This window comes from Lacrimispora xylanisolvens, assembly GCF_002934545.1.
Lineage (GTDB): Bacteria > Bacillota > Clostridia > Lachnospirales > Lachnospiraceae > Lacrimispora > Lacrimispora xylanisolvens.
Genome location: NZ_PTJA01000001.1, coordinates 519,044 through 634,386, shown reverse-complemented (window position 1 = coordinate 634,386; position 115,343 = coordinate 519,044). Strand labels below are relative to the sequence as shown.

91 protein-coding genes (2 of these 91 running past the window's edge) are annotated in these 115,343 nt (G+C 41.7%); 13 read left to right on the top strand and 78 right to left on the bottom strand.

What is annotated here, in order from left to right; genetic code table 11:
• From BXY41_RS02965 to BXY41_RS02930, 8 genes are all read right to left on the bottom strand, one after another.
• Positions 1-450: the beginning of a class I SAM-dependent methyltransferase gene (locus BXY41_RS02965; RefSeq protein WP_104434435.1), read on the bottom strand. It extends 624 nt beyond the left edge of the window; the window shows 450 of its 1,074 coding nt (coding positions 1-450); the start codon lies at positions 448-450; the stop codon falls past the left edge of the window.
• A 23-nt stretch (positions 451-473) separates the two neighbouring features.
• Entirely contained in the window at positions 474-2,654 is a 2,181-nt protein-coding gene (locus tag BXY41_RS02960) for a glycosyltransferase (protein ID WP_104434433.1), read from the bottom strand.
• 27 nt (positions 2,655-2,681) lie between these two features.
• Positions 2,682-3,413 carry an ABC transporter ATP-binding protein gene (locus BXY41_RS02955; RefSeq protein ID WP_104434431.1) on the bottom strand — a complete coding sequence of 244 codons (732 nt, stop codon included), beginning with the start codon at positions 3,411-3,413 and terminating at the stop codon, positions 2,682-2,684.
• A gap of 15 nt (positions 3,414-3,428) precedes the next feature.
• A complete protein-coding gene (locus BXY41_RS02950) occupies positions 3,429-4,220 on the bottom strand; it encodes an ABC transporter permease (RefSeq protein ID WP_242980022.1) in 792 nt (263 codons plus the stop codon).
• A complete protein-coding gene (locus BXY41_RS02945) occupies positions 4,217-5,062 on the bottom strand; it encodes a glycosyltransferase family 2 protein (RefSeq protein ID WP_104434429.1) in 846 nt (281 codons plus the stop codon). Before BXY41_RS02945 ends, BXY41_RS02950 begins: the two co-directional genes overlap by 4 nt.
• 63 nt (positions 5,063-5,125) lie before the next feature.
• Positions 5,126-6,508: an exopolysaccharide biosynthesis polyprenyl glycosylphosphotransferase gene (locus tag BXY41_RS02940; RefSeq protein WP_104434427.1), complete on the bottom strand. Its 1,383-nt coding sequence runs from the start codon at positions 6,506-6,508 to the stop codon at positions 5,126-5,128.
• A 1,034-nt stretch (positions 6,509-7,542) separates the two neighbouring features.
• Positions 7,543-9,099, bottom strand: a complete 1,557-nt coding sequence (locus BXY41_RS02935; protein WP_104434425.1) for an O-antigen ligase family protein — start codon at positions 9,097-9,099, stop codon at positions 7,543-7,545.
• A gap of 118 nt (positions 9,100-9,217) precedes the next feature.
• Positions 9,218-10,909, bottom strand: coding sequence for a PspC-like choline-binding domain-containing protein (locus BXY41_RS02930; protein ID WP_104434423.1), 1,692 nt, complete (start codon positions 10,907-10,909; stop codon positions 9,218-9,220).
• Positions 10,910-11,377: 468 nt separating this feature from the next.
• On the opposite strand from BXY41_RS02930, the gene BXY41_RS02925 reads away from it, so the two are divergent.
• From BXY41_RS02925 to BXY41_RS02915, 3 genes are all read left to right on the top strand, one after another.
• The gene (locus BXY41_RS02925) at positions 11,378-13,204 is read left to right on the top strand and encodes a phosphotransferase (RefSeq protein WP_104434421.1); all 1,827 of its coding nucleotides are present in this window, start codon (positions 11,378-11,380) and stop codon (positions 13,202-13,204) included.
• A gap of 118 nt (positions 13,205-13,322) precedes the next feature.
• Positions 13,323-14,414, top strand: a complete 1,092-nt coding sequence (locus tag BXY41_RS02920) for a PspC-like choline-binding domain-containing protein (protein WP_104434419.1) — start codon at positions 13,323-13,325, stop codon at positions 14,412-14,414.
• A 129-nt stretch (positions 14,415-14,543) separates the two neighbouring features.
• Complete coding sequence (locus BXY41_RS02915) at positions 14,544-16,370, top strand: GH25 family lysozyme (RefSeq protein ID WP_104434417.1); 1,827 nt, start codon at positions 14,544-14,546, stop codon at positions 16,368-16,370.
• 67 nt (positions 16,371-16,437) lie between these two features.
• Here the strand turns inward: BXY41_RS02915 and BXY41_RS02910 are convergent, their stop codons facing one another.
• The 21 genes from BXY41_RS02910 to BXY41_RS02810 form a co-directional block, all read right to left on the bottom strand.
• Positions 16,438-17,322, bottom strand: a complete 885-nt coding sequence (locus BXY41_RS02910) for an Rpn family recombination-promoting nuclease/putative transposase (protein WP_104434415.1) — start codon at positions 17,320-17,322, stop codon at positions 16,438-16,440.
• A gap of 69 nt (positions 17,323-17,391) precedes the next feature.
• Positions 17,392-18,324, bottom strand: coding sequence for a glycosyltransferase family 2 protein (locus BXY41_RS02905; protein ID WP_104434413.1), 933 nt, complete (start codon positions 18,322-18,324; stop codon positions 17,392-17,394).
• 15 nt (positions 18,325-18,339) lie between these two features.
• Positions 18,340-19,716 (bottom strand): hypothetical protein, encoded by a 1,377-nt coding sequence (locus BXY41_RS02900; RefSeq protein ID WP_104434411.1) that lies wholly within the window; start codon positions 19,714-19,716, stop codon positions 18,340-18,342.
• Positions 19,717-19,733: 17 nt separating this feature from the next.
• Positions 19,734-21,566: a hypothetical protein gene (locus BXY41_RS02895; protein WP_104434409.1), complete on the bottom strand. Its 1,833-nt coding sequence runs from the start codon at positions 21,564-21,566 to the stop codon at positions 19,734-19,736.
• Positions 21,567-21,590: 24 nt separating this feature from the next.
• A complete protein-coding gene (locus tag BXY41_RS02890) occupies positions 21,591-22,226 on the bottom strand; it encodes a D-sedoheptulose-7-phosphate isomerase (RefSeq protein WP_104434407.1) in 636 nt (211 codons plus the stop codon).
• A gap of 5 nt (positions 22,227-22,231) precedes the next feature.
• Positions 22,232-22,810 (bottom strand): D-glycero-beta-D-manno-heptose 1,7-bisphosphate 7-phosphatase, encoded by a 579-nt coding sequence (gene gmhB, locus BXY41_RS02885; RefSeq protein WP_104434367.1) that lies wholly within the window; start codon positions 22,808-22,810, stop codon positions 22,232-22,234.
• Positions 22,811-22,847: 37 nt separating this feature from the next.
• A complete protein-coding gene (locus tag BXY41_RS02880) occupies positions 22,848-23,921 on the bottom strand; it encodes a GHMP family kinase ATP-binding protein (protein ID WP_104434365.1) in 1,074 nt (357 codons plus the stop codon).
• Positions 23,918-24,625, bottom strand: coding sequence for a nucleotidyltransferase family protein (locus BXY41_RS02875; RefSeq protein ID WP_104434363.1), 708 nt, complete (start codon positions 24,623-24,625; stop codon positions 23,918-23,920). Before BXY41_RS02875 ends, BXY41_RS02880 begins: the two co-directional genes overlap by 4 nt.
• A gap of 24 nt (positions 24,626-24,649) precedes the next feature.
• Positions 24,650-27,763, bottom strand: coding sequence for a glycosyltransferase (locus tag BXY41_RS02870; protein WP_104434361.1), 3,114 nt, complete (start codon positions 27,761-27,763; stop codon positions 24,650-24,652).
• On the bottom strand, positions 27,750-28,532 hold the full coding sequence (locus BXY41_RS02865; RefSeq protein WP_104434359.1) for a class I SAM-dependent methyltransferase: 783 nt from the start codon (positions 28,530-28,532) through the stop codon (positions 27,750-27,752). The genes BXY41_RS02870 and BXY41_RS02865 overlap by 14 nt, the downstream gene beginning before the upstream one ends.
• 13 nt (positions 28,533-28,545) lie before the next feature.
• Positions 28,546-29,886, bottom strand: coding sequence for an ABC transporter ATP-binding protein (locus tag BXY41_RS02860; RefSeq protein WP_104434357.1), 1,341 nt, complete (start codon positions 29,884-29,886; stop codon positions 28,546-28,548).
• 21 nt (positions 29,887-29,907) lie between these two features.
• Positions 29,908-30,720, bottom strand: a complete 813-nt coding sequence (locus BXY41_RS02855; RefSeq protein ID WP_104434355.1) for an ABC transporter permease — start codon at positions 30,718-30,720, stop codon at positions 29,908-29,910.
• 15 nt (positions 30,721-30,735) lie between these two features.
• Positions 30,736-31,290, bottom strand: coding sequence for a dTDP-4-dehydrorhamnose 3,5-epimerase (gene rfbC, locus BXY41_RS02850; RefSeq protein ID WP_104434353.1), 555 nt, complete (start codon positions 31,288-31,290; stop codon positions 30,736-30,738).
• A gap of 284 nt (positions 31,291-31,574) precedes the next feature.
• The gene (locus BXY41_RS02845; protein ID WP_432765493.1) at positions 31,575-32,537 is read right to left on the bottom strand and encodes a hypothetical protein; all 963 of its coding nucleotides are present in this window, start codon (positions 32,535-32,537) and stop codon (positions 31,575-31,577) included.
• 221 nt (positions 32,538-32,758) lie between these two features.
• Positions 32,759-33,934, bottom strand: a complete 1,176-nt coding sequence (mmsB, locus tag BXY41_RS02840) for a multiple monosaccharide ABC transporter permease (RefSeq protein ID WP_104434351.1) — start codon at positions 33,932-33,934, stop codon at positions 32,759-32,761.
• Positions 33,924-35,528: a multiple monosaccharide ABC transporter ATP-binding protein gene (gene mmsA / locus BXY41_RS02835; RefSeq protein ID WP_104434349.1), complete on the bottom strand. Its 1,605-nt coding sequence runs from the start codon at positions 35,526-35,528 to the stop codon at positions 33,924-33,926. The genes mmsB and mmsA overlap by 11 nt, the downstream gene beginning before the upstream one ends.
• A gap of 78 nt (positions 35,529-35,606) precedes the next feature.
• On the bottom strand, positions 35,607-36,770 hold the full coding sequence (gene chvE / locus BXY41_RS02830) for a multiple monosaccharide ABC transporter substrate-binding protein (RefSeq protein ID WP_104434347.1): 1,164 nt from the start codon (positions 36,768-36,770) through the stop codon (positions 35,607-35,609).
• Between the two features lie 144 nt (positions 36,771-36,914).
• On the bottom strand, positions 36,915-37,967 hold the full coding sequence (locus BXY41_RS02825; protein ID WP_104434345.1) for a substrate-binding domain-containing protein: 1,053 nt from the start codon (positions 37,965-37,967) through the stop codon (positions 36,915-36,917).
• A 4-nt stretch (positions 37,968-37,971) separates the two neighbouring features.
• Positions 37,972-39,558: a response regulator transcription factor gene (locus tag BXY41_RS02820; protein ID WP_104434343.1), complete on the bottom strand. Its 1,587-nt coding sequence runs from the start codon at positions 39,556-39,558 to the stop codon at positions 37,972-37,974.
• Positions 39,533-41,047, bottom strand: coding sequence for a sensor histidine kinase (locus tag BXY41_RS02815; RefSeq protein WP_104434341.1), 1,515 nt, complete (start codon positions 41,045-41,047; stop codon positions 39,533-39,535). The genes BXY41_RS02820 and BXY41_RS02815 overlap by 26 nt, the downstream gene beginning before the upstream one ends.
• Positions 41,037-42,077, bottom strand: a complete 1,041-nt coding sequence (locus BXY41_RS02810) for a substrate-binding domain-containing protein (protein WP_104434339.1) — start codon at positions 42,075-42,077, stop codon at positions 41,037-41,039. Before BXY41_RS02810 ends, BXY41_RS02815 begins: the two co-directional genes overlap by 11 nt.
• A gap of 137 nt (positions 42,078-42,214) precedes the next feature.
• On the opposite strand from BXY41_RS02810, the gene BXY41_RS02805 reads away from it, so the two are divergent.
• A complete protein-coding gene (locus tag BXY41_RS02805) occupies positions 42,215-43,264 on the top strand; it encodes an AraC family transcriptional regulator (protein ID WP_104434337.1) in 1,050 nt (349 codons plus the stop codon).
• Positions 43,265-43,334: 70 nt separating this feature from the next.
• On the opposite strand, the gene BXY41_RS02800 is transcribed toward BXY41_RS02805, so the two are convergent.
• From BXY41_RS02800 to allE, 14 genes are all read right to left on the bottom strand, one after another.
• Positions 43,335-44,924: an ABC transporter substrate-binding protein gene (locus BXY41_RS02800; protein WP_104434335.1), complete on the bottom strand. Its 1,590-nt coding sequence runs from the start codon at positions 44,922-44,924 to the stop codon at positions 43,335-43,337.
• A gap of 63 nt (positions 44,925-44,987) precedes the next feature.
• On the bottom strand, positions 44,988-45,887 hold the full coding sequence (locus tag BXY41_RS02795; protein ID WP_104434333.1) for a carbohydrate ABC transporter permease: 900 nt from the start codon (positions 45,885-45,887) through the stop codon (positions 44,988-44,990).
• A gap of 10 nt (positions 45,888-45,897) precedes the next feature.
• Positions 45,898-46,860 (bottom strand): ABC transporter permease, encoded by a 963-nt coding sequence (locus BXY41_RS02790; protein ID WP_242980021.1) that lies wholly within the window; start codon positions 46,858-46,860, stop codon positions 45,898-45,900.
• Positions 46,861-46,926: 66 nt separating this feature from the next.
• Positions 46,927-47,970 (bottom strand): LacI family DNA-binding transcriptional regulator, encoded by a 1,044-nt coding sequence (locus BXY41_RS02785; RefSeq protein ID WP_104434329.1) that lies wholly within the window; start codon positions 47,968-47,970, stop codon positions 46,927-46,929.
• A gap of 291 nt (positions 47,971-48,261) precedes the next feature.
• Positions 48,262-49,650, bottom strand: a complete 1,389-nt coding sequence (gene gltA / locus BXY41_RS02780; protein ID WP_104434327.1) for an NADPH-dependent glutamate synthase — start codon at positions 49,648-49,650, stop codon at positions 48,262-48,264.
• Complete coding sequence (locus BXY41_RS02775) at positions 49,643-50,539, bottom strand: sulfide/dihydroorotate dehydrogenase-like FAD/NAD-binding protein (protein WP_104434325.1); 897 nt, start codon at positions 50,537-50,539, stop codon at positions 49,643-49,645. The genes gltA and BXY41_RS02775 overlap by 8 nt, the downstream gene beginning before the upstream one ends.
• Before the next feature lie 167 nt (positions 50,540-50,706).
• Entirely contained in the window at positions 50,707-52,509 is a 1,803-nt protein-coding gene (locus BXY41_RS02770) for a PucR family transcriptional regulator (protein ID WP_341457786.1), read from the bottom strand.
• 15 nt (positions 52,510-52,524) lie between these two features.
• Entirely contained in the window at positions 52,525-53,763 is a 1,239-nt protein-coding gene (locus tag BXY41_RS02765; protein ID WP_104434323.1) for a M20 family metallo-hydrolase, read from the bottom strand.
• Positions 53,764-53,777: 14 nt separating this feature from the next.
• A complete protein-coding gene (locus tag BXY41_RS02760) occupies positions 53,778-53,990 on the bottom strand; it encodes a hypothetical protein (protein WP_104434321.1) in 213 nt (70 codons plus the stop codon).
• A gap of 31 nt (positions 53,991-54,021) precedes the next feature.
• A complete protein-coding gene (locus BXY41_RS02755) occupies positions 54,022-55,632 on the bottom strand; it encodes an L-lactate permease (RefSeq protein WP_104434319.1) in 1,611 nt (536 codons plus the stop codon).
• 20 nt (positions 55,633-55,652) lie between these two features.
• Positions 55,653-56,588: a carbamate kinase gene (arcC, locus tag BXY41_RS02750; RefSeq protein ID WP_104434317.1), complete on the bottom strand. Its 936-nt coding sequence runs from the start codon at positions 56,586-56,588 to the stop codon at positions 55,653-55,655.
• Between the two features lie 16 nt (positions 56,589-56,604).
• Positions 56,605-59,610 carry a bifunctional FdrA/YlbE family protein gene (locus BXY41_RS02745; RefSeq protein WP_104434315.1) on the bottom strand — a complete coding sequence of 1,002 codons (3,006 nt, stop codon included), beginning with the start codon at positions 59,608-59,610 and terminating at the stop codon, positions 56,605-56,607.
• A gap of 14 nt (positions 59,611-59,624) precedes the next feature.
• The gene (gene allD, locus BXY41_RS02740; RefSeq protein ID WP_104434313.1) at positions 59,625-60,677 is read right to left on the bottom strand and encodes an ureidoglycolate dehydrogenase; all 1,053 of its coding nucleotides are present in this window, start codon (positions 60,675-60,677) and stop codon (positions 59,625-59,627) included.
• A 263-nt stretch (positions 60,678-60,940) separates the two neighbouring features.
• Entirely contained in the window at positions 60,941-61,729 is a 789-nt protein-coding gene (gene allE / locus BXY41_RS02735; protein ID WP_104434311.1) for a (S)-ureidoglycine aminohydrolase, read from the bottom strand.
• 214 nt (positions 61,730-61,943) lie between these two features.
• On the opposite strand from allE, the gene BXY41_RS02730 reads away from it, so the two are divergent.
• Complete coding sequence (locus BXY41_RS02730; protein ID WP_104434309.1) at positions 61,944-62,804, top strand: alpha/beta hydrolase; 861 nt, start codon at positions 61,944-61,946, stop codon at positions 62,802-62,804.
• A 37-nt stretch (positions 62,805-62,841) separates the two neighbouring features.
• Here BXY41_RS02730 and allB (BXY41_RS02725) read toward each other — a convergent pair whose 3' ends face one another.
• Positions 62,842-64,212: an allantoinase AllB gene (gene allB / locus BXY41_RS02725; RefSeq protein ID WP_104434308.1), complete on the bottom strand. Its 1,371-nt coding sequence runs from the start codon at positions 64,210-64,212 to the stop codon at positions 62,842-62,844.
• 211 nt (positions 64,213-64,423) lie between these two features.
• Between allB (BXY41_RS02725) and BXY41_RS02720 the strand changes: the two genes are divergently transcribed.
• Positions 64,424-65,287: an oxamate carbamoyltransferase subunit AllH family protein gene (locus BXY41_RS02720; protein WP_104434305.1), complete on the top strand. Its 864-nt coding sequence runs from the start codon at positions 64,424-64,426 to the stop codon at positions 65,285-65,287.
• A 62-nt stretch (positions 65,288-65,349) separates the two neighbouring features.
• Here BXY41_RS02720 and BXY41_RS02715 read toward each other — a convergent pair whose 3' ends face one another.
• The 8 genes from BXY41_RS02715 to BXY41_RS02680 form a co-directional block, all read right to left on the bottom strand.
• Complete coding sequence (locus tag BXY41_RS02715; RefSeq protein ID WP_104434303.1) at positions 65,350-66,690, bottom strand: NCS1 family transporter; 1,341 nt, start codon at positions 66,688-66,690, stop codon at positions 65,350-65,352.
• A gap of 27 nt (positions 66,691-66,717) precedes the next feature.
• Positions 66,718-68,076 (bottom strand): allantoinase AllB, encoded by a 1,359-nt coding sequence (gene allB, locus BXY41_RS02710; protein WP_104434301.1) that lies wholly within the window; start codon positions 68,074-68,076, stop codon positions 66,718-66,720.
• 170 nt (positions 68,077-68,246) lie between these two features.
• Positions 68,247-69,212, bottom strand: a complete 966-nt coding sequence (locus BXY41_RS02705; RefSeq protein WP_104434299.1) for a glycosyltransferase family 2 protein — start codon at positions 69,210-69,212, stop codon at positions 68,247-68,249.
• Between the two features lie 20 nt (positions 69,213-69,232).
• Positions 69,233-70,837 (bottom strand): DUF2142 domain-containing protein, encoded by a 1,605-nt coding sequence (locus tag BXY41_RS02700; RefSeq protein WP_104434297.1) that lies wholly within the window; start codon positions 70,835-70,837, stop codon positions 69,233-69,235.
• Positions 70,834-71,190, bottom strand: coding sequence for a DUF2304 domain-containing protein (locus tag BXY41_RS02695; RefSeq protein ID WP_104434295.1), 357 nt, complete (start codon positions 71,188-71,190; stop codon positions 70,834-70,836). Before BXY41_RS02695 ends, BXY41_RS02700 begins: the two co-directional genes overlap by 4 nt.
• Before the next feature lie 18 nt (positions 71,191-71,208).
• Positions 71,209-71,907 carry a glycosyltransferase family 2 protein gene (locus BXY41_RS02690; protein ID WP_104434293.1) on the bottom strand — a complete coding sequence of 233 codons (699 nt, stop codon included), beginning with the start codon at positions 71,905-71,907 and terminating at the stop codon, positions 71,209-71,211.
• Positions 71,904-73,160 carry a lipopolysaccharide biosynthesis protein gene (locus tag BXY41_RS02685; protein WP_104434291.1) on the bottom strand — a complete coding sequence of 419 codons (1,257 nt, stop codon included), beginning with the start codon at positions 73,158-73,160 and terminating at the stop codon, positions 71,904-71,906. The genes BXY41_RS02690 and BXY41_RS02685 overlap by 4 nt, the downstream gene beginning before the upstream one ends.
• 84 nt (positions 73,161-73,244) lie before the next feature.
• Positions 73,245-74,687: a lipopolysaccharide biosynthesis protein gene (locus BXY41_RS02680; protein WP_104434289.1), complete on the bottom strand. Its 1,443-nt coding sequence runs from the start codon at positions 74,685-74,687 to the stop codon at positions 73,245-73,247.
• A 156-nt stretch (positions 74,688-74,843) separates the two neighbouring features.
• Between BXY41_RS02680 and BXY41_RS02675 the strand changes: the two genes are divergently transcribed.
• Entirely contained in the window at positions 74,844-76,289 is a 1,446-nt protein-coding gene (locus BXY41_RS02675; protein ID WP_104434287.1) for a L,D-transpeptidase, read from the top strand.
• 14 nt (positions 76,290-76,303) lie between these two features.
• Here the strand turns inward: BXY41_RS02675 and BXY41_RS02670 are convergent, their stop codons facing one another.
• The 7 genes from BXY41_RS02670 to glf form a co-directional block, all read right to left on the bottom strand.
• A complete protein-coding gene (locus tag BXY41_RS02670; RefSeq protein ID WP_104434285.1) occupies positions 76,304-77,290 on the bottom strand; it encodes a glycosyltransferase family 2 protein in 987 nt (328 codons plus the stop codon).
• The gene (locus BXY41_RS02665) at positions 77,287-78,273 is read right to left on the bottom strand and encodes an ATP-grasp domain-containing protein (protein ID WP_104434283.1); all 987 of its coding nucleotides are present in this window, start codon (positions 78,271-78,273) and stop codon (positions 77,287-77,289) included. Before BXY41_RS02665 ends, BXY41_RS02670 begins: the two co-directional genes overlap by 4 nt.
• 5 nt (positions 78,274-78,278) lie before the next feature.
• On the bottom strand, positions 78,279-79,400 hold the full coding sequence (locus tag BXY41_RS02660; protein WP_104434281.1) for a DegT/DnrJ/EryC1/StrS family aminotransferase: 1,122 nt from the start codon (positions 79,398-79,400) through the stop codon (positions 78,279-78,281).
• 35 nt (positions 79,401-79,435) lie between these two features.
• Positions 79,436-80,356, bottom strand: coding sequence for a glycosyltransferase family 2 protein (locus tag BXY41_RS02655; RefSeq protein ID WP_170072166.1), 921 nt, complete (start codon positions 80,354-80,356; stop codon positions 79,436-79,438).
• Positions 80,357-80,379: 23 nt separating this feature from the next.
• The gene (locus tag BXY41_RS02650) at positions 80,380-81,276 is read right to left on the bottom strand and encodes a glycosyltransferase family 2 protein (RefSeq protein WP_104434277.1); all 897 of its coding nucleotides are present in this window, start codon (positions 81,274-81,276) and stop codon (positions 80,380-80,382) included.
• A gap of 11 nt (positions 81,277-81,287) precedes the next feature.
• Positions 81,288-82,265 (bottom strand): glycosyltransferase family 8 protein, encoded by a 978-nt coding sequence (locus tag BXY41_RS02645; protein WP_104434275.1) that lies wholly within the window; start codon positions 82,263-82,265, stop codon positions 81,288-81,290.
• A 72-nt stretch (positions 82,266-82,337) separates the two neighbouring features.
• Positions 82,338-83,447 (bottom strand): UDP-galactopyranose mutase, encoded by a 1,110-nt coding sequence (gene glf / locus BXY41_RS02640; RefSeq protein ID WP_104434273.1) that lies wholly within the window; start codon positions 83,445-83,447, stop codon positions 82,338-82,340.
• Positions 83,448-83,607: 160 nt separating this feature from the next.
• Between glf and BXY41_RS02635 the strand changes: the two genes are divergently transcribed.
• Complete coding sequence (locus tag BXY41_RS02635) at positions 83,608-84,084, top strand: GNAT family N-acetyltransferase (RefSeq protein WP_242980020.1); 477 nt, start codon at positions 83,608-83,610, stop codon at positions 84,082-84,084.
• A gap of 50 nt (positions 84,085-84,134) precedes the next feature.
• Here BXY41_RS02635 and leuA read toward each other — a convergent pair whose 3' ends face one another.
• The 5 genes from leuA to srtB all read right to left on the bottom strand — a co-directional run bounded on the left by leuA (position 84,135) and on the right by srtB (position 90,805).
• Entirely contained in the window at positions 84,135-85,799 is a 1,665-nt protein-coding gene (gene leuA / locus BXY41_RS02630; protein ID WP_104434271.1) for a 2-isopropylmalate synthase, read from the bottom strand.
• A gap of 257 nt (positions 85,800-86,056) precedes the next feature.
• The gene (locus BXY41_RS02625; RefSeq protein WP_104434269.1) at positions 86,057-87,211 is read right to left on the bottom strand and encodes a toxic anion resistance protein; all 1,155 of its coding nucleotides are present in this window, start codon (positions 87,209-87,211) and stop codon (positions 86,057-86,059) included.
• The gene (locus BXY41_RS02620) at positions 87,208-88,470 is read right to left on the bottom strand and encodes a 5-bromo-4-chloroindolyl phosphate hydrolysis family protein (protein ID WP_104434640.1); all 1,263 of its coding nucleotides are present in this window, start codon (positions 88,468-88,470) and stop codon (positions 87,208-87,210) included. The genes BXY41_RS02625 and BXY41_RS02620 overlap by 4 nt, the downstream gene beginning before the upstream one ends.
• 146 nt (positions 88,471-88,616) lie before the next feature.
• Positions 88,617-89,972 (bottom strand): phosphoglucosamine mutase, encoded by a 1,356-nt coding sequence (gene glmM / locus BXY41_RS02615; protein ID WP_104434267.1) that lies wholly within the window; start codon positions 89,970-89,972, stop codon positions 88,617-88,619.
• A 77-nt stretch (positions 89,973-90,049) separates the two neighbouring features.
• On the bottom strand, positions 90,050-90,805 hold the full coding sequence (gene srtB / locus BXY41_RS02610; protein WP_104434265.1) for a class B sortase: 756 nt from the start codon (positions 90,803-90,805) through the stop codon (positions 90,050-90,052).
• A gap of 144 nt (positions 90,806-90,949) precedes the next feature.
• Between srtB and BXY41_RS02605 the strand changes: the two genes are divergently transcribed.
• Together BXY41_RS02605 and BXY41_RS02600 are read left to right on the top strand one after the other, a co-directional pair.
• Positions 90,950-92,149 (top strand): AfsR/SARP family transcriptional regulator, encoded by a 1,200-nt coding sequence (locus BXY41_RS02605; RefSeq protein ID WP_104434263.1) that lies wholly within the window; start codon positions 90,950-90,952, stop codon positions 92,147-92,149.
• Positions 92,150-92,195: 46 nt separating this feature from the next.
• The gene (locus BXY41_RS02600) at positions 92,196-92,669 is read left to right on the top strand and encodes a methylglyoxal synthase (protein ID WP_104434261.1); all 474 of its coding nucleotides are present in this window, start codon (positions 92,196-92,198) and stop codon (positions 92,667-92,669) included.
• 49 nt (positions 92,670-92,718) lie between these two features.
• Here the strand turns inward: BXY41_RS02600 and wecB are convergent, their stop codons facing one another.
• The 10 genes from wecB to BXY41_RS02550 form a co-directional block, all read right to left on the bottom strand.
• Positions 92,719-93,834, bottom strand: a complete 1,116-nt coding sequence (wecB, locus tag BXY41_RS02595) for a non-hydrolyzing UDP-N-acetylglucosamine 2-epimerase (protein WP_146088547.1) — start codon at positions 93,832-93,834, stop codon at positions 92,719-92,721.
• 42 nt (positions 93,835-93,876) lie between these two features.
• Positions 93,877-95,493, bottom strand: a complete 1,617-nt coding sequence (locus BXY41_RS02590) for a TlpA family protein disulfide reductase (protein WP_104434259.1) — start codon at positions 95,491-95,493, stop codon at positions 93,877-93,879.
• A complete protein-coding gene (locus BXY41_RS02585; protein ID WP_104434257.1) occupies positions 95,490-97,454 on the bottom strand; it encodes an ArnT family glycosyltransferase in 1,965 nt (654 codons plus the stop codon). Before BXY41_RS02585 ends, BXY41_RS02590 begins: the two co-directional genes overlap by 4 nt.
• 32 nt (positions 97,455-97,486) lie before the next feature.
• Positions 97,487-99,763 (bottom strand): cellulose biosynthesis cyclic di-GMP-binding regulatory protein BcsB, encoded by a 2,277-nt coding sequence (locus BXY41_RS02580; protein WP_104434255.1) that lies wholly within the window; start codon positions 99,761-99,763, stop codon positions 97,487-97,489.
• Between the two features lie 16 nt (positions 99,764-99,779).
• Positions 99,780-101,072, bottom strand: a complete 1,293-nt coding sequence (locus BXY41_RS02575) for a glycosyltransferase family 2 protein (protein ID WP_104434253.1) — start codon at positions 101,070-101,072, stop codon at positions 99,780-99,782.
• A gap of 10 nt (positions 101,073-101,082) precedes the next feature.
• Entirely contained in the window at positions 101,083-102,678 is a 1,596-nt protein-coding gene (locus BXY41_RS02570) for a DUF2334 domain-containing protein (RefSeq protein WP_104434251.1), read from the bottom strand.
• The gene (locus BXY41_RS02565) at positions 102,656-103,519 is read right to left on the bottom strand and encodes a diguanylate cyclase domain-containing protein (RefSeq protein ID WP_104434249.1); all 864 of its coding nucleotides are present in this window, start codon (positions 103,517-103,519) and stop codon (positions 102,656-102,658) included. The genes BXY41_RS02570 and BXY41_RS02565 overlap by 23 nt, the downstream gene beginning before the upstream one ends.
• Positions 103,520-103,553: 34 nt before the next feature.
• Positions 103,554-105,092 carry a glycan biosynthesis hexose transferase WsfD gene (wsfD, locus tag BXY41_RS02560; protein ID WP_104434247.1) on the bottom strand — a complete coding sequence of 513 codons (1,539 nt, stop codon included), beginning with the start codon at positions 105,090-105,092 and terminating at the stop codon, positions 103,554-103,556.
• Positions 105,079-106,044 (bottom strand): glycosyltransferase family 2 protein, encoded by a 966-nt coding sequence (locus BXY41_RS02555; RefSeq protein ID WP_104434245.1) that lies wholly within the window; start codon positions 106,042-106,044, stop codon positions 105,079-105,081. Before BXY41_RS02555 ends, wsfD begins: the two co-directional genes overlap by 14 nt.
• A 264-nt stretch (positions 106,045-106,308) precedes the next feature.
• Positions 106,309-106,851, bottom strand: coding sequence for an HD domain-containing protein (locus tag BXY41_RS02550; protein WP_104434243.1), 543 nt, complete (start codon positions 106,849-106,851; stop codon positions 106,309-106,311).
• A 198-nt stretch (positions 106,852-107,049) separates the two neighbouring features.
• Here BXY41_RS02550 and BXY41_RS02545 point away from each other — a divergent pair, with 198 nt between their 5' ends.
• A complete protein-coding gene (locus tag BXY41_RS02545; protein ID WP_104434241.1) occupies positions 107,050-107,700 on the top strand; it encodes a coiled-coil domain-containing protein in 651 nt (216 codons plus the stop codon).
• Positions 107,701-107,879: 179 nt separating this feature from the next.
• Positions 107,880-108,812, top strand: a complete 933-nt coding sequence (locus tag BXY41_RS02540) for a hypothetical protein (RefSeq protein WP_185140333.1) — start codon at positions 107,880-107,882, stop codon at positions 108,810-108,812.
• A 63-nt stretch (positions 108,813-108,875) separates the two neighbouring features.
• Here the strand turns inward: BXY41_RS02540 and malQ are convergent, their stop codons facing one another.
• Complete coding sequence (gene malQ, locus BXY41_RS02535; RefSeq protein ID WP_104434239.1) at positions 108,876-110,354, bottom strand: 4-alpha-glucanotransferase; 1,479 nt, start codon at positions 110,352-110,354, stop codon at positions 108,876-108,878.
• Between the two features lie 236 nt (positions 110,355-110,590).
• Here malQ and BXY41_RS02530 point away from each other — a divergent pair, with 236 nt between their 5' ends.
• Entirely contained in the window at positions 110,591-111,343 is a 753-nt protein-coding gene (locus tag BXY41_RS02530; RefSeq protein ID WP_104434237.1) for an SIMPL domain-containing protein, read from the top strand.
• Between the two features lie 51 nt (positions 111,344-111,394).
• Here the strand turns inward: BXY41_RS02530 and BXY41_RS02525 are convergent, their stop codons facing one another.
• From BXY41_RS02525 to BXY41_RS02515, 3 genes are all read right to left on the bottom strand, one after another.
• Entirely contained in the window at positions 111,395-112,327 is a 933-nt protein-coding gene (locus BXY41_RS02525) for a mechanosensitive ion channel family protein (protein ID WP_104434235.1), read from the bottom strand.
• Positions 112,324-114,627 (bottom strand): 1,4-alpha-glucan branching protein GlgB, encoded by a 2,304-nt coding sequence (glgB, locus tag BXY41_RS02520; RefSeq protein ID WP_104434233.1) that lies wholly within the window; start codon positions 114,625-114,627, stop codon positions 112,324-112,326. Before glgB ends, BXY41_RS02525 begins: the two co-directional genes overlap by 4 nt.
• Before the next feature lie 84 nt (positions 114,628-114,711).
• Positions 114,712-115,343 carry the 3' portion of a DUF3810 domain-containing protein gene (locus BXY41_RS02515; RefSeq protein WP_104434231.1) on the bottom strand. 418 nt of this gene lie beyond the right edge of the window, so the window shows 632 of its 1,050 coding nt (coding positions 419-1,050); its start codon lies beyond the right edge, outside the window — the gene reads right to left on this strand; its stop codon occupies positions 114,712-114,714.

Sequence of the window (115,343 nt, the reverse complement as noted above, 5' to 3'; positions counted from 1 at the left end):
ATAAGGATTCTCGGGAGCCCCTCCAACATTAATGAAATACGCATCATTTGGACAAGATAATATAAGGGTGCCGCTTGGCTTTAAAACCCTTTTAATTTCTTTTAAAAACTCTTCAGGTTTATCTAAATGCTCTATTGTCTCAAGTGAAACTACTAAATCAAATGTTGAGTCCGGATAATCTAATTTTTGAGCTTGATGACATACATAATTGATATTATCAGCTGGAAATCTCTTAGCAGCATTATCAATAGCTTCTTTGCTAATGTCGACTGCTTCAATATGTTTGGCTCCCCATAAACCCATAAAATAGCTTCCATAACCCTCCCCGCATGCAATATCCAAGACTTTTTTATCCTTACATAAATCCTTAGCTAACGCATATCTGGTTAGGTGAATTGCTCCCTCTATCGCACTGTATTCGTATTCATCTCCAAACGCTAAACGTTCCATTTAAAATCCAGCCTTTCTAACTTTTATTGAAATAATCGATTAATCTTTAGTTTAAATAAAAGCTTAACCATTCGACTTCCCCACTTAGAATTAGCAATTCTAAGTAATTCCGTTTTATATCCATATATATTTGTATTTGAATTAGCACTATTATTTACAACACCACCAGTATTATCAAAAGTAGGGTTATTCCATAAATAACTTGGTCCATTTTGCATTAATAAATTTAAAATTTCATCTCCATACTTTTTATATACTTCTTTATGACCAATTGCAACTTGCTCACTTAAATAAAATCTCATATCAGGGTTAAACTGTCTTGACATAGAATCTTGTCTAATACGGTATTTAACCAAAGCTTCAGGTATACTTACTCCAAAATAGCCATTTTCAACAAGACCTATCCAACCATCATAGTCTTCCATACCGTATTCCATTATAATTCTATTTTTTCCGTAATTTAAATAATCTATTCTTCTAACAACAGAAAAAGCAGACAACATATTAGCACATAATAAATAAGGCAATTCCGTATTAAATGTTGGCCAGATTCCACTTCCTTTCTCAAAATATTCAACCCAACTATAAACAAACGAAACGTTTGAATAGGTCTTTAAAACGTCAATCGCTTTTGTGTAAAAAGTAGGATCTACTAAATCATCAGCATCTAAAAATGTTACATATTCACTTTTCGATGCAGCAACACCAACATTTCTTGCGTTTGCCAATCCTCCATTTGGAATATCAATAACATTTATAAAATTATATTTAGATTTTATTTCTTCTAATATCTTAATGCTCTCTTCATCAGTTGAACCATCATTAACTATAATTATCTCTTTATCATTATAATTCGAACTTACTGCACTTTCAATAGTCTCCATAATATAACTACCTAAATTGTAGTATGGAATAATAATTGAGAGCATATTTTTAATTGAATCTTCTTGTGCTTTTAATTCTGTTTTTAATATATCATGATTAATAAAAGGAAAGTTCTTTTTAGGTGTATAATTTGATATAGAATTAATATAAAAAGTTTCTCTTAATTTTACATTTTTATCAATATTACAAAGAGAAAATATTCTTTCTCTTCCATTATTTCCCAATTCTTTAAGCTCTTCTGGTGTCATACTTAAAAGTTGTTCTAATTTATCTTTGAAATCATTATTATCCCAATCAAAGATTAAACCGCATTTTCCATCTTCTTCAACCATTTCTGCTTGTCCACCTTGACGTGATACAAGCATAGGTGTCCCCAGCCACATTGCAGTAACACATGAGTAGGGGAAGTTCTCATAAATGGAGGGGACAATAACTGCTTTAGCTTTAAGAATCTCTAAATCTAATTTCTCTGGTTCTATTGCATTATTTAGCTCTAAAAGCCCTAAATCTATCCACTTCTTATATTTCTTCTTAATTATCTCACCAAGAGTTGTAGCTTTGGGACTAAAATAAGGATCTCCACCGAATATTCTTAATTTAACAGTATTCCCTTCTAACCAAAGTTTTTCAAATATAGCTATTGTTTGATATATTCCCTTTCGATATTCTGTTCTACCACCATATAGGATTGTATTTGAATCATATGTTCTTTCTGGGTAATTCTTCATATCTACACAATATGGAAGATTAATGACTTCAATTGGGTTATTAGGTGCTATATTCTGTATTTGCCGCTTAAGGAACTCACTAGGGCAAACCAAAAAATCTGCAGCATTCATACAGAATTTTTCCATCTGTCCTACCCAATAATTAGGAAATTTATATTGAGGGGATTGGTTGATTCTAGATAATTCAAATACCGGTGTATGCAAATGAACAATTATAGGTATTTTTGTAAGATTTTTGTTACCCACCAATTTATTTTGCAGAATATAATATCCAATTGCTCCATACTCCTGAATCTCTATCACATCTGGTTTTTCACCACTTTCAAGCATACGGTTTACAATCTCATAATATTGGTACGATAATGCTGCCCAATATCCCAATGTTTTATAAATTGTACCCTGACAATGTAAAAACCTAATATAACGCAAATTACTTTCCGGTTGCTCAATTTTATCACTATTAGTATCCCTTACAAAAACTGTGACTTCATGACCATTTCTAGCCATTATTTTAGATACTTGATCAACATACATTCCTATACCTCCACCAAACTCAGGTGGAAATTCACTCGTTAAATACCAGATCTTCATCTTTTCCCCTCACATATCTCATTTAAATTACTGTTGATATTCCTGACACACATAGTCAGCATCGCCATACATTCGGACCTTTCCTGATTCCAGCCAAACTGCTTTTTTACAGATTCTCTTAACTTGATCAATCGAATGTGATACCATAACTATAGTAGTACCATCCTCAATCATCTTATTTATACGTTCTTCGCATTTTTGTTGAAATTTGTAGTCACCCACTGCTAATATCTCATCTACAATTAGTATATCTGGTCGACTAGCAGTTGCTATGCTAAATCCCAGCCTTGCTAACATACCAGATGAGAAATTTTTTATCGCCACATCAACGAACTCCCAAAGCTCTGCAAAATCCATAATTTCATTAAATTTCTCATTCATTTGTTTTTTAGAAAACCCAAGCATAGCACCATTTAAATAAATGTTTTCTCTTGCAGACAAGTCGGTATCAAATCCAGCCCCTAATTCAATTAATGGTGCTATTGTACCATTTACAAGTACTTTTCCTTTAGTCGGTTTCATTACACCTGCAATAACTTTTAACATGGTGCTTTTTCCTGAACCATTTAGCCCCACTAAACCAACTGACTCCCCTTTTTTTATACTAAAAGATACATCTTTTAAGGCCCAAAATTCATTAAACATCAATTCTCTTTTTAAAAATTTTATTACATATTCCTTTATATTATCAATTTTTTCATTACTTAGATTAAACATCATTGATATTCCAGATACATCAATAATAACATCATTCTCCATTGCTGCTCTCCATCCTTATATATATAAGATAAATCTATCTTGCTTTTTCCAAAATATAGCAACACCAATTATTAACATTGCTATACCCATTCCAAAGCAATACAAGTTTAATTCAAATGATGGAAATACACCATCCCGAACTAATAATCTAAAATACGTAATATAATGATATAAGGGATTAAAGTTAACTATCCACCTGAACCTTTCTGGGAGTATAGTGACTGGATAAAATACTGGTGTTAAATAATTCCAGGCCAGAATAAAAACTCCATAAAAGTGACCAATATCTCTAAAAAATACAGTTATAGACGATAGTAATAAGCTTAATCCTATTGTAAATAGTAACAACGCAAGGATAGGTAGTGGTATTAATAAAATAGTTATATAAAACTTCGCTTTTGTTACAATCATTACTATAAGCAATGCAATAAATGAAAAGAAGAAGTTTACAAGGCACGATACAACTCTGGAAACTGGAAATAGATATTTTGGTACATATATTTTCTTTATTAATAACGAATTACCAATAATTGATGACAATGCCTGCTGAGTAGCCTCAGAATTAAATGCGAAAATCAAGTTACCTGTCAAAAAGTATACGGGAAAATTTTCAATATTAGATTCAAATAAAGTGGAGAATACTATTGTCATTACCCCCATCATCATCAGAGGATTTAAAACTGTCCAGAGCATTCCCAGAAAAGATTTACGATATCTTACTTTAATATCTCGTTTAACTAGCTGGTTTAAAAGAGGCATATACTTTATAAAACCTCTAATTCTATCTATAACATAATTACTGTTCACTTTTTACTCCTTCTTTGATAGTATTTGTCTTTAATTACTTTCAAAAATGATGTTGGTATTAATCCTACCAGTAAAGGCTTTAACGCATATAAATACCCTATAGGTAGTAACTTCAGTTTTCTATAACCTGATAATCGTACTTTCGCCTCATCTATCCTATACTTATATTTTCTCCTCTTTTGTGCAGCTGAGTCCTCTCTCACATTATAAAGGTATCGTTGAATATTCGCCCCCCTCATTCCCTTACTGTACATTGTCATAAACAAATCATAATCTTCGCATCTAAAAGTTTCCTTATGAACTCTGTATCCCCCAACTTTTAAAATAGATTCTTTCTTTAATATAACAGTTGCATGAATAAATGGGACCGTGAACAAAAAATCTTTCTTTTGAGGATACTGCGGTAATACATATTTTCCCCATAATCCACTCTCATCAAAATATTTAATATTACTACCTACAATATCATAATTAGGATGGCTCTCCATATACTCTACCAGAACATTTAACCTTGATGTATCCGAATAATCATCAGCATCTTGTCTTACGATATATTTCCCTTTTGCAATAGAAATACATTTATTTAAACTGTATGCCAGACCTCGATTTTTATCATTTTTAATAACTACAATTCTTGAATCGTGCATATAACTCTGTAAGATATTATATGAAGAATCCGTTGAGGCATCATCACATATAATAAACTCGAAATTTTGCATAGTCTGATTTAAAATTGATTCTATGGCTTGCTGCAACATATTTGACTTTCCAGCATTATAAACTCCCATTATTATCGAAACAAATGGGTTCGTCATCTCAACATCTATATCTTTTATTTTCATATTCCTCCGGTCACTCAATTTTATAATTTCCCACTACAAAAATTATTTATAAAATAAATAGATTTAATCATTTATATCATATTCATGATTTTTTTTTACCATATTATCCTTAGATATTTTTACTCCTTCAGTGCTTTCTTTCATAAACAAAATTTTAGGAGTCATTAATATTAGCTTTAAATCTAAAAGAAATGAATAATTTCTAATATATGTTAAATCTAATTTAAGTTTATCATACGCCGTAGTATTGTATTTTCCATAAATCTGAGCATATCCTGTGAGTCCAGCCTTAACCTTAGTTCTATATGAAAACTCAGGAATATCATTAACAATTTCACGCATTAGTTCTGGCCTCTCTGGTCTTGGTCCTACAAAAGACATATCCCCCATGAGTATATTAACTAGCTGTGGTAATTCATCTAATCTCATTCTTCTTAATAGATGCCCAATTGGAATTATCCGATTATCACCATCTTCTGCTAAACGAGCCACTCCATCCTTTTCAGCTTCCTGAATCATAGTGCGGAATTTATAGATATAAAATATCTTATTATCCTTTGTTAACCTGGCTTGTTTAAAAAAAGCCGGACCTTTATCTGTAAATTTAATTAAAAGACAAATTAGTAAAAATAGTGGTGCAGTTATAATTAAGCCTACAATAGCGCCAGCAATATCTGTTAGCCTTTTAATAAATAGTTGTTCAATAGACAATCCTTCATTTCTTGATAATAAAAGCGGAGAATCAAATAAATTTAACTCAACAGTACTTTTTAACAAGATATCTGATATCTTAGGTACGCTATAAGTGCGAATAGAATTTTCATAACAATATTTTAAAATTAAATTTCTTTCATGTGATGAAATATCACCAATAATAGTACCATCGTAATTCATTATTTCTCGCTGGATTAAATCGATTCCATATTGTATGTTTATTGTCTGGCAAATTTCATATTTATCTTCCCTTGAATTTATTTTTTCGGCAAGATGGTAATCAGATCTTCCTCCAGATATTAATAACATTTTTCTTGGCGGAAACAATTTTCGATAAAACCATTGATATACTATAGTCCAAACAATAATAATTGAAAAATCTACAATCGACATTTTTATTAATTGTAAAGGGTTTAAAAAGTGCTTATCTAAAACTGCGATTTGTAAATATGTAAATAGATTAGTAAATATGACTGCTAAAACTTGGGAATAAATTAAATTGCCTTTTTTTAAATATCCAACTTTATAACCTCCATATATACTCATAAATAATATTAGAATAACACCATATAAAAATATCATCATCCAATTCCCTCTACGAAAAAAAGGAAACTCAATAATTTTATTATAATATCCTATCCATGTCCAGCTATATAATATAATAAGCATAGATGTGATACCAAAAGTAAAAAAAAGTCTAATAAGCCTTTTAAATTTCTGATTGATTTTCATTGATTACACCTTCATTTATCTAGATAATATATCAGTAGCAAAGTCCTTATTAGTATATCATAATATTTATAGTATGTACAATCTTATACCTTAGAAAAAAAGATGTTATTTTTTAAGTTTTTATGAATATTATACCTTATTTAACAATATCTCCTAATTAATCTTTTTGAGATAATATAGTTTTAAAAACTACACGCTGGATTGTCAACAGTTTTTATTGACAACTTTTTAAGGATGATCATTCTATACTTCACCGCTGCCAAATATCCTAGTGAAGAATCAATCTGTGGTTCTTAAACCAATATTTCTATATAGTTGTTTATTGAATCAACAACGTTTTCAATTTTTGACTCTTTGCAGGTATCTTTATGCATACGGAACCGGGCAGTCGTATAAACCTGGATACGGTGGCCGGAAGCGATTAGATTTCTATCCTTTAGATCTGAATTATATTCCGCGTTCCGTAATTATCACGGTTTTCCTTGATTGCATTTACTTTTGCCCTAACATCAGCGCTGCTTGTTTTAAAATATCGTTTTCCATCTTAAGCTACTGGTTTTCTTTGCGAAGCCTGATCAGCTCTGCATCTTCTGTAGAACGGCTATCTTTTTCCTTAAAGGGACTACTGTTATCCGCCTGCAGAGTGAATATGCAATATCATATTCTCTGATAATATCGCATTTACTTTTTCCACCTCGGTAGGGATCAACGATTTGTTGCTTTAATAAAGGTGTAAATGTACGGCGTGGACTTGGTTCTTTGTTTTTAGGCATAGGGGGCATCATCCTTTTCTTATTAAGATTATCATATATGCCTTTAAAATTTCTGTCTAGTTAATTGTAGCCAGTTCACAAGTATGTGCCGCCAGCAATACGGTATTACTGTTAAGGTACGAACGTTTTACCGTTTACTTTTAAAACATTTACTATAAAAGCTTAATCTAAAATATTTTACATATACCATAATTTTAAAAAGGGTAAGGTTCAAAGAACCTTACCTTCTCTTCTCTTATAAATAATATAAATTTAATACATTTACTCTGCATGATTTAGTTTTGCACTAGCCATACTAATCAAAAGCCAAAATATAGGTGTAGCAATAGGGAGATTAAGATTAACAAATGCTTGGGCACTGTAGCAAATAATACCAAATGCAATTGCCATTAAATAATTATTTTCTTTATGTTTAAAGCATTTTTTTATAATAGAAAAAACAAAAATTAAGTAAGATATCAATCCAAAAACTCCTACTGTAATAAGCATGTGTAAGTACTCATTATGAGCGCTATCAAATATTTCATTATATTTGTTATTTGCTGTAGCTTTCAATATTAATATTCCAAATGTTTCCGGGCCATAGCCTATCATTTTTTTCCAAAAAGTTAGTTTTGAGAAACATTCCAACCCATTTCTCCATATATAACCGCGGTGTGTTCCCCAATCATCATTAAGTACAAAATAATTACTAAGACCATTATATTTTGATGCATGTCCAGCAATGTTACAATCAAGCAAAATAAAAATGATAATTAATGATGTAATTGTAATTATACCAATCCATATATATACCATTACATTACCCAATTCAAATAACTTATTTTTACCTTTTAAATCCCAAATATGCCATAATAATAATAATGACCACAGTATTATGACCAAAATGTGTAAAAACTTAAATTCTAGCACAAGTTTAAAAGCACTGTCTATTCCTATAACCTGATTACTAAATTTATAATTTATCCAATCAATGCATTGCGCTACAGAAAAAAATGTTGTAATGATAATAAAATACCTTTTAATGCCTCTCATATTTAGAAATAAGAAAATAGGCAATAGACCAAATAACGCCATTAAAGTTAAATAAGCGTTATCACTTACCCCCATGATAATTGCAAAAAAACTTGTAACCATACAAATATAGTAGCACATCAAATGCGTGGATCTGTTTTCTTTAGCGTAAAGAACTGTTGATAGCGCCGTTATTATACCTACATATGCCGTATAGGTATTTATATTTCCAATCGTTGAAGTAAAGATGTCTTTCTGGTCAGGTATCATGTTAACTTTAAACCCAAAAATATCCAATCTAAAATAATCTGTTATTCCAAACAAGCATACTAAAAAACCTGCTATTAGAATTAAATCTAAATACCATTCTTTAAAATTCCAAAGTCTACTTACGCAGAAATAAGACAGAACATACCAGGAAATCAAAAAAAGTCCAGTAAATCTTCCTTCATTACCCCAAAACGACTCATAGAGATAATCTGAATTAAGCGTTGATAAAATAGCTATAAACCAGTAAATTATTACGAAATAGTCTACTAGTGATAACTTTTTTCTAATTCTGCTTGTATTATGCAAATAGCTCTGATCGGTCTTGACTTTTTCCATAATATAATAGGTCATTACCAATACCAACATTGCAATCGTACAAAAGCAATAATAGTAATACTTAAATTGAAGAATGTCAAAGTAATAATGTCTAAAAACCAGAGGAAGACCTACACCAATTGAGATCATATATATGTTAAGTAAGATTGATAAAAAATTTGGCTTTTCACTTAATTCATTATAAGTATTTATTGACATACCCTATTTTCCTTTCCTGTCAAATATTTGTTGTTTAAGTATACCACTTTATTTCTCAAAAAGAAAGGGTAAGGTTCTAAGAACCTTACCCTTTCTCAACTTTATAATTAATATAAAATTAGTCTTCTACAAAAACAGCTTCAATTGTGCCGCTACCATTGACTTTGTAGCAGTTATCGTTACCATCTTTTGCTTTGTTTTTGCTCTTCTGAACAGTACCAGCTGTATTTACTAAGTAGTACTTAGCGCCTGAAGCAATGGTAATCTCCTGATAATCGCTATATCCTGATTTTGTTACACGATTCTTTGTTACAGCTGACTCATTATTAAGGAAATCATCAGTTGTTAACAGAGTATAAACGGTATGATCAACGCCATCTACATTAATAGTGTATTCTTTAACAACAGAATATTTATCATCTTTACTAGCAGCTAACATTCTACCAGACTGATAATACTTCTTATTATCAACGCCTGTCTTACCAGCGCCTTTCCAGCCACCAGACTTATTGAATAAGAATGTATTAGATTCTCCATCAATAGAGATAGTCTGCTTATTAGTCTTCATAGATCCATCATCGCCATTTCCGAAGTAATAGCAATAGTATCCTTCTGCATCTAACTGAGGAGCATTATTTTTAAAGTTATCCTCTGTATCAAATGGAAGACGATCATTATCATCACCTAAAATTTCAGCGATCTGAGTTTTGCTGTTATCTTTAAACTTGATAAACTTTAATCCGTCTTTCATTCTACCGAACTCATCAAATGCATATTTCTTGCCATTGATTGTTTCGATTTTACCAGCAACTAAATTACCATTACGATCTGAATAATACCAAGAATCCTCGTCATCGTTATATTTAGATGTATTCAGATAATAATCAGGAACTACCTTGAACCAACCCTTGGTAATTCTTGCTCCATCTTCAGGTGAGCCAAAATATCTCCAGTTATCTGTATATTCAGCTGAACCATAAGTTGCAGTAATACCAGCACCAGCAGATGCTATAGTAGCAGTAGTAGGTGTTGCACCGAAAGCAACCCATTCTGCATTCATACGGCCATACTGATCGAAGCTGTATTTTTTACCGTTAATAGTCTTACCATCTTTGCTAACATACTTCTTACCATTAGTATTGAAGTAGAACCAACGAGTCTGATTCTCATCATCGAAAACTCTGCTACTGCTTACACCAGGAGCATCGTCATCAGTGTAGTTATTATCTACGATATCAAGGGAAGCCCAGCCAAGTGCCTGTGCTCCATCATTCTCATCGCCGCAATAGTAAACGCCATCACGCCACTTCTCATCGCCAGTTTCTCTCTGACCTTCAGCATTGATCCAACCATATAACATCTTGCCTTCATCATTAAAGATATATTTCTTACCATTAATGGTCTTGAATGTAGCAGTGTTGGTAGAGCTAGCTGTCTTATAAGCCTTACCGTTAGAACCGAAGTAATACCAGTTATTTACTGGATCATCAGAGTTGCTTCCATCATAATCTTCATTCTCAACGGAAACCCACTTATTGGTTACCATAGCACCGTTCTCGTCTACATAGTAGTACTGATCATTATATTCAACGATCTTATCGGTAGTCATCTCACCATCTTCGTTAAGGTAGAACCAGTTGTCGCCGGATTTCTCCCACTTCTCTGTTTCTTTGTCTCCGCTCTTGCTGTAATATACCCATGTACCATTTTCTTCCTGCCAGCCAGTTGCTGCGAAAGAGGTCATGGAAGCGCCTACTGCAAGCAGTGCTGCTGTAGATAAAACAGCAACTAATTTAGTCTGCTTTCTCATAATTAATGCACTCTCCTTTTTTCTTTTTGAAATACTTTCTGAAATTCCTAATAGCATTACGAGGTAATTATACTTCCTATAATGGAAATTATCAATACTTTTTTTACTTTTTTTGCATATTTTGCATATTCAAAAAAATATTAACAATTTCGGAAGAAGCTATCAATTCCTCCATCACATGGAACATTATAATACATTTTTTGTAAAAATGCTATAACATTTATCTGTTCAATTTCTTACAGAATTATTACAGAATGGCATTTTTTAGGATAAATTGTTTTTTTAAAATACACAAGCCTAATTTGAAGCTAAAATCCTTATTTTATCTGCATTTTCTACAATTTTTGCAACGTGAATCATCTATTGATTTTTACCAGTTCAATGGTATAATGTTCATATAAATTTACACAATTATAATTTTGAACATCAGATTATACCCAATTTAATATATGTGGAGGTTATTTTACTATGAATCGTAATGTTATTATCTGCCGTCTGATTCTGGAAAATCCGGCGGTCACACAAAGAGAGATATCACAGGAACTTATGGTTTCACTCGGTACCGCAAACAGTCTGGTTAAGGACTGTATTGAAATAGAATTAATCGCACCCGGTAAGATGAATGAATCCTACGAACTCCTTCCTGCCGGAAAAGCACTTCTGAATGAACATAAAGTTGATGGCGCCGTAATCATTGCTGCCGGCTTCGGATCTCGTTTTGTTCCACTGACTTTTGAAACGCCAAAAGGACTTTTAGAAGTATTTGGTGAGCGCATGATCGAACGCCAGATCCGACAGCTTCATGAATCCGGTATCTATGACATCACAATCGTAGTCGGATACCTGAAAGAGAAATTCGAGTACCTTATAGATAAATATAAGGTTAAGCTTCTTTATAATCCTGAATACTCTAAAAAGAATACTCTGGCTACCATTTACCACGCCAGGGAGTTATTCAAAAACAGAAATATGTACCTCCTCTCCTCTGATAACTGGATGCGCCATAATATGTATCACTCCTACGAAGGAGGCGCGTGGTACTCCTCCTCTTATATGGAAGGGGAAACTTCTGAATGGTGTTTTGATTATAATAAGAAAGGACGCATTTTAAATGTAACAGTTGGTGGGCAGGACAAATGGGTGATGTATGGTCCCGTCTTTTTCTCCAAGTCCTTCTCAGACCAGTTTCTGCCTGTACTGGAAGCTTATTATGAGATTCCCGGAACCGAACAGTTTTATTGGGAAAATGTCTTAATGGAGATGCTCTCAGGTGAAACTGCAAAACGTCTTCCTGAATTTTCTGAAGCTGGACGTGAAATTGAGCTGTATATCAACCGGAGACCAGCTGACGAAGTGTATGAATTTGAAAATCTGGAAGAACTGCGCCGGTTCGATATCAAGTATCAGCACCGCTCTGACAATGAAGCTCTGGAGCTGGTCTCCAAGGTTTTCTCTGTTCCTGAATCTGAAATCACGGAGATCAGATGTTTAAAAGCAGGTATGACCAACAAATCCTTCCTGTTTAAGATCAAAGACCGCCATTATATCTGCAGAATCCCCGGCCCCGGTACGGAACTGCTGATTAACAGACAACAGGAGAAGGCAGTTTATGATGCGTTATCTCAATATGATATTACAGAAAAGGTTATCTACTTTAATGGTGAGACAGGGTATAAAATTGCAGAATATTATGAAGGTGCTCACAATGCCAACCCCAATAGCCTTGAAGAGATCGAACGTTGTATGGCTCTTGTACGGGAATTTCATAAATCTGGAATTGAGGTATCTCACACCTTTGATTTCCAGGAACGGATTGATTTTTATGAAAATCTCTGCAGAAAATATGGAGCGATTCCCTTTGAGGATTATTCAGATGTCCGTAGCCAGATGTGCGAGCTGCTAAATAAATTAGAGAAACTGGGACATAAAAAAGTTCTGTCTCATCTGGATACGGTAGTGGACAACTTCTTAATGCTTCCCAATGGAACCGTTCGTCTCATCGACTGGGAATATGCGGGCATGTGTGATCCACTTGTCGATATATCCATGTGCGCAATCTATTCCTATTATAATGAAGAAGAAACTGATCGGCTGATTGAAATATATCTAAAGCGGACTCCAACCACGGAAGAACGCTATACGGTTTATGCTTACATGGCTCTGGGTGGCTTTTTATGGAGTCTCTGGGCTATTTATAAAGCATTTCTGGGAGAGGAATTTGGCGAATACACCATAATCATGTATCGATATGCAAAAACATACTATAAGAAATGTATGGAGCTTCCGAATATTTGACATTTTTGGAAATTTGTCTGCAAATCGTAATAAAATGTTTAGGTATTATGATTAGCACTATGTTATAATGTCTCTATGTGTAATATAGAAATAGCTGGAACAGGAGGAAGAGAACGGTATGCGATACGGAAAGAAAACAGCGGCTCTGCTGCTTGCAGGACTGATAGGAACCGCAGCTTTGATACCAGCTAATACAGCCTGGGCTGCGACAGGCTGGGTTAAGGAAGGTTCTCAGTGGAAATATTTTGATGCGGATGGATCCGTTCATAAAGGCTGGGTTAAGACATCTGACGGCACGTTTTACTATCTTGATTTAACTACCGGTATCATGGCGACAGGCTGGAAGCAGATTAATGGAAACTGGTATTATTTCCATTCTAATGGATCTATGGCTACCAAGTGGATCAAGGACAACGGAAAGTATTATTATCTCATGGACGATACCGGAGTTCTTGTAAAAGGATGGCTTAAAATAGGCAACAGTTACTACTATATGAAGGGTGACGGTGCCATGGCTACCGGCTGGAGAGATATGGATAATGGCTGGTTCTATTTTAAGGAAGACGGTACCTGCGTCATCGGATGGGGACAGGTTGGTAATGACTGGTTTTATTTCGGTTCTGACGGAAAGATGATAACCGGCTGGAAACAGATTGACAACGCCTACTATTATCTGAATGCCGATTCCAAATCAGTATTAGGTAAGATGATGACTGGCTGGCTCAGTGACGGTACCAATAAGTACTATATGGATACCAGCAATGGTAAGATGGCTCATGGCTGGAAGCAGATTGAAGGTGCCTACTATTATTTCGGCGACTCAGGACATATGACTACCGGTTGGATTCAGCTTTCGGGTGTATATTATTATCTCGATCCTTCAACTGGAAAGATGGCAGCGAATACTACACTCACAATAGATGGAAAGAGCTATAGCTTCGCTTCCAACGGAGCATATCAGAACGGCTCTTCCGGTACACCGACGGGTTCTTCTAACAGCAATACTCCCGGAGGCACCGACAGCAACAGCAGCGCCCCAGGAGGTTCTTCTACAACGAATTCCGGAGGACCAGGCGGATCATCGACTGGAGCGAATAATTTAACCAGCCCTCCCACCAGTCAGTCCAATGACACGCCGGGTGGAACATCTAATTCTTCCGGCAGCGGTACCTATCAGTTATCACCTGGATTAACCAGCGGACCAGGTTGATCATTAACCGGATTTTTTCTGTGTGGGTATCTGCACTTTTCCGCAGATGCCCACACTTATTTTTTTGGTCTTTTTATGTACATATATGATTGTATTATTGATACTTAAGAAACAAAGGAGGATATTACATTGAGACACACGAAAATCAGCATGCGTTTTGCCACAGCTGCACTCAGCGTTTTGATCGGCATGTCAGCCGGATTCTATCCAGCTATGAGCACTCAGGCAGCGCCTTATGAACGGGTTAATGGTTACTATCAGTTAAAAGACGGCACAGTGATTAAAGAAGCAATTGCCAGAGGAATTGATGTATCCCGCTGGCAGGGAAATGTGGACTGGACAGCGGTTGCTGCAAATGATGTCAGTTTCGTAATGCTTGGAACCCGTTCCAAAGGTGTGACTGATCCTAATTTTCACACAAATGTACAGGGGGCCTCAGCAGCTGGACTGAAGGTAGGCGCCTATATCTATTCTCTGGCTACCACTACCGATATGGCAAGAGCAGAGGCAGATTTTGTCCTGGATTTAGTTAAGGATTACCCCATTTCTTTTCCTATTGCCTTTGACGCAGAAGACAGTTCCACACTGGGTACTCTTCCGCCCTATCAGGTAAGCCAGATCATCAATGCGTTCTGTGACCGAATAAGAGAAGCCGGGTATCATCCCCTTGTCTATGCCAATGATTACTGGCTGTCAAATAAGATTGATTTATCTCAGATGAAATATGACATCTGGGTTGCCCGCTATGAAGCAAAGCATACGTTCCAGAATCCGGTTATGTGGCAGGTAACCAGCACCGGACAGATTCAGGGAATTAACGGAAATGTGGATATTGACTTTCTGTATCAGGATTTAACACCCAAGCTTCCAGGTAATCTTTGGAGAAAAATCGGAGATAAGACCTACTATTACCAGAATTACTCCATGCAAAAGAATACCTGGATCAATGATGGAACGGGCTGGTTTTATATGAATAATGAAGGACAGGCTTCTACCGGTTGGTTTGATAAGGATGGACAGCGCTACTATCTCGATGATACCAATGGACGGATGTTCACTGGTTGGAAACAGCTTTCTGACAAATGGTATTTCTTCAATGCAAGCGGCTCCATGAATACTGGCTGGCTTATGGACAATGGTGCTAAATATTATTTAAATTCTGACGGTTCCATGGCTACCGGATGGGTCGATCTAAACGGGCAGCATTACTACATGAGCGACACATCAGGCCAGATGAAGACCGGATGGATGGATCTCAACGGAAAACGGTATTTCTTACAGGATAGTGGTGTTATGTCAACTGGTTGGCTTGATTTAAATAACAAACGATATTATTTAAATAATGACGGTTCCATGGTGACTGGCTGGCATACAGATGGGATGACCAAATATTACATGGCGGAAGACGGCAGTGCCACTTCTGGATGGAAGCAGCTGGATAACAGCTGGTATTACTTTAATACCAATGGCAGCATGAGCAGCGGATGGGTCAATGCAGACGGAAGCTGGTATTACATGGAGAGCGATGGTAAGATGCATTCTGGGTGGCTTGATGACCGTGGCGCTAAGTATTATTTAAGCAACTCGTCTGGTAAGATGACCGTTGGCTGGAGACAGGTAGACGGAAGCTGGTATTATTTCGGAGATAGCGGGGCTATGGCTTCGGGTATGATAACTGTTAACGGCAAACAGTATTATTTAAATCCGTCTGACGGTAAGATGAAAGTATCAGAAACATTTGCGGTTGATGGTGTTTCCTATACTGCTGATGCAAGCGGTGTATGCACCTTAACTCCTGCTGAAACTACTCAGGAGACTACTGGTGAAACACAATCTGCTGCACCTGGTACAACTCCACAAAATAACTCTACCGGGTCAGGTAACACGAACTCAGGTAATGCAGGAACAGCAAGTGAAACTGCTCCAGGCAAAGAGATTGGGCCTGGAATACATTAAATGATAATATAGGAAAAGGCCTGGGAATTGGAAAATCCCAGGTCTCTCTTATTCTTTGATTTTATGTTCACTTGTATAACTTATATATTGAGTAGAGCTGCTCACGAAATTTCGTATCAGAAATGGACCTTTGCAAGTCCGCCATTTTACCTTCTAACAACAGAATTTCAGTAAGACGTGCAAATCGGGCTTCACCTTCCACCACCCCCTCCTGTCTTCCTTCCAGAATTCCTTGCCGCATTCCTTCTCTACGTCCTTCAGCTAACCCCTGTTCCTTCCCTTCTGCCAGAAGTTCATCAAACTTGGTCATCAGCGTCATATAAATCAACCTCCATTCATCATTTCTACGTCCTTCTTCCACACCAATGATTGCTTTCTTAACCAACTCACCGTTATCCCGTGCCTTAAATCTGCTAGGAGACATCAGAAATAATAGAAATTCTTTTAATTCATCTCCGACTGCACCGCGGGTCCCCTGGGCATTGACAAATACTTTGTAAGCTCCATCATTCAGCGGTATCGCTGGCAACTCTGTGCATTTGTTCTGGAAACTGTAAATATACTGTCCATATCCAAAGGGATCAAAGGTACAGAGAAATATAATGTAGCTATTACCCAATTCCCGATACATCTGACCTTTCTGAAGCATGGCAGTATCCATCTGACTTTGATAATATCTGCTTCTTTGTGGAAGATCTCTTTTGTTTGACGTCTGAAGTTCTACATCAAAACTTTTGTTACCGCTCTTAGCAAATACATCTAGTCTTACACCCTTAGAAAATGCATAAGTATCAATGGTTTCCTGTGAACTGATAAAATCAATTCTGTCTATGGGGAAATTCAATATGCTTTCCAACAGATGTCTGCACAATTCCCCATTGCTGCGCATCACATAGGAAAACATAAAATCGTCCGTAAGTTCAAGTTGCTCATACGGTTTATACTTTGTCATTGGTATCCTTTCCCTCTCCAGGGAACAATAATAATCCTAAGATCATTATATCATTCCGGGAAAAAGGAATCAATGAATGTTTTTCGTCTCTTCAACAATATAAATCGGCCTGTCCTTTAGTTCCGCAAACAGGATCGCAATATAATTTCCAATAATTCCAACGATCAAAAACAGGACTGCAAACATAAAGCACATAAGAACGATAATGGTGGCATACCCGCTGGGCGTTCCTACTCTTGCCCAACTCCATATGGTATAAATCATCATGATAATTCCCAGAATACCTGCACCGCAGCCAGCATAAATCCCGAGTTTCAAAGGGAGATTGGAAAAACACATAATGGTATTTACAGAAAATGCGATTAATTTCTTTATGCTATATTTGCTTTCGCCTGCAACTCTCGTTCTTGCTTCATATTCGATTGTGGTTCTGGGGTAACCGATATTCTGTACGTATCCTCTTAGAAAACGAACTTTTTCTCTGTAGTTGTCTTTCAATACCTTTGCCGCTTTTCCTGAAACCGCAAAAAAATCGGAAGCATTGGGCTCAAATTTAACATCAGAAAGCACATTGATCAGACGGTAGAATGCAGAGGAGGCAATATTTTTAAACCAGCCGGCAGATTCATTTCTGGTACGTACCATGTTAATCACATCAAAGCCCTCTTCCAGCTTTTTCACGATCTCAGGTAAATATTCCGGAGGGTGCTGCAAATCTGCATCCATACACACAATTCCGTCACCCTGACTGTAATCCAGACCTGCAATCATGGCTGCTTCATGTCCAAAATTTCTGGAAAAGCTTATTACCTTTACCCTTTCGTCTGACTGGGACAGCCGGGTAAGTACAGAAAGAGTCTGATCCTGGCTTCCGTCATTAACAAAGATAAGTTCATATTTCCAGCTTAGTTTCTTCAAAATGCTGGCTGTTTCCTCGTAGAACCGGTCAAGAGCCAGTTCTTCATTGTAACAGGATACAACCACCGATAATGTCTTTTTCATATATTTGCTCCTTAGCTACTGGTTTCCCTCTCGAAATACACTGTAACCATTTTCTTTTAATATAGTCAGTGCACTTCTAACTTTCTGCCCGCTGTCCTCTCTGCTGGGTCGGTATTCGAAATTAGCCCGGAGCTCATCGTCAGTCAGTTCTTCAAACTTCAAAGCCATTTCAGCCCGTTTTTCATAAGCATTAAGCCTATGGGGGGCTTTTTTTATCTCAATATAATTGGTATAACAATTTCCTGCTAAAAATACAAAACAGGCAATTCCAGCCACCAGTTTCGCAGCAAAACCAACCCGGTATCTCTTCTTTCTGAAAAGCAGTGCAAAGGTAAGTATAATACCAAGTATGCCAGTCTGAAACTGGAGGGCATACCTGGAGCTGAGTCCGTAATTCTCCAGAAGAAAGATCCATCTGGACAGTACGATCAGCACATGATTCAATCCCCCAGATATAATAAGCAGCACCGGTAAAATCGTTTCTTCATAAAGGCGGTAATACCAGTTATACCACAACGCAATCGCATAGAATGCTATCACCAGAATACCCAAAAACAGGAATGGACCATTGGTGCGAAAGATTTCTTCTGCCCTCTCTCCTTCAATTACCATGGAAGAAAATGATTTGACAAAAAATCGGACAAAAAATCCAGGAGTGTCCATAAGCTGTGTAAGAAGTGACACAGTCGCAGGTGCCGCATGGTCTTCCACTGCATAGCTGTTGCTCCACAGATACAAAAGAAACGGAGTCAGGGCACTAAGTCCATATATGGCTGGCCAGATCTCCCGTTTTTTCCGTTGATGAAAAAATAGCATGACACAGGATAAAAGTACGGTAACGGAATAGATCGCACAATATGGCCCTGCTACAAGAAGGGTTGTTGCAAACGGGATTACAATCAGGCAGATCCGGTCATATACCCGGTCACTCCCATTCCACACCCGATCAAAAACTTCGTAATGCCAGTAAAAAAGGGCAAATGACAGAAAGTGAGCAAATCCGCTTCCGTTATTTAACATCTCCCATTTATTCAGGCTAAACAGTACAAACATGAGCACCAGAAACCAGCCAAAAGATAGCTTTTTCCGGACGCAATAGGCAGTAATGGCGGCACCGGAAAGTCCCAGTGCCAGTACCCCCAGTACTCGATCAAACATGATATTGTAATCAAAAAAGGTAACATTTATAATTCTTGCCACATAATTGACTGGAATCCGAGTCAGGATATCCGGTACAAAAAAGCGTCCCGGATCAAACACATCAGGAAGATAGCTGTTTACCAGACGGACATAGTCTGAGTAAATCCCGTCGCAGCTTGCCGAAAAGATGTACCAGAGGCAGAATATGGTTCCCAGAAGAGGGACTATATAGTATCGGTATTTTTGCTTCATCGTCTCACCTCTGTCTCTTAATCGGCTGTAATTTCAGCTACTACAGCCAGATGCTTATCGCTCCGCTGCTCCGATGCTGCCTGGTAAAAAAAGTTACTTTCAAACCTTAATTCTGATACTTTATACGCAGGGACATCGATCTGCGCAGTCGCAGTGCTGGAATCAATGGAAACAACTGTCTTATCTTTTCCTTCTACAGTAACGGTGATGTGTTCCAGTCCGGTTATCACTCCGGGATAATAGAATTTCAGTTTGATCTTCCCCTCTTTGCCTGCCATGATTCTGATCTTTGCATCTTCATCAAGCCAGCCGTCTTCATAGCTGCCGTAAACACGCTGAAATTTCAGATCTTTCACAAATGCAGTCACATCCTGGAATGCATTGTGCTCCGGATCTTCACGCAGGATCAGCATGTTGGGAGTAACAAGACCAATATCTCTGATGGAATCGATAAATATAACTTCAGTTCCTTCCGCCAGACGTTTGCTGTCAAAGGTCTTAAAAAAGGTGCGGGCTGTGAAATCACTCATTTCATAAGTATTTCCGATAATATAGATCTTTTTACCGAATATATTGTTCCCATACTTTCCATAAGTCTCTTCTGCCAGAGAATTGTATCTAAGCTGAGAGGACCAGTAGTAAAGATTAGGGTATTCCCCACGGTAAAAACTTTCAACTGGGAGCATCAAAAGTCCATAAAGCACAAAAAGACCGCAATACAAAAGAGGTTTTGCAGTAAGTATCTGTCCCTCTTTCAGCGGTACTGTTTCTCCGCATAAATACGCGGCAAACAGCCATGCGGCAGTCATGGATACATAGATCCATCTGGTTTCCACACGGATGGTGACACTTGAAGATCCAATGCACAGGGCTATGAATACAACAAATAATGTAATAATCGGAAGCCGTAGTTTTAATTTTTCTCTTTCTTTAAATAACACGATTAGAAATCCTGCAATCATGATCACAAGAGATAAATTGGCAAGCATAACAAGTACCCGAACCCAGGAGGGCGACTGGCTCCAGCTTAAACCGCTTAAATAATCAGGACCTGCATTGACTCCAAATATATAAAGCACCTGGTCGAATGCATATCGGATGCTTTGAGATACGCTGAATGTATCGGCTACTGTAGTTCCTCCGGTTCCTGCAGGAGAAATACTTCCAATGGTGAGGAAACGGATAAACTGAACTGCCAGAAATGCTTCGGTTATGCTAAGCCAATAGGTAACTTTTTTTTCCTTTTTCATTAGGAATGCAATGAAAAACAAAGGAAGAAGAACCATATAACGTTCATGGACAAAGCAAACACTAAAATACAGCCCAACCGCTGTCCAGATATATCGATCGTTCTGCTTTTCTCCGGATAAATACTGGTACAAAGAGTAGAGGATTCCGATTGCCATCCAAAGAGCCATACTTTCCATAAGACCGTATACCTGGCTGATCTGATAGTAAGACATTCTGGAAAGAAGATATAAGATTCCGCAGCCCAATCCAACAAACCACCGATGGGAAAGACGTTTCCCAAAACGGTATATGGTATACGCAATACAGCTGTTTAGTAGAATATTAAAGGGCACGAACCATTCCGTATGACTTCCCAGAGCCATCATTTCCAGCCAGGCCGCCAGATAATAAACAAAGCGGAACCGGGTACTTCCAAGTGGAATTACAAACTGTCGAAAGGTTTGTTCCCCATAACAGGACCATAGATAGAGATCATCCATATAAAGTCCATTTATTTTAATGCCTCTGTTAATGAAAAAGGCAAAGGAAATCAAAAGCAGAGCTGCAATGACTTCGTTTTTCCATAACGCTTCCTTACCCATCCATTGTCTCTCTTCCATATTTTCCTCCTTTTCCCGTAAATATTAGAAAAACCGTTCTTCCAGCATCAGACATAATGCATGATATACTGGCAGATGAAGCTCCTGAATTTTAAAGGTTTCTTTCTCTGGCACCACGATGGATACGTCAGCCGTCTCTTTTAACTCACCGCCATCTCTTCCGGTCAGGCCAATGGTTTTCATACCGATTGCCCTGGCTGCCGTCATGGCATACATAATATTTTTTGAATTTCCTGATGTGGAAATGCCAAGAAGAACATCGCCCTCTTTTCCATAGCCGTATGTCTGCTGAGCATAGATTAGATTTCCGTCTACATCATTTAAATAAGCAGTGGAGAGTCCCGGGTGGCCTGTTAAGGCAATGGCTGGAAGTCCTCCCTGAAGTTTATCTGCAAGTTCCTTACCGCGAACCGGATCTGCCCCGGTAAGCTTTTCTGCAAATTCTGCTGATACTGCTCTGGGTTTTACGAAGCCCTTCATTAATTCTCCGACGATGTGCTCCGCGTCCGCGCAGCTTCCACCATTTCCGGCAATTAAAAGCTTTCCTCCGTTTTTATAACAGTTCTCAAGAATCTCATAAGCTTCCTTTATGTCATCCTTAACACTGGTTAATACCGGATAACGTGTAAGAAGCTCCTCCAAATAATTCATGGGTTCCATCAAGCTCACACTCCTTCTCTTTTTAAGATCCATTCTGCTGCCGATGTCATATCTTCTGCATAAGCATCGAATGCTGCCATTTTTTCTGCTTCCGCCAGGCCGTTATATAATTCTTTTCCATATCCCGTACCTACCAGAATAGATTTTACACCATATCTGCGCCCCGCCTCTGTGTCCAGAAGCTTGTCTCCGATCATGTAGGAATGGGACTTGTCCACCTTAAAGTACTTCTCTGCCATCTCAAACATTCCGATATCCGGTTTGCGGCAATGACAGGATCGTTTATATTCTCCGATTCCATGAACCGGATGATGAGGGCAGTAAAAATAGCGGTCTATCTCTGCTCCGTCTTTTGCAAGAAGACGGTTCATGTATTCATGCAGCTGTTCTACATCCGACTCGCTGTAATACCCTCTGGCAACTCCCGCCTGATTGGTCACAACTACCAGACGAAACCCCTGTTCCTTTAATCGTTTTAATGCAGCAGAGACACCGGGAAGAATCACTAAATCCGAAGGTTTGTGTAAATATTCCACTTCTTCATTAATTGTCCCATCCCGATCTAAAAAAACTATTTTATCCATTCTTATCCCTTCCTCTGCTGCCTGTTTTTTTCACGTTTTATTTTAAATTAAAATGATACTGTCCGCCCGGTATGGAAACCTTAACGTCCTGATAATCCCATCTCGCTTCATCCGTTATCCAGCTTTGGGCACCTCGTAACTCAAAGTTCCAGTCAGTCAGCTGTCCACCAGCCGCTTCCATCCTTGCAGCCACTTTATGACGCACATTATAGGGACAGTAAACCAGTAAAAATCCGCCGCCACCGGCTCCAAGAAGCTTTCCGCCCAGTGCACCAGCTTTTAAGGCCTCTTCATAAAGTTCATCAATCTGTGGAGTGGTAATCTTGCTGCTCATCCTCTTTTTGCTTTTCCAGCCATAATCCAATAGCTTGCCAAAGCTGTATAAGTTGCCCTTTAAGAGTTCATCTTTCATGGCATAAGCAAGCGCCTTCACTTCACACATCGCCTCAAATGGATCCTTTTTCTCATAGTTTGAGACCTGATCTTTGATAATGTTGGCAGATACATGAACATTTCCTGTATAGCAAAGCAGAAGATTATACTGCAATTCATGAATGATTTCCTTTTTAATTCTGAGGGGATTCACTACCACGTTATTGCGTCCGTGGAATTCTATAAAATTAAAACCGCCAAAGGTTGCGGCATACTGATCCTGATATCCGCCGTCAATCTTAAGGTCCTCTCTCTCCACCTGATAAGCAAGATCAGCCATGGCGTAGCTGTCCAGCTCCACACCTTTCCATCTTGCCATAGCAGTTAAAAGTGCTACCATCACAGTAGAAGAAGTTCCAAGACCAGATCCGGGAGGCGCGTCACACTGTAAGTAAACTTCGCAGCCCTGTTTGATGTCCATTGCTTTTAAGGCAGCCGTAACAAGATCCAGCCGTCCATCGTATACATAATTTTCTTTTGTATTATACTTGACTGTCATGTCAAAATCCAGGGAATGGACGATGATCTGGTCATCCTGTCTGGGAACAATGGAGCAGTATGCATATTTGTTAATGGTACTGCCGATTATGGCTCCTCCCTGCTCGATGCAGAAGGGAGCAACATCAGTTCCTCCACCTCCAAAGCTGACACGCAGGGGGGCACGTCCTCTGATTATCATATAATCACCCTTCCTTCCTTAACATCTTCCATGAAACGGTAATAATCTTCCGGAATTCCGATATCAATGAAATAGCCATCATTTACCAGGCCTCCAAGCTTTCTTCCCTCCGAAAGCCATAGTGGAATCATATCATGCTCAAGAGATACCTTTCCTTCCGGTATGGTCTCTAACAGAGCTCGTTTTATTAAATAAAAACCGCCGTTGATGGTTCCTTCTTTAGACTCTTCTACCTTTTCATCAAAGGCGGTCAGACGGCCGTTTTCTAAAACCGCCTGTCCATAGCGGGATACATCAGGAACTTTCCGGAGAACAAGAGCCATATCAAGGTCCTTTTCCTCCATCAGTTCCGTAAAGCTGCTGCAGTCGATCTGATAGAAGGTATCTGCATTTAAGGCGAAAAACATGTCTTCTGTCACCTGTTTTCCGGCATTCTTTATGGCTCCTGCCGTTCCTAACAGTTCCTCCTCGTAAGCATAAGAAACACGGATTCCCCAATTGGAACCATCTCCAAAATAATCTTCTACCATAGAACCTTTATATCCTACTGCAAAGATAATCTCAGTCACGCCATACCGGATAAGCTGTCTCACCACATATTCCATAAAAGGCTTCTCTTCTATCAGCGCCATAGGCTTTGGCCGGTCACTTACTACGGATCGCAGTCTGGTACCAAGCCCGCCTGCCAGCAAAACTGCCTGCATCTTAATGTCCTCCTTTGTTATATATTAAAAATCCTCTCCCACTACGCTCCATGCCGCATCAATGCTGTGATACGTCCGAATGTAGTTCTGGGTATTCTGACTCATCTGTCTTAGACTGTCCGGATCATTATAAAGAGCAATTACTTCCTCAGCAAATGTTCCAGGCTCATCTCTTACCACCATCACCTGATCTGCCTCAGGGATTCCTTCAGCTCCGATGGAAGTGGTTACTACAGGAGCACCATAATAAAGTGCTTCAATTACTTTTCCCTTTACACCTGCTCCGTATCGCAGAGGAACAACCACAATCCGGCAGCTGGCATAAAGACTTGCCAGTTCTTCTTCCGTAACAAAACCTTTTACAATAATTCCATTATCCGGCTGTTCCAGGGCTTTGATCTCATCGGTAACCTTGGAACCCACAATGTAGAAATTAACCGGTATCTGCTCTCTGATTAATGGGAATATCTCTCTTGCAAACCACAATACCGCATCTGCATTGGGCGGATGGGCAAAGCCGCCAACAAACAGCAGGCCTTCCCTCTTTTCAAAGTCATTTGGAATCTGATTTAAAAACCGGTCAAACACGTAAGCTACAATTGCTTTTACAGGAACGGAAGGCTCAATTTCATGAATGGCCTCCCGCTCAACATAAGACGGGTAATAGGAAACTGCCGCTTTTTTCATCAGGCGGAGCTCCATAGATCTCCAGTATTCGGAAGCTTCCCGTTTCTTAGGATCTCCGGTAAGCTCGTATTCCCTGCCTTCTCGCAGGAAATGAAGGTCATGTCCGTAATAAATCAGCTTCATGCTGGTATTTTCCCGGAGAAAATCAATATATTTCTGAGCGATATGGGGGCGGTTTAAATAAGCTGCCTTTATATCATCACCATGTGCCTTTAACCAGTCCCAGATGCCTGCCTGATATTCCCTGCCGTAAAGAATCTCAATTCCCATCTGCTGTAATGCGGTGGAATAAGGCTCTTCATGAAGGAAATTGTCTCCCAGGAACTTAACCACATATCCCTTATCAATAAACATTTTTAAATATTGGAATGTGGTTTTGGAACCAGCATCCCGGTCGTAGGTAGGTACATAATGATCCACCACCAGGATGATATCCTTTCCCTGGCTTCTTTCTCTGGCACGGAATGGGTCAGGATTACCGTTATTCTCGCTCTGACAGCTGAACTCAGCCGCCCATTTTTCTTTCAGCTTTTTACTGTTTTCCACCTGATAGCGTTTTAAACCGGAGCCATTGACATCTGTTCCGTTTGAAATGCCTTCAAAGTGAATTACTTTGGAAAGAGGCTGATAAACCACCCGATAACCAGCCTTACGCACCTCAAAGGCAAGATCGGAATCTTCACAATAAGCTGGTGCAAATCGTTCATCGAAGCCGCCAATCCGTTTCCACAAATCACTGGAAAGAAGGATTGCAGCACCGGAAATATAATCTACGTCTTTTACATAATTGTATTCAGGTTTCTCCGGGTCATCCAGGCGTCCGTAATTCCAGCCGGAGCCGTCGCTCCATAAGATTCCGCCGGCCTCTTGAAGCCGTCCGTCAGGATAAACCAGCTTGGATCCCACCATTCCGATGGAAGGGTCTGACTCGATTAAATTAACCAGACTGTCCAGCCAGCCGTCGGTTACCTGAGTATCATTGTTTAAAAACATGATGTACTTTCCTCTTGCCGACTTTGCCGCCTGATTGCAGTTTCTTAAAAATCCCTGGTTGGTTTCATTGCGGCAGATCACCACATTCTCCGTGAATTTGGACAGCTCTGCTGTTGCATCTGTTGATACATCATCTGCAATGATTATCTCATAATCCACATTTTTTGTGTGCTCCAGTATGGACAGGAGGCATGCATAAGTATAATGGATCTGGTTGTAAACAGGAATGACGATGGATACCATGGGATGTCCTTCTTTTACAAAACGAAGTTTTCCATGTGTCCGGTATACCTCTCCGATTTTCATGTCGCCTTCCATGAGATTTCTTCCCTCATCTGTTGTATAGAGGGAAATGGATTTTATAGGGTGAAGAATGGTTTCCTTTATATAAAACAGCACTTTCCGTTTCTTTGTGCCTTGTGGAAATTTCTCATTAAAGATTCTTTTCAGCCTGCGCAGTACCTTATAGGAGAAGGATTCATGCTTTCTTAACTGTTCAATAATCCCCTGCATGGTTTCACAATCTTTTCTAAGGGAAGCAATAATCATGTCCTGGTTGGCAACATGGTTATCCGTTAAGCGCTTTTCCTCCTGCTGTTTTGTAATGGTCAGATCCTTTTCCTTTAATTCAGCCTTCATCTGGGCAATCTGATCCTTGGTATCATCAATTATCTGAGATACCTCAAACATGCTGTCCGGCAGGGCAAATGTCTCATGCATATAGTTTAAGAGATAAATCTGCTGATTCTCACCGTGAACATATTCCTGAAAATGGCGTTCCATCTCTTCATAGATACCAATCAGTTCACCGTCCACTCCCTGCTCTTCCATAAACACTTCCCTGGATTCATAGCTCAGGATGCTTTTATACTGCTCATAAAAATAATACAGCACCCGGAATTTTATGAAATTAACGGGAACAGGAAAAGAGAATACCCATTCATAATCCAGACAGTAAGGACCGTCTTCAGTCATCATGATATTCTCAAACAGGCAGTCTATATTGGAATGTTTAAATGCCCAGTCTCTCCTGATCTGCTCTGCAGAATCCGGAAGCACACCGAATACTTCTTCAAACTCCGGCGTGATATGGAACGGCGTCATGTAATCATCATGTACCTTTAAAATCATGGAGATGCCGTCTTCCAGAGAGGCTTCCGAAACTTTCCCATTTACGATCTGCCGGCCAAGAATCTCAGCATACGTCTCTCCTTTTAAAAATGCAAACCGGGCGGTTGTTCCATCTGAGCTGACCGTTACGTCTGCCACATGTAACCCCTGATTTTGTTCCGTTAAGTTATTGTATTTTTCTTCAAAGGAACGGATATGAGAGATTCCCTCTGCCGTCAGGGCAGTCTTTTCCACATAAGGCAGTCCATTTTCTTCCACCAGACTGGTGCGTATCTGAAAAGCTTCTCTTCTTGTTTTATTATATTTTACAAAATTAATTTTCTTCATGACGGCTCCAAATGGTTAAAAATGAATTGGCAAATGTCTCAAACTGTTTTCCTTCACATACTTCATCAAACATCTTACCTAAATCGAAACGTAAGTACTTGGGATAATCATAGGCAAGAATGGCGTGGGTTAAATCTCCCTTACCAGGAAGATACCCATCGGAATATAAAGTTACGGGAAGGCGGTAATCGGGCATGGGATAGTAAAATTGCACAGTACCTTCGTTCCCTTCACTTCCGCATAAAAGTTCCTTTAACTCTGTTCTGGAAAGGCAAAACTGCTCCGCCTTTGCACCAGCCTGATACTTTAATCCCAGACGGTTTGAAATGGCAGTAATCAGCATTCCTTCGGGTTTTAAAAGTTCTTTGGCCTTTCGCATCATGTCCTGATACGGTTCACAAAGAGAACCTGCAAAAACGATATAGTCAAAACCCTCTTCACTGGTAAATGAGTTTAAATCATTGTTCACGTAATGAATGTTGTTTTGTTTTTGATTGCGAAGGCGGTTGAACGATAAATTGTTGTGGCAGGGGTCTAATACGGTTACTGCTTTCACTCGTCTGCTGTATAAGCCTGTTAACGCGCCGTAGTCAGATCCCACCTGCAAAAGTGTTGCATCTGGTTTAAATTCAAACCAGTCCAGCAGATTTTCTCTAATCTCCGATAAGGCATATAAATAATCCAGCCTGGGATTTTCCTGCAGCAGCTTTTTGATATCTCCATTATAATTCTGATACAGCTTTTTAAGTTCAGGGCTTAAATCATTCATGCATTATTCCTCCTTACCTTTCTGCACGCATAAGTGTTAAGCTTACATCCGATTCCATATCGTAAACACCAACCGTATTCTTGTTGGATATAACGGTAATGTTCACAATATCATACAGACGGTGGTAAACCACATGCTCCCCGTTTTCAAATCCGGTACAGCTCATGGACAGTAAGTATTCTCCACCCTGAAGAGTCATCTTCTGGGTAAATTCCACGACGTATTCATCGCCTTTTTTAACAGATTTTACATCGGAGGACTCAAACATGGTATTGGTACCGGTCAGATCTGCCCCACGCTTGTCCTTGATGGTATAAGTGAAAATCGGTGTTTCGATTTCTCCGTGGAAATGAATTCGTTCCTTTATGGTAAAACGCTCTCCTTTTAACAGAAGATTAGTGATATTTCCTCTCTCATCAAGAAGGCCAAAATCTATGATCTCTGCCCTCTTATCCCCATATTCCGTGCGGTTTGGATTGATGGTCAGCTTATCTTTCATCATTCCGCCTGCTGCCACCCTGCTTCTTTCCGCAATTGCCTGGTCGCCGGAAAAATCATTATATAGTCCGTTGTCCGCAGCTTCCAGTTCTTCATTCAGATCATCCATCTGGTTTGCCAGAATCTTCTTGTAAAGATCCACCATTTTTCCCGGCTCGCCTTCTGCGATGAAATTGCCTTTGTTCAGCACGACTACACGGTCACAATACTTGATGATAGCACCCATATCATGGGTAACCATGAGGATGGTGGTGCCATTTTTACGGATTTCCTCCATACGGCGGTAGCATTTCGCCTGAAAGAAAACATCTCCTACGGAAAGAGCCTCATCAACGATGAGAATCTCCGGCTCTACATTAATGGCAAGGGCAAATGCAAGGCGGACAAACATACCGCTGGAATAGGTCTTTACCGGCTGATAGACAAAATCTCCGATATCGGCAAAATCCAGGATGTCCTGCAGTTTCGCATCCATCTCTTTTCTGGAAAATCCCATCATGGTACCGTTCATGTAGATGTTTTCGATCCCGGTATAATCCATGTTGAATCCTGCTCCAAGTTCCAAAAGAGCAGAGATCACTCCATTTACCTGAACATCTCCGGTAGTTGGAGTCAGTACTCCGGTAATAATCTTTAAAATGGTGGATTTTCCAGAACCGTTGGTACCAATAATACCTACAGTCTGTCCCTTTTCCACATTAAAAGAAATCCCGTTCAAGGCGAAAAAATCACGGTGGTAATTTTTATGAGTCAGACTCATGGCCTCTTTTAACCGGTCAATGGGTTTTTCATATAATTTATATATTTTGGTTACATTATTAACCGTCAATGCTTTGTTATTTGATTCTACGGACATTGAATCCTCCATGGTAACTGCCTACAGCACATCGGAAAAATGCGGGCGCAGCTTTTTAAATACTTTCAGTCCTATTAAAAACAGGACAATAGTGACAAACCAGAAATAAAGACCAAGAGTTGGCCGTTCAGTAACCCAGTTCCCATATAACATGCTGTCACGATATCCGGCAACAATATAATAAACCGGATTTATTTTCAGCACGCTGGGAAGCCACTCAGGAGCATTCTTAAACATCTCCGGAGCCCACATAATCGGCACCATCCACATACCAAACTGCAGGCAGATACCCACAATCTGTGCCATATCCTTGAAAAACACATTGATGGCACTGGTAAAATAGGTAATAGCCAGAGACAACATGGAGGCAGCAAAGGTATAGTAAATGATCTGAAACCAGCTGGCCTTTGGCAAAAAGCCATAGCATAAAAATACTACAAACATAATAATAGCAAATATTCCATGTACCATCAGACAGGATAACATCTTAATAAATGGAAGAATCTCCACACGGAAAACTACCTTTTTTACCAGATAATTATATTCCTGCAGACAGTTAGTACCCATGTTTAAAACCTCACTGATAAAAAACCATGGTACAATGCCTGGTATTAACCACAGTACATAGGGAAATACCGCGATTGGTGGCACACTTTTAAATCCCAACTGGAAAACAAAAAAATAAACAAGAACCGTGGCAATCGGCTGCAGAAACATCCATGCAATTCCGAAATAAGAGCCTACAAAACGCTTCTTAAAATCTGCTTTTGCTAAATCCAGAATCAGTTTTCTTTTTATATAGATTTCTTTTAATAAGGAAACCAGATAATTCATGGTTTTCTCCTCTCGTTAAAATTTAAACGTATCCCGGATTCCGTCCCACTTCTTGTCTTTGTCGGATATAACCAGCTCCATACCTTCTGAAATAGGCCATTCAATACCGATTTCGGGATCACTCCAAAGAATTCCGCCTTCGTCGCCCGGATGATAAAAATCCGTACATTTATATGCAAATTCTGCTTCATCAGACAGAACTAAAAATCCATGTGCAAAGCCTTCTGAAATATAGAACTGCTTTTTGTTTTCTGCAGACAGTTCCACACCAAACCATTTACCATAAGTTTTGGAATTAGCTCTTAAATCAACTGCCACATCAAACACAGTTCCTCTCACTGCTCGTACCAGTTTTCCCTGGGGAAACTGCTTCTGAAAATGCAGCCCTCTAAGTACACCTTTTACGGACATGGACTGATTATCCTGTACGAAATTCATGGTCAGTCCTGCTTCGTGAAAATCATTCTGGTTATAGGTTTCCACAAAATATCCTCTGGAATCTGGAAATACAGTTGGTTCAATAACATAAAGCCCTTCTATCTCACATGTTGTTACTTTTATCTTTCCCATTTTTTATGCTCCTTTACATATCAAAACATTCTTTTACTTGTAGCATTCTACCACAACTCAGCCAAGATTTCTATATATAGGAAAATTTTTATTGGTTTAAGCCCGATTGACGTCTCATTTGTGATACATCTATGCATAAATGCCGCCCAACTGAAAAATTTCTGATGGACGGCGACTTTTATTACTCCTGAATGATTTTAGACAAAGATGCCGCCCGGCTGATGATTTATCAGCCAGACGGCAACGTTTATTATTTCTTAACTTTAACAATTATCCGATCAGATTCACGCACCGGTCCATGCACCATCGGTTCCTACATAATACCCATCCGGTGTTTCAGCGCTGGTATACATGGCACCGTTGTCTCCACAGTAATACCATTTTGCATTCCATAACACCCAGCCTGTTACCATATATCCATGTTCATTGAAATAGTACCAATATCCGTTAATATACTGCCAGTTACTAACTGTATAGCTTTTATCTGCATTACAGTACCACCAGCCCCTGTCATCCTTTAACCATGCACCGGTACTTGCTGAAGCTCCAGGACCGGAAGAATTGCTGGTGCTGACAGAACTGCTGGTACTGATCTCCTGGGCCACCGAAGAAGTCACGTACCAGGAATCCGACTCTTCCCAGCTTCCTTTATTGGAAGAATTATAGACGCCTCTTACTTTGAATGTATAATAGCCGCTGAAAGTAATATAACTGGAAAAATTATAGCTGGAACTGGTGGTGGTGAGCACAGAAGTCACTGTACTGCTCCCTCTGTAAAGCCTGATTTCATATTTTTTTGCATCTTCCGCCTCATCCCAGTTAGCCGTTCCAGTGGATTCATTCCACGTTAAATCACTGACATCAAGAGAATAACTGTCGCTGCTGTCATCGTCCAATGCGTCAAGAGTGATATAGACAATCAGTTCGGAACTGCTGCTCCTGCTTACAGAGGTAACTGTACCATCAGATCCGCTGATGCTTACACTGCTTTTGGAAAATCCACTGGCAAAATAGTAATCATCATCAGCCTCCAGATAAACCTTCAGTTTTGGCTTATCTCCATCTTCCCACTCATCATCAGGAGTATTGGAAACGGTTGTATCTTCCACACTGTATTTACTGGAACTGGTAGTAACTGTTACATCACTGGAACTGCTTCCTGTTTCTATGTCTGAATCAATGGACAGCGAGACACTGCTGATCGTGGTTTGAGTCGATGCCATAGAAGAAAGCGGATATAAGGTCATAAAAACTGCGGTACTCAATATAGCCATAGTCTTTTTATATTGAAACACGTCTGTTACCTCCTGCAATTTTAATCCGGGCCAAGATACCAGCCAGCGGTTTGTTCTGTTTTCTCCATAACAATTTATCACTCTATGCTTAAATCTGTCTTAAATATTACAGAGAATTCCAGAAACAGTAATTTTATGCAGAGACAACCGGTTTACTTCTAAAAACTATAAGCTTACTGCTTCACAATAAATGATTTTCTCTTACTTACCACATCAAATATAACTGCCGCCAAAAGAACGGTTCCCTTTACCACCTTTTGAAGGTTCTGATCCACACCCATAATACTCATACCCAGGTTTAAAACACCCATCAGCGTGGCGCCTACAATAACACCTGGTACGGTTCCTGTTCCACCATATGCAGAGGCTCCGCCGATGAAGCAGGCTCCGATGGCATCCATTTCGTAGTTATTTCCTGCGGTTGGGTTGGCAGAGTTTAAACGTGCCAGTGTTACCATGCCTGCTACGGCTGCCAGCAGACCCATATTTAAATAAGCAAGGAAATAAACCTTATTGGTGTCAATACCAGAAAGTCTGGTTGCCTTTTCATTTCCGCCCACTGCATAGAAATATCGTCCTGTGGTTGTTTTGGAAGATATGTAGCTGTAAATTCCGATGATTACTACAACCCAAATCAGAGCATTGGGGATTCCTTTGTAGAGAGACAGCTTATACATGAAGAAAAGTATTACTGCAGTCATCAATACCATTTTAATGATCATACTGTTTAGAGGATCTACCCGGTATCCCTTTTTCAGTTTTCTTTTTCTGGTGATCAGCTCTGATACTATAAAGATGCAACAGGCTATAATTCCTACAAGGAAGCAGGTGAGATTAAAGCCCTTCATGCCAAATACATCAGGAACATAGGTATTAAACAGATTTAAAAAGCTGTCCGGTACGGGAGAAAGGGTCATTCCCTGAAGGACTACGTTTGAAAGACCGCGGAAGATGAGCATTCCTGCCAGTGTTACGATAAATGGCGGGATTCGTACGTAAGCAATCCAGAAGCCCTGCCAGGCTCCAGCCAGTATGCCGATGATAATCATGGAAAAAAGGGAAAGATAAGGATTCATTCCCATCTTAATCATCATGCTTCCGCCTATGGCTCCTACGAAGCAGACCACAGAACCAACTGATAAATCAATGTTGCCGCCTGTCAGAATACAGAAGAGCATTCCGGTTGCCAGAATAAACACATATGCATTTTGCGCGATTAAGTTATTTACGTTCTGGGCAAGAAGCATTTTCCCTCCTGTATTTACCGTAAACAAGATTACGACTACTGCCAGAACGATTACCATCGTATATTTTTTTAGTGCTTCCGACATTTTTAATTTATTCTCCATCTTCTACTCTCCCTTCCTCTTCCATGCCCATGTTATCCGGGGTTAAAGGTATTCCCGAAGGATGCTTATCTGATTTTAAAATGCATGCCATGATTTTTTCCTGTGTGGCCTCCTGTGAGTTCATCTCTCCGACAATACGCCCCTCGTTCATGATATAAATCCGGTCAGACATACCGAGAATCTCCGGCAGCTCTGAGGATATCATGACAATGGATTTTCCGGCGGCAGCCAGTTTGTTTATGATACAGTAGATTTCATATTTGGCGCCTACGTCAATTCCTCTGGTTGGTTCGTCTAAAATCATAATATCCGGCTCTGCAAACATCCATTTGGATAAAAGAACCTTTTGCTGGTTTCCTCCGCTTAGGTTTCCTACAGTCTGTTCCACAGAAGGGCATTTGGTCTTTAGCTTATTAATATAATCTTCAGCAGCCAGAACTTCCCTGTCTTTGTCAATAATGGTTCGGAAGCTGACTGCACGCAGATTGGCAAGGGTGGTATTGATTCGTATGGGATTTCCTAGAATCAGGCCATTGCCTTTCCGGTCTTCCGTCACGTAAGCCAGCTTATGCCGGATTGCATCCCGCACGGAACGAAGATGGACTTCCTGACCGTGAATCTTTAACGTACCGGAAATATTTGCTCCATAGCTTTTTCCAAAAAGACTCATGGCAAGTTCTGTTCTTCCTGCTCCCATCAGACCGCAGATTCCCACAACTTCTCCTTTTTTTACATAGAAGGATACGTCGTTTACTAACTTACGCTCTGAATAAAGGGGATGGCTGGCATTCCAGTGTTCCACTTCCATGGATTTTTCACCGATTTGAATGCCCGTACGCTTGGGGAAACGGTCTACCAGTTCTCTTCCCACCATTCCTTTTATAATCCGGTCTTCTGTTACATTATCTGTCTTCCTGTTCAGTGTTTCTATGGTTGAGCCATCGCGGATAATGGTAATTTTATCTGCTACATAGGCAATTTCATTCAGTTTATGAGATATGATGATAGAAGTCATACCTTCTGCTTTGAACTTTTTCAAAAGGTCCAGAAGTGCTTTTGAATCATCTTCATTTAAGGATGCAGTCGGTTCATCGAGAATCAGCAGTTTTGCCTTTTTGGCAAGTGCCTTTGCTATTTCTACCAGCTGCTGCTTTCCTACTCCGATATCCTTAATAAGCGTATGGGAGGATTCGGAAAGTCCTACTGTTTTTAAATACTGATCAGCCTCCCCAAAAGTTTCATTCCAGTTGATTGCGAATTTCTTTCCTTTTTCATTTCCAAGATACATGTTTTCCGCAATTGTCATATAGGGAACCAGTGCCAGCTCCTGATGAATAATGACAATTCCTTTTTTTTCACTGTCACTGATATGACTGAATTTACAAATCTCTCCGTTATAAATGATATCTCCTTCGTAAGAACCGTAGGGATAGATACCGCTGAGTACATTCATCAGAGTGGATTTCCCCGCTCCATTTTCGCCCACCAGAGCATGGATCTCTCCTTCTTCTACCTGAAGGTTTACTAAATCCAGGGCTTTCACACCCGGAAACGTCTTGGTGATGTTTTTCATTTCCAAAAGTATATTTGCCAAGAATATCCCTCCCTCTTTATATATTCAGAGGACGGCTTTCATTGATAAAAGCCGTCCCCCATAAGGAAATCCGCCTGATTACTTTAACTGGTCCTCGGTATAATAACCGGAAGTGATCAGCATCTCTTTATAGTTGTCAACGGTAACAACCACTGGATCACAAAGATAGGTTGGAATGATTCCGGTTCCGTTGTCATAGGACTTGGTATCGTTGATTTCAGCTTTGCCGCCCTGCATAACGGAATCTACCATCTTAACTACCTGGGTAGCCAGAGTTCTGGTATCCTTAAATACGCTCATGGCCTGTTTTCCCTGGATCATGTTTTTTACGTTTGCGATATCGCAGTCCTGGCCTGTGATAATCGGATATTTTCCGGTGTAAGAAGAAGCAAGTGCATTTTCAACACCAAGAGCGGTGGAATCGTTGGAGCAGAGAACTGCGTCAAGTACGGTTCCGTCTGAATAGTTGCCTGCGATAATGGTATCCATACGGTTCTGAGCTTTCTCAGAATCCCATTTCTCGGTTGCTACCTGCTCAAATGCTGTCTGGCCTGATTTAACAACCAGTCTGCCGTTGTCTACATATTTCTTTAAAACATCCATAGCTCCTCCGAAGAAGAACTTGCAGTTATTATCAGCAGGATCGCCTGTGAAGAATTCGATGTTCTTCGGATCACCGGCTTTGTCAAGTCCAAGAGACTTTTCTAAATACTCGCCCTGTTTCTGGCCTACTTTGTAGTTATCAAAAGTAGCATAATATGTAACTGCATCTGAGTTCATGATCAGACGGTCATAAGCAATAACCGGAATTCCCATGGATTTTGCCTGAGAAAGCGGTTCTCCTAAAGAACTACCATCGATGGAAGCGATAACTAACATTTTGCAGCCATTGGAGATCATGTTTTCAATCTGGGAAACCTGGGTTTGAACGTCGTTGCTGGCATACTGTAAATCTACCTTATAGCCTGCAGCTTCCAGTTCTTTCTTCATGTTGGAGCCATCCTGATTCCATCTTTGTAAATCCTTGGTCGGCATGGCAACACCGATTAAAACTCCGTCTTTCTTTTCTGTTTTTGCTGCTGCGGTAGTGGTCTCTGCTGCTTTGGTTGTCTCAGCAGCAGCTGCCGTAGTGGTGGTCTCTGGAGCTTTGGTTTCCGGTGCCTTGCTTCCCCCGCTGCACCCAGCCAGCATTCCTGCCGTCATGGCAAGAGTCATTGCGACTGCTAAAAGTTTTCTTTTCATTGATAAATCCTCCTCCAATACTTGTTTTTGATATGCATATTTTAGCATGGAAGAATCAGGACTTGTTTGCCAACCGTTAGCACGGATTCATCCACATAAAAAAAGCCCTGGGTGAACAGGACTTTTTTAACTGGCAAAAAAATGCTACTGCTGTATGACATTTAAGTATACATCTTCCCTGGCATGAAAACCGCCCTGAATGATGACAGAATCCATGTTTTCCCGAGTCACTGCAACCGGATTCAGTTCCAGATACGGCACATCATAGGTTCCGTCGTTAATGGTCTGGTCGATTCCCGTTAAGGGCTCCCCCTTACCCAGCTTAACCGCATACTCCGCTGCCAGTCTGGCTTCCTCTTCCACCGACTTAAAAGCAGTCATATTCTGGGTGCCCTCCACAATCCGCTGACATGCCATTAAATCGCCGTCCTGACCAACAAGACACACCTTCCCTGCCAGCCGGTCTTCGGACAGCACTTTGAAAACCTGGGTGGCCAGATCGTCATTTCCACACATGATTCCCTTCACATCCGGATATTTTTCAAGTGCTTCTTTGGCATAATCGTAGGCGTGCTCTGCAAGCCAGCCCTCACAATTGTTCTGATACACTACATCTAAATTTTTACCTTCTAAAACGGAATTAAAGCCCTCACGGATCATTGCCACATTATGATCGGATTCCGGTCCCTGAATCATTATGACTTTTCCACCCTCAGGTATGTTCTGAACCAGATTTTCTGCCATCAGGCTCCCCACGCCCTTGTTGTCAAAGGAAATATACATATCACTATTTGCATTTAAAACCAGACGGTCATAGCTCATGGTCTTTATTCCTGCCGCCTTTGCTTTCTTCATCACATCTGACAGAGCCTCGCAGTCTCCTGCCACCACCACAATGACATCCATCTGCTTCTTAATAAAATACTGGATCTGCTCGATCTGTTCATTCACATCACCGTTGGCATTCTGTACATTGACTTCTGCACCCATTTCTTTTGCAGCAGAAACGAAGACATCCCGGTCTCTGATCCACCGCTCAATGACAAATGAATCAATGCTCAGACCGATCTGCAAAGGCCTCTCCCCCGCCTTTTCCTGTTCCTGCTCTGCAGTCTCAATTTTTGCCTGTCTGCACCCTGACATCAGAATACAACAGGCTAATCCCATCAGTAATAACCTCTCGCCCCACATTTTCATAACCTTACCTCTCCCTGTATTCGGTTGGTGTCATCCCTTCATATTTCTTAAAAATCCTGCTGAAATAATTGGGATCACTGTAGCCGGACATCACACAGATCTCTTTGATGCTGTATCTGGGATCCTCCAGCAGCCTTCTGGCGTTTTTGATTCTGGTCCTGGTCACATATTCTATGAAATTTTCCCCTACCTCCTGTTTGAACAGCTTGCTGAAATAATAGGGGCTGATGTCCACCATTCGCGATACGTCGTCAAGAGAAATGTCCCTGGCGTAGTTCTCGTCTATATACCCCTTGACCCTTGATACCACATTTTCAAATTCCCGCTCCCTGGAGGTACTGATCTTATCGCAGATATCCCTGGTTTTACTTAAGAACCAGCGCCGTACCCCTTCTCCGTCAGCTGCTTCCTTTAACTCTGCCATATAGTTTTCCCGGTAACGGAATCCGTAGCGGACATTCCCGGCTTCAAAAGCCCTCCGCTCCAGTCTCATCACCAGTTCCAGAACCTTGATTTCAATATTGGATCTCATGTCACCGTCATGTACCAGCATCCAGTCGAAAAATTCATTGGCACAGGATAACGCACCCTCCCGGTCTGCTTTCATGCCTCTTTGGAGGTACTGGTTCTCCAGATCAAGAGGATATTCCCCATCGTATTCCGCCACTGCGGGAATGTCGGTTATATGCACCACATGGCTGTCACTTTCTCTTAAGGATTTTAAGGCCTCCGTATAGGAATGGCGGATTTCGGCCAGAGGTTTCACAGATCCGATTCCGCCTCTGCACTTAATGTCCATGCTGTTTTCCAGCTTATGAATCATGTTCCTGGTCCTTGTGATCACCTCCACCCGCTTTTCGTACTGCATCTTTTCCTGATCAAAGGAAAGAAACAAAACCAGCCGGTTCCCCATGGCAGGACCGATGACACATTCAAAATAGTCCTTAAGAATCTCCCGCACCATGCTGTAATATTTATTGACCTTCACCCCTACTCCGATGGCATTGGTCATGGTTCCCCCTTCCATGCTGTCTCCAAATTCCAAAACCACGATGAAACCATAGGGCTTTCGGATATCAAGCATCTCCGGGTACCCGCTGTGAAAGGGGTCTGAATCTTCCTGAAGTATGGTGTAAATAAATCCGCTTTCGATCATGGGAACGACAATTTCCAGACGTTCTCTTATCTTTAGATCATCGCTGATCTTCTGCCTTGCTTCCTCAACCTGATGCATGGCCTTTACGCAGACATCGAGAATTTTCTTCTTATTAACCGGCTTCATAATGAATTCCATCACACCAAGGTTCACCGCTTCCTGGGCGTAAGAAAACTTATCAAAGGCTGTCATAATGATAAATACCATGGTCTGGTTAAATTTACGTATCTCCCGGATTGCCTGGATTCCGCTTAATCCAGGCATCTGAATGTCTACAAAAGCAATATCCGGGCGGAATTGACCGGCCTGTTCAATTACCGCTCTTCCTGTCTTTACGCAGACGATCTCACACTCACTTTTGAAGTTTGATTCAATAATACTGCGTATGGATTCCAGCATAATCCCTTCATCATCTGCTACCAGTATCCGAAACATGTATCTCTTCCCCCTTTTTAGGAATCCGCAAAATTACTGAAGTCCCCTGATCCTCCCCTTCACTGACAATAGAAAACAGTTCCTTTCTATTATAATAAAGCTCCAGACGGGAAATCACATTGTAAATACCGATTCCGGTAGATGCCGTATCTTCCTGGATTCTTACGCCTTCCTGTATCCGTTTTAATTTTTCTTTTTCAATTCCCTTTCCATTATCCTCAATGCGGATTTCTATGGCGTCTTCCTGGTTTTTCACAGTAAGACGGATATTTCCCGGCCAGCTGATATTCCGGATTCCGTGTGTTACTGCATTCTCTACCAGCGGCTGCAGGGTCATGCTGGGCATGGAATAGTCCAAAGCATCTTCCTCCAGGCTTGATTCATAGTGAATATCACCTGCGAACCGGACATTTAAAATGTAGATATAGTTTTCAACCGTACCTACTTCTTCCCGAATGGTGGCATCTTCCGCACCTTTTTTTACATTGTACCGAAAGAAATCTGCCATTTTTTCCATAAATACTGAGGTTTTCTCCGCATCCTCCATCATCGCCAGCTGTACGCCTGCATTGAGGGAATTAAACAGAAAATGAGGATTAATCTGGGACTGGAGATATCGTAAACGGGCTTCTTTTAAGTGATTTTCCATTAAAAGCTCCCGTTCTTTCATCTCCTGCTCTTTTTCTGCACTCTCTTTAATTTTATTCACGTAATCGGCCAAACTGTCCACCATTTGGTTAAAAGTCTTTGTTACAATCCCAAGTTCATCCCCCGAACGGATATAAGGTACTTTTACATGAAAATTTCCCTGTCCAACCAGCTTTGCCGTATGGGCCAGACTGGTGAGAGGGGTGACGATGTCCCTGGTCATCATCATCATGACAGTGAGGCTGATAATCATAACGATCACCAGTATAACAGAGCTGATCACCTCTAAATACTGGAGCGCCGCCTGAAGAGTCTGATAGCTGGCAGAGTTGTTCTTAAACTGTCTGCTGTTGAGAACAGCAATATCGTGGTTTATAAACTGGTAAAGCTTTAATGCGGATTCATAGGAGCTTTTGTATTTTTCTACATTCTGTCCCCGCTTTGCCTGTACCGTTTCATCTGTAACCGCCAGATAGCTGTCAGACATATTGCGGATATTTTTCTCCAGAAGCTGAACGGGGTTGTCCGTCACCAGCACATTCAGTCCATCTAAAAGTTTCCTGTAATCCTGTTCTGCGCGGTAATAATCTGTTAGAGACTCGGAGTCTTTTACCTGTAAGTATTTGTACATAAAGTTCTGAACATTGGTCAGCGCGTCGGATAATTCGTTTAGATTCACATTGCTCATATAAACGGAATTCATCCGTTCCACCATCTGATTGATCTGAGCATAGATAAACAGATTGCTGGCAAAGAGGACCACCGCTGTTACCGCGATTTCCAGAAAAAGCTTTCTGGTAATGGGTAAATTCTCCCAGATTGAATTTGGCTTATTTTTCATGGGCTTTTCGCTCCTGCCTCTTGTATTCCGGAACCTGTTCCTCTGTCACAAACTGCAGATCTACACTGTAAAAGGAATTGGTCCGCCCATCCTTTATGGATTCCGTCAGTGCCTGTACACTATATTTGCCCATCTGACTGGTATCAATACAGAGAGTCATCGCCATGGTTCCCTTCTCCACAGCCTCTAACGCTGCTTTTGATTTGTAATAACCAATCACCTGGGTTTTTCCCACTCTGTTATAGTCAATGACTGCCTGGTAAACCGCTTCCGTATCCACCTCATCCATGCATACAATCACATCCGGAGGTCCCTGTGCATTCTGAAAAAGGTTGCGGACAATCTCTTCTGATTCAAATGCTCTTCCGGAAGGAATCCTGATTTCTTCCACCTTGATTCTGTCTGCATTTTCTTTCGTAGTAACCATACGATTATTAATTTGATTAAAGATCTGAGCCTGATTGCTGTCTATGGAATTATCGTGGAGCAGCATCATAACCCGGGTAATACCGTCGTGGTTTGGAAGGATTTTTAAGATCTGATTTCCGTATTCCTGCCCAAGCTGGTAGGAATTGATCCCTACGTAACTTTTCCGCTCCGTGTTAGGGGCATCATTTAAAATGGTTACCACCGGAATTCCTTTCCTCGCCGCTTCATTGATCCGTTCTTCCAGCATTTGTTCTCCGGTAAATTCAAGTAGAATCCCATCCACTTTGGCAGCGATACTCATATCCATAAAATCCAGGGTGGAATACTCTGATGACTGGTTTTTCCCCTTCAGTTCTACATATGCATCGTATTGTGCTGCTTCTTCTTTCACACTCTGGTATACGTCATTCCAGAACTGGGAATCTAAATTGTCAATGATCATTACGTAATGATACCGGTATGTTACCGTGTTTTCCGCATGCTCCACCCCGATCTTCTTGAGCACATATCCATAAAAAGAGGAGGTTAAGAGTGTAAGAAACACGATTCCGGATAACCCGGCAAGCATTAAAAAAAGCAGACCCTTTTTCCCGTTTTGCATAGACTCCCCTCCAAGTCATTCAACTGTTTTATTTCATTATACTAGAATACATAGGAAAACAAAAGTAGGATAAATTTGCAATGGAGTAGCATTTTTTGTATAATGGCAGTAGTTAAATGGAAAGGCGGGATTCCCACATGTCTTCTTTACTGGAGCTTTGTAAACAGTTCACAGAGGGAGCAGCTTCACACCTGCCCAGTGAGCACGCAATTGGTAAGAGACTTGTTTGTCCTGAGTATTCAAAATCAGAACAGGAAGTAAAAACTTATCCTTTAATTAACAATGATAAATTATTTTTGGTGTGCTGGAATTTTACAGAGGGAGGACAGCTTCTTTCTACAATGAAGCCCTCCCCCTTATCGTTTTGTTATCATGGATCATTTCAGCACGGAGACAAAACACAGCTCCATACTCACGACTATCTTGAGCTGGCTTATATTGTTGAGGGGAAATTTTCTCAGAGAATTCTTGGCAGGGATATCACCTTTACAAAAGGCGATCTGTATCTGATTGATAAGAATTGTATTCACCAGGACTTTCTCCTTGATCAGCCTGCTGTGATCCTGTTTCTCGGTCTCTCCAATGACATTTTCGATGAAATCATGGTTGAACAAATATCGGCAAAGAAAATGATTTCCTTTCTGCAATCTGCTCTGCTAAAGCAAAAAAGCTTAAAACAATATCTTCACTTTAAGCCCATAGGAACTGTTACTACTCAGATGGAGTCTCATCTGATATCTCTGTTGAATGAGCTGGATTTAAACGATCCAGGTTCCCGTTTCATCTGCAAAGGAATGTTAATACGCATATTTCTGCTGCTGAGCACACGGTATGAATTTTCTCTTTCCAGTGAACAGAGAAGAACAATGAACTGGTTTATGTTTGAAGAAATTTCGGATTATATAAAAGATCATTATGCGACCGTAACCATACGGGACCTGGTGAATACATTTCATTTTCAGGAAGATTATTTTAACAGGCTGATTAAGGATAAAACAGGGTTAACTTATTCCGGATATGTACAGCAGATCCGCCTGTCAGCCGCAGAGCATATGCTGTTTCATACGCAAAAAAGCATTGATGATATAATCGAAACAGTTGGTTACCGTAACAAGGGTTATTTCTATAAGATATTTACGGAAAAATACGGTGCAACCCCCTCCGTTCTGCGAAGGAGTCATACATAAACATTGATTAAGGGACCGGAAAAGAAGCATACCCTGATGGGTTTCTTTTTCGGTCCCTGTTCTCATGCTATTATTTTCCTAACGCTGCCTTATAAGTATCCATGTTCTGCTGAATGGATTCTTTTACCTTATCATAGCCTGCCTCTTTCAGCTTTTCTCTCATTTCATCTACTGCTTTCCTGGGATCCGGGTACTTACCATATGCCAGCTGGGGAATGTACTCGGAAAGAACATTTGCCATTGCAGACATTTCAGCTTCTACCGAATTCTTATCTACAACCAGTCCGGTATAAGGATTATCATACGCAAAGGTATTATACATATCAATCATACCTTTCGTTCCATCCCACCACTGAACATCCTGCAGTTCCAGATCATCATTTCTTCCACACCAGTAATTGGAATCCAAAGAATCTTTACTCTTATCCCAGCCCTCCGGATGATCCAGCTTCCCATCGGATGTAATCGTATAATCGACTCCTTCAATACCATAGTTAATCAGCCTGTAACATGTCTCATCATTGCGAAGCAGATCATATACCATCAGCGCACGCTCGGGATGCTGGGAATTGGCACTGATCGCTGCTGCACCGTGTGTTTTTAATGGTTTGGAGACATTGTTATTTTCTGTTCCCCACCAGTACATTTTGGCATCGGATCCTGGCTGCTTCCGGTCCATACTTGGTCTGATCTTGGAATAGTAAGTCTGGGAATGATGTTCATCGGCTCCGGAAGTTCCGGCAAACATTGCCTCCCTGCAATCACCATCATAGTTAAGGACATCCTCTCTCCAGAATCCTGCATCATTCCACTTCTTCATCAGCTCTGCCGCATCATAGATTGTATCACTTTCCATATAGGGAGAGGTTACGGTAAATGGATCATCCTTGGAAACTCCCATCCAGAACTCATAATTGCCTACATTTACACTTGGAATTACAATATTGTCTGTTTTTGAGTTCAGATATCCACCCAGTAAACCACCGGGATTAATCTTCCCGCCTATATCCCACGGAATTACTCCTTCCTTATGATCCTTGATCCACTGGAAATAAGTTCCGATCTGCTCAAATTCTTTGATATCACCATTCTCAATTCCTGATTCTTTTGCCCAGTCGCCGCGGTAAAACAGGCCATGGTTGGTATACTGGGTATAATGATCTTCCGGAATAAAATAGATCTGATCCTGGTATTTGCAATACTTCCAGTCATCCATGGAAGAGACCTGTTCGTATGTCTTTGGAGCATACACTTTTAAAAGATCCTCAGAGAGGGGCATAAATGCACCCTTCTGGGTGTTTTCCCATGCATAAAGCCAGTCTGTAGCAGTTGTAATAATATCCAGACTCTTATCTCCGCTTAAAAGCTGAACATTATACTGAGTCTGCCAGTCAGCCCATTCCACATACGTCAGCTTAAGCTCTGCATTTACTTTTTCCTTCAGTACTGCATTGAGTTTCTCAAGCATGGCTTCACACCGTCCATTGCTGGGCTTATCACCTAATACCAGCATGTTGATCACCTCGTGTTTGGATGTATCAACTTTACCATCCGCTCCCACAGCAGCGCTTTTTTGCTTCCCTCCGCAGCCAGCAAGGCTCATAACCATAACCCCTGCCAATAGAGCTGCAGTAATTTTCTTAACTGCATGTTTCCTCATATTTTACCTCCCTTAAATAATTTATTTATTACCACACATGCCGTTTGGCATGCAGCAGTATGCTCAGCCTTTCACAGCTCCAATGGTTATACCTGATATAAAATATCTCTGAACAAACGGATACAGGAATATAATTGGTCCTGTAGCAACAACAGCAGTCGCCATCTTTAATGTGTTACTTGGCAGATCTGTAATTGTGATTGCCGCCCCTGCCATGGAACTTTTAAGCTGTGCTGCAGTGTTAATAATGCTGTACAGATAATACTGCAGTGGTTTATACGTCACCGCGGAACCAAGATACAGCATGGAGTTATACCATTCATTCCAGTACCCTAGTGCCAGAAACAGTCCTACGGTTGCAAGTGCCGGCTTTAACATGGGAAGAATGAGCATGATAAAGATTTTAAAATCATCCGCTCCGTCCATCTTACCGGATTCTGTAATTTCATAGGGCACAGATCTGGCAAAGTTCTTCATAAGAATAATCAGCCAGGGCGTCATTAAAAGCTGTAGAAATACTGCCATGTAGCTCCCCTTTAAGTTCAGATAGCGGGAAACCCAGATATATGTAGGCGCCATACCTGCAGAGAACAGGGTCGTAAAATAAATAAAGAAGGAAAGAGCATTTCGAAACGGAAAATCCTGTCTTTGTAAGGCATATCCAGTCATGGCAATAAGGAAAAGGCCTAAGATTGTTCCGAAAACAGTCATTGTAATCGTGACACCATAGGAACCAAGAATAACTTTGGGATATCGGAAAACCCATCCATAAGCAGTCAGACTAAAGCCCTTTGGCAATAACCCGAACCCCTCTCTTGTGATAATCCCTTCATCACTGAAGGAAGCTGATATCATAAGTAAAAATGGCATCAGACACATCAAAGAGAAAAACAAGACACAAATATAGGATATTATCCGGACAACAGCCGTACTGGCAGTCATCTTTACACCGTTCTTTTTCATAATCCGCCTCCTAGAATAATGCATAATCAGGATCAATCTTTCTGACCACCCAGTTGCTGAACATAACCAGAATAAACCCAAAAACAGACTGGTATAGCCCTACTGCAGAAGAGGTTGCAAAATTATTCTGATTCATCATTGTCCGGAATACAAAGGTCTCAATGATATCCGTATTGGGGAAAAGCTGAGAGTTGGCCGGACCAATCAGATTGTAGAACAGTCCGAAATTGCCCTTCATAATACCACCAAGTGCAAACAGCATCAGGATAATAAACGTTGGCTTTAAGCTGGGCAAAATAATATAACGGATTCTTTGCCAGCTGGTGGCACCGTCTACCTCAGCTGCCTCTATGATCTGGGAATCAATCCCACAGATGGCTGCAAAATATACAATAGAACCGTATCCGGTCTGCTGCCAGATATTACACAAAATAATAATAAATGGCCAGATACCTGCCATACTGTATATTTTTACCGGATTTGCCCCTGCCGAGCGAATCAGCGTATTTAAAGCGCCTGTATCATAGTTCAAAATATTAAATGCAAGAACTCCGATGAGAACTGCTGAAATAAAATATGGCAGAAACATGATTGTCTGTGATACCTTCTTAAACCAGCTGCACCTGATTTCATTTACCATAATAGCAAGTATGATCTGCAGGATATTTCCCAAAAGTATAAATGCCAGATTATAAAGAACTGTATTTCTTGTAAGTGCCCATAACTGACCGGATTTAATAAGAAATTCAAAATTTTTAAATCCAACAAACGGACTGCCGAAAATTCCGTCACGGAAATTATAATTGGTAAATGCTATGTATACGCCCGGCAATGGACAATAAAAGAATACAATAAAAAACAATACCGCCGGAAGGCACATAAGGATTAAGATCCGATTATCTCTGATTACTCTCCCGACTGGTTTTCTATGCGGCAATGCCTGCACTCCCTGTTTTTTTCCTTTTGCTTTCAACCTCATATCCTCCCTGTTCCTGTTGTAATTATTATTTTTGAAACCGGTTTCAAACTAAGGGTAAATTTAAATGCCTTTGTTTAAACTCCGGCATGAGTCTCTTATGATCAGTTCTGTAGGTATGATCTGAATCTTTTGGGGCTTTCCCCCCTCTAAAACGGCAAGAGCCGTATCAATCAGCGTTTTCCCATACTGATCATAATTGTAGTCCATGCTGGTCAGACGGGGAACACTGGTTTCAGCAAGGATTGTATTGTCAAAGCTGACCAGTGAGATATCCTCAGGAATACCAATGGAATGCTCTCTTAATGACTGTATTATTCCAAGTGCAGTTAAATCATTAATTGCAATCACTGCGCTTGGCAGCTTTCTGGTACTCTCAATCAGGCTGTTCATGCCCCGGTATCCTGATTCCATGGAATAATCACCGGTTTCAACAAGATAGTCCGGACAAAATTCAATTCCGTGCCTGTGCAGCATGCTGCGGTAGCGGGTCCTCTTTGTATAAGTGGAATCTACCTCTTTCCTGCCTCCTATCATGCAGATATCATGATGGCCATTAGAAATTAAATATTCCATGATCCGATCTATGGCTTCACTGTTATCTAAGTTTACCTGATAGCAATCGCTGCCATCCAGCTTTCCAGTAATCACCACAGGCATTAATTTGCTGATATGATTGATGCGTTCTGCGTATACTTCATCAGTGATCAGTTCATCAACTCTGCCTCCCATAATGATTAGAGCATCAATCTGCTGACTGATCATTTTATAGAGGCGCTGCTCCTCCAACTCCATATCGTTCATATAATTACTGAGCATCAGGCTATAATCCCTATCATGTGCCGCCTGCTCACATTCCACCGCCAGCCCCGCATAAAACGGATTGCGGATATCCGGTATCAGAACCCCTATGATTCCGGACCGGCTGCTGGTAAGCCCCCTTGCCATTGCATTGGGACTGAAGTGGTATTTGGAAATAAGTTTCTCCACTTTTTTCTTCTTCTCGTCACTTACATTGGCTTTCTGTGTTAAAACCCTGGATACTGTGGCAGGGGATACTCCCGCCTCCTCAGCAATTCGATAAATGCTTACCTTGTCTCTCTCCATATCAGTTCCGCTTTCTGCTGTACTCCTGCCAGGTTTATTGGGTGAAACCGGTTTCTCGGAAATTTCAGAATCAGATCACCACAATTTTCAAAGTATTTTGTATAATAGTATCAATCAGATGCCTTTATTATATTTTTATTTGTGCAATATTATAATTACGTAACTCTGCAACTGAGATGATAAAGTTACCAATTCCGACAAGTTATTGTAAAAAACAGTGCTTCAAAAATGATATTTGGAAACCTGCCACTTAGCAGAGTCTGCAATCCATCATGATTGAAGCACTGAACTTTATTTATTCTTTAAATATTCGTCAATCCCTTTTGCACCGGCCTTTCCTGCTCCCATTGCCAGAATAACCGTTGCGGCTCCTGTAACGGCATCACCGCCTGCAAACACACCTTCTTTTGTGGTCTGTCCGTTTTCTTCATCTGCAATAATACATTTCCACCGGTTCATATCCAGGCCTTTTGTGGTGGAAGAAATTAGGGGATTGGGGGAGGTACCCAGAGACATGATTACTGTATCTGTTTTTATCTCATACTCTGATCCCGGTATTTCCTCCGGGCGTCTTCTTCCTGATGCATCTGGTTCTCCAAGCTGCATCTTAACCACCTTCATGCCTTTTACATAGCCATTCTCATCCACAAGTATCTCTTTTGGATTGGTTAGAAGATCAAAGATAATTCCCTCTTCCCTGGCATGATGGACTTCCTCCGCTCTGGCTGGAAGCTCTGCCTCACTTCTTCTGTAAACAACATGTACACAGGCGCCAAGCCTTGCTGCTACTCTGGCTGCATCCATGGCAACATTACCACCGCCTACTACGGCAACGTTTGTTCCGGCAAATATGGGAGTATCATAATTCTCATCAAATGCTTTCATCAGGTTGGCTCTTGTTAAATATTCATTGGCGGAGAAAACACCGTTTGCATTTTCTCCCGGAATCCCCATAAACATGGGAAGTCCGGCGCCGGAACCTATGTAAACAGCTTCAAATCCCTCATCTTCAAACAGCTGATCTATTGTTGTTGATTTTCCAATGACCACGTTGGTCTCGAATTTTACACCCAGATCTTTTACCTTTTCAATTTCTTTTGCTACGACTTTTTCTTTTGGAAGACGGAACTCCGGAATTCCATATACAAGCACCCCTCCTAATTCATGAAGTGCCTCAAAAACCGTTACATCATATCCCTGCTTTGCCAAATCTCCTGCACAGGTAAGACCGGAGGGGCCGGAACCGATCACAGCTACCTTATGTCCGTTCTTTTCCTTGGAGGAGTCTGGCCTGATGTCATGTTCTAAGGCATAATCTGCTGCAAACCGTTCTAACTTACCAATGGAAACAGGCTCCCCTTTAATCCCACGGATGCATTTTCCTTCACACTGGGTTTCCTGGGGGCAGACACGTCCGCAGACTGCAGGCAGGGCTGAAGATTTGCTGATTACCTTATATGCTTCTTCTATATTACCTTCCTGAATTTCTTTAATAAATCTGGGAATATCAATAGCTACAGGACAGCCATCAATACATTTTGCATTTTTACAACCGAAACATCTGGATGCTTCTCTCACTGCTTCTTCCTGATTATATCCTTCACAGACTTCTTCAAAATTTGTAACACGTACCTTTGCTTCCTGTTCTCTGACAGGTACTTTCTTTAACATATCAGCCATTTGTACTCTCCTCGCAGTTCCCGCAGCCCCCGTGATGTGTGTTTCCTTCCTGCTGTTTTAACATGACACGACCTTCCTCTGTTTTATACATCTGGCTCCTTTTGATTGCCTGGTCAAAATCCACCAGATGTCCGTCAAATTCCGGTCCGTCAATACAGGCAAATTTAACCTGATCTCCCACCATAAGGCGGCATGCACCACACATTCCTGTGCCGTCCACCATAACCGGATTCATACTGACAACTGTTTTTAAATCATACTTTCTGGTCAGCAGGCATACAAACTTCATCATAATCATGGGCCCGATTGTTATACAGGCATCGTATTTCTTTCCCTGGTTCTGGATTAAGTCCTCCATAACGTTAGTCACAAGACCGGATCGTCCGTAAGAACCATCATCGGTTGTCACATACAGATTACCAGAGACTTTTTTAAGCTCATCTTCCAGAATAAGCATATCCTTTGTCTTTGCTCCGATGATCACGTCTGCCTCAATTCCATTCTCATGCAGCCACTTTACCTGAGGGTAAACTGGTGCAGCACCTACACCTCCCGCAACAAAAAGGAGCTTTTTATGTTTTAATTCTTCCAGATCTTCATGGACTAAATCAGAAGGATTTCCTAAAGGTCCTGCAAAATCACGGAAACTGTCATTTTCTTTTAAATCTGCCATCTTTACGGTGGAAACTCCTACTTCCTGGAATACAATGGTAATTGTTCCCTCCACCCTGTTATAATCACAGATCGTAAGCGGGATTCTCTCACCATTCTCTCCCATTTTTACGATTACAAACTGTCCTGGCTGGCAATTGGCTGCAATGCGCGGCGCATACACATCCATAAGAACTATTTTATCTGCCAGCTTTTGTGCTTTTAATATTCGATACATCATCTTCTCCCTTCTTTTGTGACCCGCTTTTTCCCATAATAATCGCTTTATTCTTACCGGATTATTTCTATCATAACCAGTATAGATAATTTATTAACACTTTGCATCGGAGCATGATGACAAAAAAGGAAAAGCGGTTTATCCAACCTGGATAAACCGCTTAAAGTCTATTTCTTGTTATAGTTTTCAATCATTCTGTAAACGACAAGACCGATTCTTACCGCCAGCCTTTCGTTGGCATTATCAAAATCAATCCCTGTTATTTTAGCAATTTTTCCAATCCGGTAAGCTGCTGTTTTATAGTGAACGTATAAGTCCTGAGCCGTCTTGGAAAGATTCTGATTGTAGTTTAAATAAGTCTTCAGCGTTATGATAAGATCTTCCTGCTGGGGTTTTTTATAGTTAAACAGTTTCTGAAGGGATTCCGGAACATATTCCATTAAAAGCGCCGGATCGTCGACCTGACAAAGGAGCTTAAAGATTCCCAGATCGGAAAACATCATGATATAGGCGTTCCCCTCATAGGAGATATCCGCTGCAATGTCAATAAAAGAAAATGCATCTGCAGCTTCCTTATATGACCCCTCCAGCTGCATGATTCCCTCTACGATCTTGCCTGCACCTGCCTTTACCACAAGCTTTTTGTTATGCTGTGCCATACCTGCCTGAACCTTACTCCACATCTCTTTTAAATCTTTGCGGTACTCGGCCTGGGTCCGGTTTGGATTGGCAGTTTTTATGGCAACCACTTTGTCCATATCCGTATGTACTTTTACATCAGTCAGCCTCTGTCTAACCACGTCTTCCAGCCAGTTGATCTGCTGAAGCTTTTCATTCATTTTCTTCTGGGTGCTTCCTTCATAAGTGACTCCAAAGACAATCACACGGTAATGTCCATTGGGGTCCATACCAAGGAGGCTGGCATTCTTTTTCAGTTCATCCGCAGAGGTGACTTTTCCGTTGAGAATATTGTTTAATAAGTCGTGCTGGTACTTTTTTTCAAGTTTTGAGACGGCAAACTTTCTTGAGAATTCATATTGAAGGGCAACAATGGCATTTTCCACCGCAATGCAGTCCATCATATTAAATTTATCGTATTTTTCCGTTATAACAAGATACATCTGTATTCCCACATTCAAATTCATTCTGACAACATAACAGGGGTACTCCCCCTCCTGCCTGGTATACTCGTAATTGGAGAAAATACCCGGATCAAACTCAGCTGCCTTAGGGGATAATTCAAATTCATATTCCTCGCTGCCAGTCGCCGCATAACAGGACATATCCTGATTATAAAGAGCAATGGGATTGCGGATCAGCTTATTTAACATATCGAGAATATCCCCTACCGGATTCTTCTTATAGCTATTGGAAAGGGATAACGCCATAAAATTATCATGAGTGGTTTTATAATACTTTAATTTTGTCACTTCCTCATTAAAAAGCCGTTCCATGACCAGTGACATAATGGTCTGGAACGAGACTTCAAAAGAGACTTCAATCAATGGAATCCCGAAGTTTTCTGCGTATTCCCGTAGAAGGACAATCTTACTTTCCACGCCTTCCACCAGTTTTCTCTTTTTTAAAATCAGTCCGCTGACATTCTTCTTCTCAAGTTCGGAAATATAGAATTTAAATTCTTCAATGGTACAGGAGTTAAATGCATATAAACCAGTCAGCAGCAGTTCTCCTCCATTAATAAACTTAACAATATCCGGTGCCTCAATGATTGTCGCGCCCTTAATTTCCTTCCGTAAGCCACTCTCTCCGCAAATCAGAGTCATTTTTCCCAAGTTCTCCGTTTTGAGAAATTCTTCTACTGTAAATTTCATTTCCTTCTTTGCCCAGCCCCTTCTTATTATTTTTTCTCCTTTATCAGTATAACATAATGCAGCAGTAACTGGTAGTTCATGCAAGAAAGGCCGGGCTTTCCTGCCCGGCTGATTCCCTGCTGTATATAAACGTCTCATTGCCCCCCGGCTCATTTATACAAGCAGTTTTATTGCAAGTTCTTCCATTATAATAGAAGCTTTGGCGAAATCGCTGAATTTCGTAAATTCTACCGGACAATGGCTTCTTCCATCCTTGCTTGGTACAAAAAGCATTACGGTTGGTATTACCTGTCCGATTTCCAGTGCGTCATGTCCTGCTCCGCTTGGAAGATACTCATAGCTGAAGCCATGTTTTCTGCAGCTTTCTTCCATCGTCTTCAGCATTTCCTTGGATAAGTTCACAGAAGTAATGGTAAGTTTATTGTCCATTTCGTAACTGCCCCCGATCGCTTTCACTTCCCGATCTAAAGCGGCACGGATTCTTTTCGCAATGTCATTGATGTGTTCGTTGTTTCTGGACCGGATATCAACGGTAAACTGGCATTCTTCCGCTACGATATTCATACCGCCCGGTACCGTATTGATATAGCCAACTGTTGCAACGGTTCCATCGGCTTTTTCTCTTGCCCAGTCTGCTATTTTTGAGATAACCTTAGAAGCTGCATCCACCGCATCCTTTCTCATGTCCATGGGAGTTGTTCCCGCATGGTCTGATCTTCCGTGTACGGTGACCATATATCTTTGAATTCCAACAATGCAGTCCACCAGCCCCAGCTCAATTCCTTCTGCATCAAGAACTGGTCCCTGTTCAATGTGGGTTTCCAGGAAATACCCGATGGAACCGATTGGCCATCTGGCTTCTTCCACTCGTTCAGGATCCAGACCGTATTCTTTCATGGCGTCATAGATGGAAATGCCATCGGTGTCTTTGTATTTCCTGCAATACTCTGCATTCCTGTTTCCCAACATTGCACCGGAACCAAAATAACCGGTTCCAAACCGCATGCCCTCTTCATCACAAAATCCAACAACAACAAAGTTTCTTTTTGGTGTCAGGTTTTTGCTCTTTAATTCCCGTGCAACTTCGATTGCACATACGATTCCGGCAATGCCGTCAAAATCTCCGCCATTTACTACGGAATCGTAATGAGATCCCATCATAACACAGGGCAGATCAGGATCTTCCCCCTCAAGAATTCCAAATACATTTCCTGCCGCATCTTCCTGTACCTGAAGTCCGGCTTCTTCCATAACTGTTTTAAGATAATTCACCGCATCTCTGGACTCTTTTGTAAAAGGAAGACGGGTGCATCCTTCTCCCGGAGTCGCAGTAAACTTTTTTAAACATTCCAAATCCTTGGCAATTCTGCCTGTTTTTTCTGCAACAGCCATTTATTTACCCTCGCTTATTTTGATTTATCGTATTTCCGGCAATCGTAAATATACTTTTTACAAGGTGAATAAAGCATTGCAGCAATAATAATTACTAAACCAGAGAAGCACAATACTTTATTGGCATGATTAAGTCCAACTATTATTGTAACAAATGCAACCATAATTGCAAGAAAGGCAATGGTTAATCCCCCTTCTTTTGTCCGAAAAAAATCATTCTTTTTCATCTCACATTTACTTTCACTTTCTATGTATTTCCTAAATTGCCAGCATGAAGAACAAAAATACCCCAATTGCAATTGTTACTGGAACTGTAACCATAAGAATTCTTTTTAATACTTCCCCTTCGCTTCCAAGAATATTGGCCGTAGTGGTTCCCAGTATGATTTTGCTTGGACTGACCGCACTTCCGATGGAACCTCCGGCTGACTGTGCTCCCAGAACCGCTGCAGGATTCACATGCAGAAGATTTGCTGTGGTCATCTGGAATCCTCCGAATAAAATATTGGAACTCATGTTGCTTCCAGTCATAAATGTGCCTAAAAGCCCCACAAAAGGCACCAGAGCGATATATGCTTTTCCCAGCACTTTTGCAATTCCATCTGCCAGAACTGCAGTCTGTCCCGTTCCGTCCATGATCTTAGACATAATAACCAGACCGATTACCGCAATTCCCGAAGGCATGGTCATAGATACCGATTTGACAAATACACGCTTTGTTCCTCCCTCTTTGATCCAGCCATTCTTCTTGTAATAAATCAGTCCGGCAAGGGAAGATACCAGCAGGAAAAAGCTTGCATGGGTAAATGGGGACAGCGGAGAGAAGCTGCTGCTTGCTTTGTTTACATGTCCGTATCCGGTTACTGTCTCCGGGAATGCAAAACCAAACTGAAACTTTCCTAAAAGATCATGTACCGGTTTTATGGTTAGAACAATCAGAGTAATCGCTGAAAGAAGAAAATAGGGAACAAACGCCTGTACAAGGGTCATACCCTGGGGAAGCTCTTCCCCTTCCTGCTTCGTAAATTCCCGGTTCATAATTGGACTGTCTTTCAGGCTCCATTCCTCTTTGTACATCCGGGTTCTTCCCAGAAGAAGGATCACAATTAAAGAGATGCAGGAGGGGACAAAACAGGAAATGGTTGTATTAACCTGGGTCAGCAAAAGCTGTCCGCCTCCCTGAATCAGGGATATTAACATTACGGCTGCCAGACCTTTCTTAACAGCCCTGCCTTTTCCGTAAAACCAGCATACCACAACTCCTCCCACAACGTTCCAGAACCAGATAAAAACGGCGGTCCAGAATGCAGTTAATAAGTATTCTTTGCTGCCTGCCTCCAGATTTACGCTCATGGCCAGGGAATCCCATGCAACTCCCAGTGTTCCGAAGGTATTTCCCCATGCCTGTCCAAGCAGAGGGATAATAACTGCCCAGATTGGGTGAACACCGATTCCGATTAAAAGCGGGGCACCCACTGCAACGGGAACCCCAAAGCCTGTGATTCCCTGGAGAAAGCTTTCAATCACCCAGCCCATGGCAAATACCAGAAGCAGCTCGTTAGGCAAAAGCCTTCTCATTCCATCCCGGATAACCAGAAAGGCTTTTGCTTCGTCTCCCACCTGGTACAAAAGGATTGCTGTCCAGACAATAATGAGAATAATCAGTGCATTCCAGATGCCCTTTGCACTTTCCGCCGCAATGACTGTGACACCTGCCTTAAAAAGAAATACTCCTGTAACGACTGTAATCATAAGTCCAACTGCCGCAGCCTCCGTTGCACCCCAGTGAAATTGAATCATCAGGATTATGAGTGCAATAATTGGCAGAAAAGCCATTGCCCATGTAAATAGATTTACTGGTATATTCATTTTAAATTTCCTCGTTCTTACTAAGCATGAATAACAGTTCCTGTCTTCCCGGCAATGCCGTCAGCGGCTTTATCAAGCAGTGTGATTAATGTTTTTCTGCCTTCTCCTGATTCTGCAAACCGGAGAGCAGCTTCAATTTTAGGAAGCATGGAGCCTTTGGCAAACTGCCCCTGTGCAATGTATTCTCTGGCTTCTTTTGTACTCAGCTCTGACAACCATTCCTGGTTTTCTTTTCCAAAATTAACCGCAACCTTTTCCACTGCTGTTAAAATAACCAGGTAATCCGCATCAATCTGGGAAGCCAGCAGACTGCTTACATTATCTTTATCAATGACTGCATTGACACCGGTCAGCTTTCCTTCTTCGCTTACTACCGGAATTCCTCCGCCGCCGCAGGTGATGACTACATGGCCTGCATTCATTAAGGTTTTGATGGTTTCCAGTTCCCGGATTCTCACCGGCATGGGAGAGGGAACTACAATGCGGTAACCTCTGCCTGCATCCTCCATACACCGGATCCCTTTTGCCTCATTTTTTTCCGCTTCTTCCTTTGTAAGAAATCTTCCAATGGGTTTTGCCGGATTTTGAAACGCTTCATCATCCTTACTGACTTCAACCTGAGAAAGAATGGTTGAAACTTTTCTGTCCATGCCTCGTCTGTGAAACTCATATTTAATTGCATTCTGTAAATCAATTCCTATGTATCCCTGGCTCATTGCCACGCTGGTGGGAAGGGGCACCTGTTTCATGCCTTCCTGCACCAGGGTAAGGTGATCCATGGCAGTCTGGATCATCCCAACCTGGGGTCCGTTACCATGTGTGACGATAATGGACAGTCCCTGCTGTGCAAGATCTGCAATTACCTCTGCTGTCCTGGCGACAGCTTCTTTTTGCTCTTCGATATCATTGCCCAGGGCGTTTCCGCCCAGAGCAATTACTATTTTTCTATTTTCCACAACCTTCTCCTAAAATCTACTGAGTATATCCCAGTTTCTTTGCATATGCTGTGATTGCTTTTTCAAAGCATTCCATTGGCGGGTGTACGGTTCCTGCTCCAATTTGTCCATATCCTGCAACTTTATGGGCAATTCCCGTATTAATTACCGGTGTAATGCCTTTTTCTACTACAAGTCTTGCATCAATTCCAAGAGTGCATCCCTGGAAATTCCAGTTGGGAATGATAAAATTGGGGTTTCTGTCTATGGTGATCTCCGCCATCTCTGTGCTGGTACGAAGAGCATCTTCATATCCGCCTGCGCCTACAAATCTGGTAACAGCGGGAGCTGCAATCATTGCCATACCGCCTACTCCGAAGGTCTCAGTAATGGCGCTGTCACCCATATCCGGACAGCCGTCCTCTTTGTCATATCCGGTGAAATACAGTCCCTGAGGTGTATTAACCGGCCCTGTAAACCACTGATCTCCCATACCTGCAATGCGGATTCCAAATTCCACACCATTTCGGCACATGGCAGTCACTATGGTACCGTCGGTCACAGTACGGGCCGTATCCATAACGGACTTGCCGGTTGCCATCATGATATTTAAGAAGAACTGGTCCGTATCGGATAAGAATTTAATGACATCATAACGATCCTGATCGGATATCTTCATTTTTGTAATAACAGGTGCAACTTCCTTTAAAAATGCCAGGGAGGCAGCAATATTTCTCTGATGGAATTCATCTCCCATCGCAATGGCTTTTGCTACCAGAGGATTCACATTTATTCCGCCAAGTTCTTTGATCGCAGTCTGCAGCACTGGTCCAAGAACATCTCTCATCCAGCGAAGTCTGTTAACAACCTCTTCGGAGTAGGCACCAAAACGAAGTACCTTACCGATTCCTTCATTCATGGTGCAGTAACCTTCATTGCCGTCTGTCTTATTTTCCACAACAAATACTGGCATGTTAGCCGTCGTAATTCCGCCCATGGGACCCACTGCTCTTACACTGTGGCATGGCAGAAACTTCACTTCTCCGGATTCCAAAAGTCGTCTGGCATCTTCTTCGGTATCAGCCCATTCTTCAAAAAGAACGGCTCCCACACAGGATCCCTGCATTGGATCTGGCATGTCTTTATAGGCAACCGGCGGGCCTGCATGAAGTATCACTTTTCCATTGTTTAATTCAGGAATTACATTTTTCGCCCGTGTGTTATCTGTAATGACTGGCTGACTGGCAACCACTTTCATGATCACTCTGCGGTTTGCTTCATCAATGTCCAGATCTTTATTGTTTCTAAGGAAATTAAGGATTTTGATTAATTCTACATTTCCCCCTGCCGGAGGCATCCAGTCGTACTGAACCACTTCACAGCCAAACTCTTTTGCAACTTCAGAAAAGCTTTTCAGTCCGATATTGATGATTCTTGGTTTCTCTGCCAGCATCTGAAGCAGTTTATCAGATGCCTTTCCAGGAATGGTGTCAGAAGCTTTCTTTGACCGAATCTCTTTTTTCACCTCAGCAAAGTCAAGGCCGATTGCCTGAATTGCTGTACGGACAGCCAGTTTATTGGTTTCGCATACGATTACTCCGGCATCAGTCAGCTTTTTCACCGCCTTATCATACCCCTGGAAATCCTTTCTGGTTCCGCATACCGTTGCAATAAAGAAAACCTTTCTGCCTTCTCGTTCTGCCTGATCCCCAAGCTCCCTGATTGCAGGAAGCAGAGCGCCTGCCATATCGGCATGGGAGCCATATCCCAGCATGACATCAAGAAGAATAACTCCTGTTGATTTGTCATCAATGGCTTCTTTCATACATTCAATTCTCTTAGCCGGATCGATCATTGGGTGTGGTTTTCCCTGTGTATATACATCATCGCCAAGATCCACCACAATGTGTCCCCCGGTTTTTAACATGTATCCTTCTGCTTTTTCCGGCGGGATCTTTAAATCCAGTGCATCTTTGATCAGCATGGCTGCCTCTCCGGCAAGGGTACCGCCGGAATAATATGCCTTGATTGTCTTCTTTTCTTCCCTGCGGTAAAATGAAGACCGGTCCACAGATACTTCGCCCTCTTTTACCGTCTCTCCCCGCACCAGGCTGACTGCCAGACGTGCTGCTTCATCAAGGGTATAGGTATGATAGAAATTTTCCTCATGATACTCTGGTTTTTCTCCCAGGAATAACGTAATAACCGGCTTTTTGCAGACACTGAGCCTTACTGATACTTTTTCCCTGACTGCCTTTGCCGGCGGCTTGGAAATAACAATCATGACAGACACACTATCATCGTCTTCCATTGCATCAATCATATCCATCATGGTGATTCCACCCACCTGGGTTGATAAATCCCTGCCTCCGGTACCAATGGCATTTTTTACACCTTCTCCAAGGCGGTCTATGATAGTAGTCAGTTCCTGGATACCAGTTCCGGAAGCACCTATAATTCCAATGGCTCCCGGTGTTACACTGTTGGTAAATGCAATAGGCACACCCTGAATGATACTGGTTCCGCAATCAGGCCCCATAACCACAAGCCCTTTTTCATGAGCCTTCTCTTTTAATTTTTTTTCGTCCTCAATGGTAACGTTGTCGCTGAACATGAATACATTCATGCCCTCATCAAGCGCACGATCTGCCTCCAGAGCCGCGTAAGCTCCTGGTATGGAAATTACCGCAAGATTGGCATCTGGCAGCTGATTCAGTGCCTGATCCCATGATTTTGCAATTCGGGATTCTTTCCCGTTTCCTGCTGATACGGACTGCTTTTTAAAGAATTCTTCTGCCTCTTTCATAATGGTATCCAGAAGACTGTCATCTTCCACGTCAGCAACGATAACCATATCATTGGCTGTAGATTCCATTAATTCTTTTGTATCAAGGCCGCTCTGCTTAAAGATGTCCTTGTTAGCAGGTGTGGCCATCATAACAGAAGCCTTCTTTACACCCTGAATCGTTGAGATCTGATTGGTAAGAAGCATCAGTACTACAGAATCGTGATAACTTCCCTTTTTTACTGCTGTTCTTAACATAATAATATTTCTCCTTATTCTGCAAATCTGTTCTTGTGGTCATATCGGTTAAAATGAATGGCATCACTTTTTAAGTACTCATAGATTGCATCTACAATTTCAATTCCGCCATTGTTATGGTATTTATCTCTTCTCATAACGGCTCTTTCGCCTGGATAATAAACTTTGTCATATCCGTCTGCTGGTGGGATTGCATTTAATTCATCACAGGTAATGGACATGTTTTTCATAAACTCTTCGATGTTTGTAAAACGCTTTGGATCCATAACGATATGCATATGACCCAGTTCTCTGCCCTTTGAGCAGTCATGGTACATGGAGCTTACATGTTTGCCAAACGGTACGCCTAAAAGAATACCGGAAAAGATATCAACCATCATCATAAGACCATATCCCTTTGCACCGGCAATGGGAACCAGTGCATTTACTTTGTTTGGATCTGTAACGGGATTTCCTTTTTCATCTACCGCCCATGTATCCGGAATGGATTCTCCTCTGGATCGTTTGTCCAGGATTTTTCCCCACGCCTGTACGGTTGTTGCCATGTCAAATACCACTTTTCTCTCATCTGCGGTAGGAGCTGCAAAGGAAATAGGATTTGTTCCGTAATACGGTTCAGTACCGCCAGTTGGTACTGCCATTGGATCTGACTGGCAGAAGGAGATTGCAACCAGGTTCTGGTCTGCTGCCATTTCTGTATAATAACCAAGAGCGCCGCTGTGGGATATGTTGCGGACACCAACCACTGCGATGCCGTTTTTCTTTGCCATCTCAATTGCCTGTTCCATTGCTTTCGTAGCAGCTACATATCCGCAGCCGTTGTCACCTTCAAAGATTGCAGAACAGGGACCAGTCTCTTTAAATTCAAAATGAGGATCTACGGTAATGCCTCCCTTTGAAATTCTTTCGCAGTAATACTCCACTCTTACTGCTCCATGGGAGTGATATCCTCTTTCATCTGACCAGGTAAGAATCTCCGCTGTGATATCAGCATGATCTTCTTTCAAACCGGCTCTCATTAATTTTTTCTTCATTAAGTCTTTTAATTCAGCTCTTACAAGTTTCATTTATCCTTCCTCGCCTTCCTGATTTATGGTTATTTTTGTTCAGCAAATTGCTGCCAACCAGAATTTCTTTATCTATTATGGCTATTTTTCTACCCCGTTTCAATCAAATAACTAGATAAATGTAGGTTTGATTTTTATCCACTTTCGTGGTATTTTAGGAAAATCAGTAAATAAAAAAACTGGCTTTCCGGTATGAATCAGACACCGGAAAACCAGTTTTTTTGTATCTATAAAAATTCTTAGGAAGAACATCAAAACAATGATTACAGCTTTACATCCCTGTTGCAGTCCTTGGAATAGATATAAGTTAAATCTTCTTCCCGTCCTACTGCGTAGCAGGCCTGCGGGCAATAAGCATCCATAAATACATAATCACCCTTTTTCACCGGAACCCAGTCATTATCCAGTCTGTACATCGCGCTTCCTGTAAGGAAATACATGCCATGCTCCTGGATATGAGTCTCTATGTAGCCGTGGGATGCACCTAAATGGAATTTCAGAATATGCATATTCATATCGAATCCAAAATTCTCTGCTGCAGGCAGGAAATCACGGATATAGCAGTTCTCCATACCTTCATATGGAATCCATGGAAGATCATTTGCATTTCCCACTACCGTGTAGGCGCTGTATCCAGCCAGCTCGTCATATCTGCGTTTATAAGCAAAGAGCTTTGCATCCTCTTTTCCCGCATTTTCAAAAGAAATGGTGTTGCTGGCAGGGGAATAAATATAACCACCCTCTGTCAGAGTCTCTTCTTTGTCCGCATTTTTAACCTTAATGGAACCTTCCATTACATAAATGAATGATTCCAGTCCTTCCCCGCCGAATGCAGAATTCTTTCCGCCTTCGTGAACTGTCACTAAGTAATCCGCAAAGGAAGCTCCCATCTGAGGAGAGCCAAGAATCGTGACATCACACTTCTCATATCCTGGAATCGCATTTTTCACAATTCCATCCGGCTCAATTAAAACATAATTTTCTTTTTTAACGACGGATCTGGTGGCTAATAAGTCATCACGGTATCCTGTCTGCCCGTTTAAATAACTCATAATAAAGCTCCTCACTTTCCATTAGGTCATATTCATTCAGTCAACCAATTTATACCTGTTTATTATGGCAGGTATTATAAAGTATTTCAATTATATTATGAGATAAAATACCGTTCCCGTTTTATCCACTTTTGCCCTGCTTGTTTATTTTTTAACAGTTATAATGATCTTACATTCATGTGTTTTTTATCGAAAGCAGAAAGGAATTACCACAATGACAAAACAAATTGAAATGACGCTCAACGAATTATCTTATCCGGTTAATGTTACGATATATCATAATATGGCTGTTGTACCTAAGGCCTGCATCTTATATTTTCATGGCGGCGGACTTTTGTACGGCTCACGTCTGGATCTGCCCCAGCTGCATGTGAACAGCCTTACCAATGCCGGATATCTTATTATTTCCTATGACTATCCCCTTGCTCCCGCCGCCAAAATTGATATAATACTGAAATCTGTAATAGATTCCATCAATCACTATCTTTTGAACCGGTCACTTTATGTTTCCCAGGAACTTCCCTACTTTCTATGGGGCCGTTCTGCAGGGGCATACCTATGCCTGCTGGCTTCAAAAGACCAGCGTCTTTTACTTCCTCCAAAGGGAATCCTGTCTTATTACGGTTATGGTTTCCTGTGCGACAGCTGGTTTGATACTCCAAACAGTTACTATTGTTCTCTTCCACCCGTTAACAGTTCCTGCCTTAATGCAGTTTCTGATCAGGTTCATACTGAGGGGAATCTAGATTCCCATTACAGTATCTATGTTTACGCCAGACAGACAGGATCATGGAAATCACTGTTCTATGAAGGCAGGGATAAATACTTCTTTCTGGATTATTCACTTCGAACCTGTGAAAAACTTCCCGCTCCTTTATTTTGTGCTCACAGCATGAATGATACAGACGTTCCATATTCAGAATTTCTTAACCTTTGCAGTATGTATCAGGCAAAACAGTTTGTTGTCCCAGGTTCTGTACATGATTTTGACAGAAATGAAGCGGACCCTGCGGCTACTCAACTTTTAAATGCAACTGTTGAATTTTTAAATAACCACACGGACCGCTTCTTATAACCATAAACTTGATTGCGGATTCTTATGAATCCGCATATTACAGCTTTTTAACCAGGTTTCCGAATCCTTTTTCACCTACAACTTTTCCGTCTTCTGCCACTACCTCACCGCGGACAATGGTGCAGACCGGCAATCCTTTTCCCTTCATTCCAACGAAAGCAGAAATCTTGTTTACGTAGAGAAGGGAATCTTCTGTTATCTCCCATTCCTTATCTGCATCTACAATAATGAAATCCGCGTCGAATCCGGTTCTGATGTCTCCTTTTTTTCCGTAGATTCCAAATGCCTCTGCGGGTTTCTTTGCCATTGCATTTGCAAGAACCGATGGTGAGATTCCCCGTTTTACGCATCCTTCATGGAAGCTTACCTGAAATCCGCTCTGAATTCCACTGATTCCTCCCCATACATCAAATGGAGTTTCGATTTTATTACCCAGAATTTCCTTGAATTTTTCATCATAGGAACATGGGGAATGATCACTTGCAATACCGCTGAATGTGCCATCCTCCACATAGGTCCACAGCCTGTCCACTTCTTCCTGGGAACGCAGAGGCGGGGCGCATTTAAACAACGGTCCGTTCTTGATCACATCTTCATCCGTCATGCTTAAATAATGAGAACAGGTTTCTGCTGTAATATCGTAACCTTCCTGCTGCGCCTCTTTAATCTTCTGAGCAACATCAGGACTGCTTACGTGGCAAATGTGTGCTTTGCAGCCGGTGGCTTTTGCAAGCTCAATGACATCAACCGTGGCTACCATTTCTGCAACAACCGGTCTTGATTCTAAAAATCCTTTCCAGTCCAGTCTGCCCTCTTTTTTCATTCTCTGTTCCTGCCACTTAATTGCGGCAAAATCTTCGCAGTGGAAACCGGCACGTCCGTCAAACTCATGGATGATCTGCATTGCCTCATATACTTGTCCATAATTTAAGGAGCTGTAATCAGGTGAGACAGGGCCGATAAAGGATTTAAACGCTACGCAGCCCTTTTCATCCATCCCCTTTAAATCCTGGAAATTATCAGGAATCAAACCACCCCAGAAGCAATAATCCACATATGCATTGGGAGATACCTTTTCAAACTTCTTATCAAAAATTGTAGCGTTCGTCATGGCTGGCTCGTTTTGCAGCGGCATATCAATAATGGTTGTATATCCGCCTACCGCAGCTGCAGCAGTTCCGTGCTCATAATCCTCACGCCATTCATAACCGGGGTCATTTAAATGTGCATGGGTATCAATTGCACCTGGAAAAACATAATTTTCTTTTGCATCAATTACCTTTTTTGCTTCCGGCTCTTCTCCTGCAAGTAGCACCGCTGCAATTTTACCCTCTTTTACCGCAATGTTTCCCGAAAACACACAATCTGCTGTTACAATCTTCCCATTTTTTACTAATAAATCATACATACCTTCTCCTCCGTTTCTGGTTGATGAATGATAACTGACTGATGAAACATTTCATTATTTTATTAAATAATGTCTGGGAAAACAATGCAAAATGAGGTAAAATTTCGTTAGGTTTTTTGTCCAAGATGTGTAATTTATTTTATTTTATTTGTGTTTTTTTAAGCTTTTTGCTAGAATTTATACTATCATCGAAAGGAGATAACAAGTGATCATGCATTTTAATATTACAACCATTGGTTCTTATGCTCTGGAGATTTTAAATTCTGTGTCAGAAGGCCTGGTACACTCTGTATACAGAAAAACCATTAACATACAATTGGGAGATTTTTTACTGGCTTTACAGGCAGATTTGTCTCCAGTATCACCTGTCAGTCTCATTACAGAATTAGACGCAGCATCCATGGAAACACTTCCTGTTTCTCCGGGATTAAAGGTGAAGGTGAGTCCGGGTATCCTTACAATATACGGCTCTGTTTCTGTTATTAACTTCTATTTTTTAGAAGCAGACCTGTTTGAATCCAAACTAATCAGTAAATCTCCAAAGCTTTTGCGTGATACGTTAAAGTCAGTACTGGATCATACTGCCGCAGGAGGTTTTTCCGCCATATTTGCTCCCTCCTGTATGAAGGAGCAGGAAAATAATCTGGGGGCGGAGCTTGTAACTGCAGCGGCAAAGAACCATCTTACAGCCTGCAGTACCTATATGCAGACAGCGGATTATGAAAAAGCCACAGAAGAACTGATTTCTCTGATCGGTCTTGGAGTGGGTCTTACCCCAAGCGGAGATGACTTTTTGTGTGGTGTACTGGCGGGGCTGATACTAACGGGTAACTCAGATCAAACGTTTACTTCCATTCTTAAGAACAGGATCAGTACGTCTCTCAACAATACAAACGATATCAGCCGTACCTTCCTTCGATGTGCTCTTTCGTCACATTTTAGCAAACCAATTAAGGATCTTGTTTTTCCAGCATCTGTCGAAGATATCCATGCCTCGTTTGAAGCTGTGGGGCATTCCTCCGGCTTTGATTCTCTCTGTGGAATTTATTACGTTTATACTCTGATTTTTAATTAGGAAGACACTAAAAAAAGAAGCCTGCAAGACAACTTATGCCATGCAGACCTCTTTCCTTTTCTTTATTTTTTCTTTTTTTCAAAATACTTTATCAACACATAATAAACGATCCCTGCAGGCAGAATACTTGCCAGCCATGATATTTTAATAAAGGTAAGGGCTGCAGCCATACCTGCAATTAAACCCCCGATTGCAGCAAGGTTGATTCCCTTAAATGCTCCGTCCGGATTGTAATAATCACTCAGATCAATTTTCTGTTTTTTAATGATATAATAATCCACCACCAGAATAGCAAAAACCGGTCCCAGTACAGAAGAGGAAATCAATACAAACAGGTTGAGCCCGGCTGCTGATGATTCCTTTACAAGCTCCCATGGAAATGTAGCATATGCAAGCAGTCCCACAATAATCGCACTCTTTTTAACTGATACTTTTAAAAGATCTACCAGTACATAGATGGGGGGAAGTGCGTTATTGAGCATATTGGTGGTCAATGTACCACAAACGATACAGAATAATGTAATTACAACGATTGCCTTATTGGGCATGATATATGCAAAGCCTACGATGGGGTTGGCAATCCCGGTTACACTTGTAACAAGAAGACCGATAACGCCCATAAATACTACAGCGGGAATCATCGCAAACGCATAAGCAGAGCCTCGTTTCACAGGGCCGCAGCCAGGCTTTAGCTGCCTTACTGAATCGCCGATATTAACCAGAAGAGCGCAGTTAACTCCAATAAAGGTGGTTACAGCTCCAAAAAATGGAAGTCCCCAGGATCCCTTCTTATTAACTACTTCTGTCACTACATCGCCATGCATACCAAGAATTGTGACCAGCATATAAACCAGAGCAATAATAACAACAGCCCCGCCAATGTTGTTAATTACCTTAATTCCCTGAAAGCCCAGTGCAGAAAGTCCGATCTGCATTGCCTGAAACAGAATAAACCATAATACAATGCTGTCAAAGCCAATGACAATTTTACTGATTTCATTCAGGCCCGAAGCGCCGATCCAGCTTTGAAAGCCATACCATATAACGGCTGGAATACCTCTGCACAGAGCTGGGATAACAGTACCTTTAAAGCCAAAAGCACCTCTTAGCTGCACCACATATGGAATTCCGGTTGTGTAACATAGTTTATCGTTTAAGACCATGCATATAACGCAAAGCGCTGATCCCAATGTAATTGCAATAATTGCCTGAACAAGGTTCAGTCCACCAGAAACCAGATCTGACCCAAGTGTTAAGTTTGCGGTAGAGACACAGCCCCCAAGCCAGACCAGCCAGTAGGAAAATGCCCCCATTGTTCTCTTACTAACAGGAACCGGCTCCATCCCATCCTGTTTTATTACACCTTCCAATGCCTTTTCTTCTGTCATCACACTTTCTCCCATGATTTTCTCCTTATATATGTTTGTGACTTATGACATTCTGGCAGGAGTGATCAGTTTTCCGCCTGAAACCGCCGTAATCTTACCATCCTGAAAAATGGTTCTTCCCCGCACAATTGTCTGTGTAACCTGACCCTTGAACTTCATTCCCACATAGGGACTTACTTTATGTAAATAGAATAAGGAATCTGCATCCAGCACATATTCTTTATCCAGATCAACAATTGCAAAATCCGCATCAAAACCGGTCTGAATCTTTCCTTTTCCTTCGATATGAAATACTTCATTAACATTGGAGGCAGTAAGCGCTGCAACCTTTGTAAGCATCAGCTTTCTATCATGGTAACCATGAGTTAAAACAGCCGGCAGCGTACTCTGACAGCCAGAGATGCCTCCCCATGCTTTCATGAACTCTTTCTCTTTTAATTTAGGATCGCTGGGAGAATGATCGGATGAAATAAATGTAATTTCTCCATTAAACAATTTCCCCCACATCTTCTGCTGGTTTGCTGCGTCACGGATCGGAGGAGAACATTTTCCAAGAGTACCCAGTCTTTCCACATCCTCATCTGTGAGAATGAGATAATGACCAATTGTTTCACAGGAGATGTCCACACCCCGTTTTCTTGCCTCTGTTACCAGTTCCACGCCCTTTGCCGTACTTACATGAGCAATAATCAGTTTACAGCCTGTTTCTTCTGCAAAGGTAATCATTCTGGAAATGCTTTCGATTTCTGTAATAGGTGCATGAGCCTCAAAATAATCCTTCACCCCAGTTTTGTTCTGCGCATTTTTTAAACCGGTCACTTTTCCAGTGATACCGTCATTTTCGCAGTGAACCATAAGCGGAAGGTTCAGTTTCTTTAATTTCTCCATCCCCTTGTAAGCGGTATAGTCATCAATTCCAGGGAACTCATCAATTCCGCTGAAGCAGGAAAATGCTTTAAAGCCCACAACTCCGCATTCTGCAAGCTCCTCCAGCTTGTCCAGGTTTGTGGGACATAACCCTCCCCACAGACCGAAATCACAGACGGAATCTCTTTTTGCAATGGCAAGCTTCTTTTCGAAATTAACTCTGTCCAGTGTACAGGGAGAGCTGTTTAAGGGCATATCAAAAAATACACCGCCGCCGCCTGCCGCAAGAGCCTGGCTGCCATTTTTTATGGTCTCCCATTCCGTTCTTCCCGGATCATCAAAGTGTACATGACCGTCGGTGGCTGCTGGAAAAATGTGTTTGCCTGCCGCATCAATTACTTCTTTTCCATCCTGAGAAATCTCCTGTGATATCTCCACAATTTTTCCGTCAATTACCCCAATATCAGCCTTTTCCACACGATCTGGGAAAACAACCACTCCATTTCTAATGACAAGATCCATGCTTTTACCCATTCTGATACCTCCTCTTTTGCACTTTGTTTACTTTTTTAATAAATACCGGCGATTTATTGTGTTATTTGCATTATAGTTTTCACCATAGTATAATTCATTGGTAAAAAAAGACAAAAAAATAAAGTATTTTTATCTGCTCTAGTTAAAAATACTTTATTGATTGGTATATTTTATTCAGTTTTATGTTTTCCCCAGTAAGACTGGTTCATGGTACAGCTTAATATGAGCCGTCTGGGAAGAGTCCGGTACCGTTTTCCCATGAGATATCCCATATATTTAAAACCACTTTTTATAATCACTCCCGGTATCAGCCAGGGCTTCTTTTGTTTTACCAGCCAGGCGCATGTATTTTTCACCAGCCGGATTCCCTCGCTCTCTGAGCGAATTCCACCAAACACTTCCGGATGATCTGCCTGAGATACCGCCAGGTCAAAATTCCGCTTAAACTGGGCGATACAGCCGTAATTATGGGAATGAATCACCTTGGCATCAGCCGCATACGCCACAGCCTCGCCTCTGTACCGCACCGCATTTCCTGCATAGATCATATCTTCATTGAAAATGGTGGTTTTGGTGAATCCGCCTGCTTCCAGGAAAATACTTCTGTCATAGGCACAGCAGACATTGGAGGCAAAAAACGTTTTGATTCCCAGCTCTTTTAAATCTGCCTCTGTCTTAACCCGGCTCTCAGATGGGTAATTAAAGGAACGGGTGTACTGTTCCGCCAGGGCACAGTCAGGATTTGGCAGCTGCCTTGCATATGCCATGACCACCTTTTCCCCGCCACTTCCTGTTTTAACAAACGCGTTTACAAGAGCACTGATTAAATTTTTATCTGCAGGAACCGCATCATCAGTCATAAATACCATGATATCCGCCTTGGAATAGCCGGCTCCTCTGTTTCTTGTTCCGCCATGGTCAAATTCTTCTTTTGTCACATGATGAACTTCCAGATTTTTCACTTGTGCATACTTCGAATCCTTCCAGTAGGATTTCTCCGTATTCATCACAATGATTTTCCGTATGGGATAAGACTGTTCTCCCAGCCTGTGAAAAAGCCGCATCAGTGTTTCGTCAGGCTTATAAACCGGTATGATCACATCAACGGTTCTTTGATCTGCCATCATTTCTTCCATTGAAACTCCCTTCTTTCCTATCAGTAGCGCAGACACGACGTGGAGCAGATACGGATCAGGGCATAGATACTGACAAAGCATTCCAGATACCATGCACTTTTTCTTAAATCCACACCGATTACCAGACGCCGGTCATATATGGTCAGTAACAGCAGGGGCAGAAGGGGAATGAAATAACGTCCCTGGACTCCTGTAATATACGTTAAATTTCTGGGGGTATACCCTAAAAACATGGAAGTCAGAACCAGTACTGCACTTGTAAATACCAGAAACAAGATCCATAGCTTCTGACCGTCCGTCATTTTCACCACTTCCCCCTCTCTCTTTACCACACTGATAAAGAGCGCATACCAAAGAAGGGTAAGGCAGACCGGCGGTACCGTTAAGTTGGGATCTAAATTTCCCAAAAAGCCACCCAGCATAGTCACCAGATAATAGTCATACTGGGTTACCAGGGTTTCATAAAAGACCGTAAATACGTAAAACGGACGCTGCCATACATCGGATAAATTATAACCTGCAGCTTCACTCCACCCCACGTAACTTTCCGTAGCACCTGCCCAGGCAGAGAGAATCAGGCGGTTTACCAGGAAAACTGCCAGCAGCATGACCCCAAGGATACAGAAAAGAGAAATCCAGTAATGTCTATTGGATTTAAATTTAGATTTTGGAATCAGCAGACAAATTCCAGCTGCAGGCAAATAAACGATTTTCCCAGGCTCTAACAGGATCAGTAAAAGTGTAAGAACCAGCAAATCTTTTAATTTTATCTCTTCTTTTTCGTAAGCAAGATGGAAACACCAGGAAAGCAAAAGCATGGACATGCCAATAAATGCAGTATCATAAGAATAGGACGATGCCAGGTGAAGAGTCATGGGCAGGCAGGATACCGCCATTAAAACTTCCTTTTTAAAGGGCATCAGCCGAACAGACACTGCTGCCATAGCTGCAAACGCCAGAAGATTCATAAAACGTCCCAGATACACCAGAGGAATATAACCAAGATGCAAAAGTCTGGCGAGAGTGATCCCTGCCGCCTGAGGCAGATAGACCACAGGAGTAGCATTCACCGGCACTTCCTCCCGCACCGTCTCTGACTGGCTGTGATCAAGAGAAAACAGTTCTGTCAGTATACGGTTGTAGGTTCTCTGACCAGGCTCTGCATAGAGACCTGACACATCATCATCACTTCTGACCAGGACATTCGCCCCTTTTTTCAACCGTTCCTTCTCTTCCGGTGTTGCATGCTTTAAAAAGTCGTCCCCAGCCACCGCCTGTTTTCCCATCATCTGACTGGAGAGGCGATAGGCAGTCACGAAGTGAGCTGCTTCATCGGGTGCAGTAAAAGGTGTTAAAGCAAACAGATAAAAAGTACCCAGTCCGATCACCACCAACGGGAACAGCCACTGGTTAAAAACATCCTTTATCCACAAAAGAAAGGCTAACGCAGCAAGAAATCCACAACCGAAGACAATAAACCACCAGTAAAACCGGCGAACCGGCTCAAATTCCGGAGAAGGAATTCCAACGATGGTTTTCATATAGGTTCTGACGAACAGGAACATCAAAAGCAGAATGCTTCCGGCTGCAAGCCACAAGCCTTTCGTCCTTAACAAACGTTTCACAGTTTATGCTCCTCCTTCTCTATGGCTTCCTCCTTATCAAGCGCCAGCATCTGGATTAACTCCGTCACTCTGCGTTCTAACTGGGATATCTTAATCGACTGAAAAAAGACCTTGGTGAGCAGAATAAAGATCATCAGGGTAAAAATGAAATTAGCTGTGGAATAGGTTCCCACCAGACTGGATATAAAATCAGCCACCTTCGGAAAGACGCTGAAAATCACTAACAGCATGGAAAACATTACCCAGAATATGGAATCCTCTATCCTCATTTTGGAGTGGCGAATCCTTCCCAGTACATAAAAAGTCAGTACCAGGGAAACGCATATCAGTACGCAGCGAAGTAAAAACGTCATATTACGTACCCCCTTCTTTTATCTTCTGTCCCGGATGCGAAAGCTCTGAACCAGTAAAATGGAAAACAGCATCTTTCCCATATACTTTGCCGCATTCAAGGGATTTAAGTAACTCTCTCCCAGTATCCGCTCATCCATGATTACAGGTATTTCCGCCACTCTGGCACCATGGCGGATGAGATAGGAAATGGTATCCGGTTCCGGACCGTAATTCAGACCGTCTGCAAATTCCTTGATCATCTTTCGGCTGAACATGCGCATACCGGAAGTGGGATCGTTTACCTTAACACCGGTTGTAAACCAGATGGCACCGCTTAACATCCGGCTGCCAAGCATGCGGAGAGAACGGGGCTTTTTTTCTGTTACAAACCTGGAGCCAATCACAATATCATATCCCTGATCCATCTTTTCTTTCATGGGAAGTATAAACTCCGGGCGGTGCTGACCGTCACCGTCAAACTGTATGGCGTAGCCATAGCCCTTTCTGTGTGCATACTTAAGTCCTGTCTGAAATGCGCCTGCCAGGCCTAAATTCATAGGCAGATCAATGATCTTCCAGCCATGCTTTCTGCAAATTCTGGCGGTGTTGTCCGTAGAACCGTCATTTATGATTACATAGTCATACATGGGATAATTCTCAATGACTTCTCCCACTACCCGCTCAATATTTAAAGCCTCATTGTATGCAGGTATTACTACCAGTACCCGGTCTGTCATATCCTCTGCTCTCTCCTTCCTTTTTCTTTTGTACCAATAACCCGGATCGCCTGTCCCATAAAACACAGCATGAGAATCAGCATCTCAATCATGTAGGAATACGCACCACCGTTAATTCCGCCTATCTTCACAAACTGATAGGAAAGAACAAACGAAAGGAGGCAGACCGGAACATATCCAAAAAATATCAGTCTCTGTTTCTTCATAATTACCAGGACATAATAAAATAAATTCATCACTGCAAAGAATCCGCCCCCCAGGATAATCGCCAGTAGTCCCGGAAGGTAAGGCGCCAGTTCCACATTAAAAACAGCGGAAAGTACCGGAACGCCCATTACCCAGGCTCCGGCCAGAGCAACTACAGTAAGAAACAGGATAATTCCGGACAACTTTCTTAGAACTCCAAGAAACTCCGAAGTCCTGTTTTCATCCCAGAGTAAGGAAAGTCTGGTAAGGAATGGACGGATTACAAAATTAGCTGCAAGATTGATCACGGAGGTAGGCATAAATATTGCCACAAATACAGCATTGTCCGCAGAAGTCATCTGGGAATCCACTGCATACTTTGCCATTGCAAAGATAAGTCCGTCTAAAAATACAGACAAAAACAAAAGGAAGCTGTCCTGTAAAAGCTGTTTGTGCCTTCCTTTTGCATGTACATAATTAATTTCCGTTATTCTATCTGCTGTCCTTTTATCAAACAGCCAGATTCCAACTGCCTGAGAAGCGGCGGCAACCGCAGAAGCGACAATTAAATCCCGTGTCAATGCCAGAGTGCCTAAAAACAGACACACGGAAAACAGGGTTCGCCAGGTCATAGCCTGTCCGGTTAAATAAAGCTTTCCTTTTCTTTGAAATTCCGACTCGTATACATCAGCAAATCCGTCAAGCACCTTATAAAGAACCATGAAGAAAACAACCATGATTTTTTCATAGGTATAGTCGGAAGAAGAAACGAAAACCTTCCATAGAATGTAGCAAATGCCAAAAATCAGCGCCATACCACAGGTAACCATACGTGCCATCCGGTATTCGCCAAAGGTATAGCTCTCTCTCACATCCGTACTCTGAATGGGTCTCATTCCAAAATAGGCCACAAGAAACATCTGCTGTCCGAATGTGCTGAAAGCAAAGCCAAATATGCCTCCCTGATCCGTTCCCACCAGATGATTAACCAGAGCTGTCAGCAGCATGCTGGATCCCGCGTAAACCAGGCTTCCGATCATATTCCATGCCACGTTTTTACGTTCCATTATAGTTCCTCTATTTCATTTCATTTAACAAGTTCTTTTTATTCTACATGATTCGCCTAAAAAAGTAAACCGCTAACGTCTATCTTACCTGCCCATGTTTTTCACAGTTCTGCATAAGTAAAAGAAGCTTTCAATCTTAAACAGCCAGGAAAAGCCTGCATAAAACAGGACTCCTGTGACAATCTGCAACGTCAGTGTCAGCAGAGTTCCATTTACCAGGAACTGCACGCTGTAAACCACACCGCACATGGCAGCCGATAAAAGTAAAGAAGGAAATACATCTCTCCACTGCTGAAGAAAGCTGTAATGAAGAAGCTTCTTATTCGGATAGGCATTGATAAATGTACAGATAAAATCCGTCACTGCTCTTAACGCCACCATGGTATAAATTCCAAAGGGAATGCTGATGATTAACGCCACCACACTGACTGCTTTTTTAATAATCTCCAGTTTTAAGAAAATCTCACTTCTTCCAAGGGCATTGATTGCCTGTAAATTGGCCACATGAAGGGGCCAGGTAGCATAGGCAATGCAAAGGAGCCGGAGCATGGGGACACAAGGTAAATACTGGTCTGTCAGTAAAAGCTTTACCATAGGCTCTGCTACGGCAATCAGTCCTGCCATCATGGGAAAAACAAGATAAGAGCTTGTCACAATCGACCTTCTTACCATGCTTTTTACCCTCTCTCTGTCATCCTGGCAGGCAGAAAAAGCAGGAAGCATAACCGACTGGATCGCTGCCCCTAAATTATTGGCAATGAGTGCAGGAAACTGATTTCCTCTAGAGTATTGCCCCATCATAGCCGAATTATATATTTTTCCAATCACCAGACCATAAACATTGGTAAAAACCGTATCAATGAGGCCAGACATGAGAATCTTCCAGCCATATGAGAATAACTCTCCCGCTTTTTCAATGGAAAATTTAAGACTTGGTTTCCAGGTCTTTAAAAAATGCAGCACAGCCATGAGAAAAAAGCTGTAAAAAAACTGCTGCATGGCAAGTGCCCATAGTCCATATCCTTCTAAAGCCATCAGCACTCCGATGATGCCGGAACCTGCCGCAGCAAAAAGGCTTGCCATACAAAGCTTTCTAAATTCCATATTTCTGGAAACGGAGGCGGACTGCACCGATATGACTGCGCCGAAGAACAACGTCAGGGACAGAATTCTTAACACTGGTACAAACACTGGCTGTCCATAAAAATCCCCGATTGCAGGCGCAGAAAAGAACAAAATTATATATAGAACGAAGGCAATCAGAAAGCTTACGCAAAAAGCAGAAGAATAATCTCTTTCATCCACTTCCTGCTTCTGAATCAGAGAAGTGTTAAAACCACTCTGGACAAATACATTGCCGATGGTAATAAATATCATAATCAGCATGACTTCCCCGGATTCGGACGGCGTTAAAAGTCTGGCTAAAAGTACGGATACAAGGAACTGAATTCCCTGTGTTCCCCCATTTTCCATGACTTTCCAAAACAGTCCGGAAAGCACTCTCTCTTTCATATTTTCCTGGTACATACTGGCTTTTCTCCTCAATCATCCAATTTACATTTCCGCCTTATTGTACTATATTGCCCAATAAATGTAAATCGTATATAGCATTTTCCAGTTAGTTATGTTAAAGTATTATGGAATCACTTTAAAATTTATAATGATTTACAGGAGGTTTTTATGATGCGTAAACTGACACGCGGCCTGGCGGCATTCTGCCTGACAGCTGCTCTTGTCCTGGGACAGGCTGCCCTTACGCGGGCGGACGAGGCATATGGACCGGGTTACAGGAATGGCGTCAGCCTCAGCGACAGCAGTAAATCTGGAAAACAGAGTGCAGCTGCAAGCGAGACTGAGGGAGGCGTAACTACAGAGGAAGCAGAAACCGCTTTGGCAAATGCAGGAATAGATATCGGAAAAGAAGGAGCTGGAGGAGGAGAAGACGGTGTTGTTGATGAAGCGACCCGGGCTGCTCAGGAAGCATTAAAAGCCAATTTCCCACGACTTCAGACCACTGTTATGATTGGTGATGGCAACTGGACACAGCCTTTTGTCAACGATGCCTGGATCACCAACGAGGGACAGGGCTTTCATGGATTATCTACATTTCTCACGAATATCGTAGGAAACGTACTCTACCGGACCTACACATCAGGCACTGGCTGGTCCCCATGGGTCATGAATGGACAACAGACAACCAATTATCCCAATGACGTGAATATTGAAGCCATACAGATGAGGTTTTCCGGTTATGTAAACAATCAGTTCAATCTCTATTATTCAGCAAAATTAGACGACGGCACCACCACGGACTGGGCAAAGAACGGCACCAGTGCAGGAACCATGGGAACCGGACGTTATATCACAGGTTTTCGTATGGCATTCTATGCTAAGAACTCTGCCTTCCCATATAAGACAGATAAGCCACTGATTTCCGCCACAAAAGACGGAATGCAGATTGTTGACGGCGGACTGCGCTACTTTAACGGAGACGGTACCCCTTTTACCGGCTGGGCATGGCTTGAAAATGACCGGTATTATTTTAAGGACTCTCTTCCAGTTGTAGGCTGGCAGTACATCGACGGCTTCAAGTACTATTTTGATTTAAATTCTGGCAAGATGCTTACTGATTTAGAGCCCATCATCGGAAACTCGGGACCATTCTTTATCAGCATCAACAAACAGATGAACTGTATGACAGTCTTTGCAAAAGACGGCGCCAACGGATTCATTATTCCGGTAAAGTCATTCCTTACCTCTACAGGTCCGGATACACCACTTGGAACATTCCAGACACCAGTGAAATACCGCTGGCGGGATATGGACCACGGTATCTTTACCCAATATGCAACCCGTATCTGGAAGGGCTTTTTAATCCACTCCATTCTTTACAGCCGCCCGGATAAGATGACTCTGGATCCCTCTACATATAATTATTTAAGCATTGCGGAATCAGCCGGCTGTATCCGTCTTCTCTCCGGCGATGCCAAGTGGATCTATGATCACTGTGCTCTTGGAACTACGGTAACCATTTACGAATCACCCGTTCCTGGACCATATGAACGACCTGCCATTGAGCAGATCATACCAGATACACAAACCTGGGATCCGACTGATCCGAACATGTAACAGCAGTGTGAAATTTAACCTTTACTTCCGGTAAATGATTTTCGAAGGAAACCATACAGGCCGGGAGTGCGGTATTGAAACTGAATAAAGAACCTGGTCAGAGGAGTAAGTTCCTTATAATACTTTCGGTATGCAGGATTTAATATCTCTTTAAAATCCCTGGTATTGACCTTCGTCTGGTAATAGGTTCGTTTGGATGCACTTATGGCGGCCGCCTTAAAACGGCCGCCTGTTGCTTTGTCAAATTCTTTATAAACCTGTCTCATACGCTCATAATAGGCCTGCTGCTTTGCGGCGTAATTTCCTTTTTTCCCCTCAGCCGTCCAGGAACCGGAGACTCCAACCCGATATACACTCATGGGTTCATCTATATAATAACCATAGCCGTTCGCAGCTGCCATCAGCTGCAAAGGGGTATCTCCGACCGGACAATCTGTATAGTAATCAGGAAGTTCTTTCACGAGTCTTGCAGGAAATGCCATGGAAGACATGGCATACCCCGAAGTTTTATCAATGATCTCTTCTGGCGTCAGTACTGTGGTCTTCCGATATGGCCTCATCTGGCTTTCCGTCACTGCTTTTCCCATCAACTGGATCTTTGCACTATGGATGCAAAGGGTGCAGTCCGGATGGGACTCCATATAGTCCACCTGCTTTTGAAGCTTATCCGGCGAATCAAAGTAATCATCCCCATCACACATGAATATATATTTTCCTCTTGCACGGGGGAAATTAAACGCACCGCTTATGTTATCAATGCCCTGGGAATACTGATTTTCTGTCTGAATCAGAGGCCGGATCTTATCCGGATACTTTTCTGTATATTCCCTGATGATATCCCCTGTCCCGTCCGTGGAAGCATCATCATGAACCAGAATCTCATACTCAAAATTCGTTTTCTGCATCAGAAAGCTGTCAAGAGCCTGGCGGATGAAGGCACCATGGTTAAAGGTGACACAGTTAATGCTGGCCATGATTTCGCTATTTGATCCGTCTTTCATATCTTAGTCCCTTCCTTATCAAGCACCTTCGTTACGTATTCCTCGTATTTTCTGGCAATATACATTTCCTTTACAGGACCGGAAGGCAAAATGTCCTCCCCCTGAAAACACCTTACATGATTTAAGACGCAGTCATATCCCGCTATACAGGAGAATTCCACTCCGCCTGAAAAACGTGGGTTGCATTCCAGCATGGAAAAGGTTCCATCTTCCCCTTCAATAAATTCAAAATTGACACAACCCTGAATTCCCAAGGCACTGGCTGCCTCTTTGCATACTGCTTCCAGAGTTGGATTTGAAAATACCAGAACAGATGTACCTGCACCGTTGGGAGTCCGCAGTAATTCTTTCCGGCAGACAGCTGCTGAACACCCCGTGTCCGCCTGATGCACTACATCTACTGTAATAATACTTCCCTTAAAATAGGGCTGTACCACGTAATTTTCCGCTTCCACTCCGGCAAGAAACCGCTCCATTTCTTCCTGATTATGAAGGTAGGAAAGCCCCTGGCTGCTTCTTCCATTATATGGCTTTACAACTGCCGGATAGGAAATGGATTCAGAAGAAATACCAGCCAGCATTCTGGTAGGTATCATAGTTCCAATCCCTCTTTCAGAAAGAAACTCATAAAGTTTCATCTTATCTCTACAGACCGTTATGGTCTCTTCCGGGGACAGGCATAGCGTCACTCCTGCTTCCTTTAATTTGTTTCTATGACGGTTCCATACATCTACTTCTGCATCGGTTAAAACGATCAGTCCGTCAGCCCCTTCTTTTTTACAGATAGTCAGAATTTCCTCTACATACTCCTCTTCCTGTGTTGCAAGAGGAACCTGATAAAAAGCAGAAACACTGGAAGAGTCAGCAATCCATTCTGCCGGATATATATCGCAGCCGATCACCTTAAGGCCCATATTTTTCAAATTTTTAATAACAATATCAGCGGAAAATGATCCGATTGCGGTTACAACTGCAGCTTTCATACGCACTATTTTCCTTTCTTTGCGGCACTTAAAATAATCTCGCATATCCTGTCCACATCTTCAAGAGGCAGATCTGCATAAAGGGGCAGGGTAAGAACACTGTCTGCTGCCCGTTTGGCATTGGGAAGATCAAGATCCGAAAAACGCTCCCTGTAGCATTCAAAATCCGTAATGAGGGGATAGAAATATTTTCTGGCAAAGATATTATGGGTAGCGAGAAGATCATATACCTGATTTCTGGTCAATTCAAACCCATCAAATGATACAGGAAAATATGCATAATTCTGACTGATTCCCTGCTTTATGGGATTAAGGTGAATTCCGGAAACTCCCTGTAAATGCTCCCGATAACGTTCTGAAACCAGTCTGCGTTTTTCAATATTTTCCTCTACATGACGCAGATTGCAAATTCCCATGGCAGCCTGGAATTCATTCATCTTTGCATTGCCGCCTATATATTCCACGGATTCTTTTCCGGTTATTCCAAAGTTTTTTAAATAATTAAGTAGAATTTCCAGGGATGGATCTTTAAAAGTAACTGCTCCGCCCTCTATGGTATTAAATACCTTGGTAGCGTGAAAGCTGAACATGGATGCATCTCCGTAGGTGCCGATTCCACGATGATTCACCTCTACTCCAAATGCATGTGCTGCGTCATAAATCACTTTTAAGTTGTGCTTTCTGGCTATGGACTCTATTTTATCCACATCGCAGACATTACCATATACATGCACCGGAAGAATCGCTGTGGTTTTATCTGTAATCAGCGCTTCAATCTGATCGGCATCGATGGTGTAGTCGTCGTCTCTGATATCGCAGAATACTGGCGTGAGATTATTTCTTATAATCGCATGGGTGGTGGAAGCAAAGGAAAAAGGGGTGGTAATCACCTCTCCGGTTAAGTTCATCGCCTGCAGCGCCATCTCAAGAGCCATATGTCCGTTCACAAACAGCAGAAGATTTTCCGCTTTTAAATATTCCTTCAGCTGATCCTTTAATCTGTCGTGAAATTCTCCCATATTGGTCATCCAGGCAGTTTCCCAGATCGGTTTGATCTCAGCAATAAATTCTTCGTAGGAAGGCATGGAAGCCCTCGTTACCAGTATTTCTTTTTCATTTGGTATCATTCTACCATTCTCCTCATTTCCCATGCACTGCTTTGTTAAATAGAAAACATCTGTCCAAGCGTTCTGACACGGGTACTTTTAAATAATTTGTATTTTAAAATAGTCTTTATTTTCCCTGCTCTGCTTTTACGGCGAAGGGTTATAAATTCTTCAAACAACTCTCTCTGAGAGGGAGTCATGAACTGTCTGTAAATAGAAAGAAAGGATTTTGCCTGTTCAAACAGGAGACGGTAATTTTCATGAACTTTCTCCTGTCTGCTCATTCTCTCCGACAGCTGTTTCATGCCGCTTTTTGCACCAACCTGATTGTTACCATGCTGTCGGTAGCGAACCAGCGGACGGTCAATATAGGAAATTTTCCCAAAACAGCTTGCCACAAGACCGAGCCACCAGTCATGCATGACACAGGTATCCGGGATTTGCTCCGTCAGATTTCTTAAGGACCGGTTAATCATCATGGTATTGCCTGTGATATTATTTTCCACCAGATAATGGCTGGTGCGGTTATCGTTAACTCCGATCTTCTGGTATCTTGCCATGGAAGTATGAAGTACCGTTCCCGCAGCATCAGTCACAGACAAATCTGAATGGATCAGAATAGGCATATCCTTTCCCCATATCTTTTCCATCTTCCTCATCTCTCTTAAGGTAACCTCTACTTTATCCGTCAGCCAGATATCATCCTGATCACAAAACATCAGATACTCATCAGACACAGATTTTAAAAGCCGGAAGAAATTGTCTCTGGCACTTCCTGATGGTTTTAAATTCTTTAAGCTTTTTATCCGGTCTGGAAACCTGCTTTCATATTCTGAGATGATTTGGGGAGTTCTGTCAGAGGAACCGTCATCGGAAATTAAAATGGTAAATTCCTGATAGGTCTGTCCCAAAAGTGATTCCATCTGTTCTTTTAGATATCTTTCTCCGTTACAGGCAGCCAAAAGTACTGTTATCATTCTATCCCCTCTTTCCCTGTCGTTTACCATGACATTCCCAGAATCTCTGTTAAAAACCAGATCTCAAACATGAGAAATTCCAGGAATGCTTTTGCAGCAAATTCCTGAAACCGGTTTATTTTTAAATATTTTTTATAGTAATGAAGCTTACTTTTATGAAGCAGCGCCTGTTTTTTCAGAATGGAACTAACGGATTTGTCAATGGAGACGGAATGAAGATGGAGATAAGTCCGGTCAAGAAGCAGAAGTGTCCGGTACCCCTTTTTCTTCAACTGAAACCCAAGAATCTTTTCTTCATAATAGAGAAATACTTCCTCATCATAAAGGCCGCATGCCATCATCGCCTTCAAGTCAGCCAGTAAAAGAGAACCAGGAACTGCATCCGCCCACGCACAGCATTCCGTTGCCACAGGTGTTTTCAGTTGAAATGCCCGTTTCCCCGGTTCATCTGTGAGCCACCGTCTAAATAACCGTCGTGTAACCAGCCCTGTATCAAGCAAATCTTCAAACAGACCAGTCAGTTTCCAGCCCATCAGTCCTTCCCTGCCCCTTTGGTCTACCGGCACGGCGGCAGTGACTGCAATACGTTCATCCGTCATAAATGCGTTTTTCATGGCGGTAATCGTCTCCTCTGTAACCATGACATCGGGATTTGCAATTAACACATGGGTGGCACCAAGTTCCCTGTAAGCATAACGGATTCCCAGATTATTTCCATAACCATAACCGCCATTTTTTAAGGAGCCGATCACGTGTACCCGGCCGCCTTCTAAATCCTTTAGTCTGGCAACCGAATCATCTGTGGAATGATTATCCACCACAACAATGGAATCAAGAGAAGTATAATCTTTCATCCCCTGAACCAGTTTTAATGTGGTATCAGCATCATTGTAGTTTAAAATGATACAACTTACATTCATATCTGCTCCTTTTAAGATCCTTTTCTGGAATTTACAAGCTTCATTCCAAAACGGCGGCTGATAAAATCACGAAATGGAGGGCACAAATAGGTGCCATAATTCATAAGATGATAAGCTGCCATATAAAACCGGTTTCCTTTTTCCTTTGGAGTTCCTGCCCATGGGGTTTTCGCCAGATACTTGTCGTAAGCTCTGCGGTAGTGATTTAAATTTCCTTCCTTCCAGGGTCTCTCGTCCCCCATGAAATGAAGAATCGCCGGATGTCTGCCAGCTTCACGGAAGCCATTTTCAGTAATAAGTGCGTACACTGGAGACAGCCGGACTAAATGTCTGTAATGGAAATACCGGTAATTGGTAAAATAATTATAACGGGGAGAAAGAGGTCTGATTCTGCCCTTTAAACTCCCATTAATAGTATCCTGATCGCCTGCAAACAGTTTCCCTCCCTTGGACCTGTAAAAATCAAGAAGCTTCTTTTGAACATTCTCTTCTCTCCACCGGTTTAAGTCAATTAAAAGCACCCCTGAATTAAAATAGGGTTCTTCCGGTCTTAATCCGATTTCTTCTTTAATACAAGGATAAATGGTTGGCTCCATGACAGCGCCTAACAGGAACGGACCCAGATCAGCCTTCCATAATTTTTCCAAAGAAGACAATATCACGGTATCGCAATCCAGATAAAGTACCCGTTCCACATGTTCAGGGAGCACATCTCCTAAAAACAAGCGGGCCATAATGCTTAAATCAAATCCTCCTGTGTCCACCTCGTGGGAAAACCGTTCCTTTAAATTTCCCAGTTCAATCACAGAAAGCTCACGATCAAATTCCTGTGCGATCCCGCATAAGCGGTCTTTTGATTCCCTTGACAACCCCATGGATAAAACCCAGACATCAAGCGTTTCAATCTTTTGATTCCGATCAAGAAGAGAGTAGAGAGAAACAGCAAGGTGTCTGGCAAACTTATCGTTGGAAGCGTAAACTATATTCATAATATCCTCCCCGCATACCAATTTTATCGTTGTATTGTACTATATCTGATTAGAAAAGTAAACAGCCGGCGGCTAGGGGAGGAGGCCCAGTTCAGACTCAGCCATTTTAAAAGCAGACTCAATGACTTTGTCCATATCGTAATATTTATATTCTGCCAGTCTGCCTCCAAAGATAACGCGTTCCTCTTTTTGGGCAAGTTTTTCATATGCCTGATACAAGTTCTGATTAGTCTCATCATTAACGGGATAATAAGGTTCCATACCCTCACTCCAGTCAATGGGATATTCTCTGGTTATAACCGTCTTATCCTGGGTTCCGAACTCAAAATGTTTATGCTCAATAATTCTGGTATAAGGAGTTTCACGGTCTGTATAATTTACAACTGCAACACCCTGGTAATTGTCTGTATTAAGGGTTTCAGTCTCAAACTTCAGACTGCGGTACTCCAGTTTACCAAACTGGTATCCGTAGAAAGCATCGATCATTCCGGTGTATATGATTTTCTCTCCCAGACTGTCATATTGCTCCCTGTTATCTAAATAATCAACAGAAAGCTCTACATCGCAACCTTCAAATAGCTTGTCTGTAATTACGTTGTAACCGCCGATGGGAATGCCCTGATATAAGTCATTAAAATAATTATTGTCATAGGTAAACCGTACAGGGAGACGCTTAATAATAAAGGCCGGAAGCTCCTTGCAATCTCTTCCCCACTGCTTTTCCGTATAACCCTTTACCAGTTTTTCGTAGATATCCGTTCCCACCAGGCTGATTGCCTGCTCTTCCAGATTTTTCGGCTCACTGGTAATCACCTGTCTCTGCTCATGAATCTTTGCTTTTGCCTGTTCAGGAGTTGACACCCCCCACATCTTGCTGAAGGTATTCATGTTAAAAGGAAGATTGTACATTTCTCCTAAATAGTTGGCAACGGGACTATTGGTATACCGGTTAAACTCTGCCAGCTCATTGACAAACTGCCAGACCTTACGGTTGCTTGTATGGAAAATATGAGCGCCATACCGGTGTACATGGATTCCTTCTGTCTCTTCGCAATACAAATTGCCACCTAAATGTTCCCTCTTTTCAAGGACCAGACATTTCTTCCCCTGTTTCCTGGCCAGATAGGCAAATACGCCGGAATAAAGACCACCTCCGACAAGCACATAATCATATTTCTTCATCTTTACTCTCCTGTCGTTTTATAAACTGAATTAATTATACTAGAGTCTTTCAGAAAAGTAAACGCCGGTTCTATATGTGTAATTTTAAATAATCATTGTTTCAATAAATAGATGGGTTTATAATTATTATGAATGTGAGAGGAGATGATATTTAAACACAATGAGTGAGAATAATAATATTCAAACAGCACTTCAGATGATAGAGGCTGATATTAACACAGATGAATCTCTGTCACTGTTAAATGAATTATCCGGAAGTCTCAATCACATAACCGGAAACAGCGGAGAATCCTCATTTTCAGTCAATGATATGGAAGATGAGAAATCAATTTTTGTCATTGCAAGAAGTGGAAGTAAGGCAGCAGGCTGCGGCGCAATACGCCGAATAGACGATTCCACTGGGGAATTAAAACGGATGTATGCAAAAGAACAGGGACTGGGTGTTGGCACTTCTATCTTAAATTTTCTTGAAAATAAGGCACTGGAATTTGGATATAGCAGACTGATCTGCGAAACCAGAAAAATCAACGCAGGCGCATGCAGCTTCTACATTAGAAACGGCTTTCACATTATTCCAAACTATGGGAAATATCAGGGGCGGGATGAAGCTGTTTGTTTTGAAATAAGAATCAGATAACTAAAAGGGATCCTGCCTCAAAAAGACTGGATCCCTTTCATTATCTGATATTAATAAAATAACCGGTTTACTGCACTGAAGATACCCCGGATAGACGCTCTGGTAATGTTGGAACTGATTCCCACACCATAAGTAGCCTTTCCGGTCTTTACATCAAGCAAATGGATGTAGGATGCAGCCTGTGCCCCTGATCCGGAAGCAAGTGCGTGCTCGTAGTAATCCAGCACCCGGATTTCGATACCAAGCTCCTTCTCCAGACCCTTTTGAACAGCATCGATGGGTCCGTTTCCCACACCCTCGAAAACTTTCTCCACACCATGGTCTGTGTAGCGGACTTTGGCAAGGGTTGAGAACTCCACATCTTCTTCTGCCTCTGTAATCTGGCTCTTTCTGAAATGAATGGGTTCCTTCCGTTCGGTATAGCAGCTCTTGAATTCTTCCAGAATCTGCTCTGGAGCAACCTCACCCTGCTTTTCGGAAATTGCCTGAATCACATCGGCAAACTCCTTGTGCATACCCTTTGGAAGCTTGAATCCATAGAAGGTATCCATGACAAAGGCTACGCCGCCCTTGCCGGACTGGCTGTTGATTCTGACAATTGGTTCATACTGTCTGCCAATATCGGAAGGATCGATTGGAAGGTAAGGAACCTCCCAGAATGGATTCTTCTTCTCATGCATCGCCTGCATACCTTTGTTAATGGCATCCTGATGGGATCCGGAAAATGCAGTAAAAACAAGTTTTCCCGCATAAGGGTGTCTTGGTTCCACTTCCATCTTGGTACATCGTTCGTAAACATCCACGATTTCACGGATATTTTCAAGATGAAGTTCCGGATTGATGCCCTGAGAAAACATATTATAGGCAACTGTTAAAATATCCACGTTACCGGTACGTTCTCCATTCCCAAGCAGAGTTCCTTCCACACGGTCAGCTCCTGCAAGAAGAGCCAGCTCAGTGGCTGCAATCCCTGTTCCTCTGTCATTATGAGGATGAACACTTAAAATAATGCTGTCACGGTTTTTGAACCGGGAATTCATCCATTCAATCTGATCAGCATATACGTTGGGAGTTGTCATCTCCACAGTGGAAGGAAGATTGAAAATAATCTTCTTTTCCGGAGTGGCTTCCCAGGTTTCCTGCACTGCCGTACAGATATCAAGTGCAAATTGAAGTTCCGTTCCGGTAAAGCTTTCAGGAGAATATTCAAGCGTAACTTCTCCCTTAAAATCCTGCATATACTGTTTCACCCACTGGGTTCCCTGTATGGCGATCTCCTTGATCTCATCCATCTCTTTGCGGAAGACCACATTACGCTGTAATGTAGATGTGGAATTGTAGATATGAACGATTGACTTCTTAACTCCCTCTAAGGCTTCAAATGTCCTCTTAATCAAATGCTCTCTGCACTGAACCAGAACCTGAATCACCACGTCATCAGGAATCAGTTTCCGTTCTACAAGCTGTCTTAAGAAATCAAACTCAATCTGGGAAGCAGCAGGAAATCCCACTTCAATCTCCTTAAAACCAAGTTTAATCAGAAGGTTAAACATCTCAATCTTTTCTTCCACCACCATGGGCTCAATAAGAGCCTGGTTTCCATCTCTCAAATCCACACTGCACCAGATCGGCGCTTTCTTAATCTCCCTGCACGGCCATTGTCTTTCCGGATAATCTACTACCGGTACCCGCTTATATCTTTCATAATTCAACATGTCTGATCTCCTCCATATTCCTTTTTTGTCTGTATTTTCTTCATAAAAAAATCAGTTCAGGCTTTGGAGTCGATAAATCACGCTGTATTTTTTGACAATGAACAACGTGGGTTTTAAAGGTCTAACCCCATCTGTCATCATTCCTTTGCAATAAAATCACATGCCGTGCTCTGACAAACCACCACGGTAAAGTGTTATGCTATTATAGCACGAGTAAAAATGACTTACAACAAAAACTTTAAAAACCACAGAATCTTTTACCTGCTCATCTGTAAAAGCTTGGTCTTTAATTCCCCTTCCATACGGGCAAGTTCCACTTCTGCTTCTTTTCGTTTTTGTCTTCCCTCTGCCTGAATCCGTACCACTTCATCAAGGGTTGTAATCAGGGACTCATTGGTCTTTTTCAGGGTTTCCATGTCAACGATTCCACGCTCTGACTCTTTTGCCGTCTCAATGGTTGCAGTTTTTAATACCTCTGCATTCTTTCGAAGCAGCTCGTTGGTCATGTCGGTCACTTCTCTTTGTGCCTTTGCAGCCTGCTCTGAATGATTGATTCCGATGGCAAGAACCATCTGACTCTTCCAGAGAGGAATGGTGTTGACAAGGGTGGACTGGATCTTCTCTGTCATTAAGGTATCATTATTTTGAACCAGTCTGATCTGGGGCGCCATCTGAATGGAAATCATGCGGGTGAGCTCCAGGTCATGGATCTTCTTTTCAAAACGTCCGCACATGGCAGACAAATCATTGGCTGCCTGGGCATCCTCCGGAAGACCGCTTTTTGCCGCCCGTTCCATTAACAGAGGGAGCTCTTCCTGCTGAACTTTTGCAAGTTTTCTCTTTCCAGCCAGGATATACATGGTCAGTTCTTTAAAATAAGTGGTGTTTAACTCATACATTTTATCCAGAAGGGCAATGTCCTTTAAAAGCTGAATCTGATGATTCTGAAGGATCTTGCAGATCTGGTTCACATTGGTCTCCGCTGATGCATACTTCGCTTTCATGTTATCAAGGCGGTTAGCACTCTTTTTAAAGAAACCAAAAAAGCCTTTTTCCTCTCCTTCCGTTTCAAAGCTTTTTAACTCTGTCACCACATTGGTGAGCATCTGTCCCACTTCACCCAGATCCTTTGATTTTACATTATCAAGGGCTGACTCAGAAAAATCAGCGATCTTCTTTTGTGCTCCTGCGCCATACTGAAGAACCATATTGGAATCTTTTAAATTAATTTTATCAGCGAAATCAGAAACCAGACGTTCTTCCTCTGGTGTAAGCTCCGGTGCAGGCACTGGTTCAGATACAGGTACTGCCTCGGTCAGTGCATGTCCCTCTTTCACACCTTCTTTCTGATCAAATGGTGTAAGGGTCAGCTGCGGCGCTTCATTTATCATCTCTTCCAAATCTTTGCTCATTCTTTATTTCCTCCTGTAAAATCACTTTCGGCCCATCCATTCTTCTTTAACATTGTCTGGAGTACCGATGCATCCGTGGTAATGTCCATAGCCGTATCCTGGTACAGATCATCAAGCAGCCGTTCAAAAGCCAGATTGATGGTATCAAGAGTTCCTTCAATTTCTTTTTTTGCATTGATAATATTATTGCCTTCTATGCCTGTGCTGTCAAAATCCCGGTAAGCATTCACCAGCTTTACCGTTGTAGGGAGGTAGTAGTCCATAAACTGCTCCATCTCTCCCATTTGATCCGGATGTTTTAAAACAGTGTCAAAAATTCTCTGTATTACATCCTCCAGCATGGATATTTTTCGGGAAATCACTTCGCCCGGAATGGCGTCATTGGCTTCTTTTAATATTCTCAGGTAATCTCTTCCCTGAGTCATCATTTTCTGTAACGCTTGATTTTCCTGGGTTTCATTGTCTGATATCTGTCTCAGTTCTTCCTCTTTTTCCCGCTCCTTTAACGCTTTCTGGCACTCCAGATACTGGTTATATGTGGCTTCGCTTAATATCAGGCAGGTTTTCTGCTCGTCTAAGTGTGCCTGGGGGAAAATACCCAGTCTCATCATTTTCTCCACGTCTTTTAATACATATTCCTTTGATTTGCCAATACTTGCAGCCAGTTCCTCCAAATTACAATACATTCGTTTTTCGGACTGTTTTGCATAGATTCTGGCTCTTTTTAATCTTCCATTTATGGCGATTCCGGAAAAAAGCATGCAGCCGGAAACAATTCCTGCTACCAGTAGAAAGGTAAACGCACCGGCTGCCGCCCATGCGACAGGTTTTAAAATCATGGAAGCAAAAAGAGATATCAGAATCCCAATCAGATCAATCCCAAGAAAAAGACTTCCAAAAATGGTTAAAAGTACTCCGCCCACACGCCCCTGCTGGTTAATTTTAATCTCCTGTTTCCCTGCTCCTGCTAATGAACTGCCTGTACGCTCTTTTACCGTGCGGCTGGTCTGAAACGCCCGGTATCCCGGTTCGTCATCTGCCGCCTTCTCCACCTCACCAGTTTCACCCCTGTTATCCCGTACCGGCGGCTGCGTCCAGCTTTTTGTTCCTTTTGCCAGCTGATTTTTTGCTTCATCCAGGGCAAAATTTACGGAATCGGATATGATTCGGTTCAGCTGGTTAAAATCTCTGGAATCAATGGCACTTTGCACCGTACTGCGGATTTGTTCTCCTAAGTTTGATTTATCTTTTTTATCCATATTTCCGATCTCCCAAAATAAATTTGCAGATAAATACAATGATATCATGAATTGTCTTCATTTACAATGAGACGCCGTTATTAAAACTGAAAAAGTCATTGAAAAACCGGCTGTTATCTTCGGTTTTCAATGACTTTCATTTACAATCAGGAAATGACGTGACCTCTTGATTTCATGACATCAATTACCTGCTCCACGTACTGCTCACATGTTTTTAAATCAGCTGCTTCTACCATGACTCGAACCACCGGCTCGGTACCTGACTGGCGAAGAAGAATTCTTCCGCTGTCTCCAAGACTTTGTGCCACTTTCTCCACTTCCGCTTTAACCGCTTCGTCATCCTGAGCCGCTGTCTTGTCGTGAACCCGTACATTCTTTAATACCTGTGGAAAGATCTCCAGCTCAGAAGCCAGCTTTCCAAGGCTTTCTTTCTTTTCCAGAATTACTTCCATTACCTTTAATGAAGTCAGGATTCCATCTCCGGTTGTTGCATGCTTACTGAATATGATATGTCCTGACTGTTCGCCGCCAAGACAGTTTCCATTGGTTACCATGTTCTCATAAACATATTTGTCACCAACTGCTGTTTTTTCGTAATCAATCCCTTCCCGGTCCAAAGCTTTATATAACCCGAAATTGGACATCACAGTTGTAACCACTTTGTTATTTTTAAGCAGGCCCTGCTCTTTCATATATTTTCCGCAGATGTATAAGATACCATCTCCATCAACTACATTTCCGTTCTCATCAACGCACAGACAGCGGTCTGCATCTCCATCGTAAGCAAAGCCCACATCAGCCCCTACCTCTTTCACAAACTTCACCAGCTGTCCCATATGGGTGGAACCGCAGTTCGTATTAATATTCAAGCCATTTGGCTCGTTGCTGATCACATGAGTCTCTGCGCCAAGTGCATCAAATACATTCTTTGCAATGGCGGAGGCGCTACCGTTGGCACAGTCCAGTGCCACTTTTTTATTTTTAAAGGATCTGGTTGCCGTAGAGATCAGATAGCCAATATAACGGTTTCTTCCTGCTGCAAAATCCACTGTTCTTCCGATCTTATCCTGGGTTGCAAATGGCAGTTCTCCCATCTCTCCGTCTAAATATTTCTCAATCTCCGTGATGACAGATTCTTCTAACTTCTCTCCCTTTTCATTAATCACTTTAATCCCGTTATCGTAGTATGGATTATGGCTTGCAGAGATCATGATCCCGCAGGAAAATCCTTCTGTACGGACAACATAGGATACGCTGGGGGTGGTGGTGACATGAAGCAGATAGGCATCGGCTCCTGATGCGGTAAGACCTGCCACAAGAGAATATTCAAACATATAGCTGCTGCGTCTTGTATCTTTTCCGATAACGATCCTGCATACTTCAGCCGGTTTTTTCTGTCCATAGTACCAGCCTAAAAAGCGGCCTACCTTAAACGCATCCTCAACAGTCAGCGTAACATTTGCTTCTCCTCTAAAACCATCTGTTCCAAAATATTTACCCATTTTATTAATTCTCCTTTATAAATCTGTCGTTATACAATTTGATTTGTAATATACCATATATTTTTATTCTTTTCAATCTAAGGGACTAATGCTGCATATAGAATGGTTCTTGCATCATCAAATTCATAGCTGCAGGTAACAAATGACCACAGAGTTTTAATTGGCTCTTGGGGTGCCTGATAAAACATGCCGTTCTTTGTCATCTCATCCACATACAGGGAAAAGCTCTCATCTGATTCAAATTTTGTTTTTCTGCGTATTCCGCCTGCATCCGTATAAAGCACAGTGACCGGCCGCAAATGGAATTCCTGCTGCGGTGTATAGATCACAATATCCTGATGGGCACGATAAAAAGATTCCTCTTTATACTTTATGATATCCTTAAACATGGAACCATCTTTCATATGATGCCCATAAATTATGTTATGCCTTCCGGAAAAATCAGGTTCACTGTCACAGTCAAGAAATATGGTTCCTGACGGATTCTTTTTTCCATCAAAATCCGTATCCAGGTAAGTATCATTGTTGTCCGTGTGGACGATAGGGTAATCAATACTCGTATCAGCAATGCGGATCCAGCCAACAATGTCAGGATTAATCTTTTTTAGTTCATCAAAAGAAATAGGAGATACATAAGGTTCTTCTTTCTCTTTCTGTGTTTCCGACGGGGCAGTCACGCTCTCTTCTGGTTCCTTTGCCAGCTCAGCCAGGCTTTCATACAGGTTGTCAGAATACTGCCTGTCACGGTAATCAAAGTAAAGCACTCCGGCTCCCACAGCCAGAAGCAGAAATGCAAGTATAAGAATTCCTGTCGACAGTTTTTTTCTGTTCATAGCAATCTCCTGCTTTCTTTTTCATATTCTTCCGCTTTAGTATAGCTTATTTTAATAAAAATCTCAATCTTTTATAAGCTGCGCTAGACTTTTAACGTTTTTTTCTATATACTAAGGAAAGAAAATGTTACTTTGGAGAAAACTATGAAAAATCAAGAGACGATCATTTATGTGAACATGCTGGGTGGATTCTCCGTTACCATCGGAGACAAAATAATTGTTGATCAGAATAATCAGGCTAAAAAACCATGGAGTCTTTTGGAATATTTAATCACGTTTCGTGGCAGGGATATTCCCGTTGATGAATTAATCGATCTGTTTTGGAAAGATGAAGCCAGCAATAATCCTGCTGGCGCTTTAAAGACGCTGATGTTCCGCGTGCGAAAGCTTCTTGAGCCACTTGGGTTTCCCACTCAGGAACTGGTATTTCAAAACAGAAAGGCATATGGCTGGACAAGGGATCTTACCACCGTATGCGACACGGACAAGTTCGAAGAGCTTTGTCTGCAGGCTGATAGCAAGGAATTTCCAGAAGAGACCCGCCTGAAACTGTCAATGGAGGCATTTAACCTTTATAAAGGAAACTTTCTTCCAAAATCCGAATGGGAATCCTGGGTAATCCCGATCCACACCTATTATCATACCCTATATCAGAAATTAGTGAAAAAGATCCTGGTAATGTTAGATGACAGAAAGGATTATCCTACGATGATAGATGTCTGCCAGCAGACAATCTCCATCGATCCTTATGGGGAAGAAGCACATTACTATCTGATCTATGCTCTGTACCAGAGCGGCAACCAGATGATGTCCCTGGAACATTACAAACGGGTAAACGACATGTTCTACAACGAGTTTGCCATCACTCCATCTATCCGCTTTAAAGAGCTGTATAAAATGATCAGCGATAAAAAGCATGGAATCACCATGGATTTAAGCACCATCAGGGAGATTCTTTTAGAGGGCGGAACCAATAAGGGAGCATTTTGCTGCGAGCCTTCCGTATTCCGGGATATCTACCAGCTGGAGGCCAGAGCCATAGAGCGAACCGGCGATTCCATCTTTTTATGCCTGCTAACCATCAGCAATTTAAAGGGTGAGTTATTAAAGCCAGCGGTACAGACCCGTGCCATGGATGAACTGGGCAGTTCCATCCGCAACTCTCTTCGCAGAGGAGACGTTTACAGCCGTTACAGCGTAAGCCAGTATCTGATGCTTCTTCCTACTGCCACCTATGAAAACGGAGAGATGGTTTTAAAGCGGATTATTCAGAATTTTAAAAAGGAATATTCCAGAAAAGATCTGTCCATTACCTACTCTCTGCAAAGTGTTCTGCCGTTTTAAATGAGGTTCTGACACTCTTATTAATACCTACAACAGGAGGACTATGATGTTACAGGAAGATTTTATTACACTGACGCTTCAAAAGCAAAAAAACATTGCGCTGATTGCCCATGATAACGAAAAACATTCATTAATTGAATGGTGCACCGAACACAGGGATATTTTAAAAAACCACACTCTGTGCGGTACCGGCACTACTGCCCGTATGATTACAGATCAGACAGGCCTTCCGGTAAAAGGCTATAACAGTGGTCCTTTAGGCGGAGACCAGCAGATCGGTGCAAAGATTGTAGAAGGCAGGATTGATCTGATCATCTTCTTTTCTGATCCCCTGACTGCACAGCCTCATGACCCTGATGTTAAAGCACTGCTTCGTATTGCCCAGGTTTATGATATTCCCATTGCCAACACCCGTGCAACTGCAGATTTCATCATTACCTCTCCTCTTATGGAGTCTACCTATGAGCATCAGGTAATTAATTTTAATAAGAATATCGCGGACAGAGCAAAATCATTATAGGTTCATTCATATTAGTACAGGCCTTCCTGTTTTACATGCAGAGCCTGTACTATTTGTTTTCCTTATTTTCCTTCTTTTCCAGTAAAATATCTGCAATTCTTCTGCTCGCTTCTCCATCACCGTAGGGATTATCTGCACTGCGCATCCTGTCATAGAGCCCATTATCATCCAATAAACTTATTACGGCTTCGTAAATACGTTCTTCTTCAATCCCAACCAAAAGCAGCGCTCCAGAATCAACTCCTTCCGGCCGCTCTGTTGATTTGCGAAGAACAAGCACCGGTTTTCCCAGGCTTGGTGCCTCTTCCTGTATTCCCCCGCTATCCGTTAAAATAAGATCTGCTCTCGCCATAAAATTATGAAAATCAATTACGTCCAGTGGTTCAATCAGACGAATCCGTTCCTCTCCCTCTAATACAGTACCGGCAATTTCCCTGACACGCGGGTTTAAGTGAATGGGATAAATAACCTTAACCTCAGGATGTGCATCAGTGATCCGTTTGACCGCACGGAAAATCTGTCTCATGGGTTCCCCTAAATTTTCTCTTCGGTGTACAGTCAGCAATATCAGCCGGCTTCCCAAAGACCACGTTAAAAGCTCATGGCTGTAGTCCGCTCTCACTGTAGTTTTTAATGCATCAATTCCTGTGTTCCCTGTGACAAATATGGCAGAAGGATTCTTACCCTCAGAAATTAAATTCTCCCTGGATTTTTCCGTGGGAGCAAAGTGATAGTTTGCAATGATACCAATGACCTGTCTGTTAAATTCCTCAGGATAGGGGGAATAAATATCATAGGTTCTTAACCCGGCCTCCACATGTCCCACCGGTATCTGCATATAAAAACAGGCAAGGGCACAGGCAAATGCCGTGGAAGTATCCCCATGAACCAATACGATATCTGGCTTTTCTTTTTCCAGAACCTCACGAATCATATTTAAAATGCTTACGGTAATTTCGAAAAGTGTCTGCTTTTCTTTCATAATGGAAAGATCATAGTCCGGATTAATTGAAAATGCATCTAAAACCTGCTTTAACATGGATTTATGCTGACCTGTTACACAGACGCAAACCCTTGCTTCTTTCCTGCCTCTCAACTCAATTACCAGAGGGCACATTTTAATGGCCTCTGGTCTTGTCCCAAATACCAGCATAATATTCTTCACGGCACAAAACTCCTTTTATGTTAATTAATTTTGCCAAATCAGTCAGTCTGCCGGTTTTCCAGTATATTCATACGCCAGCATTGCCATAACCTGATCAAAAGATGTGATGCCGCTTCCATCTTCCAGCCCAAATGCCCCGTAATAGGGATAAGCGGTATCCATAATCCTCATTTTTTCCATTTTCTTCAGAGCTTTTCCCTGGAGTTTTTTATCTCCTTCTATTTCCCCAATCATGGCGATCAGCGCATAAACAGCCGTTGAATCATAATTATAACCTTCCACTACCGTTCCATCTGTTTTGTATCGTGCTTTCACACCGCCTGCATCCATTTGCGTTTTTAGCCAGGCTATGGTATCATCCCCCAGCAAACCAGCCTCTGCCAGGTGAAGCAGCGTGACCATGGCTTCTGCAGTATTTAAATCATCAGAAACATATGAGTTTTTATTATAATCATACCAACTGTAATACAGAGGAAATCCTTCACTTATTTTCCCTCCAAGAATTAATTTCTTCGCTGACTCATAAGGCTGTGTAAAACGTTCATCCAGGACCGCCAGCCGGGACATAACCGGTAAGTCTCCATAGCAGAGGGTAAAGCGGTCAGCATATTTTTTATAACCGGAATCATAGAAATCCACATAATTTCTATTGTGTATTCCGTATTTTGCAATTTCGTCTGAATAACTGGTTATTAACTGGTCATAACCGCCCCATAAATCATTGGCAGAGAGCAGTGCACCCAGGATACGAAAATCATCCAAAAGTGAATTCACCTCCGACGGCTTGTCATTGCTGACGTTCCAACTGGTTATACCATTTACCCGCATTACCCCGTTGATATAAGAGAGAATTTTTTCAAATAGCTGCTGATCTTTTCGCAATAACGCATATTCCAGCATCACGCCCTGAGTTTCGCTTAGAACATCGCTTTTTATGGCACTGTCTGCCTCAGGATCATAAATTGTATGAACTCCTCCCCGGTCATCCATGAGATGGTTCCGGACAAAATCCCCAGTCACCTTCCCGCTTCCTTCTGTCAGATCTTTTAAATATCCTTCAAATACAGAGGTCTTTTCAATCGGCTTAATACTCCATGACCGGATCACTCCATGCTCGTCCAGAAACAATGTGGTTGGGATGGCATGAAGGCCAAGCTCCTGACAGGCGGTCATATCTTTGTCATAGTAAGTATCCATGGCAATTCCCTGTTCTGACAGATACCTTTTTGCTGTCTCTTTTGTTTCCTTTTTATTATCTGTTCTATTTATAAGAATATAATTGATGTCGCCATAAACTTTTGAGGTATTTAGGAACTCCCTGATATGAGAAAGTTCTTTTCTGCAATCCGGACACCAGCTGGCCCAGAAGGTTATTATGGCCGGCTTTCCCAGAAAATCTTTCATTGTCACTATGTCCCCTGATTCATTCGTAAAGCGGATGTCAGGAATTTTCTCATTGATATTGCAGTTTTCTGGAAAAATCGCCGTGATATCATCAAGAGAAGTTTCATCTGCGTTTCCCCTCTGACTTTTCAGCAATTCCTCCTTATTGAAATAGTGAGACAGGAAAAGAAGACCCCCTGCAGTAAATACCGTAAGAATGCAAAGGATCATAATTAATATCTTCTCCACTCTGCTTCGCGGAAGGGTCTTTTTCATCCCTTATGTCCCCTTTCCTCATGTTTACTGGGCACCTTTCCTGTCTCTGCAATCTCTTCCAGTTCCAGAATAAGCTCCTCTAAATCGGAATGTTCCGATCTCGCCGGTTCCTTCTTTATCTCTTTCTCTGTTTCTTTTTCCTGTGATATCTTTGGAGATGTCTCAGCGGAAGAAACCTGGTTCTTTTGTTTCATAAAGAGATCGGGCTGGGTATAAGCTTCTGAAACAGTAACAGTAACATTGCCGTTTAAAATGGCCGACTGCATATCAAAAGCATTGGTCATACTTTTATAGCGCTGCTCAATGGCTTTATGTTCTTCTAATTCAAATTGTTTTAATGCAGTCTCTTCCCTGATTTGTTGTTCATTTTTCAGCTGCTGTTCCCAGTCAGAAGTATTTACAAATGTTACAGCATTTTCAAAAATATATTTTATTCCTACAGATGCAATAATTATAAATACAGGTAAAATATGGAAATGATACCGATTCTGGCTTTCAACCATAAGATGCATGGCTGCTGTCCCTAAATAAACCAGAACCAGAACATAAAGAGAGGACGCCTTTCTTTGCAGCAGATAAATCAAAGTCAGAAAAGAAAAGAGCACAGCCACCATATAAACAATCTGGCTGGCGCTTTTTGCCTGATTGAGAAATACTGCCCTGTCTGGAGTCAGTTCATTTTGCTCTTTTAAGAAAGCCAGATTCCAGTCAGCCCCATAATTATCATTTTCCCACAGCAATTCGTATTTTTTTATAAACAGGTTAAATAATCCCCCCGGCCCTGCAGACAACCGCTTAAATGCCAGATTCCGGCAGGCAGTCTGTGCTTCTATGGGCGAACCGGTCCGTTCCAGATTCTCATATAAGTACCTGGAATCTTCTTCATTCCATCCCCCGCCGGATTCCTGATTAAGTCCCACCAAAAGATTATAGCCAAAGGACTGGCTGAAGGAGGGTGTTGATTTATTAATGGTGAGTTCTATATCTGTATTAAGAACACTGGATACCGCCATATAGGCCAACACAATGAGCGCTGCCCTCATAAATCCCCTGGCCAGAAATCTTACCCAGACAGAAATGCTGTTGAGTGGTATTTCCGGTAATTTGGACTTAAGTGGAATCAGAAATATAAGGATTGCAATTAATAATATTACGGCCATTGGACGGATTGCCGCAGTTACTGCAATCAGACAGCCAAGGACAATATGAAGAAGAACTCCTCTGATCCCATGCTTAGTGGCACCATCATAATCCATGACCAAATGAAGAAAAAGCAGCACACACAGGTATAAGAAAAATGTAAAGGAGTATTCCGCTGCAAGCATATTGACGTAAAGGATTTGAGATGGCCAGAATGCCGAAGCTGTAAGTGCTGCCAACCCTGCCATTCTCCCACCCAGCTTCCTGGCAATCCTGTAAATAAGAAAAACCGTTCCAACGGAAAACAAGACATTGGCTATCTGTCCGTTTAAGATGCTGGTTCCAAATACAACAAAAATAGTTTTTAAAATATAGCAGTAACCCAATATATGGGGAAACATCCCAATGTAGTTGCAATAACCTTCTCCCTTTTCCTGCAGAACCCCTTCCTTTAACATTTTAGCTATCTCGTAATAGGTTTTATAATCAGATGCCGGTTCCATAGGCAGATTCCGTATGACGAAACGTCTGGCTGCAAATGCCAGAACCAGAATAAGAATGACGTAAATTACTTCCATCGCCAAAAGGTAATTATGATATTTTTGAAGCTTCGCAGTGATGGAAAGTCTGGCAGACAGGAGCGCCAGGAAGTTTACTCCTGCCCAGGTAAGGAAGAAGATGAGAATGAGCATCCCTTTCATTGCATAAGGATATTCCTGATTTCCCTGTGCATCGGAGACGCCTGCAATCAGGATGTACCCCATGCCTGCAATTGATAACGCAATACAGAAATGATAAAACCAGTTTTTCTCCAATCTCATCCTTATCTTCACCCCTTTCCAAAATTATCTGCCTATTCTTCATTCTTTTTTCTGTATACCCGTATCCGCAGCAAAATAATGATTACGGCAAACAGCATTAAAAACATAGCTGATGTTGCAATGACTGTAAAAACAAGGGATTTCTTATTCCGGACCAGTTTCTCTGCCAGAGTGGGACCTTCCTTCACTTCCTCAGCTTTTATAAACTTGAGAGTGGTGATATTCTGATTGGCATCTATCACCACACAGTCCTTTTTCAATTCTTCTCTTTTACTGCTGTCTCTCAGATAATCCTCAAGGTTCTTAAGGGTATCCTGGCTGCTTCCTGCCAGCACCAGCAGAGTCCGGTTAAGGGAATAGGGGGATTTTAACAGCTGCATAACCCCGATCTTTCCTGCATATTCCCTGGACAAAATCAGCTGATCATTGCTCTCAAAGGAGTTACCATCCTGAGAAAACTGAAATGCCAGATTGTTATTCACCTGGGCTAAAAACGTATTCCCAGACAGTGTACCCGCCGTAATGATGTTATAATCCCCATCGTCTTTATTAAATTCACCGGCCCGTTTCACAAGTATGGTTCCGTAAGGTTTTGCTTCCCTCCCATACATTGCCAGAGTCTGCCCCAGCAGATTCAGTTCAACAGGAGTTGGGTTATCACCAATTACCAGCAATACGTCATTGAATTTTCCGTTCCGGCTAAAAGGTGAGACTCCGGAATCAAAAGACAATCTCATATCTGCTGCAGGCGGCAAAAATATGGCAGATTCTCTGGATACATAGGCCCAGGGCATATCACTCTGCCTGGGAGTACAAATTAAATCAGGAATTTCCAGGTCAAATGCTATTTTCAAACTGGCAGCAGACGTTCCTATGACATCAGCTGGCATTTCAAAGTTCAGTTCATCACCGGACGCCTTTTCCTGGCTGAGGCGCTTGCTGGCGCAGGGAACATCACCCCAGAAAACAGTGATCAGAGATCGTTTAAAATCCAGATTTTCACTGTAACGGAACTTTAAAACTACCTTACCGCCCTGTGCCAGCACAAAATCCCTGGAAACAGGAAGGTAGACATATTTTTCCTGATGAAACGGCCCTACAAAGGAAAGTCCGCTTCCCATAATATCCTCCAGAGTGTAATTCCAGGCAGTCAGATCACTTTGTTTTGCCGCGTTTACCGCCTGCTCCCCGCTTCCCTTTTCCACAACTGCAAGATTTCCGGTTTCCTGCTTCCGGCGGCTTTCATCCATAAGCATGTCAGCCGCTTCCTTTAGACTTGAGTCATCGTTTGATGTAATCAGCAGAAGGGGCTTTAAATTGGAATCATCAATAAAATTAACAATTGCATTTCCGGATGAATCCGGCGCCTTTGTCATTTTATCTTTATACTCGGCAGGAAGATTGTTATAATCCGATATGAGTATGGTATCGGAAGGACTATTGGACTTTAAATCAGAGATTCGGCATAGTTCAATTTCATTTCTTTTTCCGGTCTGCTTACTTAAATCCGCCATCAGGCTCATGGCAGCAGCTACTTCTCCTGATGCAGCTTCATCAGATACAGCAATGAAAAGTCCCTTTCCAGTGGGATTATAAGTTGACATAAATGGATACGGATAAAATGAAATCCTGTGCTCAGGATCCCTGCTTTCATAGCCGCATCTGATATAAGATGTGTCAGCAATACCCAGCCAGTTGGCATCCGAATAATCATCGACGCAGCCCTGCTGATCAAACAGTCTGGCATAAGCAGATATAGAAAAGGAATTATAACCGGAACGAACCTGATCCATGGGGATTTTCACATACAGAATCTGGGAATTGCCGTCTTTATATTCCAGCTTATTAGACTGGATGGGGACATCATTTATTGCAAAGGTAACAGATGAGGCAGCGCTCTCAATGAGCTGGCTTACATCATACTGAATTTTTGCATATACATATTTTGTATCCCAGTAATCCTCCACATAAAAATACAGATCCGTGGAAGAATAAATGCCTTTTAGCGTTTTCCTGTAAAAAAAGTTGTCCTGGGTATGACTGACCGGTTCATATACGGGCTCATTCTGATCTGGTAATGGAGCAGATTCAGGCTCTGCAACAGGAAGAAGATGGATCTCATCCTCTTTTTTGGAGTCTGTCTTTTCAGCCTGTTTTTTTCCACGGGTATTACTAACTGCCGCAGCATTGACATTTAATGCGTACGCTGCCAGAGGGGTTATCGTCAGGATAAACAGCATCAGACAGACTGCGGATATTTTTCCCGGCCTCTTAATTTTCTTCTTAACTATATCCATCAACGTTGTCATAGTCGTCTCCTTATTTTCAAACCTGCTTCGTATTTTTTACGGCTTTCTCAGTCATTTCCTCAAAGCGTTCCGTCTTGTCCCAGACAACTTCTTTTTGATAGAGCGCATCCCGGATTCCCTGAATCATGCCATTTGCTACAACCAGAACCCACATTTTTGCATAAGTAAACAGCATGACAAAGGTGAGAAGTATATTATTAATATTGAATTCATTTCTTTCCACCGATAAGGTAATTGCTACATTTAAAACGAACAGCAAAATTGCCATTTCCCACAGCAAAGAGGAAAATCCCCCTAAGGTCACATGACCAAGTCCCAGAATTCCAATGACAAAAATAATATCCGAAAAAATGAGGGAGCTGAACATCAGTAAGTAAACCAGGGCGTAATAGATCACATCCAGCCTCATGATTCCTGCATGGGGATCAAAGGCATATTTAAAATTACTTTTTAATACATATAAATTGCCTTTTACCCACCTGGTTCTCTGCTTAAACCATTGCTTCAGTTTCTGTGGCTCCTGCTCCCAGGTGACTGCCTGAGGAATAAATTTAATATAATAGCCCATTCTGTACAGACGAAAACTGATTTCTGTATCTTCTGCTAGTGCATTTACATCCCAGCCACCCATCTGGTCAATTAATTCCCGCCTTATTACGTAATTGGTTCCGGGAATGGTGCACAGTTTGAAAAAGAAAAATCTTCCGGCCTGGTTCATGCACTGATAAGCCAAAGTTTCAATGTTTACAAATCTTGTCAGTAAAGATGCATATTTATTTCTGGTTCGGAACTTACCAATCACCGCCCCCAGCTTATCGTCTGACATCAGATTTTCCACAAGAATCTTAAGAGCCTGCTTCTCTGGTGTATTATCTGCATCATAAATGGCAATGACAGAACCGGAAGCCACTGACAGGGCAATATTTAACGCATTGGATTTTCCTTTCCCCCCCACTACCCGGTCTGTATTGATGACGATAATTTTTGCAGACGGATTGTTATGCTGAATGGTTTTTAAAACCTGAGCGGAATCATCGGTAGAGTTGTCATTAACAACGATGATCTCATACCGGTCCTTGGGATAATCAAATTTTATCAGTGCCTCCATGGTTTTTTTCAGCACAATACTTTCATTATGGGCAGGAACCATAACCGTTACGATTGGGTACTCCAAAACCGTATGATGTCCATCCGTGCGGTACATTCTCATAATGTAAATATAACCGCCTATAGAGAGCAGAATATTTATAAACAGCAGCCCCCAGATAGCAAAGATGGAATAGATTGCAAGAATATCAATAAATGACATGGCACTCTCCCTAATCATGAAAGAAATAATTTTTTCTGTTCTTTAATCTGGCCCAGAAAATCAGGAACACAAAAAGTATGGAAGTAAGTCCTACCGCAATCACCAGTCTTCTGCTCTGGGTCGTCAAATCCCGTGAAAACCGCTGAAGCATATTACGGCGATAATTGTATTGTTCCGGATAAACAGTGGGGGTAAAGCTTAAATCCATTTTTTTCTCATTCAGAATTAAATCTCCATTTTTATAAGTCATCAGCTGTTTGTCCAGCCAATAGCTGTGCTCCACATCCCAGAGACTTTTTAAAGGTACAAAGGAGCTTTGACAGACTTCCACTTTTCTTTGGATCTCCTCAATATCCTCGTCCAGACCAATGGGTACTGCAGTCGAATAAACGGATAAATAACTGACATTCGTATCATCCACAGGAATGGATGCCCCGACCCATTGATGTCCGTCTTTATAAACCTCATTGTGATCCATATCTTCCTTACTTAAATAAGAATCCACCTCATCGGAAGAAAAAATTGTTTTAAAATGACTCATAATTTCGATGGTATCTTTATGAAACATCCAGTTTTGTGGTACTTCTAAAGCCAGTGGATAAACTCCCTGTTTGTTGTATATGGTCATTGCCCGGGCAAGATAATCAAGCATTACCTCTTTATCCAGCGGATTCATCTGGTCAATGGGGGCGTTAATAATTACTGCACCGCCTCCAGCCTGGGCGAATCGCAATACTTCACAAAAATGTGTCATGGAAGGATAGTCTCCGTTTACATACATAGGCATCACAGAGATCACAAATGGAATTTTTCTCTCTATCATCAGTTTCACTGCCTGTAACAGCTTTTCTGGATCTTCATAAGGGTAGACTTTGTCAATTAAGATGTACTGGGCAAATATGTGAGGATTACCGTTATACGGCCATTTCCACTTTGAAACCTCTCTGGTCATAGCCGCCCGAACCAATTGACTGCTTCTATCAGCAACAGGGATATGGGTTAATCTGCCATCTTTTGCGCAAAAATATCCATTTTTATGATCGACTGTTACTATGCCATTTTGGTAGGAGGAATTTTTCAAAAATATAAAATAATCTTCTCGTACCAGACCATGTTTACTTTCTGAGCCATAGAACGAATATTGCAGCTGTCCCACAGTGCTGTTTAACAGTTCATACTGATCGGACCTGTTTGTGCTATCCAGATAAGTTTTGAAATACTGATTTCCTATAAATAAAATATGGGGTGATTCCATTTTCCCATCAATTGCGCTTCTGGCTTCATATCGACTTAGTCTGCTGGTAAATCCAGGCGGACTCTGTTCTAAATCATAGCAGATCACATAGGAGAACCCATCCAGATACTCCATCCCCCAGGAAGCCGGGCCATAGCTGATTTTAAAGCTTTGAAAGGTCAGGAGTTTTACAAGATCCTCCACCGCAGCCTTCGTATTATCATCAGCATTATCCTGATAGATAATCAGGATATCTCCTTTTGGCACCTCTTCTGCCAGGGAAGACACCGTTTTTCCCAAACTGGCAAAAGAAATCAACAGGAATCCCACAATACAAAATAAGATTTTTTTATACATCATACTGCAGTTCATTTTCCACCCTCTGTTTAAAGAGAATCATATTGTTTTCATAAATCTCTTTTTCATATTCCAGACTTGCCATCTTTACTTCTATCTTGATTGCTTTATCAGTAATGCCGCTAAAAGCATCCCGTTCAGAAATCCGGTTTCTGATCCTCCTCATTGCTATCTCACTACCCTCTTTGCCGCAGGTCAGTATAACAGCCAGAGATCCTTTATTATCAATGGAATAGGTCTTATCTTCCACCCGAACCGTATCTACCACAAGTTCAGCCAGTCTCTGTATTACAAGCTCATAATTTTGCCTGGACAATACGCTTTTTAGCTCCGCTTCATATTTCAGCATGATTATCATAAGGGAAAGGGACATCTGGTTTCTCTCAGCATAAGCGGCCAGAACATTAAGATCATTGTAAAGACTTCTCAGATTGTAGAGTTTTGTCAGCGGGTTCAGCACAACCAGTTCATCTACCTGCCTCCTTAACATGTCATTTTCAAGCTCCAGTCTGTTGGTTCCTGATACGAACAGATACATGGCTGCAGCAGAAATAAGGGGTATGAGAATCCAGATATAGCTGTAAAACGGAATTTCAATATCATAGGATAAGAATAAATACAGCCGGTAAGCAGTATAGAAGGTGACCTCTATTCCAGCCAGTACAAGGGACAATGAAAACAGCTTAAACCCTGAAAATAAAATCACGAAAAATGTTCCAAGAAGCATGATAACCGCTTCAAGCATGGTGGATTTTTCTGAGTAGCTGACTACCATTGCTCCTGCAAATAAGCAAAACAACAAAATTACCAGTCCAATATCCTGCAAAAGATAACCAAACGAATGTCTATTTGTCATTATTTTCCTCACATTTCAAGCACATATGCTGGTTCTAAACGATTCTAAGCTTATGAAGCAACTCCCCAAACACACAGTAGGTCATAATATCAATTGACAGCCCCACCAGAAACAGCCTCTGAGCCATCTCGGCATCACCGCTGTTAACAATTACTAAAATGGACTGAGAGAGTAAAAAGGCCAGAACCATAATAAGCATATCCAAAAATACTGTATTTCTTCTGTCTTCCACCCTGCGCAGGGAATATCCTTTATAAAATAAGATAATAACCGCAAAAGTCAGCAGAATTAAATATCCCACCGTTTTTGGAGCGGATAATTCTTTAAAGCTGCTCCATAAAGACCAGAAAAGGCTTTTTGCTTTCTTTGGAAATCCTGCCTCTTTTTCATAGTTTCCGCAATTACTTCTTCTCATATCCATCCCTTGTTTAATGGAAACGTCAATCATACCAATCAGGCTGTCCGGATGGCGTAAATAATAAATTCCAATGTCGGGAATGGTATATTGATCCATAAAGCCATGGTATAAGGAACTGTCACCGGATCTTACAAAAGGCAGATAATCATAGGCAGATGCATCCGCCAGCAATTCGTAGGAAGGATCAATGTTAAATTCCGTAAGAGTCTTCGCCGGATCGGCAGAACTGAACAAAACGCCTCTTGTCATGGCGTGTAATTTACTGGTTTCATTAAAATCAGATGGGTAGCCCAGAATACAGACAAAGGAAAGCATGCTTAGTAAAAAAGCGCTGGCTATACAGACGCCTCCCCAGATAAAGCTTCTGCGGACCGTTACCAGACGAATCATCGATATAGCAAGAATAAACCCCATCACCGCACATTGTCGTCTGGAACTGACCATTATACTCCCCGATATCACAATCAGAAACAGGGCGGACAAATCTTTGTAACCAGACCTCTTTTTCTGAAACGACATATATCCTCCCACACAATAAAGTATGGCAAGAAACCAGATTGCCTCCGGATAGAATGAATTAAAATAAGTCATATAACCTACATCTGAGAAAATGATCAGCCCCACTCCTGCAATCAATGCCCCTTCTGAAAAGGTTTTTACCCGTTCACAGCTCTGCCGTATTATAAGGTACAGGGCAGGAAGATACAGCAAGAAATAAATCAGGGCTAAAAATCGGATATCAAAAATACTGTCTCGCGTAAACAGCTGATCCAATGCTTTTGCTGCCCTGAAAAAAATAAGCTGACTATTCCATACGTTCCCCTGAACTTCCTCTCCAGATGCAACTTCTGTATAAGTTTTTATAAAATAATCTCCATAGTTGGTATCCGAATCTTTATTCATATAGTAGAAACCGGCAGATTTCATAATTCCATCTGTGGTACCATCATTTGCAACGCCAAGATAATTTGGCAGAAAAAGAATTATGATGGTAATCAGTGCTGCAATGGCTGTTACACCAGATGCAAGAAGGGCAGGAGAATATTTCCCTTCCATAATGGAATTGATTTTCCCTATCTTTTTTCTTACTCCCTGCAGTAGTTTAATAAAGAAGTTGATATATGGAACAGGACCTTTGTCCTTACGATTGTTCATGCCTGATCTCCGTTAAATGGTTTACCTCAATGGCATATCTGGGCCGTTCTTTCACTTCCACATAAATCTTTCCTATATAAGTGCCAATAAGTCCCACAGATAAAAGCTGTACACCACCGATAAACCAGATTGATAAAATGGTAGAAGTCCAGCCTGCAACCACTTTTCCAGTAATATAGGAATAAAAGGCGTAGATTGCTGCGCATATACTGAACAACACAATCCCAAGACCTAAATCGGTTATCATCTGGATGGGTTGTATGCTAAAAGATGTAATTCCTTCAAACGCCATGGAGAACATCTTGCCCAATGAATATTTGGATCTGCCAGCAACCCGGGATTTCCGGTCATACATGACTGTAGCTGATGGATATCCAATTAAAGGTACAATTCCTCTTAAAAATAAATTTCGTTCCTTATATAGAGAAAATTGCAGCAGCGCACGTTTGGACATAAGCCGGTAATCCGCATGATTATAAACAATCTTTATCTTCATCAGCTGCATCAGCCTGTAAAAGCCAAGAGCAGAAAACTTTTTAAATAAAGTATCTGTATCACGCCTGTTACGAACTCCATACACGATATCATTACCCCGAAGGTATAAATCCACCATCTCTTCCATAACAGAGACATCATCCTGTAAGTCCGCATCAATTGAAATAACCATATCAGCATAATTCATGGCTGTTAAAAGACCAGCGGTCAAAGCATTTTGATGTCCTGTGTTTCTGGCAAGCTTAAGACCAAAGATCATGGCTGACTGTTTCCTGAAATTACAAATTAAATTCCAGGTACCATCCTTACTGCCGTCGTCTACATAAAGAATAAAACTGGTTTTGTCAACTTTTCCAGATTTCACCAGTCTGTTCATAATATTTATTAATTCTGCATTGGTATACAAAAGCGCCTGTTCCTCGTTATAGCATGGCACAACAATACAAAGTTTGTTCATATGCCGCACTCCTTTCGGTAACAAATCATATCATAAAGCCTTTATCTGGTAGTTTGCCTGAAAAAGGAGGTTTTTAACCAAACCATTGATAAATAGCTTTATCCATGACTTCTCAAAAGGATTCAATATCCATTTAATGTTGGGAAAATACGAAAAGAAATGACTTTAAAACTACCGAATGAGCATCGGCAGTTTATCGCAAATAATCAGTTAAAAGAAAAATAGCAGATAAAAATATAGAATGAATCGCAATATTTACATTTCTTACTTATGACTCTTACCAAATACTTGTTCACACAGAGTTTTATACTCCTGATAAACACCAAAATTTTCTAATTCAATTAAGAGATCGGCTATATTCAGATAGTACCACGCATGCTGGGCTTTGTCCTTTTCATTGAAACGCTTCCAGATCTCATCACCTATAAGAAGGTAATCTCTGGCAGTTGATCTGAGATTACTAAGCTTGTCTGCCAATACAAGAATCTTAATCTCCTCTGAGGCATGTTCCAAGTGCTTTAATGTGGCACTCTTACGTTCTTTCCAGCTTTTTGTTTTGTCTTCCGTTTCTTCCATAACCAGATGTGCCACACGGCTTCCAAATTCTTCTTCCAGCTGTGATTTCGTGACTCCCGCATCTTCAATCACATCATGAAGCAGCGCAGCGCATATGAGTTCCTGGTCAGCAGTCATCAAAGATACAATTACTGCTGTCTCCAAAGGGTGGACAATATAGGGGATGTGAGTTCCTTTCCTGCAGGTTCCCTCATGGCACTTGGCCGCAAATGCAACAGCTTTCTCCACCATACCTGATCTCCTTGTCTTTTTTTTTATATTAGCACAGATTTTGACTATTTAACAGACCACATTTCAAAATAACTTAATTATTTAAACTATTCATATTAATAAGATTCGCATTTAGGCTGAAAATAGGGTATAATAATGATTTAGATTAAAACAGCCTTAGGCTTTTTAATAATACAAAAGATAAAAGAGGTAAAAAGTATGAAAAAGAAATGGTTAATTCCTGTATTATGCGTGGCTTCTATCAGCCTGTCTGCCTGCGGCAGTAAAGCTTCCACGACTGCCCCTGATAATTCCCAGGTGGAAAGTTTAAAGGCCCAGGTAGAAGAATTAAAGCAGGAAAATGCTGATTTAAAGGCTCAGCTTGAAACAGTTCCGGAAACCACAGTGGAAGAGACAAAGGCAGTCCAGAACGGTACACCCATCGCCATCGGAGGCGTAATTACCACGGATGCCATGGAGATCACAGTGAATAAAGCGGAACTATCCTATGATGTTCTTCCAGATGATACTTCGGGATTCTATACCCATTATGCAGCTGATCCAGGCAATGTTTACATTCATCTGGATCTTGATGTTAAGAATCTGGCTAAACAAAATTTACCCTGTGACGAAATCATAACAGCTACCGCTGATTACAATGGAGGCTATACCTACTCCGGACAGGCAGTTCCTGAAGATGGAAACACCGGTTTTACCTATGCCAACATTACATCCATTAAACCTCTCCAGACATTAGGAGTACACTTCCTGTTTCAGTGTCCCCAGGAAGTCGCTGAATCCCAGAATCCTCTCTCCATTACGCTGGAGCCTTCTGGTACAAAAGACAGCTATGTTCTGACTATCAGATAACTTAAAAATGCGCCCATACGGGCGTATTTTTTATACATTAAATGCTTTTAAATACACGTGTACCGGTCTTATCGTAAGAATAAATTAAATTATTACAATTTATCATATAAACTTGTAAGATCCCCCATTTTCTGCTATGCTAGGTAACGGAATAATTATCAGGAGGAATTTGAATTCATATGACTCAGTATAACAATCAAACCAGGCCGGATCGCCGCAGGACAAGCTCCGGATACCGGCGTGACAACGGAAAAAGCGGTTTTCTTTCGGTCCTTCTGTTTTATGTGCTTCCTTTCATCGTAATTAACGGAATTATCTTTTTACTGGTAACAGCCCGCCCGAAGGCAGAGATTACCATTGGTGAAAGCAGCGATTTTATTTCTACCACGATGGAATTAAAGGTGAAATCCCTTCTTCCCATAAAGACTATGGAAGTTTCCCTGGACAGTACCCCCATTGAATTAACCAAGACAGGGGGAAGTACTTATAAAACCACATTAAAAAATAACGGAACACTGGAAGTGAAGCTGACTGGATTTAATAAGATGAAGTCTGTTTCCTATGAAACAGTTAATGTTCTTGATGATACTCCTCCTGCTGTGAAAGACAATGTTCTTGATAATGGCATTCTTTCATTCCGTCTGGAAGATACTCAGTCTGGTGTGGATTATTCCTCCATTACGGCCTCTGATGAAGATAATACGGATATCCTTCCTCTTTCTATTGACCGCAGTACCGGACTTGTGACATTTGAAATTAAGAAGGAGAACATCACCATTACAGCCAAGGATAAGATTGGCAATGAACTTCATGTTACCTTTACCCCTCAGGGAGATAGTTTCGAAGATGCTGAGATGAAAAACGAAGAAGCTGCAGAAAATGGAGACACTGCTGACACAAATACTTCCTTAGAAACCGATGCTGAAGATGAAACAAAAGAAACAAAATCAGTAAGCGATACAAAATCAACCAACGATACAAAATCAACCAGCGTTACAAAATCAACTAACAATACCAAATCCACAAACAGTACCAAATCCTCGAAAGAGTCTGTTAAGAGTACAGACACTACGAAATCTACTTCCAAATCAAATACAGGCAAAAAGAAATAATCTATTTGCTTATACGGCAAAAGCCGGATCCATGTTCCCTGTAAAGGCACGGATCCGGCTTTTTTATTTTCTTCCATACAAAAGCGCTAACTCTCTGCACTTAAGCACAAGATCTTCTGTTATCTCACCTGGTTTCAAGCGCCACTTCCAGTTATTCCCAAGAGTAGACGGCTCATTGATTCTCCCGTTCCTGCCCGTTCCCAGATAGTCCTGCACCGGTATTACTGCAAGATTTGCCACACTTGCAAGGGCCAGCCTGATGAAATCCCAGTGAATCTCCTCATAAGGGGTATTGTAATTATTTAAGTATCTGCGGCTGAAATTCCGGTCTGCTTCAGAAATGTCCTCGTACCAGCTTTTCAGGGTCTGGTTATCATGAGTGCCGGTGTAAACAACACAATTTTTCGAATAATTATGAGGGAGATAAATGCTTTCCCCATTGGCATCAAATGCAAATTCTAAAACCTTCATTCCCGGAAAACCTGTTTCAGAAAGCAGATCCAGTACCGATGGTGTCAGAAATCCCAGATCTTCTGCAATGATGTCAAGATCACCGAATCTCTCTTTTAGCTGGGTAAACAGCTGGATTCCCGGTCCCTTTTCCCAGGTTCCCACCATGGCATCTTCTCTTCCTGCAGGTACGCGGTAATACTCATCAAACCCCCGGAAATGATCCACTCTCACCGTATCATAGAGGCAAAAGCTGTATTCCAGTCGCTTCATCCACCATTCATATCCAGTCTCTTTATGATAGTCCCATCGGTAAAGTGGATTGCCCCACAGCTGGCCAGTAGAAGAAAATGCATCGGGCGGACAGCCGGCTACTGCCTCCGGATATCCTTTTTCATCAAACTGAAACAGTTCCGGATGTCCCCAGGCATCTGCGCTGTCAAATGCCACGTAGATAGGCAGATCACCAATAATCCGGATTCCCTGTTCACCGGCATAGGCCTTTAACTTCTTCCATTGTTCCCAAAACTTAATCTGAAGAAATATATAAAAGCCCATTTCATCAGCAAGCAGTTTCTTATAATGTACAACTGCCTCTTCTTTTTTTAAACGAATGTCCTCTTCCCAGTGAATCCAGCTTTTTCCCTGAAAATGATCCTTTAATGCCATAAAAAAGCAATACCACACCGTTTCCTCACTCAGCGTTTCTGAGATTGCTTCTGCAGAATTCCCTTTTTCTTTCCAGGATACATATGCCTGCTTAAGCAATGGATAACGGTTTTCATAAATCTTTTCATAATTTACAGATGAGGCATCATCACCAAAATTCAGTAAATCGCACTGGGTGGCAGATATTAAATCCTCTCTGACCAGTTCCTCCAGATCAATAAAATAAGGATTTCCTGCAAAGGAGGAAAAGGACTGGTAAGGAGAATCCCCATATCCCGTAGGTCCAAGAGGCAGAATCTGCCAGTAATGCTGTCCCGCCCTTTTTAACAGATCAATCCATTCATATGCCTCTTTTGAAAACGCTCCGATTCCGTACTTGGACGGAAGGCTTGAAACCGGAAGCAATATACCGCATTTCCGCATAAACCAGTCTCCTTTATCTACACATTTTTCCTATGTTTCAACGTTCTTATTGGTTAACAATATCATAAAGCCATTGGAATGGCAACCATTGCCTCCTCAGGATTTTTTTGTAAATAAATCATAGGAATTTCGACCCGGAATGTTAAGAGAAAAGAAATACTAATTCGTTTGATTTCATGTAGAATAAGGATGTAACAACAAAGCAGCAACTACTACAACATTAGGAGGATTTTATTATGAGAAAGATGAATAAACCACTGGCAGCAGCTGCTGCAGCAGCCGCAGTAATCGGCTTAACCGCCTGCACCCAGACGACCGGCGCTGCCCCAGCTAATCAGGCGATTGTAAACACACAGAACCAGAACAATATACAGGTACAAAGTCAGGAGGAAGTAAAGGTCGTTCCCGACAAAGCCGAAGTCAGCTTTGCAGTTTCTTCCCAGGCCGCAGATCCAAAATCGGTTCAGGATTTAAACAGCACTGATGTAGATAAAGTGCTCAGCTTTTTAAAAAGCACAGGCATTGATGAAAAATCCATTCAGACTTCCAGCTTCGGTCTTCAGCCTGTTTACGACTGGAACAACGGACAAAAAATAACCGGATATGAGATGAGAACTGGTATTGTTGTATCTGATATTCCTATGGATCAGGTGGGTACACTCCTCTCTTCTTCCATAGAGGCAGGTATCAATACCATAGACCGGATTTCTTACCTGTCCAGCAAATATGATGAGTCCTATCAGGAAGCCTTAAAAAAGGCAGTTGAAACCTCGAAAGTAAAAGCCGAGGCTATGGCCGCTGCAAGCGGAAAATCTCTTGGCGAAGTCACAAATGTACAGGAAATCAGTTCTTACAATGAGAACCGCTATACCACTTATAATGCTGACTCAGCCACAGCTTCCCTTGAGTCTGGTGCCAAGGCCTTAGCCATTGAGCCTGGTCAGATCAGCGTAACGGCACAGGTTACCGTAACCTACAGCATTAAATAACTAAAAGCAGCAGCATGCTCAGAGACATTCTCAGAACATGCTGCTTTCTTTCTACCTCCCACCATCTTTAATATGAACATCCAGCTGGCTGTAAGGGATCTCAATCCCCGCCTCATCAAACTCCAGCTTAATCCTCTCTAGAATCTTCCACCTGGCTGTCCAGTAATCTTCCACTAAAGTCCATCCTCTTCCCCCAAGAGTCACAGAATTAGCCGATAGCGCATTGACGAAAATATCAATCGGCTCATCCTTTTTTACCTCTGGCTGACTGTCAAAAATCATTTGAAGCAGCTCCTTCGCCTTTTTTAAATCCGCTCCATAGCCAATCTCCACAAGTATATCAAGTCTGCGTTTATCCATGGCTGTTACATTGGTTAGCGGATGGTTGGAAAGCGTCCCGTTTGGTATCACAACCTGCTTATTATCTGCTGTAGTAAGAACAGTATAGACCAGACCAATGGTACGGACAGTTCCTTCTCCTGATTCTGATACAATATAATCACCGACCCGGAACGGCTTCATAAGAAGGATTAAAACCCCTCCCGCAAAATTTGCAAGGCTTCCCTGGACAGCAAGGCCGATGGCAATACTGGCAGAACCAAGTAGTGCCACGATAGATGCAGAATTCACTCCCACCTGCCCTGCGATGATAAATGCCAGAAGGCAGTACATAGCCGCATTTATGACAGAGAGAAGAAATTTCCTTACGCTGACTTCCATATCCACTCTTTTAAAAGAGCGATTCAGCATTCCATGTAAAATTTTAATCACTCTTGATCCAATGAAAAAAATTACGATTGCTAGTAAAATACTGATTCCAAATGAAATGATGGAAGGCATCCAGCCTTTTATGGTTTCCAACATAACATTGGGTTTTAATTGTTCCAGGTTTTCCTGTACTTCCTGCAGTGCTGCAATGGTTTCCTGGGGTGCTGCAGTGGTGGTTTCCTGTGACGCTGCAGCCGCAATCAAATGTACGATCATATCAGATTCTCCTGTTTCACTTTCTTATCCTTTTTTATTACAACACTTTTTGTGTTCTTCACTTTTACAGGCGTGCAGGAAAAAACGGCTACACTGAGAGGAGCCACGTTAATTTCAATGGAATTTTCCCGCTCGTCTGCTTCTTTCTTTTTCGATATCTTTACTCTCTTATTCTGGTATCCGTCTCCACCAAATGCCTGGTCACTGCTGTTAATCAGTTCCTTATATTTTCCTTCAAAGGGAACACCGATGCAGTATTTCTCATGTAACATGGTGTCAAAGTTGCAGACAAAAAGAAGGGTTTCTTCTTTCTTTTTTGTTTTTCTTAAGAATACAATGATACTGTCTCCGGATTTTGTACATTCCACCCATTCGAAACCATCCGGATCGTAATCAAGAGCATACAAAGCCGGCTGGCTTAAATAGAGGTGATTCAGGGCTTTTACATACTCCCTCAGCTGGCTGTGCAGCGTATCTTCTAAAAGCTCCCAGTCCAGGCTTCTGTTTTCATCCCATTCCCGGATCTGTCCAAATTCCTGACCCATAAACAGAAGCTTTTTCCCCGGATGCCCTGCCATAAATCCATAAGCCGCCCTCAGGTTCGCTGCCTTCAACTCCAAAGTATCACCCGGCATCTTTCCAATCATAGATCCCTTTAAATGAACTACCTCGTCATGGGAGAAAACCAGTATAAAATCTTCGCTGTAGGCATACAACAGGCTAAAGGTCAATTCACCATAATGGTGCTTTCTGAAATAAGGGTCACACTGCATATATCCGGTAAAGTCATTCATCCAGCCCATATTCCATTTAAAATCAAATCCCAGCCCTTCTTCTTTTACGTCTCCGGTAACTCTGGGCCAGGCTGTGGACTCCTCGGCGATCAAAACGGCGCCATCCTTACGGTTCTTAAAAATGGAGTTTAAGTGCTTTAAAAATTCCACTGCTTCCAGATTTTCATTTCCACCATAAAGATTGGGAATCCATTCGCCTGGATCCTTCCCGTAATCCAGATACAACATAGAAGCCACTGCATCCATGCGAATTCCATCTGCATGATATTTTTCCACCCAGTACAGAGCATTGGCAATTAAAAAATTGGTCACCTGAGGGCGCCCGTAATTATAGATCAGAGTTCCCCAGTGAGGGTGAGCTCCCTGTCTGGGATCTTTATGCTCATAAACGCAGGTACCGTCAAAACAGGCTAGTCCAAAACTGTCTCTTGGAAAATGAGCCGGAACCCAGTCAAGAATCACACCAATTCCCTGCTGGTGCAAAAGTTCTACAAAATATTTAAAATCATCGGGCGTTCCAAAGCGGCTGGTAGGTGCATAATAGCCAGTTACCTGGTACCCCCAGGAAGCATCAAGGGGGTGTTCCATCACAGGAAGCAGCTCTACATGAGTATAGCCCATTTCTTTTACGTATGATACCAGCTTCTTACCAATCTCCCGGTAGTTGAGAAATTCTGATCCATTTAAGGGCTCTCCGTCACTGTTATATTCTGCTTCCTTGCGAAGCCATGACCCAAGATGGACCTCATAGATAGAAAGCGGCTCTCTGGTAAGATTCCAAGATGCTCTTTTCTTCAGCCACCCCTCATCATTCCAGGAGTAACTTTTCATATCCCATATTACAGAAGCATTGTCCGGACGCAGTTCACAATAGCTTGCATAAGGGTCGCTTTTCAGCTGAATCCCCCCATACATAGCCTTAATCTCATATTTATAAATCATCCCCACATGTAAACCTGGAATAAATAATTCAAAAATTCCGGAATCACCAAGCTTTCGCATGGGATGCCGCCTGCCGTCCCACAGGTTAAAATCACCCACAACGCTGACTCTCATGGCACAAGGTGCCCAGACAGAAAAATAAACGCCTTTCGTGTCTTTCATGGTCATTGGGTGCGCTCCCATTTTATCGAAAATGCTGTAATGAATTCCGGAACTGAATTTTTTTATGTCTGTATCCGTATAGTAAGGCTCAAAACTGTAAGGGTCAATCAGTTCCTCATTGGTTTGGTTGTCATATGTAACCTGATAGAGGTACTGGAATTTCGTCTTTCCAGGTAAAAGCACCGCAAAAAATCCTGCATCATCTACCCGCTCCATGGGATGAAGTATGCCGTCCCTGATTCCTTTTACCGACACAGTTACAGCGGTGGGAATAAAGGCCTGAATCAAAAGCCCCGCACCTGTCACATGTGGTCCCAATAACCGGTGGGGATCTGCGGCTTCCGAATATACGATTTCCTCAATACCCGCCCAATCCATTAAATCATATAAAGTTTTATCCATATCTGGCTCCTCCCGCTTCTTTGATTCTGTACCGTAATTTTATCAAAGCAGAAAGTATTTTTCAATAGATGCAGGTGGCTTTCCTCACCTTGTTCTTGCGTAAGCAAGCATCAGATCCACCATTCTTCCATAGCTTTTTACTCCGTCTGACTGGCTGTTCATTTTTAGATATGTATTATTCATTTTATTGGAAACCTCTGCCGCTTTGCCTTCATACCGTCCCCAGAATTCGTTGTTATCTCTTAAATCATCCCATGCTTTCTGATCGAGCTGGTGACAGATCTCCCTGTAAGAAACCAGATCTGTTTTAGACAATGCGTTGGTGGCATAGACCCAGCCAGTTAAATATCCGCTGTAGCGGAAAGCCTCATTATCCGAACCAATGCAGGCTAAATATCCGATAAAGTTTGCTTCGTCTTCTCTCATAAATCCTCTTAAATGAGACAGCTCATGGCAGACCGTATGGGGAATATTATAATCGGGCATGGAACGGTTGTAAGTCGCTTCCACTGTAAAAGGCGAGTACTGACCGCATAGCTGCTGGACAGAAAAATACTGAGACAAAATTAGAGGCTTTGGCTGTGGATAATATCCGGATAATTCCGGGTAGGTCTCTCCCAGCTTCCTCATGGCCTTTACGCTCTCTTTTTTCACAACAGCCGTATCCACCTGCTCGTTAATTCCTTCTTTACACATTCCGTTGACAATCTCTGTCA

Bases quoted from the DNA above. Each gene is read 5' to 3' on its own strand.
- BXY41_RS02800 (WP_104434335.1), bottom strand. From the start codon at position 44,924: ATGAGGAAACATGCAGTTAAGAAAATTACTGCAGCTCTATTGGCAGGG.
- BXY41_RS02920 (WP_104434419.1), top strand. From the start codon at position 13,323: ATGCGATACGGAAAGAAAACAGCGGCTCTGCTGCTTGCAGGACTGATA.
- gmhB (WP_104434367.1), bottom strand. From the start codon at position 22,810: ATGGATAAAATAGTTTTTTTAGATCGGGATGGGACAATTAATGAAGAA.
- BXY41_RS02755 (WP_104434319.1), bottom strand. From the start codon at position 55,632: ATGAATATACCAGTAAATCTATTTACATGGGCAATGGCTTTTCTGCCA.
- BXY41_RS02760 (WP_104434321.1), bottom strand. From the start codon at position 53,990: ATGAAAAAGAATGATTTTTTTCGGACAAAAGAAGGGGGATTAACCATT.
- BXY41_RS02730 (WP_104434309.1), top strand. From the start codon at position 61,944: ATGACAAAACAAATTGAAATGACGCTCAACGAATTATCTTATCCGGTT.
- allE (WP_104434311.1), bottom strand. From the start codon at position 61,729: ATGAGTTATTTAAACGGGCAGACAGGATACCGTGATGACTTATTAGCC.
- BXY41_RS02785 (WP_104434329.1), bottom strand. From the start codon at position 47,970: ATGGAGAGAGACAAGGTAAGCATTTATCGAATTGCTGAGGAGGCGGGA.
- BXY41_RS02545 (WP_104434241.1), top strand. From the start codon at position 107,050: ATGAAAAAGAAATGGTTAATTCCTGTATTATGCGTGGCTTCTATCAGC.
- BXY41_RS02670 (WP_104434285.1), bottom strand. From the start codon at position 77,290: ATGAAAGACGGATCAAATAGCGAAATCATGGCCAGCATTAACTGTGTC.
- BXY41_RS02880 (WP_104434365.1), bottom strand. From the start codon at position 23,921: ATGATAATCAGAGGACGTGCCCCCCTGCGTGTCAGCTTTGGAGGTGGA.
- BXY41_RS02675 (WP_104434287.1), top strand. From the start codon at position 74,844: ATGCGTAAACTGACACGCGGCCTGGCGGCATTCTGCCTGACAGCTGCT.
- BXY41_RS02925 (WP_104434421.1), top strand. From the start codon at position 11,378: ATGAATCGTAATGTTATTATCTGCCGTCTGATTCTGGAAAATCCGGCG.
- BXY41_RS02745 (WP_104434315.1), bottom strand. From the start codon at position 59,610: ATGTTAAGAACAGCAGTAAAAAAGGGAAGTTATCACGATTCTGTAGTA.
- BXY41_RS02530 (WP_104434237.1), top strand. From the start codon at position 110,591: ATGAGAAAGATGAATAAACCACTGGCAGCAGCTGCTGCAGCAGCCGCA.
- BXY41_RS02795 (WP_104434333.1), bottom strand. From the start codon at position 45,887: ATGAAAAAGAACGGTGTAAAGATGACTGCCAGTACGGCTGTTGTCCGG.
- BXY41_RS02720 (WP_104434305.1), top strand. From the start codon at position 64,424: ATGCATTTTAATATTACAACCATTGGTTCTTATGCTCTGGAGATTTTA.
- BXY41_RS02685 (WP_104434291.1), bottom strand. From the start codon at position 73,160: ATGGAACGTAAAAACGTGGCATGGAATATGATCGGAAGCCTGGTTTAC.
- BXY41_RS02805 (WP_104434337.1), top strand. From the start codon at position 42,215: ATGTCTTCTTTACTGGAGCTTTGTAAACAGTTCACAGAGGGAGCAGCT.
- BXY41_RS02690 (WP_104434293.1), bottom strand. From the start codon at position 71,907: ATGACAGACCGGGTACTGGTAGTAATACCTGCATACAATGAGGCTTTA.
- glmM (WP_104434267.1), bottom strand. From the start codon at position 89,972: ATGGGTAAATATTTTGGAACAGATGGTTTTAGAGGAGAAGCAAATGTT.
- BXY41_RS02695 (WP_104434295.1), bottom strand. From the start codon at position 71,190: ATGACGTTTTTACTTCGCTGCGTACTGATATGCGTTTCCCTGGTACTG.
- BXY41_RS02565 (WP_104434249.1), bottom strand. From the start codon at position 103,519: ATGACAAATAGACATTCGTTTGGTTATCTTTTGCAGGATATTGGACTG.
- BXY41_RS02870 (WP_104434361.1), bottom strand. From the start codon at position 27,763: ATGAAGAAAATTAATTTTGTAAAATATAATAAAACAAGAAGAGAAGCT.
- BXY41_RS02940 (WP_104434427.1), bottom strand. From the start codon at position 6,508: ATGAAAATCAATCAGAAATTTAAAAGGCTTATTAGACTTTTTTTTACT.
- BXY41_RS02860 (WP_104434357.1), bottom strand. From the start codon at position 29,886: ATGTCCGTAGAATCAAATAACAAAGCATTGACGGTTAATAATGTAACC.
- BXY41_RS02765 (WP_104434323.1), bottom strand. From the start codon at position 53,763: ATGGCTGTTGCAGAAAAAACAGGCAGAATTGCCAAGGATTTGGAATGT.
- BXY41_RS02665 (WP_104434283.1), bottom strand. From the start codon at position 78,273: ATGAAAGCTGCAGTTGTAACCGCAATCGGATCATTTTCCGCTGATATT.
- rfbC (WP_104434353.1), bottom strand. From the start codon at position 31,290: ATGGGAAAGATAAAAGTAACAACATGTGAGATAGAAGGGCTTTATGTT.
- BXY41_RS02655 (WP_170072166.1), bottom strand. From the start codon at position 80,356: ATGATAACAGTACTTTTGGCTGCCTGTAACGGAGAAAGATATCTAAAA.
- glgB (WP_104434233.1), bottom strand. From the start codon at position 114,627: ATGGATAAAACTTTATATGATTTAATGGATTGGGCGGGTATTGAGGAA.
- BXY41_RS02570 (WP_104434251.1), bottom strand. From the start codon at position 102,678: ATGAACTGCAGTATGATGTATAAAAAAATCTTATTTTGTATTGTGGGA.
- BXY41_RS02620 (WP_104434640.1), bottom strand. From the start codon at position 88,470: ATGGATAAAAAAGATAAATCAAACTTAGGAGAACAAATCCGCAGTACG.
- BXY41_RS02775 (WP_104434325.1), bottom strand. From the start codon at position 50,539: ATGTATCGAATATTAAAAGCACAAAAGCTGGCAGATAAAATAGTTCTT.
- gltA (WP_104434327.1), bottom strand. From the start codon at position 49,650: ATGGCTGATATGTTAAAGAAAGTACCTGTCAGAGAACAGGAAGCAAAG.
- BXY41_RS02580 (WP_104434255.1), bottom strand. From the start codon at position 99,763: ATGACAACGTTGATGGATATAGTTAAGAAGAAAATTAAGAGGCCGGGA.
- BXY41_RS02960 (WP_104434433.1), bottom strand. From the start codon at position 2,654: ATGAAGATCTGGTATTTAACGAGTGAATTTCCACCTGAGTTTGGTGGA.
- leuA (WP_104434271.1), bottom strand. From the start codon at position 85,799: ATGTTGAATTATGAAAGATATAAGCGGGTACCGGTAGTAGATTATCCG.
- BXY41_RS02650 (WP_104434277.1), bottom strand. From the start codon at position 81,276: ATGAATGTAAGTTGTATCATTTTAAACTACAATGATGCTGATACCACA.
- BXY41_RS02815 (WP_104434341.1), bottom strand. From the start codon at position 41,047: ATGAAAAATAAGCCAAATTCAATCTGGGAGAATTTACCCATTACCAGA.
- allB (WP_104434308.1), bottom strand. From the start codon at position 64,212: ATGTATGATTTATTAGTAAAAAATGGGAAGATTGTAACAGCAGATTGT.
- BXY41_RS02585 (WP_104434257.1), bottom strand. From the start codon at position 97,454: ATGAGATTGGAGAAAAACTGGTTTTATCATTTCTGTATTGCGTTATCA.
- BXY41_RS02555 (WP_104434245.1), bottom strand. From the start codon at position 106,044: ATGAACAAACTTTGTATTGTTGTGCCATGCTATAACGAGGAACAGGCG.
- malQ (WP_104434239.1), bottom strand. From the start codon at position 110,354: ATGCGGAAATGCGGTATATTGCTTCCGGTTTCAAGCCTTCCGTCCAAG.
- BXY41_RS02820 (WP_104434343.1), bottom strand. From the start codon at position 39,558: ATGTTTCGGATACTGGTAGCAGATGATGAAGGGATTATGCTGGAATCC.
- BXY41_RS02810 (WP_104434339.1), bottom strand. From the start codon at position 42,077: ATGCAAAACGGGAAAAAGGGTCTGCTTTTTTTAATGCTTGCCGGGTTA.
- BXY41_RS02550 (WP_104434243.1), bottom strand. From the start codon at position 106,851: ATGGTGGAGAAAGCTGTTGCATTTGCGGCCAAGTGCCATGAGGGAACC.
- BXY41_RS02945 (WP_104434429.1), bottom strand. From the start codon at position 5,062: ATGAAAATAAAAGATATAGATGTTGAGATGACGAACCCATTTGTTTCG.
- BXY41_RS02845 (WP_432765493.1), bottom strand. From the start codon at position 32,537: ATGACCTTATATCCGCTTTCTTCTATGGCATCGACTCAAACCACGATC.
- BXY41_RS02680 (WP_104434289.1), bottom strand. From the start codon at position 74,687: ATGTACCAGGAAAATATGAAAGAGAGAGTGCTTTCCGGACTGTTTTGG.
- BXY41_RS02645 (WP_104434275.1), bottom strand. From the start codon at position 82,265: ATGAATATAGTTTACGCTTCCAACGATAAGTTTGCCAGACACCTTGCT.
- BXY41_RS02875 (WP_104434363.1), bottom strand. From the start codon at position 24,625: ATGCAGGCAGTTTTGCTGGCAGGCGGGCTTGGTACCAGACTGCGATCC.
- BXY41_RS02590 (WP_104434259.1), bottom strand. From the start codon at position 95,493: ATGAAAAAGACCCTTCCGCGAAGCAGAGTGGAGAAGATATTAATTATG.
- BXY41_RS02955 (WP_104434431.1), bottom strand. From the start codon at position 3,413: ATGGAGAATGATGTTATTATTGATGTATCTGGAATATCAATGATGTTT.
- BXY41_RS02825 (WP_104434345.1), bottom strand. From the start codon at position 37,967: ATGAAAATGTGGGGCGAGAGGTTATTACTGATGGGATTAGCCTGTTGT.
- glf (WP_104434273.1), bottom strand. From the start codon at position 83,447: ATGAAGAAATATGATTATGTGCTTGTCGGAGGTGGTCTTTATTCCGGC.
- allB (WP_104434301.1), bottom strand. From the start codon at position 68,076: ATGGGTAAAAGCATGGATCTTGTCATTAGAAATGGAGTGGTTGTTTTC.
- BXY41_RS02635 (WP_242980020.1), top strand. From the start codon at position 83,608: ATGAGTGAGAATAATAATATTCAAACAGCACTTCAGATGATAGAGGCT.
- BXY41_RS02575 (WP_104434253.1), bottom strand. From the start codon at position 101,072: ATGTCATTTATTGATATTCTTGCAATCTATTCCATCTTTGCTATCTGG.
- BXY41_RS02600 (WP_104434261.1), top strand. From the start codon at position 92,196: ATGTTACAGGAAGATTTTATTACACTGACGCTTCAAAAGCAAAAAAAC.
- mmsB (WP_104434351.1), bottom strand. From the start codon at position 33,934: ATGGAGAATAAATTAAAAATGTCGGAAGCACTAAAAAAATATACGATG.
- BXY41_RS02605 (WP_104434263.1), top strand. From the start codon at position 90,950: ATGAAAAATCAAGAGACGATCATTTATGTGAACATGCTGGGTGGATTC.
- chvE (WP_104434347.1), bottom strand. From the start codon at position 36,770: ATGAAAAGAAAACTTTTAGCAGTCGCAATGACTCTTGCCATGACGGCA.
- BXY41_RS02935 (WP_104434425.1), bottom strand. From the start codon at position 9,099: ATGTCAATAAATACTTATAATGAATTAAGTGAAAAGCCAAATTTTTTA.
- BXY41_RS02865 (WP_104434359.1), bottom strand. From the start codon at position 28,532: ATGAATGATTTAAGCCCTGAACTTAAAAAGCTGTATCAGAATTATAAT.
- BXY41_RS02905 (WP_104434413.1), bottom strand. From the start codon at position 18,324: ATGAAAAAGACATTATCGGTGGTTGTATCCTGTTACAATGAAGAACTG.
- BXY41_RS02705 (WP_104434299.1), bottom strand. From the start codon at position 69,212: ATGGAAGAAATGATGGCAGATCAAAGAACCGTTGATGTGATCATACCG.
- BXY41_RS02900 (WP_104434411.1), bottom strand. From the start codon at position 19,716: ATGAAGCAAAAATACCGATACTATATAGTCCCTCTTCTGGGAACCATA.
- BXY41_RS02895 (WP_104434409.1), bottom strand. From the start codon at position 21,566: ATGGAAGAGAGACAATGGATGGGTAAGGAAGCGTTATGGAAAAACGAA.
- BXY41_RS02855 (WP_104434355.1), bottom strand. From the start codon at position 30,720: ATGAATTATCTGGTTTCCTTATTAAAAGAAATCTATATAAAAAGAAAA.
- BXY41_RS02890 (WP_104434407.1), bottom strand. From the start codon at position 22,226: ATGGAACCCATGAATTATTTGGAGGAGCTTCTTACACGTTATCCGGTA.
- BXY41_RS02770 (WP_341457786.1), bottom strand. From the start codon at position 52,509: ATGAGACGTTTATATACAGCAGGGAATCAGCCGGGCAGGAAAGCCCGG.
- BXY41_RS02715 (WP_104434303.1), bottom strand. From the start codon at position 66,690: ATGGGAGAAAGTGTGATGACAGAAGAAAAGGCATTGGAAGGTGTAATA.
- srtB (WP_104434265.1), bottom strand. From the start codon at position 90,805: ATGAACAGAAAAAAACTGTCGACAGGAATTCTTATACTTGCATTTCTG.
- wsfD (WP_104434247.1), bottom strand. From the start codon at position 105,092: ATGAACAATCGTAAGGACAAAGGTCCTGTTCCATATATCAACTTCTTT.
- BXY41_RS02525 (WP_104434235.1), bottom strand. From the start codon at position 112,327: ATGATCGTACATTTGATTGCGGCTGCAGCGTCACAGGAAACCACCACT.
- BXY41_RS02910 (WP_104434415.1), bottom strand. From the start codon at position 17,322: ATGACAAAGTATAAACCGTATGAGCAACTTGAACTTACGGACGATTTT.
- allD (WP_104434313.1), bottom strand. From the start codon at position 60,677: ATGAAACTTGTAAGAGCTGAATTAAAAGACTTAATGAAGAAAAAATTA.
- BXY41_RS02660 (WP_104434281.1), bottom strand. From the start codon at position 79,400: ATGATACCAAATGAAAAAGAAATACTGGTAACGAGGGCTTCCATGCCT.
- BXY41_RS02930 (WP_104434423.1), bottom strand. From the start codon at position 10,909: ATGAGAAAGCAGACTAAATTAGTTGCTGTTTTATCTACAGCAGCACTG.
- BXY41_RS02540 (WP_185140333.1), top strand. From the start codon at position 107,880: ATGACTCAGTATAACAATCAAACCAGGCCGGATCGCCGCAGGACAAGC.
- BXY41_RS02625 (WP_104434269.1), bottom strand. From the start codon at position 87,211: ATGAGCAAAGATTTGGAAGAGATGATAAATGAAGCGCCGCAGCTGACC.